The sequence below is a fragment of the Sphingomonas sp. NPDC092440 genome, assembly GCF_044754985.1.
Taxonomy (GTDB): domain Bacteria; phylum Pseudomonadota; class Alphaproteobacteria; order Sphingomonadales; family Sphingomonadaceae; genus Sphingomonas.
The window spans coordinates 113,726-223,631 of record NZ_JBIVQA010000008.1 but is presented as its reverse complement, the minus strand read 5'-3'; the positions used below and the strand labels follow the sequence as shown (position 1 = coordinate 223,631).

Here is a 109,906-nt window from a genome sequence, read left to right as displayed (position 1 = left end):
GATCCTTGCGATCCTTCAGCCAGTCCTGCGCCTTCACCGGCTGCGGCACGAGCATCGTCGCGCCCTCCGCCGCATATTCGCGGAACGCCGTCCACTGGCCCTTGGCCTGGGCCGCCGCGTTGAATGCGCGCTCGGCATCGACAGCGCTCTGCGGCGCCGCGGCCTGGAGGATCAGCGCGGCAAGGATCATATCGCGCCCTTGGCCAGCGGCACGCCGGCATTGCGGTGCGCCGCGACCAGGGTGTTGCGCAGCAGGCAGGCGATCGTCATCGGCCCGACGCCGCCCGGCACCGGCGTGATCGCGCCCGCCACGCTCGCCGCGCTGTCGAAGTCGACATCGCCGACCAGGCCCGCGTCCGTCCGGTTGATGCCCACGTCGATCACCGTCGCGCCCGGCTTCAGCCACTCGCCCTTGACGAAATGCGCCCGGCCCACCGCCGCGACGACGATATCGGCATGCTTCAGATAGTGCGGCAAATTGCGCGTCCTGGAATGGACTAGCGTCACCGTCGCGCTCGCGCGGGTCAGCAGCGCCGCCATCGGCTTGCCGACGATGTTCGAGCGGCCGATCACCACCGCGTCGAGCCCGCTCAAATCGCCCAGCCGGTCCTCGAGCAGCATCAGGCAGCCGAGCGGGGTGCAGGGCACGAAGCCGTGCAGCCCGGTCGCCAGCCGCCCGGCATTGACCGGGTGGAAGCCGTCGACATCCTTGTCCGGATCGATCCGGGTGAGCACCGCCTGCTCGTCGATATGCTTCGGCAGCGGCAGCTGGACGAGGATGCCGTCCACCTCGGGATCGGCATTGAGCTTGTCGACCAGCGCGATCAGCGTCGCCTGGGTCGTGTCGGCGCCCAGCTTGTGCTCGAAGCTCTCCATGCCGCACTCGCGCGTCATCCTGCCCTTGGAGCGGACATAGACGGCGGACGCCGGATCCTCGCCCACCAGCACCACGGCAAGCCCGGGCGCGCGCCCCGCCCTTTCCCGGAACGCGGGAACCAGTTCCGCCACGCGGGCGCGCAGGCCCGCGGCGAACGCCTTGCCGTCGATGATCTCAGCCGTCATGCGCCCCGCCATAGAGCCTGTGCGCGATATCTTCCAGCGCCGCGGGATCGCCCGCCACGCGAAGCCGCTTGTGCCGCGCCGTATCGCCCGCGATCAGCGTCACCGCGCGCTTCGGCACGCCGAAGACGCTCGCCACCAGCGGCACCAGCGCGGCATTGGCTGCGCCATCCACCGGCGGCGCGGCGAGCCGGGCGGCGAAATGCTCGCCGGTGCCCGCCGCAAAGGCATCGCGCGACGCGCGCGGCGTCACCCGGACGGCGATCTCGATCCCGTCCGCCAGGCGCCGCCAGGCCGGCATCCCAGGCTCAATAGGCCGCGGAGGCCAACTGCGCCGCGAGCGTGGGCAGGACGAAGTTGCTGAGCACGTAGATGATCAGCAGCGCCACGAGCGGGCTCAGGTCGAGCGCGCCGAAATCGGGCAGGATCCTCCGGATCGGGCGATAGATCGGCCGCGTGATCACTTCGAGCGCCTGCCAGACCGAGCGGACGAACTCGTTGTAGAGGTTGATCACGTTGAACACGATCAGCCACGACAGGATTGCCTGCACGATGATGACGATGCTCAGCGCCGACAGCAGGAAGCCGATGATGTCGAGGATCATGAGTAGGAAGGGGATCAAAGCGCTCTCCGAGGTCTCTTGCGGCACAGATTAGGGAATGCCGCGCCCCGCAACAACCCCGGCGCGCGCTTGTGCGGGTTCGATGAACCGGGGGCGCGGCTCGCCGGGCGGCCCGGCGCACCCCATGGATCAGGCGTGGACGAGCGTGCCCGCGCCGCGCCGCGTGAAGATCTCCAGCAGCATAGCGTGCGGCACGCGGCCATCGAGGATCACCGCCGCGTCGACGCCCTGCTCGACGGCATGCACGCAGGTCTCGACCTTGGGGATCATGCCCCCCTTGATCGTGCCGTCGGCCTTGAGCGCGGCGATGCGCGCCGGATCGAGGTCGGTCATCAGTTCGCCCGACTTGTCGAGCACGCCGGCCACGTCGGTGAGCAGGAAGAAGCGCGAGGCGCCGCAGGCGCTGGCGATCGCGCCGGCCATGGTGTCCGCGTTGATGTTGTAGGTGTGGCCGTCCGCACCCAGCGCGATCGGCGCGACCACGGGGATGAAGCCCTGCGCCGCCAGCGAATGGAGGATCGCCGGATTGACGCCGGTCGGCTCGCCCACAAAGCCCAGGTCGACATGGCGCTCGATGCCCTGGAGCGGATCGGCCTCGCGCCCGGTCACCTTCTCCGCGGTGACGAGCCCGGCATCCTTGCCCGAAATGCCGACCGCGCGGCCGCCCGCGGCGCCGATCCAGCTGACGATCTCCTTGTTGATCGATCCGGCGAGGACCATCTCGGCGATCTTCGCCGTCTCCGAATCGGTCACGCGGAGCCCGCCGACGAAGTTCGATTCGACGCCCAGCCGCTTGAGCATCGCGCCGATCTGGGGCCCGCCGCCATGGACGACGATCGGATTGATGCCCACGGCCTTCAGCAGCACCACGTCCTCGGCGAAGTCACGCTGCAGCTCGGGATCGCCCATTGCGTGGCCGCCATATTTCACGACGAAGGTCGCGCCGGCATAACGCTGCAGATAGGGCAGCGCCTCGACGAGCGTTTCGGCCTTGGCGAGCAGCGCGGGATCGGGGGCGTTGGTCATGCGCGGCCCATAGGGCCGGTGGGCGGGTCCCGCAACTTGTCAGCGAAACACCGCGGTCGCGCGGTAGGTGGCAAGCCAGTTGGCGGAGCCCCGGCATTCGCGCATCACCCGCTCCTCGGTCCGCCGGAAGCGCGCGCCATCCCAGACATAGGCCTGGCTCTGGCCGCAATCGCCCACGCCGCGCCCCTTGGCGAAAGTGGAGAGGACGCCCGCCTTGTCGAAGCCGGCATTGACCAGCATGCCGTCATTGCCGTCGTCGAACGCCGCGCGCACCGCCTTGCCGCCCGCCAGCACGAAGGCGACGGTGCTGTAGTTATAGGCCCCCGCGCCGCAGGGAATCAGCGCCAGCGTCTTGCCGCCGCCCAGCGCATAGGTGGCGACTTCGGGCACGGTCTCGGCCCCGTCATACAGCCCGTCGCAATCGCTCTGTTTCTCCAGCGTCGCGCGCAGGGCCCTGGAGACGCCGGCGGGAGTCCCCGAAGGACGAAGGGCCGCTATGCGCTCGGGCGGCCGGGCGGCGGGCACCGCGCCGGCGGGCTTGCCGCCCCTGGCCACCACCGCGGTCACCGTGCCGGCCCGCCCCTGATCGGCATCGATATGGCGCAGCGCGGCCGAGGAGCCGGCAAGCGAGATGCGGGCCACGACCTGGCCGGCGGCACCGACCAGCGCCGCTTCCTTGCCGTTGGGCAGGGCGGCGGCGATCTTCGCGGCATCGGCGCCCCGAAAGGTCGCGCTGTCGCCGGCGGCGGCGGCCGCGGCGGCGATCGCGACTCCGTCGACCTGGAGGATGGCCTTGCCGTCCAGCTTGCCGGAAGGCCAGACCTGCACGGTGAACGCCCCCGCCGGACCGGCGCCGCGGGTGAGCGCCATGCTCGCGTCATAGCCCGAACCCTCTTCGGGCACGGCCTGGTCGCCGGGATAGAGCGAGGTCATCTCGCAGCCGTGCAGATTGTCGCAGGCGACCGCCCAATCGCCATAGAGCTTTTCCGGACCGTCCTGCGGGACCGGCATGGCGAGGAGGAGCGCGAGGATCGACATGGCGGCGAGCCTAGCCGATTCGCCGATCACCGGGTAGGAGCCTGCGACAAAGGAGACAGATGATGAAGACGGTGGGCGTGATCGGTGCGGGGCAGATGGGCGCGGGCATCGCGCAAGTTTCGGCCCAGGCGGGCTATGCCGTGCTGCTGTCGGACGTCGATCAGGCGCGGGCCGAAGCCGGCAAGGCGGGGATCGCCAGGCAGCTCGCCCGCGCCGTGGAGAAGGAGAAGATCGCCCAGGCCGATGCCGAAGCCGCGCTCGGCCGGATCACCTGTGTCGGCGGCACCGATGGCTTTGCCCCCTGCGACCTCGTCATCGAGGCCGCGACCGAGCGGGAGGCGATCAAGCGCCAGATCTTCGAGAATGTCGGCAAGGTGCTGGGCCCGCAGGCGATCCTGGCCAGCAACACCTCGTCGATCCCGATCACTCGCCTCGCCCAGGCCGCGCCCGATGCCGGCCGGTTCATGGGAGTGCATTTCTTCAACCCGGTGCCAGTGATGGGCCTGATCGAGCTGATCCGCGGCCTGGCGACATCGGACGGCACCGTCGCGGCGGTCGAGGCCTTTGGCCAGTCGCTCGGCAAGCGCATCGTCCATGCCAATGACGCGCCGGGCTTCATCGTCAACCGGGTGCTGATGCCGATGCTCAACGAGGCCTGTTTCGCGCTGGGCGAAGGCGTGGCGACGATCCCGGACATCGACGCGGCCTGCCAGCTCGGCCTCAACCATCCGATGGGGCCCTTCACCCTCGCCGACTTCATCGGGCTCGATACCTGTCTCGAGATCACCCGCGTGCTGTTCGAAGGCACGGGCGATCCCAAGTTCCGCCCGGCGCCCCTGCTGGTCAAATATGTCGAGGCCGGCTGGTATGGCCGCAAGACCAAGCGCGGCTTCTACGACTATACGGGCGCGGAGCCGGTGCCGACGCGCTAGGTTCGGAACCCGGACAGATATCCGTTCTCTGCCGTCATCCCGGCGCAAGGCCGGGGTGACGAAGCAAGAGTAGGGTCCTAGATCTGGGCCTCGGCCCCCTCCCCGGCCAGCTCGGCCTGACGATCGAGCGCCCATCTGGCGAGCGTGTCGAAGGGGATCGCGGCGAGGAAACCGATCCCCGCCCGGCCGTCATGCGCCCAGCGCACCACGCCGCGCCGCGGATCGAGCCCATGGACGCCCACGGTCACCGCGTCGCCTTCGCGGAGGAAATCGGCCTCGACCTTCACGCCGCCCTGCGACACGTCGACCAGCGTGACGCTCACCCGCATGCCCTCGGCCACCAGGCTCACCGGGCAGGCGATGCGCAGCCGCGGCATGCGCTGGGTCAGCCCCGGCTCGCCATGCACCGGCGCGTGGAGCACTTCGAGCACGTCGATGCGTTCGTCGAACTGCACGCCGATCATCCCGTCCGCCGACCAGGCGATGCGCCCGGATATCCTGTTGCCCGAGCGGATCTCCACCGTCACCGGCTCGGCGGGCGGCAAGTCGGTATGGAGCTTCCCCATCAGGCCGCCGGGCGAGATGTTGCGGATCAGGCAGAGCGCCTCATAGCCGCCCCACCGCAGCATCGCGGACCGATAGACCGAGATTTTCGAGCGATCGTCGATTCGACGTTCCATGACGGGCACTTCGGGCTGGAAGGAGATTTCGGTGCGGATGTCTGCCTCCGACGGCGTGTTGATGGTGACCCGCGGAGAACATGCGTCCGGCAGATGTCTGTAACGTTTCGAAGGCACAACGATCCGTGGTAAATGCGGGCGTGCCGGCCTTCCCGCGGCATCGGCCTGCGGGAAGGCGATTTGCAGGCAGCTCCCCACCCGGCCGAGCGCTTCCTCGCCGGGCGTCGGCGGGGATCGTCGCAGGATACGCAGCGGACGAACGTCCGGGCCCGAAGCAAGCAAACTGGTCACGCAGCACTCCAGCAAGATGCCTGGAGAACGCACATCGGGCGATCGTTCCGCGACGAAGCCCGCGGCACGAACGTTCGATGGCGCGCGACCCGCTCTCCATCCGATGTCGGTTGTTATCGCGGGCCCAGCGCGCCCCCGGCGCAGCGTTGTTCCCGCGGATTTACCCGATCTCTACCGAGCGGCCGGTAACCAAAAAGTTAACGCGGCCGGACCGGATCAGGGGAGCAGCAGCCCCGCCAGCGCGGCGCTCATCAGGTTCGCCAGGCTGCCCGCGATCAGCGCGCGGATGCCGAGCTTGGCGATCATGGGCCGCTGGTTGGGCGCCAGGCTGCCCGTCGCCGCCATCTGGATCGCGATCGAGCTGAAATTGGCGAAGCCGCACAGCGCGAAGGTGATGATCGCCCGGGTGCGCGGGGCGAGATCGGTCATCGCGCCCAGATCGATGAAGGCGACGAACTCGTTGAGCACGACCTTGGTGCCGAACAGCCCGCCCGCCGCCGTCGCCTCGTGCCACGAGATGCCGAGCAGATACATCACCGGCGCGAACACCGTGCCGATGATCTTCTGGAAGCTGAGATTCTGGAAAACCTCCGCCCAGGCGGCATGGCCGCTCAGCTCGTAGATCCAATTGCCCGCGCCGGCGAGCAGGCCGTTGGCGAGCGCCACCAGCGCGACGAAGGCGAGCACCATCGCCCCCACCGCCACGGCGATCTTGACGCCGGTCGAGGCGCCGGTCGCCGCGGCCATGATGAGGTTGGCGGCGCGCTCTTCCTCGATATCGTGCTCGGCGATCCGGATCGCCTCGTCCTCGGCCTGGTCGCCGAGCGGCAGCTCGCCTTCCTTGGCCGGCGCATCGGGCATGATGATCTTGGCCATCAGCAGGCCGCCCGGCGCCGCCATGAACGACGCGGCCAGCAGATAGGGGAGCGCCGTCGGCCCCAACAGGCTGGCATAGGCGGCGAGGATCGTGCCGGCGACGCCCGCCATGCCGACGCTCATCACCGCGAAGAGCTGCGAAGGAGTGAGCCGGGCGAGATAGGGGCGGATGACGAGCGGCGATTCGCTCTGGCCGACGAAGATGTTCGCCGCCGCGCACAGCGATTCGACCTTGGTGGTGCCCACCACCTTCTCGATCGCGCCGCCGATCCAGCGGATCACGAACTGCATCACGCCGAGATGATAGAGGATCGACACGAGCGCGGCGAAGAAGATGATCACCGGCAGCGCCGCGATCGCGAAGCTCTGCCCCCCCAGCTCGGGCTTGGCGAGCGGCCCGAACAGGAAGCTGGTGCCGGCGCCCGCATAGCCGAGCAGCGCGGAGACGCCGTTGGACATGCCGTGCAGCGCCGCCTGGCCCCAGCTCGTGCGCAGCACCAGCGCGGCGATGCCCGCCTGCAGCAGGAAGGCGGCACCGACGATGCGCAGGTTGATCGCGCGCTTGTCCGACGAGAGCAGGAAGGCGATGCCAAGGATCGCGACCACGCCGAAGATGCCGATCGGAAACTGATTCAACTGCTTATTCCCCCAAGGCGTACGCCCAAGCCTCCCACCATACACGCTCGCTACGGCAAGGCCAGAGGCAGCCGATTCCGTTCCCCGCGAGCGCTTTGCCACGGAAGGTCACAAAGTTCGGAACCGCTCGCGTGGGCCCATGCGTGCGCCCGCGCGAGCGCACGCTTCGCGTCCCCGCGCGGCGCGAACAGCCGGCGGGAGGTTGCAGAATCGAGATGATCGGACGTCCACGGCCCAACTAGAACAGATAGAGAACATTGTCAAGCGGAATTCATCGCGCGCCGGTGCCGGGGACTTGCGGCGCGGACATTTCCCGCTAGCGTCCGGCCATGGACACTATCCGCATCCCGCGTTCGCTCTTCTTCCTATCGATCTTCTATGGCGGCATGGTCTGCATCGCCGGCGTGCTCGGCAACAAGCAGGTCTCGCTCGGGCCGATCTCGCAGATCGGCAACTGGGTGGGCGTGGGCCCGCTCGCGGTCGAGGCGGGCATCTTCGCCTTCCTGCTGCTCGTCTCGGTCTCCAGCGCAGTCGCCGAGCTGCACGGGCCGGACACGGCGCGGCGGCTGGTGCTGCTCGGCTTCGTGCCGCTGGTCACTTCGGTCCTGCTGTCGATCCTCGTCCTCGGCCTGCCCGCGTCGCCGAGCATGGAGCCCGACCGGCTCCACGCCTTCGAGCTGATGATGGCGGGCACGCCGCGCATCTGGCTGGGCGGGATCATCGCCTATGGCATCTCGCAGATCCTCAACGTCACCATCTTCTCGGCGCTCAAGAGCGGCGGCGGCCGGCTGCTCTGGCTCCGCGCCGCGATCGCTTCGGTGCTGAGCCAGATCGCCGACACGCTGATCTTCATCTCCGTCGCCTTTTACGGCGTGTTCCCGATCGGCGAGCTGCTGGTCGGCCAGATGCTCACCAAGGTGGTGCTGAGCGTGGTGCTGGTGCCGCCGGCCATCTACCTGTTCGTGGCGCTGGGCCGGATGCTCGACGGGCGGCGCGGGCTGAATTGAGGGCTTCAATTCCTCCCCGGGACGAGCTCGGGGAGGAATTAAGAAGCCCAGGTTGAGAACCCGAACAAGTACCTGATTCTCTACCGTCATCCCGGCCTTGCGCCGGGATCCCGCTTCTTCCTGCCCTGGCGAGATGGCGAGACCCCGGCGCAAGGCCGGGGTGACGAAGCAAGACCATGAGTCCTCGACCTAAGGCGCCATCCGCAGCGGCTGGGCCTCGCAGAGGATCAGCGCGAACCAGTCGTTCGGATCGGTCCATTCGCGGATCGGCGTCCAGCCGCCGGCGCGCAGCAGCATGCGGGCGCCGTTGCGGCCATATTTGTGGCTGTTCTCGGTGTGGATCGTCTCGCCCGCGGCCATCGCGAAGGCGCGCCCCTCGACGGTGAATTCCACGTCGCGCGCCGCCTCCAGGTGCATCTCGATCCGCGCGGCGTCGTCGTTCCACAATGCGACATGGCGAAACGCCTCGACCGGGATCGTGCCGCCCAGCTCGCGGTTGATCCGCGTGAGCAGGTTGCGGTTGAACGCCGCAGTGACGCCCTGGGCATCGTCATAGGCCGGGACCAGCACCTCCGCCGGCTTCACCCGGTCCATCCCGATCAACAGTCGCGCCCCCTCGCCCAGCCAGTCGCGCATCGCGCGCAGCAGGTCGACCGCGTGGAAGGCCTGCATGTTGCCGATCGTCGAGCCCGGGAAGAAGCCGAGCTTGGGCATGCCCGCCACTTGCCCGGGCAGCGGCACGGGGCGCAGGAAATTGGCCTCGACCGGATGGACCGGCAGGCCCGGAAAGGCCTGGCCCAGCTCGGCGGCGGACTGGCGGAGGAAGTCGCCCGAAATGTCGATCGGCACATAAGCGGCCGGATCGATGGCGCGCAGCAGCAGCGGCGTCTTCACCGACGAGCCCGAGCCGAACTCGACCACCGCCGCCCCCCGCGCGGCGAGCGCGCCGAGCTCCGGCCCGGTCTCGCGCAGCAGCGCCGTCTCGGTGCGGGTGGGATAATATTCGGGGAGCCGGGTGATCTCCTCGAACAGCTCGGAGCCGCGGCGATCATAGAACCAGCGCGCGGGAATGGCGCGCGGCCGCGCGGCGAGGCCGCTCAGCACATCGGCGCGGAAATGCGGATCGGCCAGGCTGGTCTGGCCGTCTTCAAGTTCCTGCTTCAGCATGATTGGCCGGCCTTTCCGATTTTGATCGTCATCCGCGCGCAGGCGGGGATGACGGCGAAGATGTGCTGGCGCGGGAGGATCACTAGAGATCCTTCGCCAGGCGCACGCCGGTGAATTGCCAGCGCTGATGGGGGTAGAAGAAGTTGCGGTAGCTCGCGCGGGAATGGCCGCGCGGCGTGGCGCAGGAGGATCCGCGCAGCACGAACTGGCCGCTCATGAACTTGCCATTATACTCGCCCACCGCGCCCGCCGCCGGCCGGAAGCCGGGATAGGGGCGATAGGCGCTGCCGGTCCATTCCCAGACATCGCCGAAAAAGGCGGGGCCACCCGCCGAAGGATGCGGCTCGACCGGGCCGGCGGCGTCGAGCTGGTTGCCGCCGGCCGGATCATGCGCCGCGGCGGCCGCTTCCCATTCGAATTCGGTGGGCAGGCGCGCGCCCGCCCAGCCGGCATAGGCATCCGCCTCGAAGAAGCTGACATGGGTGACCGGCGCGGCGGGATCGACCGGGCGGCGGCCGTCGAGCCCGAACCGGGTCCAGACATCCCCGTCCCGCCGCCAGTAGAGCGGCGCCTCCACGCCCTCCTTCTGCACCCAGGCCCAGCCGTCGGACAGCCAGTGGCGCGGATCGCGATAGCCGCCATCGGCGATGAAGGCCGCCCATTCGCCGTTGGTGACGGTGCGATCGGCAATGGCATGGGGCGTGAGCAGCGCGTGGTGGCGCGGCCCCTCGCAATCGAAGGCGAAGCCGCCGTCCGCGACAATGGCCATCGGCTCGGTCGGCTCTACTCCCACCGCGACCAGCCCCTCCAGCCCCGCGATCCAGCCGATCGGGCCGGGCATCGCCACCGGCACCTTGGGCGCGCCCTGCCAGACGGCGGGCTCGAGCGGGTTGACCGAGAAATGGTGGAGGATGTCGGTGAGCAGCAGCTCCTGGTGCTGCTCCTCATGGTTGCAGCCGAGCAGCACCAGCGCCCGGGCCGCCGGCGGAAGATCGGGCAGCGCATCCGCCAGCGCGGCATCGACATGGGCGCGCCAGGCACGGATCTCGTCCAGCGTGGGGCGCGACAGCATGCCGCGGCGCGGGCGCGCATGGCGCCGGCCCTCCGCCTCGTAATAGCTGTTGAACAGGAAGGGCCAGCGCGCGTCGAACAGCGCATAGCCGGGCACATGGTCGCGCAGCACGAAGGTCTCGAAGAACCAGGTGGTGTGCGCGAGGTGCCATTTGGCGGGCGAGGCATCGTCCATCGACTGGATCGTCGCATCGGCATCGGAGAGTGGCCGGACCAGCGCCTCGCTCAATGCGCGGGTACGGTGGAACTTCGCGCCCAGGGCGCTGGAAGCCGGCACCGATCCCGTTTCCGTTCGCATTATGTTCTCCTAATCCAACAGGCCTCCGCCCGTCAACCGGAGAAAATATAGGTCAGCGGGACGCCCCCGGCACCCATAGAACGTCGCCGGCCTCGCTTTGGTTCACTGCCCGGGCGGCGACGAAGAGCAGGTCCGACAGCCGGTTGAGATAGGCGAGCGGCAGCCCGGCCGCGCCGGCCGCGACCGCGGCGCGCTCGGCCCGGCGGGTGACGGCGCGGGCGAGGTGAAGCTCGGGCGCGCCCGGGGCGCCGGCGGGCAGCACGAAGCTGGTCAGCGGCGCGAGCGCCGAGTTGATGTGATCGATCCGCTCCTCGAGCCAGGTCACCTGGGCCGGGGTGATGCGCAGCGCGCCTTCGATCCCGTCCGGAGTGGCGAGATCGGCGCCAAGGTCGAACAGGTCGTTCTGGATGTGGGCGAGCATGCCGCCGAACGCATGATGGCCAAGCGTGGCGCGGGCGACGCCGATCGCGCAATTCGCCTCGTCGACATCGCCGATCGCCGCCATGCGCGCATCGGCCTTGGAAATGCGCGAGCCGTCGACCAGGCCGGTGGTGCCGTCGTCGCCGGTGCGCGTGTAGATCTTGTTGAGCTTGACCATGGCGCGAGGATAGGCCGGGGGCCGCGGCGATTCAAATGCCTCCCCGAGCCAGGGCCGGGGAGGCCTCGCGCGGTCAGGCGGCCGCGTCCAGCGTTGCGCGCGGCGGGGGCAGGAAATGCTCCGCGCCGAGCAGCGGGTGCGGGTAGAGGAAGCGATTGGCCGCCATCGGCAGCACCACGCCCTCGGCCACGCCGGGCATGAAGTAATTACCCTGATAGCGATTGGGCTGCGTCATCTCGTTTTCGCCATGATAGGCGGCGCCGATCGGCGCATAGTTCAGTTCGGTCCCGAACACGGCGTAGAGCGCCATGTCGACGAAGTTCATGAACCGGGGTGTGCCGCGCAGATGCGTGTCCTGCGCGATCAGCGCGACCAGATCCTCACGCACGAAGGAGAGCGCCGAGAGATCCTTCACCACCTGCTCGAAATTATGGTCGCCGTCGTGATGGACGATGTTCCGACGGCCGCGCTCTTCAAGCATCACATGGCGGACATAAGCGGGCACGTCGCCATGGAAGAGGCGGATACGGCGCGCGGCGTCGGGGAACATGCGGCGGACGCGCTCATGGGCGAAGCGCAGATATTCGGCGGATATGTCGACTAGGTCGAGATCGAAGTCGAACGCCTCGATGCAGCCGGCGAGATAGGCGGTGGAGCCGCCCATGAACACACCCACCTCGACCACGCGGTCGAACTGCCCGTGATAGTCGCGCAGGGTGCGGACGATGTCGTAATAATATTGCGGTGAACACTGGTCCTCACAGGCCAGGCTCAGGGCACCGACCGTGCCGGCGATGCGATCGAAGATGCGGTTCTGGCCGAGCTGCGGGTGCATGTCGTGGCACGCCTGATAGCCCGACAGGATCTCGATGCCGAGCGCCGCGGCGGGATCCGGCAGATCGTGCAGCGCTTCGTCGGGAGCGATGAAGGTTCCGAGGGTCATTGGGGCATCCTGCTGGTTACCCCTGCTTTATAGAGGCGCAGCGGGCCTCAGGCGTGGCGGAAACGCAGCAGCAACACGCCGAAGCCGATGAAGATCGTGCCGGTCAGCCGGTTGAACCATTTCTTGAGCGCCGGCCGGGCGAGATGGCGGGCCAGGCCGCGCCCGCCCAGCGCATAGACGGCGTACCAGAAACACTCGACCACCGCGAAGGTGAGCACCAGGATCGCGAACTGGGGCGGCTTGGGCGCGGCGGCGCTGACGAACTGGGGGAAGAAGGCGGCGGCGAAGAGCAGGGCCTTGGGATTGGAGATGCTGATCGCGAAGCCACCGCGGAAGAGCTGGGCGGGGCTGAGGTGCCTGTCGGCGAGCGCGGCATCGTCGCCGACATCGAGCGGCGTCGGATCGGCCCGCCAGGCCTTGATGCCGAGCCAGACGAGATAGGCGGTGCCGAGCCAGCGCAGCACTTCGAACGCGCCGGGAATGGCGAGCAGCAGCGCGGTGAGGCCGGCGGCGGAAGCGGTGAGGATCGTCATCAGCCCGGCCAGGCAGCCGGCCATCGCCGCCACGGTCCGCCGCACGCCGAAATCGACGCTGCGCTGGAGGATGTGGAGCATGTTGGGGCCGGGCGTTCCGGAAAGCAGGAACACGGCCATGACGAACAGCCACCAGGTCTGGAGAGTCATCGCGGGGACCTTCGCGGTCGGGGGTCTTGGAAAGGGGCCCGCCGGCCCCGGCGCGTCAGCCCTTGGCCGACATGACGAACAGGATGATCGCGGCCACCGCGATCGCCACCGCCTGGAGCAGGATGCGTTGCTGCATCAGCTTCTGCGACTTGAGCGCGCGCGGGCTCGGGCCGTCGCCATGCCCCTCCAGGTCCTGGCTGGTGGTGCCCGCCATGTTCACCAGCCCCTTGATGAGGACGAACAGAGTCGCGAACATCGCGGCGACGAGCAGGATGGCGAGGAAGAACATCCCGCCAGCTTACGCCCCCGTGGCGGCGATGCCAACCGGCAGTTGCCCGGCGCGCAACCGCTCGGCGAGCGCCCGGCCGTCCTCGCCCGCCAGCCGCAGCGCCTCCAGGCTCGGCGCGCCGTGGCGCTTGGCAAGGCGGCTGCCGTCGGGGCCGGCCAGCAGCGGGTGATGGCGATATTCGGGCGTCGGCAGGCCGAGCAGCGCCTGGAGCAGGCGGTGGACATGGGTGGCGGCGAACAGATCCACCCCGCGCACGACATGGGTGATGCCCTGGGCGGCGTCGTCGACGGTGACGGCGAGATGATAGCTGGCGGGCGCGTCCTTGCGGGCGAGGACGACGTCGCCCGCGGCGGCGGGATCGGCGCGGACGTGGCCGGCATGGGCATCGTGCCACCAAAGGAATTCCGCCCCGAGCTCGTCTCGGGAAGGGGGACCATCGCGCAGCGATGGTGGAGGGGCCGACGCGGCATGCGGCGGTAAACCGCCGCACCCCTCCACCACGCCCTGCGGGCGTGGTCCCCCTCCCCCAGCAAGCTGGGGGAGGAATTGGAGCGCCCTGGCCATGTCGAGCCGCCAGCAATGCGGCCGGGAGAGGTCCGGCGCTTCCAGTCCGCGGCAGGTGCCGGGATAGCGCGCGCCTTCCGGCCCATGCGGCGCCGATGCGCTGGCGGCGATGTCGGCGCGGGTGCAGAAGCAGGGATAGAGCAGGCCCGCCGCACGCAACCGGTCGAGCGCTTCGGCATAGAGGTGCAACCGCCGGGACTGCCAGGTCACCTCGCCGTCCCAGCCCAGGCCGAGCCATTCCAGGTCCCGCAATATCGCCTCGACATGCTCGGGCCGCGAGCGGGTGCCGTCGATATCCTCGATGCGCAGCGTGAAGCGCCCGCCCTGCGCCCGCGCATGATCATGCGCCTGGATGGCCGACCAGGCATGGCCGAGGTGCAGCCGCCCCGTCGGGCTCGGCGCGAAACGCGTGTGGATAACCATCAAACCGGCCCTTGACCGCGAGTCGCGGCATATGCTGTCATCAGCGCGTCACGCTTCTCGGCAAGAGGCGGGGCACCATAATTTGGGCGAGGGAGCGCATGTATCATCCCGATCTGATCCGCCATCCGGACAGCTGCCCTGCCCTTGTGCTCAACGCGGACTATACGCCCCTGAGCTATTATCCGCTGAGCGTGTGGCCCTGGCAGACGGCGGTCAAGGCGCTGTTTCTCGAACGGGTGGACGTTGTCTCCTATTACGAGCGGGAAGTGCGAAGTCCCAGCGCGAGGCTGAAGCTCCCTTCGGTCATCGCGCTCAAACAATATGTGAAGCCTTCGCAATTCCCCGCCTTCACCCGCTTCAATCTCTTCCTTCGCGACAAATTCTCCTGCCAATATTGCGGCAGCCATCGCGACCTCACCTTCGACCATGTCATTCCCCGCGCCCAGGGCGGGCGCACCACCTGGGAAAATGTCGCCACCGCCTGCGCGCCGTGCAACCTCAAAAAGGGCGGGCGCACTCCCCAACAGGCCGCGATGCCCCTCTATCTCCAGCCGATCCGGCCGACCAGCTGGCAGCTCCAGGAGCATGGCCGGCGCTTCCCCCCCAATTACCTGCACGATACCTGGCGCGACTGGCTCTACTGGGATGTGGAGCTGCTGGCCTAGGTCATCTTCGGTTTCCTTACCCCGTCATCCCGGCCTTGAGCCGGGATCCCGCTTCTTCTTTCGCGGGCAAGGCAGCGGGACCCCGGCTCAAGGCCGGGGTGACGAAGTTGGTGGGGCGCGCTAGCATTCCCGCAACAAGGTCTTGCGGGGAATAGAGATATGAGCGGCTTCACCATCGACCGGCGCACGGCGCTGGCGCTTTCGCTGGGCGGCGCCGCCACGGTCGCCTTTCCGCGGCTGGCTCTTGCCGCCGCGCTCGACGAGGCCGCGGTCGACGCGATCGTCCGGCCCTTCATGGCCGCCTTCGCGACGCCGGGCATCGCCGTGGCGATCGTCCGCCCCGGCGCGCCCGCGTTCGTGAAGGGCTATGGCGTGCGCACGCTCGGCAAGCCGGGCGCAGTGGACGCGCATACCCGCTTCGGCATCGCGTCGCACTCCAAGGCATTCACCGCCGCCGCGCTGGCGCTGCTCGTCGACGCGGGCAAGCTCGGCTGGGAAGACCCGGTGGTGCAGCACCTGCCCGAGTTCCGCATGTCCGATCCCGCCGTCACCCGGATGATGACGGTGCGCGACCTGCTCGTGCATCGCTCCGGACTGCCCCTGGGCGCCGGCGACCTGATGTTCTTCCCCGCCGGCACCCATGTCGCCGCGGACGTGCTCAAGGCGCTGCCCTATCTGAAGCCGGCGCGCGGCTTCCGGGCCGGCTACGACTATGACAATATCCTCTACATCGTCGCCGGCCTGCTGATCGAACGAGTCGCCGGCATGGCCTGGGACAAGTTCGTCGAGGCGCGGCTGTTCGCGCCGCTCGGCATGGCCGACGCGGTGGGATCGCGCGAATCGCTCCGGACCGACAATGTCGCCGGCCGGCACGCGCGGCTGGGGCCGCCGGTGCGCGGGATCGGCAAGCTCGAAGTGGTGCAGCCAGACGAGGGCCCGATGGTCGACGCCGCGGGCGGGATCAACGCCAGCATCAGCGACATGGCGAAATGGCTGCAGGTGCAGCTGGCCCAGGGCAAGCTGCCCGACGGCAAGCAGCTCTGGTCGCCCGAACAGGCCAAGGAGATGTGGAAGCCGCAGACCATCACCGCGGCAAGCGACGGGCCGACCGACACCAACCCGGCACGACCGGTGCTCGCCGCCTATGCGCTTGGCTGGTTCGTGCAGGACTATCGCGGCATGCGGATGATCCAGCATAGCGGCGGACTGTCCGGCCAGGTGACCTATTCGGGGATGCTCCCGTCGCGCGGCATCGGCGTCTCGGTGCTGAGCAATGTCGAGGAGAGCGTCTCCGCCGCGATCCGCAACGCGATCCTCGACCGGCTGATCGACGCGCCGGCGTTCGACTGGGTGGCGAGCTACCGCACCCGCCAGAAGGCAGCGCAGGACGAGGCGCTGGCGAGCGTCGAGGGCGGCGTGGACAAGGCGCCGGCCGGCGGCCCCGCGCTGCCGCTGGCCGCCTATGCCGGGCGCTATCGCGACCCCTGGTATGGCGACGTGGTGGTGAGCCAGAAGGGCGGCAGGCTGTGGATCGACTTCGTGCCGACTCCCGTCTTCAAGAGCGCGCTCGAGCCCTGGGGCCCGGACAGCTTCCGCACCCGCTTCGCCAAGGATGCCGGCGAGGACGCCGTGGTCAGCTTCCAGATCCAGGACGGCAAGGTGGCCGGCGTGACGATGAAGCCGCTCTCGCCGCTCGCCGACTTCAGCTATGATTATCAGCACCTCGCCTTCGTGCCGGTGCCGTAATCAACTGTATTATTGTAGTAATACAGATGCTGCGCTAAAAGGACCGCATGCGAGCGGCGGAATCGACGACTGATGGCTGACGGGAACGATCCGAGGAACGTCCGTTTTCCGTTGCGCCGGTCCGGCGACGATTTCGAGCCGGCGCCCGCTCCGGCGGCCAGGCCGGAGCCGCGCGCCTGGCGTCCGCCATCGCTCGAGGGAATCGTGGGCGACGCGCTCAGGCGGGTGCGCCCGCAACGACAGGAGCCACCGCTCGAGCTTTCCGGCGGCATGCCCCCGCCCGGGGACTATGCCCCGCGCTGGCGCCGCGCCGCGCCGCCCCCGCCACCCCCTCCGCCGCCACCGATCCAGCCGGGCCATGCCGAGCCGCTGCCGGCGGGCGGCTACACCACCAACCTGCCGGTGGTGGTCCGGAAGCGGAACTGGCTGCGCTGGGCGAGCTGGGCGGTCGCCGGCTTCATCCTGCTGTTCTTCCTCGCGATCGCCTGGCTGGCGCTGACCGCGCCGCTCTCCAAGTCGCTGCAGCCGCCGGCGCCGCCGTCGATCACCTTGCTCTCCGCCGAGGGCAGGCCGATCGCGCGGCGCGGCGCGGTGATCGCCGAGCCGGTGGACGCGACGAAGCTGCCCGCGCATGTCCGCAACGCGTTCGTCGGGATCGAGGACCGGCGCTTCTACAGCCATTGGGGCGTCGATCCGCGCGGCATCCTGCGCGCGTTCGTGCACAACGTCACCCAGAGCGGCGGCTCGCAGGGCGGCAGCACGATCACCCAGCAGCTCGCCAAGAACGCCTTCCTCAATTCGCAGCGCACCTTCGGGCGCAAGGCGCAGGAAGTGCTGATCGCCTTCTGGCTCGAAGCCTGGCTGAGCAAGGACGAGATCCTCTCGCGCTATCTCTCCAACGTCTATTTCGGCGACAATGTGTACGGCCTGCGCGCCGCCGCACGGCATTATTTCAGCACCGAGCCCGAGGACCTGACCCTCAGTCAGGCGACGCTCCTGGCCGGGCTGGTCCAGGCGCCTTCGCGGCTCGCCCCCACCGGCAACCTGAAGGGGGCGCGCGAGCGGCAGAAGCTGGTGATCGGCGCGATGGTCGACGCCGGCCTGATCGCCAAGGGGCGGGCGGCATCGATCCGCCCGGCGGTGCTCAACGTCACTCGGTCCAGAGACGATCTGCCCAACGGCACTTATTTCGCCGACTGGGTGCTGCCCCAGGCCCGCGACCGGGCCGGCGGGGTCGGCACCGAGCAGACGGTGCAGACGACGCTCGAGCTCGCCGCGCAACAGGCCGCCGAGCGGGCGGTGCGCGGCGCGGGGCTGAAGAAGTCGCAGATCGCGATCGTGGCGATGCATCCCGATGGCCGGGTGATCGCGATGGTGGGCGGGAAGAGCTATGCGGAGAGCCCGTTCAACCGCGCCACCCAGGCACGGCGCCAGCCGGGATCGACCTTCAAGCTGTTCGTCTATCTGGCGGCGCTGCGCAGCGGCATGGACCCCGACACGATCGTCGACGACAGCCCGGTCCAGATCGGCGACTGGAAGCCGGAGAATTCGCATGGCAGCTATGCCGGCAAGATCACGCTGCGCCAGGCCTTCGCCAAATCCTCCAACGTCGTCGCCGCGCGGCTGACCCAGAAGCTGGGCGTGCGCGAAGTGACGCGGGCGGCACGCGACCTGGGCATCTCCACGCCGATCGGCGACGACGCCTCGATCGCGCTCGGCACCTCCACCGTGTCGCTGCTCGAGCTGACCGCCGCCTATGCCGCAGTGGCCAACGGCGCCTATCCGGTGCGGCCGCAGGGCCTGAGCGACGACGAGGCGGCGAGCGACTGGCTGGCCAAGCGGCTGGGCGGGCCCACCCGCTTCAACGGGCGCCAGCTCGACGACCTGCGCAGCCTGCTCGGCACGGTGGTGGAGGACGGCACCGGGCGCGGCGCGGCGCTGCCGATCCCGACCTATGGCAAGACCGGCACCACCCAGGACAATCGCGACGCGCTGTTCATCGGCTATGCCGGGGGCATCGTCTGCGGCGTGTGGCTGGGCAATGACGACAATTCGCCCAATCCCGGCCTGTCGGGCAGCGGCCTGCCCGCGCGCGTGTGGCGCGACTTCATGACCCGCGCGCTCGACCTGCGCATCCCGCCGCCCGAGCCGACGACCGAGCCCGACGGCAACGACGTGACGCTGGGCGATGTGCTGAACGGCGTGGGCGACTTCATCCAGGGGACGGGGATCGAGACCCAGGTGGTGCCGCAGGGCGTCGATCCCGACGCGCAGGGCGAGCCGCCGATCGACGCGCCCCGCCCCGCGCGCCGCGACCGGGGGCCGGACGGGTCGCCGCCGCCGGATCGCTTCCGCCCGGACGATCGGCGCGGCGAGGAGCGGTGACCGGCGCGCGGCGGTCCGCGCTGTCCTCCTGACGCGCATGGCCACGCATCCAGGGGACAGCCGCACGCATCAGGATGCGCGCGCCTGCCGCACCAGCAGCTGCTCCAGGATGGCCGCGAAACCGGGCGGCGCCTCCTCCATCGGATAATGGCCGCAGTTGCGGACCGTCGCCACGGCGAGATCCGCGTACCAGCGCCCGAACAGCGGGGCCATGGTGGCGGCATCCAGGCCGGGATCGCGATCGCCGAGGATCAGATTGGCCCGCGTCGCCGCCCCTGCCAGCTTCGCGGAGAAATCCGTTCGGAACAGATCCAAATAGGCCATTTTGACCTCCGCGACCGAGGCCGCGCGGCTGCGCACCCGCTTGGCCTCGATCCATCCGTCCGCGAGCGGGCCCGATAGGAAGCGCATCAGCCGGCGAAAGGCGTCGTCGTTACCGGCGGTCGCGGCGAAGAATGCCAGCGCTTCGTCATCCGCGGGCGATCCGCTGGCCGGCAGCGGGCAGACGGCGGTGAGGCTGGCGACTCGCTCGGGCGCGAGCATGGCGGCGCATTGCGCTATCATCGCGGACAGCGAGTGTCCGACAAGATGGAAATGCCGCCAGCCCCGCCCGTCGGCCAGGGCAAGGACCGCGCGCGCCAGCGGCTCGACGCCGGCCGGCACGGGATGATCGCAAGACGCGCCATAGCCGGGCAGATCGGCAAAGGCGTACTGGAAGCTGTCGCGGTCGAGATAGGGCAATATGGGGTCGTAGGTCGTGCGATCCCCGTGCCAGTCGTGCAGCACGATGACCTTCTGCGGGCCATGGCCGACCGAATCATGGCCGAGAAACGGGGAATTGGCGTAGCGGCGCATCTGAGATCTCCCTTGGCATCGTGCCGAAAGAATCTCAGCCGCCGTCCCGGCCGCCGATATGCAGCCCGGCTCGCATGCGGGATCGGGGAAGTCAATCGCGGGGACGCCCATAATCCCGTTGTTGACGTTGCGGCGCACCCCTCGCATGGACCGCTCCCATGCGCTTCTTCTCCGACAACGCCGCTGCCGTCTGCCCTCAGGTGCTCGCCGCGCTGGGAAGCGTGAACCGGCTCGACACCGCCTATGACGGCGACCAATGGTCGCAGGCGCTCGACGGCGCCTTTTCAGACCTGTTCGGCACCCGGGTGCGCGCGCTGTGGGTGCCCACCGGCACCGCGGCGAACAGCCTCGCCCTGGCGGCGCTCTGCCCGCCTCATGGCGGGGTGGTCTGCCACCGCGAGGCGCATATCAATGTCGACGAGTGCGGCGCGCCCGAATTCTACACGCACGGCGCCAAGCTGCTGGCCGGCGAGGGCCCCGGCTCCAAGCTGACGCCCGCGGCGATCCGCGCGGTGATCGATCCGATCCGCCCGGACGTGCACCAGGTGCAGCCGCACGCGATCTCGATCACCAACGCGACCGAATATGGCCTGGCCTATACGCCCGAGGAAGTGGCGGCGATCGGCGCGCTGGCCAAGGAGCGCGGGCTCGGGCTGCACATGGACGGCGCGCGCTTTGCCAATGCCGTCGCGCATCTCGGCTGCCATCCCGGCGACGTGACCTGGCGCGCGGGCGTCGACGCGCTGAGCTTCGGCTTCGTCAAGAATGGCGGAATGAGCGCCGAGGCGCTGATCTTCTTCCGGCCCGAGCTGGCCGAGGCGACGCTCTATCGCCGCAAGCGGGCGGGGCTGCTCTTCTCCAAGGGCCGCTATCTGGCGGCGCAGATCCTGGCGATGCTGGAGGACGATCTGTGGCTGAAGAACGCCCGCGCGGCCAATGCCGGCGCGCAGCTGCTCGCCCGGGCGGCGGGGGAACGGCTGGTATATCCGGTCGAGGCCAATGAAGTGTTCCTCAAGGTGCGTGCCGAGGAAGCGGCGAGGCTGCGCGCGCTCGGCTTCGATTTCTACGACTGGGGCGTGGGCGAGGCGCGACTGGTGATCAGCTGGGACCAGGCCGAGGAAGCGATACGGCCGCTGGCCGACGCGATTGCAGGGTTGTGAGGATGGGCTCTCCCCAATTCCTCCCCGAGACAAGCCCGGGGAGGAATTGATGGCCGCCGCTCCCCAATCCGCCCGGCTCCCGGTCCTGATCCCCTTCGCGATCGTCACGCTGATCTGGGGGTCGACCTGGATCGTGATCCGCGACCAGCTTTCGGTGGTGCCGCCGAGCTGGTCGGTCACCTATCGCTTCGCGGTGGCCGGCGTGACCATGCTCGCCTGGGCGGCGCTGCGCGGCGACAGGCTGCGGCTCGATGCGCGGGGCGTGCGCTTCGCGGTGCTGCTCGGGCTCGCGCAGTTCGTGTTCAACTTCAACTTCGTCTATCGCGCCGAACAGCACATCACCTCAGGCGTGGTGGCGGTGGTCTATGCGCTGCTGCTGGTGCCCAATGCGGTGCTCGCGCGGATCTTCCTCGGGCAGAAGATGGGGCGCCAGCTGGTGATCGGCTCGGCGATTGCCATGACGGGCGTCGCCCTGCTGTTCCTGCACGAAGCGCGGCTGAGCCCGGTGGGGCCGGCCCAGGCGCTGCTCGGCATCGCCATCGCGCTGGCCGGCGTGATGTGCGCCTCGATCGCCAACATCATGCAGGCGACCGATACGGCCAAGGCCTATCCGATGGCGACGATGCTCGGCTGGGCGATGCTGAGCGGGGCGGCGATCGACGGGCTGTTCGCGCTCGCCACCGCGGGGCCGCCGACATTCGACCCCCGGCCCAGCTATGCGGGCGGCATCCTCTATCTCGGCGTGCTGGGATCGGCGCTGACCTTCAGCATCTATTTCCGCCTGATCCGCACGATCGGCCCGGCCAAGGCGGCCTATACCAGCGTGCTGATCCCGGTGATCGCGATGCTCTTCTCGACGCTGTTCGAAGGCTATCGCTGGTCCGCGCTGGCCGAGGGCGGCGCGGGGCTGGTGCTCGCGGGGCTGGTGGTGGCGCTGAGGGCGCGCAGGCCCAACCGGTAATCGGCATGGCGCGGGCGCCAGCCCAGCACTCGCTTCGCCTTGCCGTTCGCGACGCGGCGATTCTCGGCATGGAAGGCGCGCGCCTGGGGACTCAGTCCTGCCGTCTCCAGCGGGACGGCCGGCGGAACCGGTAGCCCGAGCAGCGCGCAGCCATAGGCGACGACATCGCCCTGCGGGGCCGGGAGGTCGTCGGCCAGGTTATAGGCGCCGGGCGGCCCGGCAAAGCCGGCGATCACACCCTCGACGATGTCGTCGACATGGATGCGGCTGAACACCTGGCCCGGCAGGTCGATCCGCGGCGCGGCGCCAGCGCGGATGCGGTCGAGCGGGGAGCGGCCGGGGCCGTAGATGCCGGGCAGGCGGAACACATGCGCACCGGCAAGCGCCAGCCAGGCGGCGTCCGCCCGTGCCCGCGCGGTGCGGCGGCCGGTGCCCATGGGCGCCGTCTCGTCGACCCAGGCGCCGCCGGTGTCGCCATAGACGCCGGTGGAAGAAAGATAGCCGATCCAGGCGCCCGCGACGGCGATCCGGTTGCCATAGGTCGCGAGGACGGGGTCTTCCTCGCCCGGCGGGACGGTGGAGAGGATGTGCGTGGCGCGCGCGATGTCGCGCGCACGGCCAGCGAAGGTCTCGCGGGTGACGGTGGCGATTTCCGCCTGGCCGGCAAGCCGGGCGATCAGGCGGGTGGCGGTATAGCCGGGGCCGAAGATCAGGAGACGCATCTAGCTTCCCCTCCCTGCAAGGGAGGGGATCGAGGGGTGGGTCGCGTCCGGGCGATACTGAAAATGCGCATGTCGCGGCCACCGCATCGCATGCATCCACCCACCCCCAGCCCCTCCCTTCCAGGGAGGGGAGCAAGGATCACTGCGCCCCATATCCGCCGAACTGGACCCCGAAGAAATCGCCCTTGTTCCAGCGCGGCCGCGCAGGCGCGTCGGAGAGCGCGCGGGCGACGGCATAGTTCAGGCGCATATATTTGGCGGCCGAATTCCAGTCGAACGGCAGGTCGATCTGGTCCGAGGGCTTGTGATAATTCTCCGCGAGGAACTTCTTCTGCGCCTCCGCGCCCTGCCCGCCCGGGCCGGTGTCGATCGAGACCGCCGGAATGCCCGACTTGACGAAGCTGTAGTGATCCGAGCGGACGAAGAACATCTCTTCCGGGTTCGGATCGGGGACGACGGCCAGCCCCTCGGTCGCGGCCGCCGCGGCGATCGCCGGGCCGAGGCTGGAGCGCTCGCCCCCCAGCGCGACGACATCGACCAGCGGATAGGTCAGGATCGGCATGTCCATGTTGACGTCGGCGACCAGCCCCGCCTTCGGGACCGGCGGATAATGGACGAGATAGTCCGAGCCGAGCAGGCCCTTCTCCTCCCCTGACAATGCCACGAACAGCATCGAGCGCCGGGGCTTCTCGACCGAGGCGACGAACTTGCGCGCCACCTCGAGCATGGTCGAGACGCCGATCGCATTGTCCATGGCGCCATTGTAGATGCGGTCGCCATTGACCGCATCCCCCACGCCGACATGATCGAGATGGGCGGAGAGGACGACATATTCCGCCTTGAGCGCCGGATCGCTGCCCGGGATCAGCCCGACCACGTTGCGCGTCGCCTGCGTCACCAGCTTGGTCTTGCTCGCGACCCGGAGCGTGCCGACGAGCGCCCCGGTGGGAACCCTCGAGCCCCGGCGCTGCGCGGCGAGCACGTCCGCCCAGCGGATCCTCGCGCCCTGGAACAGCTTCTCCGCGCCGGCCGGGCCGACATAGCCGACCGGCGGGGCGCCCGCCGCGAGCGCGAAGGCAGTGCCGTCGGGGCGGGCCCAGGTGGTGCGCCCATAATCATAATAGGGGACGATCGCCTCGAACGGGATCTGCTCGCGCTGGGCGAGCGATTCGAGCACGATCACCGCCACCGCGCCCTTTTGCTGCGCGATCGCCGCCTTCTGCTCGTCGTCGCCGAAATGCGCCTCGACTTCGTTGGGCAGCCCCTGGGGTACGCCGGGAAGGATCGCGACGATCTTTCCCTTCACGTCGAGCCCCTTGTAATCGTCGCGCCGGCCCTCGGGATAGACGATGCCATAGCCCGCGAAGACGATGCCGCCTTCGGCCTTGAAATCGGGCGTCGCCGGTGCGGGCGTGTTGACATAGTCGATGCCGAACTGGAGCGGGATCTCCATCGCGCCGCGCACCAGGCTCCACTTCGCCTTTTCGGCCGGCTTGTACGAGACCAGCTTGAACGGCTGGAACCAGCTTCCCCCCGCACCGGGCACCAGGCCGATCGCGAGCATCTGCGCCGCCACATATTCGGCCGCCACGTCATAGTCGCGCGTTCCCGCCTCGCGCCCGCGCAGAACATCGGCGGCGAGGAACTGGACATGCGCCTTCAGCGCCGCCTGGTCGGGCGGAAGCGAGGCCGCGGCCTGCGGCGCGGTCTGCGCCTGGGCGAGCGGCGCGGCGAACAGCGCCGCCACCGCCACGAGGAAGCGGTGGAAGGTCATTTTTCCGAAGACCCCTGGGCCAGCGGCCCCTTGTAGAGCGTGCCGAAGAAATCGCCCTTGTTCCACACCGGCTTCTGATCGGCATCGGCGATGGCGCGGGCGATCGCATAGTTGAGGCCGACGAAGCGCAGCCCCTGCTTCCAGTCGATCAGCCCCACTTCGTCCGAAGGCTGGTGATAATGCTTGTCGAGGAACTCCTTGGTCGCCGCCGCGCCCGGGCCGCCCGGCCCGAGATCGAGCGACACCGCCGGGATGCCCGCCTTGACGAAGCTGTAGTGATCCGAGCGGACGAACGAGGCTTCCTCGGGCGTGGGATCGGGGACGAGCTTGACGCCCTCGGCCGCGGCGGCCGCCTCGACCAGCTTGCCCAGGGTGCTGCGATCCGCGCCATAGGCGACCAGATCGACAAAGTCATAGGTCAGGATCGGCATGTCGAGATTGACGTCGGCGACGATCGCGCCCTTGGGCACGGTGGGGTTGGCGGCGAAATATTCCGAGCCGACCAGGCCCTTCTCCTCCGCCGTCACCGCGACGAACAGGATCGAGCGCCGGGGCGCCTTGCCCGATGCCTGGAAGCGCCTGGCCACTTCGAGCATCGCGGCGGTGCCGACGGCATTGTCCATGGCGCCGTTATAAATGGTGTCCCCCTTCGCATCGGGCCGGCCGACGCCGACATGATCGAGATGGGCGGAGATCACCACATATTCGGCCGCCTTGTCGGTACCCGGCAGCACCCCGGCGACATTGTTGCTGGTGAGCGTGCGGATCGCGGTGTTGGCGGTGCCGGTGGCGGTTACGTCCAGCGCGCCGGTCGGCAGCTTCCTGTCTGCCTTGTCGGCGGCGAGCACGGCCTCCCACTGGATCTTCGAGCCGGCGAAGAGCCTGGCCGCGCCGTCCATGCCGAGATAGGCGAAGGGCGGCGCGCCGGCGCCGGCATCCGACCCTTGCCAGGTCATCGCCTCGCTCTGCGCGAAGCCGACGCTGGTGGCGAACGGAAAGATCGCGTGGCGGGCATTGCCCTCGATCAGGATGACGCCGACGGCGCCGTGGCGGGCGGCCACCGCCGCCTGCTGCTCGGGCTGGCCGGAATGTGCGCGAATGTCGCTGGGCAGGTCGTGCGGCGAATCGCGCAGCACCGCGACGATCGCGCCCTTGGTCTTGAGGCCCTTATACTCGGCCTCGCTGCCATAGCCGACAAAGACCACCGGCCCCGACACCGCGACCTTGGGGTTCGACGGCACCGCGCGGGCGACATAGTCCTTGCCCCAGACCAGCGCCGTCTCGACGCCGCCGCGGTTGAGCGACAGCGTGCCGTGATCGGCCGATCTATAGGCCAGCAGCGGCACCGGCTGGAGCCAGCCGCCGCCCGCGCCCGCGGGCTTGAGCCCCGCCGCGAGCATCTGTGCCGCGACATATTGCTCGGCGATGGCCAGCTCGGGCGAGCCGGTGTCGCGGCCCTTCATCGCATCGGAGGCGAGGAACTGGACATGCGCCTTCAGCGCCGCCGCGTCCTTGCCGAGATCCTGGGCGAAGGCGGGCGCCGCCGCGAGCAGGGTCGCGGCCAGGAGGAATGCGCGCTGCATGCTCACTTGGCCCCCGCGCCATTATAGGTGAGGCCGAAGAAATCGCCCTTGTTCCACATCGGCCGCTGCTCGCCATCGGCGATCTCGCGGGCGATGCGATAGTTCACGTCGACGAAGCGCACGCCCGATTCCCAGTCGATCGCCGGCAGCTGGCCGATCTCGTCCGAGGGCTGGTGATAATGGTTCTTCATGAAATCGTCGATCGCGGCGCGGCCCGGGCCGCCCGCGCCCGGCCAGAGGAAGACCGAGGGCACGCCCTTGCGGACGAAGTTATAGTGATCCGAGCGCACGAAGATATTCTCGCCGGGCAGCGGATCGTCGGACAGCGGCACGCCGATGGCCTTGCCCGCCCGCTCGACGATCGGGCCCAGCGTGGAATGGCCGGCGCCGTACACCACGATGTCCTGGAACTTGTAGGTGATGATCGGCATGTCGAGATTGACGTCGGCGACGATGCTCGACAGCGGCACGGTGGGATTGTTGGCGAAATAGTCCGAGCCGACCAGGCCCTTCTCCTCGGCGGTGACCGCCAGGAACAGGATCGAGCGGCGCGGCTTCGTGCCCGCCGTCTTGAAGCGCTTGGCCTCCTCGATCAGCGAGGCGATGCCGACGGCATCGTCCAGCGCGCCGTTGTTGATCGTATCGCCGGTCTTGTCGGGCCGGCCGACCCCGATATGGTCGAGATGCGCGGAAAGGACCACGACTTCCTTCGACAGCGCCGGATCGCTGCCCGGCAGCATGCCGGCGACGTTGTAGCTTTTCACCGGCGTGAGCGCGGTCTTGGCGGCGACGGTGACAGTCACCGGCAGCGCCTCTGCCTTGAACGCCGCGTCGGGTGCGGCGGCCGCCTTGGCGATATCGGCCCATTTCTGCCTGGCCCCGGCGAACAGCTTCTCGGCACCGGCCAGGCTGACGATGCCGGCCGAGGGCGTGCCCGGCGCGGCGATATGGCCGGTGCCGTCGGGATTGCCCCAGGTGAAGCGCGGCCGCGACGCGGCGTTGACGTAGTAGCTGAAGGGCCGCGCCTTGACGGTGTGCGGCGATTCGAGCGTGATCGTGGCGATCGCGCCGTGCTTCGCCGCGATCTCGGCCTTGGCGGCGGGATTGGAGAAATGCGCGGCGACCTCGCCCGGGAAGCTCTCGGGCGCGCCGCCGAAATAGGCGACGATCCGGCCCTTCACATTGACGCCCTTATAGTCGTCGCGGCCCTGGCCGACGATGCCATAGCCGACGAACACCACCGGCGCGGTGACGCCGTAACTGGGCGTCTCGGGATTGGCCGAGGAGACGAAATCCTTGCCGAATTCGAGCGCGACCGGCGTGCCGCCCTTGCCCGTCACCGTCATCGTGCCGGGGCCGTCCAGCTTGGCGCTGACCAGCGGCACCTTCTGCAGATAGCCGCCCTCGTCGCCCGCGGGCTTGAGCCCGGCCGCGTAGAATTGCGACGCGACATAATGGGCGGCGATGTCGAACTCGGGGCTGCCGGCCTCGCGGCCCTTCAGCGCGTCCGAGGCCAGGAACATGACATGGCTCTTGAGCGCCGCCTGGTCGGCGGGCAGCTCGGCATTGACGATTGCATTGCGCTCGGCGGCGCTGGGCGCCGGAGCAGGCGCGTTCTGGGCATAAGCGGGCAGCGCCAGCATCAGCGCAAGGGCCAAGGGCGTGGTGGTGCGGATCATGTGGGGGAACCTCTCGGCGGCAACTCGGTATATCGCTTCGGTAGCACGGCTTGGCGCAGGCGCAAGCCGGCAGATTTTCAAGGTGGCGAGCGCCGTGCTTGCCCCTATATCCGAGGCACCATGGCAGACGCTTCCAACGCCCCGCAGACTCCGCACGTCACTCGCCGCGAGGACTATCGCGCGCCCGACTGGACGGTTCCCGAGATCGCGCTCGACTTCGATCTCGATCCGGTGGCGACCCGGGTCCGCGCCACGCTGAAGGTGGCGCGCGGCGGCACGCACGACCGGCCGCTGGTGCTGAACGGCGACGGGCTCGCGGCAGAGTCGGTGAAGGTCGACGGCGCCGAGGCGCAGGGCTGGCGCATGGACGGCGCGGACCTGGTCATCCCGCTCACCGGCGACGCGCACGAGATCGAGACGGTCGTGACGATCGCGCCCGAGCGCAATACCCAGCTGCAGGGCCTTTATGCCTCGTCGGGCATGCTCTGCACCCAGTGCGAGGCCGAGGGCTTTCGCCGCATCACCTTCTTCCCCGACCGGCCGGACGTGCTCTCCAGGTACAAGGTGCGGATGACCGCCGACCAGGCGCGCTTCCCGGTGCTGCTGGCGAACGGCGATCCGATCGCGCAGGGCGATGCGGGCGATGGGCGCCACTGGGCCGAATGGCACGATCCCTTCCCCAAGCCGAGCTATCTGTTCGCGCTGGTCGCCGGCGACCTGGTCGCCAATCGCGGCACCTTCACCACCATGACCGGGCGGACGGTCGATCTCGGCATCTGGGTGCGCGAAGGCGATTTGCCCAAGACCGATCACGCGCTGCACGCGCTCAAGCTGTCGATGGCCTGGGACGAAAGCGTCTATGGCCGCGAGTACGACCTCGACGTGTTCAACATCGTCGCGGTGGACGACTTCAATTTCGGCGCGATGGAGAACAAGGGGCTGAACGTCTTCAACAGCCGCTACATCCTCGCCGATCCCGACACCGCCACCGACTATGATTACGACGCCATCGCCGCGGTGGTGGCGCACGAATATTTCCACAACTGGTCGGGCAACCGCGTCACGTGCCGCGACTGGTTCCAGCTCAGCCTGAAGGAAGGCTTCACCGTCTTCCGCGACCAGAGCTTCTCCGGCGACCAGGGCAGCAAGGCGGTCAAGCGGATCGAGGATGTGCGCGGGCTGCGCGCGTCGCAATTCCCCGAGGATGCCGGCCCGCTCGCCCATCCGGTGCGCCCGGACGAATATATCGAGATCTCCAACTTCTACACGGCGACCATCTACAACAAGGGCGCCGAAGTGATCCGGATGATGTCGACCATCCTGGGGCGCGAGAAGTTCCGCGCCGCGACCGACCTGTATTTCGACCGGTTCGACGGCACCGCCGCCACCTGCGAGGATTTCGTCCGCTGCATGGAGGAAGCCGGCGGGGTGGATCTGACCCAGTTCCGCCGCTGGTACAGCCAGGCGGGTACGCCGCGCGTCTCCGCAACGCTGAGCCAGGAGGGCGGCCGCGCTCGCCTCAAGCTCGCCCAGGCCGTGCCGCCGACGCCGGGCCAGCCGGCCAAGGAGCCGATGGTGCTGCCGCTCAGGCTCAAGCTGTTCGGCGGGATCACCGGGCGGCCGATGTGCGACGAGCAGCTGATCCTGCTCAAGGACGCGGCGCAGGAGATCCTGTTCGAGAATCTGTCCGAAGCACCGGTGCTCTCGATCAACCGCGGCTTCTCCGCCCCGGTGATCGTCGAGACCAACCGCACCGCCAAGGACCTCGCCTTCCTCTCGGCGCATGACGACGATCCTTTCGCCCGCTACGAGGCGATGCAGCAGCTGATGCTCGACACGCTGGTCGCCGCCGTGACCAGCGGCAGGGGCGAGCATGGCGCGGTGATCGAGGCGGTGCGGAACACCCTGCTCGATTCCGCGCTCGACAAGGCCTTCGTCGCCGAAGCGGTGCTGCTGCCGTCGGACAGCTTCATCGGCGACCAGATGGGCGTGGTCGATCCCGATGCGATCTTCGCGGCGCGCGAGGCGCTCCGCGCGGACCTGGGCAAGGCGCTGGAGGGCGAATGGCGCGCCGCCTATGACGGGGCGCAGGCCAATCGCTTCGAATATTCGCCGGCCGCCAAGGGCGCGCGGCGGCTGAAGACGGTGGCGCTCGGCTATGTCGCGGCGAGCGGCGCGGACGATGCCGCCGCGCTCGCCTTCGGCCAGTTCGAGGCGGCGGACAACATGACCGATCGCCAGGGCGCGCTGACCACTTTGGTCAATGGCGGCTCGGACCGGCGCGAGGCCGCGCTGGCGGCCTTCTACCAGCGCTACCAGGGCAATGCGCTGGTGCTCGACAAATGGTTCCAGACCCAGGCGCTCTCGTCGCGCGACGATACCGCCCAGGCGGTCGAGGCGCTGGCGGCGCACAAGGACTTCACGCTCGCCAACCCGAACCGGGCGCGGGCGCTGATCGGCGCGTTCAGCGTCAACCAGCGCGCGTTCCACGATCCCACGGGCCGCGGCTATCGCTTCGTCGCCGACCAGCTGATCGCGCTCGACCGGCTCAATCCGCAGACTGCGGCCAGGCTGGTGCCGCCGCTCGGTCGCTGGAAGCGCTTCGACGCGGCGCGCGCGGCCAGGATGCGCGCCGAGCTGGAGCGGATCGTCGCCACGCCAGGGCTGAGCAAGGACATGTTCGAGCAGGCGAGCAAGTCGCTGGACTAGCATCATCCCGCCCCGGATCAGGTCCGGGGTCGCGGAGATAGCGGATTTGCTTTGAACGCAGGCACCGGGAAGCGATTCCGGGAGTCGCCGTCCATATCGGCAGGGTAAGGAGACACAGCATGACCTTGTCGACCAAGACCATCCCCTCGCCCGTCGGCGCGCTCACGCTCGTCGCCAGCGCCAAGGGCCTTGTCGCGATCCTCTGGGAGAACGACTCACCCGACCGCGTGAAGCTGGGCGAAGCGACCAGCGATGCCGGGCATCCGGTGCTGATCGCGGCCGAGACCCAGCTGCGCGAATATTTCGCCGGCACCCGCACCCGCTTCGACCTGCCGCTGGATTTCCGCGGGACCGAATTCCAGAAGAGCGTGTGGGCCGAACTGCTCGCCATCCCCTTTGGCGAGACTCGCTCCTATGGCGAGATCGCCGCGAAGCTGGGCCGCCCCAAGGCGTCGCGCGCGGTCGGCGCCGCCAATGGACGCAACCCGATCTCGATCGTTGCCCCGTGCCACCGGGTGATCGGATCGACGGGCAAGCTCACCGGCTTTGCGGGCGGGCTGGACGCCAAGGAATATCTGCTCGCGCTGGAGCGCCGCGCCGGCTGACGCGGGAGCGTTCGCGCCGGACCGGCGTTGGCGCCGGATGATCAAGCTGATTGCCACCACTGCCCGCGACCGCGACCGGGTGGGCGAGATCGCGGCCGTGGCCGCGCGCTTCGGCCTGGGCGTGCTGCTCGCCCGGCTGGGCTTCGCGGACGAGGGGGCGGAAGCGGAGGCGGGCGCGCTCCCGCTCCCCCGCCGCACCCGGCTGGCGCTGGAGGCGCTCGGCCCCAGCTTCGTCAAGATCGGCCAGATCCTCGCGACGCGCGGCGACCTGCTGCCCCCCGAATGGATCGCCGAGCTCGAGCTGCTGCACAGCGACGCGCCGACCCTGGACTTCGAGGCGATCCGCGCGGCCGTGGAGGAAGCGCTGGGCGAGCCGCCCGAGGCCGCCTTTGCGTGCTTCGATCCGGTGCCGCTCGCCGCCGCGTCGATGGCGCAGGTCCATCGCGCCCGGTTGCAGGACGGGCGCGACGTGGTGCTCAAGATCCGCCGCCCCGGCATACGCCGCGCGATGGAGGCCGACATGCGGCTGATCGCCGAGCTGGCCGCGCTGGTCGAGCGGGGCAGCGCCGAGGCGCGGCGCTTCGAGCCGGTGGCGCTGGCGCGGCAGCTGCGCCAGGCAATGCTCGAGGAGCTGGACTTCACCCAGGAAGGCCGCAACGCCGATCGGATCCGCGAGGATCTGGCGGGCCAGCCCCGCGTGCTCGTGCCCGGCATCCACTGGCAATGGACCAGCGAGACGCTGCTGGTGATGGACTATGTCGAGGGCGTGAAGCCGCTCTCCGCCGAAGCACTGGCGGCGCGCGGGATCGATCCCGCGGCGATCGCCGCGCTGGGCGCCGATCTCGTCATCGAGATGGTGCTGGTCCATGGCCGCTTCCACGGCGATCCCCACCCCGGCAACCTGCTCTGCCTGCCTGGCAACCGGCTGGCGCTGCTCGACCTGGGCTCGATCGGCCATATCGGGCCGGGGCGGCGCGAGGAGTTTCTGAGCTTCGTGCTGTCGCTCGCCTGGGGCAATCCGCGCGCGCTCGCGGAGACGCTGGCGCTCTGGTCCGAAGGGCATGGCGTGCCGCGTGGCCGCATCGACCGCGCCGCCGAGCAGATCGTCCAGCGGCATGGCGGGGGGCGCATCGTCATGGCGGAGATGGTGCCCGATTTCCTGCGGCTGCTGCGCGAAGAAGGGCTGGTGATGCCGCCGGACCTGCTGCTGGTGTTCAAGGCCTTTGTGACGATGGACGGCGTACTCGCGCGCATCGCGCCGGGCTTCGACCTGTCCGACGCGATCCGGCGGGCGGCGGCGCGGCTGGTGGTGGAGCGCTTCGCGCCGGGGCGGCTGGCGGCGAGCGGCGGCATGCTCGCCTGGACGCTGGCGGGGCTCGGCGACGATGCACCGCGGCTGCTGCGCGCCGCGATCCGGCGGATCGAGGCCGAGCCGCCGAACGACGCGGCGACCGCCGCCGCGATCCGGAGCGGTGCCAGCTGGATCGCCGCCGCGCTGCTGGGCGGGGCGGCGATCCTGGCCTTGGCGTTGGTGCTTTAGGTTGAGGATTCCTATTCTTCCTTCATCACCTCGGCCTTGCGCCGGGTTCCCGCTGCCTCGCTCACGGAAGAAGAAGCGGGATCCCGGCACAAGGCCGGGATGACGGTGGAAAACAGGAGTAAGGACAGGAAAAGATGCGTTCCCAGCCTATGCCATCACGTTGCGGCCGCGCGTCACCACGGCGGTGTGCCCCACGCTGGCCTTGGTGGTGCGCTGGGTGACCGTGTCCATGAACACCCAGTCGTTGCTCGCCTTTTCCGGCGTGAGCGTAAGCGCCATATAGCCGCGGCGGCTGGTATCGCACCATTTCAGCTCGGGATTGGCGGCGACCAAGCCGGCGGCGATGATCTTCGGATCGGTGGTGGTGCTGTTCTCATAGCCCGGCGAGGTGACGCTGTGGCCGGCGAACTCCACGCCGGCGGGCTTGCCGTCCTGCCCCAGGTCGAACGCCCAGGCATTGTGGCTGTCGCCGCACAGCACGACGAGGTTCGCGCCCGCCGCCTGGGCGGACTTGAGGAAGCGCGCGCGCGCCGCCGGGAAGCCGCCCCAATTGTCGAGATCCGACGGTACGCCGAGCTTGCTGGCGATCACGCCCGACTGGACATAGGCGCGGGTGCGGGCCGGGGCATCCGGCTTGATCCAGTCGAGCGCCTGCTCCGGCATGCGCTGCTTGCCCATGATCGTGCCGAACCCGACCAGCTGCCACTTCTGGCCGGCGCGCACCGACTTGCGCATCGCATGGCCGAGCCACACCTCCTGCTCGGTGCCGAGCATGGTACGTGCCGGGTCCTGCAACTCGCCGTCGCGAAAAGCGATCAGCGCCTTCTGCGCATCGGCGGAGCGGAACAGCGGAGCGAGATCGGGCTCGTCGCTGCGCGCCAGCAGGCGGCTCTCGGTGCGGAACAGCGTGGCCAGGCCGCCGATGTCGTAGCTGCCCCAGGGCGTTTCCGAGACCGGCAGCCATTCCTTGAACGCCTGCAGCGCCGCTGCCTTGCGGACGCTCCAGTCGCCTTCGTCCGGCTGATGGTTCTGCGCGCCGCCTTCCCAGCTGTTGTTGGTCGATTCGTGATCGTCCATCTGGATCAGCATCGGCTTGACCCGGTGCAGCTCCTGCAGATCGGGATCGCTGCGATAGCTGGCATAACGCAGGCGATAATCGGCGAGATGGACCATCTCGGTCGCCGGCTCGGGCCAGCGATCCGCCACCGCGCCGCCGGCCGGCGCATAGCCGCCCCGCTTATACTCGTAGAGATAGTCGCCGAGATGCACCCACAGGTCGATATCGGCGCGGGCCGCGGCATGGCCATAGGCATTGAAGAAGCCGAACGGCATGTTCGCGCAGGAAAAGACGCCGATGCCGAAGCGGCCGACATTGCCCGCCGGCAGAGTCTTCGTCCGGCCCACCGGCGAGAAGCTGCCATCGGGGCCGACGAAGCGATAGAAATAGCTGGTGCCGGGTTCGAGCCCCTCGACGGTGATCTTGGCGGTGTGGTCGCGCCAGGGGCCGGTGATCTGCTCGCCGCCCGAGACGATCTTCGCGAAATCCGCGGTCTTCGCGACTTCGGCGCGGAGCTTCACCGCGCCGCCATCGGCGGGAACATAGCGGGTCCAGAGCAGCATCGCGTCCTGCCCGGGCTCGCCGCTGGCGACCGAATGGGTGAAGCCGGTGGCCAGCGCCTGGGCCAGCGAGAAGCCCGGAATGGCCAGCGCGCCAAGGCCCAGCGTGCCGGTGAGGAGAAGCGAGCGGCGATCGGTGCGAAGCGTCATTTGTAGCGTTCCCGGACTATTTCATCGCAAGCCTTGCCGCGCTCTCGTGGCGAGTTCGTGACAGCGCGCGCGCGCGGCGCTAAGCACGGGTCAGAATTCACCGGGAAGGTCCTTTCGACAATCATGCTGCATCTCCTTCCGCCCGGGGCGCCGCGCTCCTGATGGCAAGCAAGTCCGAAGTGCTGGGGAGCCGGACTGCTCGCCTATCCGATCTGGCCGTCACGATCGCCGCCTTGCCGCGCTGGTCGATCCTGCTGCTCGCCGCCGTGGCGGTGCGCGCGATCACCTTCGGCAATCCCGTCGTCCATATAGACGAGGAATTCTACCTCGTCACCGCACAGCAGATGCTGCACGGTGCCGTTCCCTTTGTCGACGTCTGGGACCGCAAGCCGGTGGGGCTGTTCCTGGTCTATCTGCTGCCGGCCGCCTTCGGCATGCCGGGGGGGATCTGGATCTATCAGATGATGGCGCTCGCCGCCGTGGTGGGCACCGCGCTGCTGATCTGGCGGCTCGCCGACAAGGCCGGCTGGAGCCGTGGCGGCCTGCCCGCAGCGCTCCTCTATCTGTTCATGCTCAATTTCGCCGACGGCCAGGGCGGGCAGGCGCCGGTCTTCTACAATCTGCTGACGGCCTGGGCGGTGCTGCTGATCGTGCCGCGCCCCGACGATGCGAGCGACGACCGCCGGCGCATCCACCGCGCCACCGCGGCGATGCTGATCCTCGGCCTGGCCATGCAGATCAAATATTCGGTGGTGTTCGAGGCGATCTTCATCGGCCTGTGGCTGATGTGGAACGAGATGCGCCTGGGCACCAGCACGGCGCACGTGCTGCGGCGCGGCGCGCTCTGGGCGGCGGCGGTCTGGCTGCCCACCCTCACCGCCTGGGCGGTGTTCATCCTGCTCGGCCATGGCGACCCGTGGTTCTATGCCAATTTCGGCTCGATCCTGGCGCGGCAGAGCGATCCGCCGATGGTGCTGATCCGCAACTTCCTGGAAGTGGCGCTGATGCTGGCGCCGCTGCTGATCGTCTCCGGGCTCTCGCGCCATGTGCCGGTGGGCGAGCGCCGCGAGCATCCGGTACGGGCATTGCTCTTCGGCTGGCTCATCGCCGCGGTGATCGGGCTGCTCGTGTTCGGCACCTGGTTCAATCACTATGCGCTGCCCGTCCTGCTACCCGCGAGCCTGTGCTGCGCCGGCTATCTGGGCGGCACCGAGACCGGCCGCAAATGGGTGGCGCCGCTGCTGCTGCTCGTGGCGGCCCTCGGCGGCGAAGCGAGGCTGGTCAGCGTGAAATTGCACCGCGGCAATGCCGCACAGCTCCAGGCGCTGGCCGACGGCATCGGACGCGGCCCGGGCTGCATGTACGTCTATTCGGGCAATCCGATCCTCTACGGCTATACCGGCCGCTGCACCGTGTCGCCCTGGGTCTTCCCCAGCCATCTTTCGCGCGAGCGGGAGAATGGCGCGCTGGGCGTGGACCAGCTCCAGGAGATCGACCGCATCTTCACCACCGAACGGCCGGAGATCGTGGTGATGCGCCCGGTCTATTTCGGCGAGCGCATGGCATCGCACCAGCTGGCGGTGCAGCGGATGGAGGCGCTGGGCTATCGCCTGCGCGGCCGCTGGCCGCTCGGCGACCTCAGCATCTCGGTCTATGCGCTGCCGGCGGCACGCACGCCGGCGCCGCCGCGCCTCGCCTCGAGCAGGCCTTCGTAATAGGCCATCAGCTCGGCGGCATGGTCCGCGTCGCTGCGGACCTTGCCGGCGGCGACCCGGGCGGCGTTGCGCAGAATGGCCTGCTCGCGGCCGAACATGCGGCGGATCGCACCCGCCGCGGAATAGGCGTCGCGCGCGCGATAGGTTTCGGCGAAGAGCGGATCAGCGAGCTCGGCGAAGCCGCCCTCGTCGGGCCCGATCAGCGGCAGGCCCGAGGCCAGCGCCTCGGAAGCAACCAGGCCGAAGGGCTCGGCGTCGGATCCGTGGATCAGCGCGTCGCAACTCGCCATGATCCGCGAGAAGCGCACCCGGTCATAGACCGGGCGGAAGATCTTGATGTGGGGGCTGCCGGCGATCCGGGCCTCGAGCTGGCGGCGCTGCGGGCCGTCGCCGATCAGCATCAGGCCGACGGGCAGGTCGTTCGCCGCGGCCTCGACCGCATCGATCACCAGCGGCCAGCGCTTCTCCTTGTGGTGCCGGCCCAGGCCGAGCAGCAGATGCCCCTCCGGCGGCAGGCCGAGCTGGGCGAGCAGCGCCACGCGCAATTTCTCGTCGCGCAGGTCGGGCGAGAACCATTGCCGCTCGATCCCCAGCGGCATCGAGGCATGGACATGCATGCCGCGCCGGCGGAACCGCTTGGCCAGCGCCGGGCCGTTGGTGACGAACGCGTCGTAATGCTCGAGGAAGCGGCTCATGTACCGCGTGTACCAGGCAAAGGCCCGCTCGACCTGGATCGGCGTCGCCACGCTGTCGAGCCAGCGCTGGGGATAGGCGCCGATATTGTCGCCATGCGCGAAGAACACCTTCACCGCGTCGCCCTGCCAGCGCGCCACCGTCCAGGCCGGGAGCCAGGGCGAGCTGGTCTCGACGATGTCGGGCTGCAGCATGTCGAGCAGCTTCCACACCGGCTCGTCGTGCACAAAGATCCCGTAGTTGCGATCGAGGATCAGCGGCGGCGCCTTGACCCAGAAGATGCGGCCGCCGCCGGGCCGCTCCTCGACGCTCGATTCGAGCGCCGGCGCGATGACGGTCAGCTCATGGCCCATATCGGCCATGATCCCCATCTTGCGGTCGAGATAGGTGCGCACGCCGCCACCGGTCGGCGAGTAGAACTCGTTGACGTCGACGATGCGCATCGTCCCTGCCCCTCAGTCGTCGAGCGGCGCGAAGCCGCCCAGGCCCCGGAGATATTGGGCCTTGATCGTGATCTGTCCACCACCGGGCCCGACATTGACCAGCGCCTGGCGCACCTTGGGCCGACTGCGGCCGAGCTTCTGGTTGCTCGGGAAGCCGGCGCCGTCCTCCCAGAAGTTGAACTTGTTCTTGCCGTCGCGATCGTGCGTGAACAGCACCGCCCAGGTGCCCGGCCCCGGCGCGCGGATGCACAGCCGGACGGGGCCCGAGGCCGGCGTCTGCGCCCAGATGCGGCGGAACGGCTTGTTCTCCCGCTTCAGCGACGTGTCGTCGCGCAGGAAATCCTCCTCGTTCGGCGGATAGATCTCGAGCTTCAGCCGCCCGGTGCGATCCTTGAGGCCGGTGACGTTCACATAGAGCGGCACGCCGGCGCGCGTGGCGCAACTGCCGTCGACCGGATCCGGCTGTGCGGCCGCGGCGCAGGCCGGCGCCGCCGCAAGGGCGAGCGCACCCGCGGCGCCGATGGTCGTCGGGGCGATCAGGGAACGGATCATGACTGCTTGTTCCTCGTGAGCAGGGCCTGCACGCTGAAGCCCCCGATCAAGGTGACATGGACGAGAAGGGTGAGGCCGGCGATCAGCGCCATCAGCTCGGACATGGCCGAGCCCTGGCCGATCACCACCCCGGTGATCGCGGCGAAGGCGGCCTCCTTGCTCGGCACCAGCGGCAGGCGCCAGACGAGCAGGCGGCCGGCCGCCATCATCAGCCACACGCCGATCGAGACGTTCGGCATCGCCAGGTGCCAGGCGATCGCGACGAGCAGCGAGCCGGTGACGATGCGCGCGCAATGCACCAGGAACACCCACCACAGCTCGCGGCGGGGCAGCGAGAACACCCGCTTGGAGAAGAGCACGAACGGCACCGACATCAGCACCAGCACCACCACCGAGCCGAGCACCGCGCCCTTCCACTGCGGCGGCACCAGGCCCAGATAGAGCGGCAGGCCGAGGATCATCATGAGCAGCGTGATCGCGTTGCCGGCGATCGCCGACAGGATCATCACGTCCTTCACCGCACCGAAGGGCGCCGCGACCATCTGGGTGCGCTGGCGCGCCCAGGCATAGAAATAGGCCTCGCCCGAATAGCCGAACAGCACTTCGTTCGAGATGCGCTTCTTGTGGAGCGCGGCCAGCCCGGCGAGCGGAATCTGCCACAGCCGCCGGAAGATCACATAGTCGAAGGTCGGCGGCCCGACATAATAGAGCGCGAAGACCAGGTAGAAGAGCGGGTTGGCCGGCAGGCTGCGATAGAGGCCCTGCAGCCCCGATCCGAACAGCTCGCGGCCCAGCGCCACGATCATGAGCAGCGTCAGCGCCCCGCCCAGAAACGCCGGCCAGCGGCGCTTGATCTTTTCGACGGGTTCGAGACCCGCAAGGTCGGGCGCGCCCGGGAGGGGGACGGCCTCGACAACGCTCGTGTTCACCGAAGCCTCCAGACCTGGTTCGTTCACCGATTCACATTCCGCCGCCCAAAAACGGGCATTTCCAGCACTTTATCCGCACCATGCGGCGTACAGCCCCCCAGTATACGCCAACACGAAAATGGCTGGTGGCAGCAGATTGCGGTTTATTGCGGGGGCGATTTGGGCTTAAGAGTGGCAATCCGCAAGACCCTATGTTGCACCGCACCCATTCCGAAACCGCTCAGCACATCCTCACCTACGCCCAGCAATTGCAGGGCGGCGGGGTGGAGCGGGCGATGCTGCGCATGGCCGCGGGATGGCAGGCGGCGGGGCGCCGGGTGACCCTGGTGCTGGGCAGCCGCGAAGGGCCGCTGGCCGCGGAGATACCCGACGGGATCGAAGTGATCGAGCTGGGCGACGGGCGGCACCAGGCGCTGTTCCGGCTGGCCGACGAGATAAGACGCGCTCGGCCGGACCTGCTGTTCTGCCCCGGCAACCGCTATACCGGCGTCACCGCGCTCGCCCGGCTGCGGCTGGGCCGCGCCGCGCCGCCGATCGTGGGCAAGGTCTCCAATGCGCTGGTGCGCCCCGAACTCTCGCGCGGTGCCGCCTGGCGCTATCGGCGCTGGCTGCGGCTCCATCCGCGCTTCCTCGATCATGTCGTGGCGATGACTCCGGCAATGGCGACCGAGACGATGGCGGAGATGGGCATGCCGCCGGAGCGCGTGGGGGTGATCGCCAATCCGCCCGCCCGGCCGATCGCCGGCGCCGCGCCGGTGGCGCTGCCCCTGGGCCGCTACCTGATCGGCGTCGGGCGGCTGGAACCGCAGAAGCGCTGGGACCGGCTGCTCGACGCCCTGCCCCGGCTCGCCGACACGCAGGTGAAGCTGCTGCTGCTCGGCGAGGGCGCCGCGCGCGCCGCGCTCGACGCGCAGATCGCGGCGCTCGGGCTGGGCGACCGGGTGACCATGCCCGGCCATGCCGGCGATCCGCTGCCGGCGCTCAGGGGCGCGGCGGTGGCGGTGCTGACCTCGGACTATGAAGGCGTGCCCGGCGTGCTGCGCGAGGCGCTCTCGGTGGGGACGCCGGTGGTGTCGACCGAATCGAGCGTCGCGGTGCGCGAGATCGTCCATGCGCCGGGACTGGGCACGGTGATCGCCCGCGAGGATGGCGATGCATTGGTCGCCGCCCTGGATCACTGGCTGGCGCCGGACGCGGTGCGGCCCGCGCCGGTGACGGCCACGGGCGATCCGATCGCCGACTATCTCGCGCTGTTCGACCGGATGGTGGATAGCCACCGGCGATGACCGGGCTCAGCGCAGCTTCAGCCGCAGGCCCAGCCACAGGGTACGCGGCAGCGCCCGCTCGATCACGCCCGGACCGCTGATCCCGGCCTGCACCTCGGCATCGAGGAGATTCTCCGCGCGCGCCTGGAGCGCGAAGCCATGCGCGAGCGGCAGCGCCGCGGCAGCGTCGAGCGTGAAGGCGCCCTTCAGCGTGCGGCTGTTCTGGTCGTCCTCGAACTGCGGCCCGGCATAGCGGGCGGTGAGCGACGCCCCGGCATCGCCCCGCGCCCAGCCAAGCGTCGCGCTCGCCTGGTGCCGCGCGGTCTGGGCCGGGCGCAGGCCGTCGAGCGACGCCGCCGCGCCCGAGGCCGACACGCGCGAATCGGTGAAGGCATAGGAGGCGGCCAGGCTGAGCGGCCCCGCCGCCCAGCGCCCGTCGAGCTCGACACCCCTGGCCGTTACCGCGTCGAGGTTCCCTCGCTGGCGATAGAAGCCCGCCGCCGAGACGAAGCCGACCCCGGGAAAGCTGCCCGGCCCCTGCGCCAGCGTGACGTTCGCGATCGCGCCGTCGAGGCGGTTCCAATAGCCGGTGGCGCGGAGAGTCAGCGCGGCGACGGGGCGCCAGTCCATCCCGATCTCCGCCCCGGTCAGCCGCTCCGGGTCGAGCGCGGCATTGGCGGCGGTGGCATCGGCCCCGGCCCGGAAGGGGCGATAGAGCTCGTTGAGCGTCGGCAGGCGCCAGCCCCGATAGGCGGCCGCGCGCAGCGTCACGCCGCCCAGCCGATAGGCGGCGCCCGCGCGGCCGGTGGCTTCCCAGCCCCGGCGATCGGGGAAGCGGCTGCTCGTGATCACCGGACCGGGCGCGAGCAAAGTCTCCAGCAGCGAGCCGTCCGCAATGTCCCAATGATCGAGCCGCACGCCCAGGCTGAGCGTGAGCGGCCCGCGTTCGTAGCTGGCATCGGCGAACCCGCCGACGGTCAGGCTCTCGCCTCCTGCGACGCGGCGCCGGGTCGGGCTCCCGGCGACATAGGTGAACAGCTCCTCGGTCCGCCCCGAGACGCGGCGCAGGTCGCCGCCCAGGCGCAGCGTCACGCCGCCGCCGACGGGCGGGGCGATCTCCAGGCGCGCGCCAAGGCCGGTGGCGGGCACCGCATATTGGTCGAGCGTCGGCGCGGCGACGGTGCGCGCGTCGTTGACGCTGGCAAAGCCCGACGCGAAGCCGCGCGTCTGGAACCAGGCGAGCGCCGACCAGCCCCAGGTGCCGCGGCCGACCAGGCGCAGGCTGGCATCGGCGCCTTCGCTCTTCACTTGCGTGAAATCGACGCCGCGATCGCGATGATCGGAGAAGGCGGAGAGATTGGCCTGGAGCTCGGTATCGGCGCCAAGGGCAGTGACGGCGCGCAGGGCGATGGCAGCCTGTTCATAGGGCGCCGGCCGGTCGACCGGTCCGCGCTCCGCCGCGACGATCGGAGTGAAGCCGTCACCGCGCGCATATTGGCCGGCAAGGGTGGCGAAGCCGTGCCCGAGCTCGACCGCGCCCACGCCCGCGAGATCGAGGCTGTCGCGGCTGCCGCCGAGCGCGTCCAGCGAAAGGCGGCCAAGCTGTGCGGGGCTCCCGCTCTCCAGCTCGATCGTGCCCGCCAGCGCGCCCGGCCCGGCATAGCCGCTGCCCCCGCCGCGCACGATCCGCGCGCCGGCGAGCCTTATGGGGAGATAGGCGGGAAAGGCGACCCAGCCGCCGAACGGATCGGCCTGGGGCACGCCGTCGAGCAGCAGCAGCGCGCGGCTGGAGGCGTTGCCGCCCAGGCCGCGCAGCGTGATCCCCTGCGAGGTCGGATGGGCCGAGCGCGAATCGGAGCGGCGGAACTGGGCGAGCCCGGCGGCGTCGCGCAGCGCATCCTCCAGCCGGCCACTGGCGGTGCCGGCGATGCGGTCGCGCGCGATCGTCACCACGTCATAGGCGGCGTCGCCCGGCGGCGCGGCGAGCCCGCGGCCGGTGACGATAATCGCGTCGGGCTCCTGTTCCCGTTCCTGCTCCTGCGCCAGGGCGGGGGCGGCGAGCAGCAGGCCCGCCGCCAGCCCGGCGATCCTCACTTGGGCGCCACCGCGTCGGGATGAGCGGCGGCGAAGGCGGGCAGCGCGGCGGCGGCGGCATCGATCGCGACCAGGCGGGGGAAAGCGTCCAGCGGCGTCTCGAAGCGCCGGGCATTGTACATCTGGGGCACCAGGCAGAGATCGGCGATTCCCGGCGCGTCGCCGCCGAGGAACGGCCCGCCCCCCGCCATCGCCTCCAGCGCGGCGAAGCCCTCGGCGATCCAGTGGCGCGTCCAGGCGTTCCGCCCCTCCTCGTCCACGCCCATTTCCTTCAGGCGCCGCATCACGCGCAGATTGTTGAGCGGATGCGTGTCCGCCGCGACGACGAGCGCCCGGGCCATCGCCGCCGCGCGGGCATCGGGATCGGCGGGGATCAGCCGCGGCTCGGGATGGCGCGCGTCGAGCCATTCGATGATCGCCAGGCTCTGGGTGATCACCTTGCCATCGGCCTCCAGCGCAGGGACGAAGCCCTGGGGGTTGCGGGCAAGATGCTCCGGCGAGCGCTGCTGGTTCTCGAGCAGCAGGATATCGCGCCGCGCATAGGCCACGCCCTTCAGGTTCAGCGCGATGCGGACGCGATAGGCGGCCGAGGAGCGGAAATAGTCGTAGAGGATCATGCCGCGCCCGCCGGCGGCTCGAGCGGCGTCGGCGCCCCTTCCTCATAGCCCCGTCGCAGCCGGACCCGCCATTTGAGCCGCGGGCTCTCCTCGTCGGCGGCGCGGGCGGCGCGCTCCGCCTCGCTCTCCAGCGCGACCTTGATCATCGCCACGATCGGATCGGCCAGCGCCAGGCCGAGCACCCCGAACAGCGTGCTGGCGAGGATCTGCGATGAGAGTGTGAGCGCCGGCGGCATGTCCACCGTGCGCCGGGCGACCATCGGGATCACGACATAGCCGTCGAAATTCTGCACGCCGAAATAGATGATGATCGCCCAGATGCCGGTCTCGGTGCCGGCGCTGAAGCCCACCGAGATCATCATCACGCCGGAGAGGAAGGCGCCGATATTGGGGATGAAGGCGAGCACGCCGGTGATGATGCCGAGCAGCAGCGCCATCGGCACGCCGGCCAGCCACAGGAAGAAGGCAGTGACCACGCCCTCGAAGAGCATGCCGAACAGGCGCCCGGCCAGCAGCCGCCGCATCGTCGTCGCCATGCGGCTGATCGTGAGCGCGAACGAATCGCGCGCGTCCCTGGGCACCATCCATTGCAGGCCGCGCTCGTAGATGCGCGGCTCCAGCGCCACGAACAGGCCGATGACCACGATCATCAGCAGCGACGAGACGGCGCCGAACACCGAGCCCACCGCCGAGGTGAGCCGCCCGACGCTGCCCAGCGCCTGCTGGGCGAGGCCGGTGAGATCGGAGCGGCCGGGCATCAGGCCCAGATCGGCCACCCATTGGGCGACCTTGTTCGCCTGCACTTCCAGCGTGGTGCGCAGCTGCTCGGCCTGGGCGGCGATCTGCACCCCGGTCAGGTAGAAGATGCCGGCAAAGAAGGCGATCACCAGCAGGACGACGATCACGATCCGCAGCGCGCGCGGGATCGGCAGGATGCGGCCGAGCAGCCGCGCGCCGCCATCTAGCATCGATGCGAAGACCAGCCCGCCGAAGATGATCAGGATCGGCTGGATCAGCAGCACGAACAGGGCGACCGCGATGGCGAGGCCGAACCAGACGCTCGCCTTTTTCAGCTCGGCGCGGACCACCGGGTCGCGCAGCTCGTTGGGTCCCGGTTCCTGGACGACATGGACGTGCGGGGAGGCAAGCGGATCGCTCATCATTGACTGTCCCGTTGCGGGTGAAGCGAGGTGCCGGCACGGCCGGGGCGGAAGGATCGCGGCCAGGTCAGCGGATTCCAGCTGGCGCTGCCGTCGAGGCTGAAGGTGATGAACTCGGCGCGGCCGCCGATATTCTCCCAAGGCACCGGGCCGCCGAGCCCGTTCTGGTCGAGCGGGAAGCGGCTGTCGGCCGAATTGTCGCGATTGTCGCCCATCAGGAACACCTTGTCCCGGGGCACGCGGATCTCGGGATAATTGTCGCCGCGGCCGGGGCGGAAGCCGAGGTCCACCGTGTCGTAGGAGCGGCCGCCCGGCAGCGTCTCGCGATAGATGGGCAACCGGCAGTAGCGCTTGCCGTCGCGGACCGCGAGGAAGCCGTGATAATGGTCGTCGTCGCAGCGCGTGTTGGGATCGACGGGAATGTAGCGATCGCCCATCGCCCGGCGCGGAACCGCCTTGCCGTTCAGATAGACGATGCCGCCCCTCACGGCGATCGTGTCGCCGGGCAGGCCGATCACGCGCTTGATATAGTCGGTGTTGGTGCCGGGCGGCGTGACGATCACCACGTCGCCGCGCTCGGGCAGCCTGCCCAGGATGCGGCCGTGCATGAAGGGCAGCACATGGAAGGTCGGCGTGACCCAGCTATAGCCATAGGGATATTTGGTCACCACCAGCCGGTCGCCGACCAGCAGCCCGGGCAGCATCGATTCGCTGGGGATGAAGAAGGGCTTGGCGATCAGGCTGTGGAAGCCCAGCACCGCGAGCACGAGCCAGAGGATGCCGCGCGCCTCCGCCCACCAGTCGGTGCGCGGCCGGGCTTCGGCCTCCTCCTCGAACGCTTCGTGACTCAACGCGAGCTCGTCCGCCCCCATCAACCTTCCTTCACCGCCTCGATCATCACCATGGCGAACGCCCAGGGATGATCGTCCGTCAGCGTCAGATACACCATCGCGACGTGACCCGCGGGGGTGATGGCGTCAAGCCTCGCCTTCGCGCCTCCCGTCAATGCCAGCGTAGGGGCGCCGGAGGGCGCGTTGACGACACCGATGTCCTTCATGAACACGCCCGCCTTGAACCCGGTTCCCACCGCCTTGGAGAAAGCCTCCTTGGCGGCGAAGCGCTTGGCGAGGGTGGCGGCATAGTTGTGCGGGCGGGTCCTGGCCTTGGCGATCTCCAGGTCGGTGAAGCTGCGCTGCTCGAAACGTGTCCCGAAACGGTCCAGCGATTTCTGGATGCGCTCGATGTTGCAGAGGTCGGAGCCTAGGCCGAGGATCATAGGTTGACCGCCAGTAGAAGAATATGCGCGACGAGCGTGAGGACGGGCGCGGCGACAATCAGCGCCAGGCCCAGCCTCGGCCTGCGACCGTGGAGATAGGTTCCCCCGAAGATTATCGCCAGGCCGACGCCAAGGCGCGGAAGCGACATCTCCAGAAAGAACTGGTCCCACGTCCTGATGATCTCCGCGCCGATCTTGCTTAGCAGCATCCGCACCGGCGCGAGGCTGGCGAGCGTCACCAGACAGGCACTGGTCGCGGCCACCACAGCCAGCGCCGCCTGCCTCACCGCGCCGCGTCCATCAGCGCGCGCATGTGGCGGATCACCGGGGCGAGGCCGTCGAAGATCGCCTCGCCGATCAGGAAATGGCCGATGTTGAGCTCCATGACCTGCGGGATCGCGGCGATCGGGATCACATTGTCGAAGGTGAGGCCGTGGCCGGCATGCGGCTCGATCCCCGCCTTGGCCGCGAGCGCGGCGGCATCGGCGATCCGGCGCAGCTCGGCGGCGCGGTCCGCCTCGGCCAGCTCGCAATAGCGGCCGGTGTGGAACTCGACGACCGGGGCACCCAGGCGCAGCGCCGCGTCGATCTGGCGCTCATCGGGCTCGATGAACAGCGAGACCCGGCTGCCATTCTCGCGCAGCTTCGCCACCATCGAGGCGAGATGGTCGAAATGCCCGGCGACGTCGAGCCCACCCTCGGTGGTGCGCTCCTCGCGCTTCTCGGGCACGATGCAGACGGCGTGCGGGCGGTGGCGGAGCGCGATCGCCAGCATCTCCCCGGTCGCCGCCATCTCCAGGTTGAGCGGCACCGTCAGCTCGGCGGAGAGCCGGGCGATGTCGTCGTCGGTGATGTGCCGGCGATCCTCGCGCAGATGCGCGGTGATGCCGTCGGCGCCGGCCTCGGCCGCGAGCAGGGCCGCACGCACCGGATCGGGATAGCCCGATCCGCGCGCGTTGCGCACGGTGGCGACATGATCGATGTTGACGCCCAGGCGGAGGCGGTCACTCGAAGACTCTCGGAGCTTGGCGGTCACCCTTCGCGCCTCCCTATGCCGTGATCGCCCGGCTGCCCGGCTTGACCGCGGGGATCGCCGCCAGCTCGGGCGGGAGCTGGTCGGCCGGATAGGCGGGCACGTCCATCTTCAGCAGCGAGACCAGCGGCACGCCGATGTCCGCCGTGCCGTTCGAGCGATCGACGATGCAGGCGGCGCCGAGCAGCTCGCCCGGATGCCTGCGGATCGCGGCGATGCACTCGCGCGACGACAGGCCGGTGGTGACGATGTCCTCGACCATCACGATCCGCGCGCCTTCGGGAATCTCGAAGCCGCGGCGCAGCTGGAACTCGCCGTCCTCGCGCTCGACGAACACCGCCTTGCAGCCCAGCGCGCGGGCCGTCTCATAGCCCGGGATGATTCCGCCGATCGCGGGGGAGACGACCATGTCGACCTGCCCGAACGATTCGCGGATCAGCGTTCCTAGTGCACTGCACACACGCTCGGTGCGCGCGGGGTCCTCGAAAATACGCATTTTTTGCAAGAAGATGGGAGAGCGAAGGCCGGAAGACAGGATGAAATGGCCTTCGAGCAACGCACCTGCAGCACGAAACTCGTCCAGAATTGCGTTGCCTTCCAATGCTCGCTCCATCGTCGCCGGGATTGTCGATTTCCCTTAGGACCACCCTCCAACGACCGCAACGGGCGATCAAAAAGGGTTGAGAATGGATGCGTGGCTCGTATACGCCAGTTGCACTGGGGGTAATCCTTTCCCAGCCCGGGGCTCTTGCGGAACAGGGTGAAGATAGACGATGCGCATGCTTGGGTTGACTTCGATCCTCCTGGCGGCGGGGATGGCGTTCGCCACGCCCGCTTCCGCCCAGGAGCCTGTTGCGAACACCGCGACTCCGGTCGCGAACGGTTCGGCCGCGAACAGCGCCGCGCCGGCCGCGGCCGCCACGCCGGCGGTTGCCGATCCCACGCTCGATGCTTCGGGCCAGCCGCGGACCAAGGCGGCACCGGGCATCGGCCAGCCGACCGCCGACGCGATCACGCTGCAGGAGCAGGTGACGCCGAACGGCCGGGAGGCGCACAGATTCCACAACTACATCCTGCTGCCGCTGATCACCGGGATCTCGATCTTCGTGCTGATCCTGCTGGTGTGGGTGATCTTCCGCTATCGCCGCGCCGCCAACCCGACGCCGTCGCGGACCGCGCACAACACCACGATCGAGATCATCTGGACGCTGGTGCCGGTGCTGATCCTGGTCGCGATCGCCGTGCCGTCGATCAGCCTGCTCGCCGCGCAGTTCAAGCCGGCGCCCAAGGATGCGATCACGCTGAAGGCGATCGGCAACCAGTGGTTCTGGAGCTATGAATATCCGGACAATGGCGGCATCCAGCTGACCGCCAACATGCTCAAGGAGCAGAGCCAGGTCCCGGCCGGCACGCGCTACCGCACCGATGCCGACGGCCCCCGCCTGCTCGCGACCGACCAGCGCGTGGTGCTGCCGGTCGGCGTGCCGATCCGCCTGATCACCACCGCGCAGGACGTGATCCACAGCTGGGCGGTCCCCGCCTTCTGGATCAAGCTCGACGCGGTGCCGGGCAAGCTCAACGAGACGAGCTTCATCATCGAGAAGCCGGGCCTGTATTTCGGCCAGTGCTCCGAGCTGTGCGGCGCGCGCCACGCGTACATGCCGATCGCGGTCGAGGCCGTGTCGCCGGCCGAGTTCGCCCAGTGGGTGAAGGCGAAGGGCGGCACCATGCCGAACGAAGTCGCCGCCGCCGCGGCGGCCACGGCCACGCAGAACGCTGCCGCGCCGGCCGCCGAGACCAATGCCGCCGCCGAACCGGCCGCCACCAACGAGACCGCGCCGGCCGCCAACGCCGCCGCCGGCAACATGACGGGCAAGTGAGACCATGACCGATATCGCCCTCCACGCGCATGATCATGCGCATGACCACCATGATGCCGATCACAAGCCGGGCTTCTTCGCCCGCTGGTTCATGTCGACGAACCACAAGGACATCGGCACGCTCTACCTGATCTTCGCGATCGTCGCCGGCATCATCGGCGGCGGCATCTCGGGCCTGATGCGCGTCGAGCTGGCCGAGCCGGGCATCCAGTGGCTGCCCTATTGGCTGAGCTTCCTGCACGGCAACGAGACCAAGTTCGACGACGCCATGCACTTCTGGAACGTGCTGATCACCGCGCACGGCCTGATCATGGTGTTCTTCATGGTCATGCCCGCGATGATCGGCGGCTTCGGCAACTGGTTCGTGCCGATCATGATCGGCGCGCCGGACATGGCGTTCCCGCGCATGAACAACATCTCGTTCTGGCTGCTGATCCCGGCCTTCCTGCTGCTGCTCGCCTCGCCCTTCGCGGGCGTCGGCGCGGGCACGGGCTGGACGGTCTACGCCCCGCTCTCCACTTATGGCGAGCCGGGGCCGTCGGTCGACATGGCGATCCTGTCGCTCCACCTGGCGGGCGCCAGCTCGATCCTGGGCGCGATCAACTTCATCACCACCATCTTCAACATGCGCGCGCCGGGCATGACCCTGCACAAGATGCCGCTGTTCGTCTGGTCGGTGCTGATCACCGCCTTCCTGCTGCTGCTGGCGCTGCCGGTGCTCGCCGCCGCGATCACCATGCTGCTGACCGACCGCAATTTCGGCACCGCCTTCTACGACCCGCAATATGGCGGCGACCCGATCCTCTACCAGCACCTGTTCTGGTTCTTCGGCCACCCCGAAGTGTACATCATGATCCTGCCGGGCTTCGGCATCGTCAGCCAGATCATCGCCACCTTCAGCCGCAAGCCGGTGTTCGGCTATCTCGGCATGGCCTATGCCATGGTCGCGATCGGCCTGGTCGGCTTCGTCGTGTGGGCGCACCACATGTTCACCACCGGCATGTCGGTCACCGTGAAGATGTATTTCACCGCCGCCACCATGGTGATCGCGGTGCCGACCGGCGTGAAGATCTTCTCGTGGATCGCCACCATGTGGGGCGGCTCGATCAGCTTCAGGACCCCGATGGTCTGGGCGATCGGCTTCATCTTCATGTTCACCGTGGGCGGCGTGACCGGCGTCGTGCTCGCGAACGGCGGCGTCGACGACTATATGCAGGACACCTATTACGTCGTCGCGCACTTCCACTATGTGCTGTCGCTCGGCGCGGTGTTCTCGCTGTTCGCCGGCTTCTACTATTGGTTCCCGAAGATGAGCGGCCGGATGTACAGCGAGCTGCTCGGCCAGCTGCACTTCTGGATCTTCTTCGTCGGCGTGAACATCCTGTTCTTCCCGATGCACTTCCTGGGCCTGCAGGGCATGCCGCGCCGCTATCCGGACTATCCGGACGCCTATGCGCTGTGGAACCATGTCGCCACGATCGGCTATTTCATCATGTTCGCCTCGATGGTGATCTTCTTCGTCAACGTGATCTGGGCGCTGGTCGCGGGCAAGAAGGCCGAGGGCAATCCCTGGGGCGAAGGCGCGACGACGCTCGAATGGACGCTGTCGAGCCCGCCGCCGTTCCACCAGTTCGAAACGCTGCCGGTCATCGAGGACGGGCATCACCACTGAGCCCGGCCGCAAGGCTGACGCATGAAACGCCCCGGAAGGAAACTTCCGGGGCGTTCTCATGTCCGGCGCCGCGGGCTTTGGTCGCGCCAGGCACGGCATTGACCGCATGAATCGCGCCGTTCATCCTGGAGAAAGATGCGCAGGCGGAACGAATGCCGGGAAATCCAGGGAGAAGCGAGATGAAGTTCCTGCCCGGCGCGCTCGCGCTGCTGTTCGCCGCCATGCCCGCCGCCGAAGCGCAGACGGCACCGCCGGCCAGGCCCGAAGCGGTGATCCAGCTGACGCCGTGGCGCACCCGCTGGGCAATCGAAGCCGAGATCGCCGGCAAGAAGGGGCTGTACCTGCTCGATACCGGCGCGGGCATCACGCTCGTCTCGCGCGAGACCGCGACGCGGGCCGGCTGCACGCCCTGGGGGCGCCTCACTGGCTACAACATGATGGGCAAGCGCTTCGACGGCCCCCATTGCGGCGAGAATATCGCGATCACGCTAGGCGGGATCGCCGCCAGGCCACCGATCACCGGGCTGGTCAACATGGCGGCGGACAATCCGAAGAACGCCGCCCTGGACGGGATCATCGGGCTCAACCTGTTCGAGGGCCGCACCGTGACCTTCGACTTCGCGGCCGGCACGATGACGCTCGAATCGGAAGCGAGCCGGGCGGCGCGCATCGCCGGCATGCGGCCGCTGCGCATCCGGCTGAAGCGCGAGATCGACGGCGGCGCGCTGGCGGTGATGGCCGCGGTGCCGAGCAGGCTGGGCACTTTGTGGTTCGAGCTCGATTCGGGCAATGGCGGCACCGTGCTCGTCTCCAAGCCCATCGCCGAGCTGGTGGGGATGGACCCGAAGCTGGAAGACAAGCAGCCGGCCGATTTCGAAGTGCTGGGCGACATTCGCGCGACCACGCCCGATGCCTTCACGCCGGACATGATCATGGACGGCAATCTCGGCATGCCGTTCCTGCGCAACTGGGTGGTGACGATCGATCTCGCCCGCGGCCTCGCCTGGATCGGCAAGCCGCCGGTGCCGCCCAAGCCGGCGATCCCGCTCGACCAGGCGGTGAAGCAGTGAGTGCCCGGTAGCAATATTCCGGCCGCCTCCCACATCTCCCGGATGCTATCGAACCATCGTCCCGGCCTGTATCACGCTCCCCTCCTGCCAGTCGGGCCGGACTTCCCGGATGGCGACCTCCCGGGCTTCCAGGATCGCTTTCAGGCATTGCTGGCGGACGCGGAAAATAGATACGGTCCGCGCGACTCAAGCTGGAATCTCCTCGGCCTCGAAGTGGTGCCCCTAGGACATCCGCCCGCCGTCGCCACTTCACCTGGCGCGGGTAAGAATTGCGTGTTGCGTATCGCGCTCGATTCGGCGGAGTCGCCCGACCTGCTCGACTGGCAGCTGTCCCATGAGGTCGTGCATTTGCTGGGGCCAAGATCGAAGGAGGAGATCACGGTATTCGAGGAGGGCGTTGCCTCGTACAATCAACATCGGATCAGACTTGCCGTGCATGGTAGGGACGCCTCCTTCAACCAGCCGCAATATGCGGACGCGTTCAACCTGGTCCGCCCATGGCTCGACGCTTATCCCGACCGCGTGCGGCAACTGCGCGCGACCACGGGGGGAGGACTGTCTCCGCTCACCCACGAAGCGCTCCGCGCGACCTTCCCGGGAATGACGAGCGAGATATCGCAGGCCCTGGCTGCGAAATTCTATCCGCCAAGGTTGCCGATTTCCGGGCCGCCGGCTTTGCATTGAGGGGTACGCTCACCCCTTCCCCCTCGGTCAACCCGGCCCTATAGCCGGCGCACGACCATGAGCACCGCTTCCGCCACCGTCACCCTGCCCGCCGACTGGCGCGACTTCCTCGCGCTCACCAAGCCGCGGGTGATGACCCTCGTCGTTTTCACCGGCCTGTGCGGCATGCTGGCCGCCCCGGTGCCGATCCATCCCGTGCTGGGCTTCACCGCCATCCTGTGCATCGCGCTGGGCGCGGGCGCGGCGGGGGCGCTCAACCAATGGTATGAGGCCGATCTCGACGCCAAGATGAAGCGGACGCAGAAGCGCCCGCTGCCGGCCGGCCGGATGGAGCGCCAGTCGGCGCTGCACTTCGGCGTCGGCCTGGCGGGTTTCAGCCTCGCGCTGATGTATTTCGCGATCAACCTGGTGGCGACGCTCATCCTCGCCGCGTCGATCCTGTTCTATGTGTTCGTCTACACGATCTGGCTCAAGCGCCGCACGCCGCAGAACATCGTGATCGGCGGCGCGGCCGGGGCCTTTCCGCCGATGATCGGCTGGGCCGCGGCGACGGGCGACGTGACGCTGATGCCGGTGCTGCTGTTCGCGCTGATCTTCCTGTGGACGCCGCCGCATTTCTGGGCGCTCGCGCTGTTCGTGAAGACCGACTATGCCAATGCCGGCGTGCCGATGCTGCCGGTGGTGGCCGGCGAGAAATCGACGCGGATCCAGATCGGGCTCTACACCATCCCGATGATCCTGTGCGCGGCCGCGCCCTGGCCGCTGGGGCTGGCCGGACCGATCTACGGGATCGTCGCGGCGGTGATGTCCGGCCTGTTCCTCGCCATGGCGGTGCAGGTGGCGATCCGCCGCACCGAGCCCGGGGACGGCATGGCGCCCGAGAAGCGGCTGTTCAAATTCTCGATCCTCTATCTCTTCGTCATTTTCGGCGCGCTCGTCGTCGACAGGTGGTTCGCATGACCGATGATCTGATCCCGACTCCGCCCACCGCCCCGGCGACGCCGGCCGAGGAGGCCGAGCTGATCCGCGCCCGCCAGCGCGGCCGGGCCCGGGTGATGGCGGTGCTGCTGGGCCTGTTCGTGGTGCTCGTCTTCGCGATCTCGATCGTGAAGATCCAGCTGGGCCATGCCGGATGATCCGCATCAGCCGGAACCTGCGCGTCGCGATCCTCGCCGGGATCGGCGTGTGCTCGATGACCGGCCTGGGCTTCGCGGCGGTGCCGCTCTATCGCATGTTCTGCGAAGCGACCGGGCTGAACGGCACCACCCAGCGCGGGGCCCGCGCCCCGGGCAGCGTCGGCCAGAAGATCACCATCGCCTTCGACAGCAACGTCGCCAAGGGCATTCCCTGGAAGTTCCAGCCCGAGCGGCGATCGGACACGATCGACATCGGCGGGCGCGACATGGCGTTCTTCACCGCCACCAACACCTCCGACCATGAAGTGACCGGCACGGCGACGTTCAACGTCACGCCGGTCTTTGTCGGCAAATACTTCACCAAGATCCAGTGCTTCTGCTTCACCCAGCAGACGCTGAAGCCGGGCGAGACGGCGCGGATGCCGGTGATCTTCTACGTGGATCCCAAGATCCTCGACGATCCCGACACGCGCGACGTGCAGGAGATCACGCTCTCGTACACCTTCTATCCGGCCGAATCGCCGGCAGTGAAGGAAGCCGCCGCCAAGGCCCATTGACGCCGGCGCCGGACGCGCGCGACTATTGTTGCGGGAAGCGATTTCGCACCGTAAAGCTTGCTGCAAAACAGGAGCAGGGAAGTTCGATGGCCGGGGCAAAGAATCACCAGTACCATATCCTTCCGCCTAGCGTTTGGCCGCTGTTCGGCTCGTTCTCGGCGCTCGTGCTCGCGTCGGGCGCGATCATGTGGATGCACGGCGCGCACATCTCGCCGGAGAAGGACAATGGCGGCGGCTGGGTGTTCCTGGCCGGCCTGGTCGGCGTGGCGTTCACCATGTTCGGCTGGTGGGGCAAGGTGATCGAGGAAGCGCATGCCGGCGATCACACGCCGATCGTGCAGCTCCACCTGCGCTACGGCATGATCCTGTTCATCGCTTCCGAAGTGATGTTCTTCGTCGGCTGGTTCTGGGCCTGGTTCGACTTCTCGCTCTTCCCCTCGCACGTCGAGGCCGTGGGCGGGCAATGGCCGCCCAAGGGCATGGAAGTGCTCGACGCCTGGAAGTTCCCGCTGCTCAACACGCTGATCCTGCTGCTCTCGGGCTGCACCGTCACCTGGGCACATCACGGGCTGATCCATAATGAGCGCGGCGGCGAGAAGAAGGGCCTGTGGGGCCTGATCGGCGTGGGCGAGAACGACACGGTCAAGAAGGGCCTGTGGCTCACCGTGATCCTGGGCATCACTTTCAGCTGCCTGCAGGCCTATGAATATAGCGAGGCGCCCTTCCCCTTCCATGCCGGGTCCGAAGGCGGCTCGAGCTATGGCGGCGCCTTCTTCATGGCGACCGGCTTCCACGGCTTCCACGTGATCGTGGGCACGATCTTCCTGATCGTGAACCTGGTCCGCGCCTATCGGGGCGACTTCACGCCGAAGCAGCATTTCGGCTTCGAGGCGGCGGCCTGGTACTGGCATTTCGTCGACGTGGTGTGGCTGTTCCTGTTCGCCTCCATCTATGTCTGGGGCGGCTGGGGCGCGCCGGTTCACGGCTGACGTGACCGACAGCGCGAACGACATTTCCGGGGGAGGCGGTCCAGCATCGCCTCCCCCGATCCTTTCGGGGACCCGGGGCGCCTGCCCGCGCTGCGGCGCGCCCACGCTGTTCCGCAGCTTCACGGGCTTTGCCGACCGGTGCACCGCCTGCGGGCTCGACTTCACTCGGTTCAACGTCGGCGACGGGCCCGTCGTGTTCCTCACCCTGGGCATCGGCGCGCTCGTCACGGCGCTGGCGCTATGGGTGGAGTTCGGCTTCCGGCCGGGCGTGCTGATCCATGCGCTGCTCTGGATCCCGATCACCACGGCGCTGGTGATCCTGGCGCTGCGCGTCTCCAAGGGCCTGCTGCTCGCGCTCGAATATCGCAACCGCGCGGGCGAAGGGCGCGTGCGGGGCGAATGATGCCGCGCCTGCCGCTGATCCCGACGATCATCGTCGCCCTTGCCGTCGCCGCGATGATCGGGCTCGGCATCTGGCAGCTCCAGCGCCGCGCGGAGAAGCACGACGCGCTGAAGCTCTACGCCGCCAATTTCGACAAGCCCGAAATGGCCTTCCCCCGCCTGCCGGTGGGCGACCAGTATCTGTTCCGCCGGGCCAGCGCCTTCTGCCTCCAGGTCGTCGGCTGGCAGAGCCAGGGCGGGCGCGCCGCCGATGGCTCCAACGGCTATCGCCATGTCGCGCAGTGCCGCACCGGCGCCGAGGGGCCGGTGCTGCTGGTCGACATGGGCGTGGCGCGCGATCCCAAGTTCCAGCCGGTGTGGAAGGGCGGGCAGGTGGCCGGCACGATCACCCATGCCCCCGATCACCGCCCGCTCCTCGCCGGGCTGTTCGACAGCGAACCCAAGCATCTGATGCTGATCTCGGCCGCCGCCGCGCCCGGCATGGCGCCGACGGCGAAGCCCGACCTGTCGAGCGTGCCGAACAATCATCTTTCCTATGCGGTGCAATGGTTCCTGTTCGCGCTGGTCGCCTCGGTGATCTACCTGCTCGCGCTCAGATGGCGGCAGCAGCCCAAGGCGTGACGGGCATGGAAGGGGGGGCGCCGCCAGGTCGGAGGGGCCTGCTCATCCTCGACCTCGACGAAACGCTGATCCACGCCCGCGAAGCGCCGCTGGATCGTCCCGCCGATTTCGAGATATTCGGCTATCATGTGTACCGGCGCCCGCATCTGGATGCCTTCCTTGCCGCGTGCGCGGACTGGTACGACCTGGCGATCTGGTCGTCGGCATCGGATCGCTATGTCGTCGAAGTGGTGCGGCGCATCTTTCCCGATCCGTCCCACCTCCATTTCATCTGGGGCCGGAGCCGCGCCACGCTGGGCCGCCTGCCCATGGGCGACGACCTCCATTTCCATTACCCCGACGATCACCGGCATTATCTGAAGCCGCTGACCAAGGTCCGGAAGCGCGGCTGGCCGCTGGAGCGCATCCTGATCGTCGACGACACGCCGCAGAAGTGCGCCCGCAACTATGGCAATGCCATTTACCCGCGTCCGTTCGAAGGCGATCGGGAAGATGGCGAGTTGCCGCTGCTCCAGGCCTATCTGCATGCGATGAAGGATTGCGCGAACGTGCGTCGCGTCGAGAAGCGGCGCTGGCGGGATACCGCCCGGGGCATGATCGAAGGACGGGCCGGCTAAAGCTAGTCTTGCTTGCTGGCACTCTCCGCGCCCGCTAGGCCCCGCCCTCATGCAATATCAGAGCACCCGAGGCAGTGCGCCGCTGCTTGGCTTCCGTGACGTGACCCTTGCCGGGCTGGCGAGCGACGGCGGCTTGTATGTCCCCACGCGCTGGCCGAGCTTCAGCCGCGAGGATATCGAGGGGCTGCAGGGCCTCTCCTATGTCGAGACCGCCGTCCGGGTGATGGCGCCGTTCACCGGCGACGACCTGAGCGAACAGGAGCTGCGCGCGCTGTGCGAACAGGCCTATGGCCGCTTCGCCCAGGCCGCGGTGACGCCGCTGGTCCAGCTCGACCATCGCCATTTCCTGCTCGAGCTGTTCCACGGCCCGACGCTCGCCTTCAAGGACGTGGCGCTCCAGCTGCTCGGCCTGCTCTTCGAGAAGTTCCTGACCGGCAGCAGCGAGCCGCTGACCATCGTCGGCGCGACTTCGGGCGACACCGGCAGCGCCGCGATCGACGCGGTCGCCGGGCGGCACGGCGTCGACATCTTCATGCTGCACCCCAAGGGCCGCGTCTCCGACGTGCAGCGCCGCCAGATGACCACGGTGCTCGCGCCCAATGTCCACAACATCGCGATCGAGGGCAGCTTCGACGATGCCCAGGCGATGGTGAAGGCGCTGTTCAACGACGCGGGTTTCTCCGGGCGCTTCCGCCTCAGCGCGGTCAACTCGATCAACTGGGCCCGGCTGATGGCGCAGGTGGTCTATTATTTCTACGCCGCCGTCCGGCTGGGCGCGCCGGCGCGGAAGGTCGCCTTCGCGGTGCCGACCGGCAATTTCGGCGATGTCTTCGCCGGCTATGTCGCGGCGCGCATGGGCCTGCCGGTGGAGCGGCTGGTCGTCGCCACCAACGTCAACGACATCCTCCACCGCGCGCTCGCGAACGGCGACTATTCGGCCGGCACCGTCACGCCGACCGCGGCGCCGAGCATGGATATCCAGGTGAGCTCGAATTTCGAGCGGCTCCTGTTCGATCTCGCCGGCGCGAGCGTCGCCGAGCAGATGCGCGGTTTCGAGAGCACGCGCGCGATGCGCCTCACCAATGCACAGCAGCAGGGCGCCGCCAGGATCTTCGCCAGCGACCGGATCGCGCCGGACGAGATGAACGCGGCAATGCGCTGGGCCGCGGCCGAAGCCGCGCAGGTGATCGACCCGCACAGCGCCATCGGCCTCGCCGCCGCGCGCCGGGCGGATATCCCCGCCCAGGTGCCGGTGGTGACGCTGGCGACGGCGCATCCCGCCAAGTTCGCCGACGCGGTGGAACGCGCGACCGGCGTGCGGCCGGCGCTGCCCGCCCGGGTGGGCGACCTGTTCGACCGGCAGGAACGCTACGACGTGCTGCCGGGCACGCTCGATGCGGTGCGGGAATACATCGCCGGCATCGCCAAGCCACGCCTTTAATTCCTCCCCCAGCTTGCTGGGGGAGGGGGACCGCTCGCGAAGCGAGTGGTGGAAGGGCCGCGCCAAAGGCGCGGCGCTTCACCACACCCCGATACCGTCGCTTACGCGCAAGCCCCTTCACCACGACGCTGACGCGTCGCGGCCCTCCTCCCCGAGACAAGCTCGGGGAGGAATTGGCGTCTTCGCCGTATCCAATTAAAGACCCTCCATGGACCTCATCACTCTCACCGGCGAGCCCTGGGCCGATTATGGGCTGGTCGATAGCGGCCATGGCCGCAAGCTCGAGCGCTACGGCAAATATCGCTTCATCCGTCCCGAGCCCCAGGCGATGTGGGCGCCCGCGTCCGACAACTGGGACGCGCATGGCGAATTCATCCCCGGCTCCGACGAGGATGGCGGCGGCCGCTGGAACTATGCCAAGCCGGTGCCGAGCGAGGGCTGGCCGCTCGCCTGGGAGGAAGTGCGCTTCACCGCGCAGAACACTCCCTTCCGCCACCTCGCCTTCTTCCCGGACATGGCGCCGGTCTGGCACTGGATGCGCAGCCAGGTCGACGGGATGGACGCACCCGAGTTCATGAACCTGTTCGGCTATACCGGCGTCGGCAGCCTGGCGATGGCGGCCAGGGGCGCAAAGGTCACTCATGTCGATGCCTCGAAGAAATCGGTCGCCGAGGGCAAGGCCAATGCCGCGCTGTCGGGGATGGAGGACCTGCCGATCCGCTGGATGATCGACGATGCCGCCAAGTTCACCGCGCGCGAGGTGCGCCGCGGGCGGCGCTATGACGGGATCATCCTCGATCCGCCCAAATGGGGCCGCGGGCCGAACGGCGAAGTGTGGAAGCTGGAGGAAGGCCTGCCCGGGCTGATCGCCGACACGGCGAAGCTGCTCGACGCGAACTCGCGCTTCCTGTTCCTCACCGTCTATGCCGTGCGCATGTCGGCGCTGGCGATCGGCGAACTGCTGCGCCAGCATGTGGCGCACCTGCCCGGCAAGGTGGAGTGCGGCGAGCTGGCGGTGCGCGAGGAAGCGCGCGGGCTGGAACTGCCGACCGCGATCTTCGCGCGCTGGAGCCGCTGATGGGCCTCTCGGTCTTCCTCGCGACCGCCGTGGCCGACACCGTCGAAGGCCGCCGGCCGGGCGGACGCCATGCGATGCTGATCTATGTCTCGGCCGACAGCTTCGAGGAAGCGCAGGCCAAGGCCGCCGGCGTCGCGCTCGGCACGGGCTGGATGCTGGTGCGGCTGGAAAAGGGCATGGAAGTCGCCGATCCGGGTGCAACGGAAGACCCGGTGCTGCGCGCCGCCGCCATGGATGCGCTGGCCGACGGCTCGGCGATGGTGGTGTATGGCGACGAGCTGCCGCCGGAAGCCTAGTCGCGCGGACGGAGGGGCGGCCGCTCCCGCGAGTTCCAGCTGGCACACCGCGCGCCAAGGCCCGGCGCATAATAGCTCCGATCGTCGGTCTGGATCAGCGCGACAAGCATCCTGCCAAAGAGAAGATGGTCCCGCGCTGCGGACTCCAGGATATCGAGCAAGCCATGCGCATATGCCGCATCCTCCGAGGCGAGCAGGTGAAACCCGTCAATGACCAGCGCGCTCCGCTCGGAAGCGCCAAAGGGATAGTCCCTCATCCCGTCGTTCAGCGCATTGAGGTTCCCTGACCAGGGCGCATAGCCGAACTGGTCCTCCCAGCGCAGCAGGTCGGAGAATTGCCGTTCGAAGCTCGACCTGCTCCCGCGGCACGATATTTCGGCCAGTTCATAACCGAGCGAAGCCAGATCGGCCCGCGCCCGCGCCAAGATCTCCGAATCACGGAAGAGATTCACCGCACCATTCTGCAACAACGGCCAATCCGGCCGCCCCTGACAGTCGGCTTCCGTGAACATCAACTCCGCCCCATCCGCATCGCCGCCCCCGCCACGAACGGGCAGCCCGCCACCAGCAACAGGCTCACCGCGCCGAGCAGCTTGAGCGCGCCCGGCTGGCCGGCGGTGGCGCCGAAGATCAGCAGCGGCACGGCGAAGGGCAGCATCACCAGCCCCGCCAGCGCGCCCGCCCCGCGCAGCCCGGCGACCAGCGCCGCGGTGGCGACGCCGAGCGCGGCGAGCCCCGGCGTGCCGGCCAGCAGCGCAAGCAGCAGCGGTGCCAGCGCGGCGCCCGGAAGCTGGAGCAGGCCCGCGGCGATCACCGTCGCGGCGAGCAGCGCAGGCGCGAAGCCCAGCCAATGGCCGGCCACCTTGGCGGCGGCCACGCCGGCATCGGGCAGCCCGCGCACCGCCAGCTGGTCGAGCATGCCGCTCTCCAGATCCGGCGCCACCAGCCGCTCGACCGGCAGCAGCGCCGCGAGCAGCGCCGCCGCCCAGATCACGCCCGGGGCGATGCGGCCGAGCAGCTTCGCATCGGGGCCGACCGCGAAGGGGAAGAGAATCGCGACGAGCAGGAAGAAGACGACCGGCAGCGCCAGCCCGCCGGTGCTCCAGGCACGCCGCAGCTCACGCCAGATCAGGGAGGCGTAGATGCTCACAGCGCCACCTCGCGCGCGTCGGGCAGTGCGAGCGGCAAATGCGTGGCGACCAAGGCGATGCCGCCGGCGGCGCGGTGCCCGGCGATCAGCCCCTCGAGCAGCGCGACCGAGGCGATATCCAACCCATTGCCGGGCTCGTCGAGCAGCCAGACCGGCGCGCCGCTCGCCACGACCCGTGCCAATGCCGCCCGGCGGCGCTGCCCGGTGGAAAGCATGCGCACGGGCACCGGCGCCAGATCGGCCAGCCCTACCGCCGCCAGCGCCTCCGGCACGGCATCGGGCCGGCCGTCGAGCCCTGCCCAGAAGCGCAGCGCCGCGCCGAGCGGCAATTCGGGATCGAGCGCCAGCGCCTCGGCCATCAGGGCGCGCGCGCCTTCGCCTTCCACTCGGCCGGCCGCGGGCGCGAGCAGCCCGGCGGCGATGCGGATCAGGCTCGACTTGCCGGCGCCGTTCGGGCCGGTGACCAAAGCCGCCTCGCCCGCCGCGAGCGCGAGGTCCAGCCCCTCGAACAACAGCCGCCCCCCGCGCAGGCAGGCGACACCGCGCAGGGCCAGGCGCGTCACTCGGCGCTGTCCTCCAGCGCGTGCATGTCATCGTCGGAGAGCCCGAAATGATGGCCGACCTCGTGCACCACGACATGGTTGACCAGCGATTCGAGCGTCACGCCGGTATGCACCCATTCGTCGAGCAGCGGGCGGCGATAGAGATGGATCTCGTCGGGCATGGTCATGCCGTCCCAGGCCGATTTCTCACCCACCGGCCGGCCGCGATACAGGCCGGTCAGGTCGAACGGATCCTCGATGCCCATGGCGTCGAGCGTCTCGTCATCGGCGAAATCCTCGACCACCAGCACGATATCGGCGAGATGCGCCTGGAACGGTTCGGGAATGCGTGCGAGGGCGGCGCGGGCGAGGCGCTCGATCACGGCGGCGTCTGGGGCTTGCCCGGTCATGCCGGGGGGAATAGGCCGGACAATGGAGCTACGGCAAGGGAGGCAGTGATGGTGGCGCGTCTGACGGATGGACTTCGCGAGGAATCGCTCGCGGCGCTGCCCGAATGGCAATGGGATCCGACGCGCGACGCGATCACCCGGCACTTCGCGTTCAAGGACTTCAACCAGGCCTTCGGCTTCATGGCGCGCGTGGCGCTGCTCGCCGAGAAGGCGGACCATCATCCCGAATGGTCCAACGTGTGGAACAAGGTCGACATCCTGCTGACCACGCACGACGCCGGCGGCCTCTCCACCCGCGACATCCAGATGGCGCAGGCGATCGACGCGCTGCTCTAGGGCCGCCGCCGGCATGGGCCGGCGTGCCCGGCTTGCAATGTCGGATTTCGCCTGCTTGGCCCGGCCGGCCGGGCTCCCGTCCGGCCGCTCTTTGACCGGTGGGCGACCGCGAGCGCGGCATCGTTGCGCGGCGCGATCAGCCTAGGATCCGCAGCGCAGCTTGGTGGCGCGCGCATAGTCCGCCGCCAGCCGGTCGGTGTCGGCGGCATAGGGCCTGGGCAGCTCGGCCTTGATCCGGGCCCAGACGGCGCCGCCGCCGGGCGTGCAGATCACCCGCACGAAATCCAGGCCCTGGCCCTGCTCGTAATGCGCGCGGGGCATCAGCCCTTCCTGGACGCGCTGCCAGACCTGATAGGTCGCCCAGCCATGCTCGCGCATCAGATAGTCGAAGCGCAGCCTGTCGGCGGGGTCGAGCGGCCGGCTGCCGTCCATGCCGGCCCGGAACATCTCGGCGATGTCGCGCGAGCCGTAGATCGAGGCGCGAAAGGCCGCCCATTGCGCCTGGGTGTCGTTCGCTTCGCTGCGCGCCGCGACCCGGTTGCTCTCGTAGAGCTGGATCCCGACGAAGACGAGCGAGAGCACCACCGCGAGCGCGCTGACGATCTGGCCGACGAACGCCCAATATTCCATCCGGTCCCGGTGGAAGATCGGGCGGCGGGAGTCCGAGCCCTCCCGCCCGCTCACTTGAACGCCCGTTGCTGAAGCTTGCGCAGCGTGCCGGGCATCCAGCGCGCCATGAACCAGAGGCGGTGCGCGGTCTTGCCGACGCGGGTGTGCACTGCCTTGCGCGCGTCCAGCATGTGGCGGACGGTCTTCACCACTTCCTCGACCGGGGTGATCTCCAGCCCGGCGGCACGCACCGATTCGCGCACGTTGCGGTTCGAATCCTGAGTGACATGGTTGAGCAGCGGCGTCTCGATGAAGCTGGGCATCAGCGAGCCGACATAGATGCCCTCCTGCCCCCATTCGGCATTGAGCGCCTCGGCGAAGCCGCGCATCGCGAACTTGCCGGCGCTGTAGATCGACATGCCCGCATTGCCCGAAATACCGGCGGCCGAGCTGGTGACGATCATCGCCGATCCCGGCGTGGCCTTGAGCAGGTCGTGCGCGGCGCGCGCGCCATGGACGACGCCGTTGATGTTGATCGAAAGGCCGCGATCGATGTCCGCGTCGGACATGGTTTCCAGCTGGCCGCCCACCGCGATCCCGGCATTGTTGAACAGGAAGTCGAGCCGGCCGCCGCTCCTGCCCGCGAAATCGGCGAGCGCGGCCTGCCATGCGTCGCGGTCGCGCACGTCCATCGCATAGGTCTCGGCGCCGGGGATCGCGGCCTTCGCCGCTTCCAGCCCGGCCGCGTTGACATCGGCCAGCCCGACCAGCCAGCCGTCCGCCGCTAGGCTCTTCGCGACGGCGAAACCGATACCCGATGCGCCGCCCGTGATGAATGCCGCCTTGGCCATTGCCTCGCCCTCCTCTTTTGACCTTTGCCATTTCATCCCGCACAAAGCACCGCGATGCCAGAGCAAAGCCGCTCCGTTACCTTCAAAAATGTCAGCAAGGTCTGGCCGGGGGGCGTGAGAGCCGTGGATGGCGTGTCGCTGGACGTGGCGGCGGGCAGCTTCGTGGCGCTGGTGGGCGCTTCGGGATCGGGCAAGTCGACGCTGCTCAAGATGGTCAACCGGCTGATCGTGCCGAGCGAAGGCGCGGTGCTGGTGGGCGACGCGCCGGTGGATGCCGGCCCCGCGCCGGCGCTGCGGCGGCGGATCGGCTATGTCTTCCAGAATGTCGGCCTGTTCCCGCACATGCGCGTGGGCGAGAACATCGCCATCGGACTGCGGCTGGCGGGCGAGAAGGACATGGCCGCGCGGATCGTCGAGCTGCTCGAGCTGGTCGAGCTGCCGCCCGAGACGGCGGGGCGCATGCCGGATGCGCTTTCGGGCGGCCAGCGCCAGCGCGTGGGCGTGGCGCGGGCGCTGGCGACCGGGCCTGGCATCTTGCTGATGGACGAGCCCTTCGGCGCGCTTGATCCCGTCACGCGTGACGGGCTGGGCAAGGCGATCCGCGCGCTGCACGACCGGATGGGCCTCACCACCATCCTCGTCACGCACGACATGGCCGAGGCGCTGCTGCTGGCCGATCGCGTGCTGGTGATGGAGAAGGGCAGGATCGTCGCCGATGCCACGCCGCGCGAACTGCTCGCCGGCAAGGGCGGCGCGGTGGCGGACGCGCTGGTCGCCGTGCCGCGCGAACAGGCGCACCGGCTGGCGGAGCTGGAGGAATGAACGCGCTGGCCCGCGTGCCCGAACTGCTCGCCCAGCATCTGCTGCTGGCGCTGGCGGCGCTGCTGCTCGGGCTGGCGATCGCGCTGCCGCTGGCAGTGATCTCGGCGCGCAACCGGCTGGTGGGGCGCGTCGCGCTGGGCTTTGCCAGCCTCGTCCAGACGATTCCGAGCCTCGCCCTGCTTGCGCTCTTCTATCCGATCCTGCTCTCGCTCTCGGCGCTGGTCGGCGGCGGCATTCCGGCGCTGGGCTTCCTGCCCTCGCTGCTCGCACTGTCGCTGTACGCGCTGCTGCCGATCCTGCGGAACGGCGTCACCGGGCTGGCGAACATCGATCCCGCGGTGATCGAGGCGGCCGACGGCGTGGGGATGACGGCGGCGCAGAAGCTGCGCCTGGTCGAGGCGCCGCTGATCCTGCCGGTGCTGATGGCCGGCATCCGCACCGCCGCGGTGTGGACGATCGGCGCGGCGACGCTGTCGACCACGGTGGGCCAGCCGAGCCTGGGCGACCTGATCTTCGCCGGCCTCCAGACGCAGAACTGGTCGCTGGTGCTGACCGGCTGCATCGCCGCCGCAGCGCTCGCGCTGGCGGTGGACGGGCTGCTGGGACTGGCCGAGCACGGGATCGCAAAGCGGAAGCGGGGGCTGGTGTGGGGCAGCCTGGGCACGCTGCTGGTCGCGATGGCGCTGGCGCTCGTCCCGGCGCTGCCGGCGGCACGCGGCACCGTCACCATCGGCGCCAAGGGCTTTTCCGAGCAATATATCCTCGCCCGGCTGATCGGGCACCGGCTGGAAGCGGCGGGATACCGGGTCCGCTACCGGGAAGGGCTCGGCTCCGCGGTCGCGTTCAGCGCGCTCGCGAGCGGCGATGTCGATGTCTATGTCGATTATTCGGGCACGATCTGGACCAACCAGATGCGGCGCAGCGACGTGCCGCCGCGCGACGCCATCGTGCGCGGCGTCGCGGACTGGGCCCGCGACCGGCACAAGGTGACGCTGCTCGGCTCGCTGGGGTTCGAGAATGCCTATGCCTTCGCGATGCGGGGCGACGACGCCAGGAAGCGCGGCATCGCCAGCATCGCCGATCTGGCACCGGTCGCGGGCAGCCTGAACCTCGCCACCGATGTCGAGTTCCTCGATCGCCCCGAATGGGCGGCGGTGAAGAAGGCATATGGCCTGAGCTTCAAGTCGGCCCATCCCTATCAGCCGACCTTCATGTATCGCGCCCTCGCCTCCGGCAGCGCGGACGTGATCCCCGCTTTCTCCTCGGACGGCAGGATCGCGGCGGACGGGCTCACCGTGCTGGCCGATCCCAAGGGCGCGATCCCCGGATATGATGCGATCCTGCTGCTCGCCCCCGGCCGCGCCGACGACCTGCGCTTCCAGGCGGCGCTCAAGCCGCTCATCGGCGCGATCCCGGTCGAGCGGATGCGCCGGGCCAACTACATGGTCGATCGCGACGACGACAAGGCAAGCCCCGACGCGGCCGCCCGCTGGCTGGCGCGTGGACTAGCCCGATGAATTTCTGTTATCGCTACCAGAATATAAAAAAGAGGAGAGTGAAATGCAGCCAGGCCTGAAGCTTCTGCTGTCGACCGCCATGATCTGGGCCGCGTCGCCCGCCTTTGCGCAGCACGCGCCGACAACGCTGTCTGGCCAGCAGGCCGCCAATCCCGCCAAATGGCCGACCGCCGGCTCGCAGGGCCTGGTCGATCCCGCGACCGAGAAGTTCGTCACCGATCTGATGGCGCAGATGACGCTGGAGGAGAAGGTCGGCCAGATGATCCAGGCGGACATCGGCGCGATGAAGCCCGAGGAGCTGCGCCAATATCCGCTCGGCTCGATCCTGGCGGGCGGCAGCTCGCCGCCGCTCGGCGCGCCCGATCGCTCTCCCCAGGCGCCCTGGGTCGAGACTGCCCGGGCCTTCCGCAAGGTCGCGATGGAGCCGCGCGGCAAGCATCAGCCGATCCCGCTGATCTTCGGCATCGACGCCGTGCACGGCAACAACAACGTGATCGGCGCAACCATCTTCCCACACAATATCGGCCTCGGCGCGATGCACGATCCCGCGCTGATCCGCCGCATCGGCCAGGCCACCGCCGCGGAGACCGCCGCGACCGGGCCCGACTGGGCGTTCGGCCCCACGCTCGCCGTCCCGCAGGACGATCGCTGGGGGCGCAGCTATGAAGGCTATTCGGAGGATCCGGCGGTGGTCCGCTCCTATGCCGGCGAGATGATCCTCGGCCTCCAGGGCGCGCCCGGCACGAAGAACCGCATTCAGCAAGGCTATGTCGCGGCGTCGGCGAAGCATTTCCTCGGCGATGGCGGCACCTTTGGCGGCGTCGACCAGGGCGATACCCGCCTGTCCGAGGATGCGCTGATCAGGACGCACGCCCAGGGCTATGTCCCCGCGATCCAGGCCGGCGCGCTCACCGTGATGGCCAGCTATTCGAGCTGGAACGGCGCAAAGATGCACGGCAACGAATCGCTGCTCACCGATGTGCTGAAGGGCCGGATGGGCTTTCAGGGCTTCGTCGTCGGCGACTGGAACGGCCATGGCCAGGTGCCTGGCTGCACCAAGGAGGATTGCGCCCGGACCTTCAACGCCGGGCTCGACATGGCGATGGCGCCGGACAGCTGGAAGGGCCTGTTCGAAAGCACTGTCCGCCATGCCGGGGACGGCACCATTCCGATGGCCCGCATCGACGACGCAGTGCGCCGCATCCTGCGCGTGAAGGTGAAGCTCGGCCTGTTCGATCCCGCCCGCCCGATCGAAGGCAAGGCCGGCGTGCTGGGCAATGCCGAGCACCGCGCGATCGCCCGCGAAGCGGTGGCCAAGTCGCTGGTGCTGCTCAAGAACCAAGGCACGCTGCCGATCAGGGCGTCGGCAAACGTGCTGGTCGCCGGCCCGGGTGCCGATTCGATGGCGCAGCAGACCGGCGGCTGGACGCTGAGCTGGCAGGGGGACGGCAACGACAATTCGATGTTCCCCAATGGCCAGACAATCTTCTCCGGCATCGCCGCGGCAGTGAAGGCCGGCGGCGGCACCGCGACGCTCTCGGCGGACGGCAGCTTCACCGCCAGGCCCGATGTCGCGATCGTGGTGTTCGGCGAGCAGCCCTATGCCGAAATGCGCGGCGACATCGCGACGCTGGAGTTCCAGCCCGGCGACAAGCAGGCGCTGGCCATGCTCCGGAAGCTGAAGGCCGCGGGCGTGCCGACCGTCTCGGTGTTCCTCTCGGGCCGGCCGCTCTGGGTGAACCCCGAGATCAATGCCTCGGACGCCTTCGTCGCCGCCTGGCTGCCGGGCAGCGAAGGCGCGGGCATCGCCGACGTGATCATCGGCGACAAGGCGGGCAAGCCGCGCAGGGACTTTCATGGCACGCTGTCGTTCAGCTGGCCGAAGGACGCCGGCCAGTTCACGCTCAACAAGGGTGATCCGGGCTATGATCCGCTGTTCGCGCTCGGCTATGGGCTGCGCTACGCCACGCCAGGCACGGTCGCGACGCTGGGCGAGGAGCCCGGCTTCGATGCCTCGGCGCTCAACACCAGCGTCTATTTCGCCAAGGGCGTGACGCCCAAGCCCTTCGCCTTCGCCACCGAATCGAAGATCACCCGCGCCCCGATCGATGGACCGCAGACCCAGGAAGGCGCGCAGCAGCTGCGCTGGACCGGCGGCCCGGCACGGCTGAGCATCGGCGGCGGCGCACCGATCGACCTTGGCCGCGAAGCCAATGGCGACCTGTCGCTGGCTCTCACCTACCGCCTCGATCGCGCGGCGACCGGCACGGTGACGCTCGGCATGGGCGATGGCAAGGGCCTGGACGCAACCGGCCTGTTCACCGGCGAGACCGGCAAGTGGCGCACGGTGAAGATCCTGCTCAAATGCTATCAGGCGAACGGCACCGACATGCACGCCGTCTCGGCCCCGGTGGTGATCGGCGCCTCGGGACCGCTGGCGTTCAGCCTGGCCGATGCGCGGATCGTGTCGGATCCCGCCAATTCGATCTGTCCCGGCACCAAGTGACGATGATGGCGGGCGATCGGATCGAGGCGGTCGCGATCGCCCGCGGCCCCTATCGTGCCGAGCTGATCACGCTCGGCGCGGCGCTACGGGTGCTCGAAGTGCCGGACCGCCTGGGCAATCCGGCGAATGTGGTACTCGGCTTCGCGGACCTTGAGGAGTATCGCGGGCCGCCACGCTTCTACGGCGCGGTGACCGGCCGCTATGCCAACCGCATCGGCGGGGCGCGTTTCATGCTCGACGGCGTCACCCATCGTCTCGCGGCGAATGACGGGGCGAACAGTCTTCATTCGGGGCCGTTCGGCCTCGACCAGCAATATTGGGATCTGGTGGCCCGATCCGAGGACTCGGTCCGGTTCCGCCACATCAGCCCCACGGGGCATAACGGCTTCCCGGGCACGCTGACGACCGAGGTCCAGTACGTGATCGAGGCGGACGGGCTGGCGATCCGCCTGACCGCGGCCACCGACGCGCCAACGGTCGTGAATCTCACGCATCATGCCTATTTCAACCTGGCCGGCGAGGCGAGCGGAGAGACGATCCTCGATCACCTGCTGCGCATCCCCGCACGCCGGACCACCTCGATCGACGCCGAGCTGATCCCCACCGGCGCGCTGGCCGAGGTGACCGGCACGCCCTTTGACTTCCGCATGCCCAGGCGAATCGGCGCGGAGATCGATGCGGACGACGAGCAGCTTCGGCGCGGCCAGGGTTATGACCATAATTTCGTGATCGACGGCGCGGATGGGCGCGTCCGCCGGGTGGCAACCCTGTTCGATCCCAGCTCGGGCCGCGTGCTCGATCTCCACTCCAGCGAACCGGGGCTGCAATTCTATTCGGGCAACCACCTTGCCGGCGGCGCGCCGGGAACGAGCGGGCAAAGCTATGCCGCGCGTGCCGGGCTCTGCCTGGAGCCGCAGAAATTTCCGGACAGCCCGAACCGGCCGGACTTCCCCTCGCCCAGGCTCGATCCGGGCGTGCCATACCGCCACGACATCGCCTTCCGGTTTCGCACCGCCGCAAGCATCGAGGAGGCGTTCGCTTCCTGACTCCCCTCCCCGGCGGGGGAGGAATCGGCGTCACTGCTCTTTCCGCTCGGCCTGGAAGATCTTGTTGACGATGCGCCACTCGCCGTCCGCCTTCACCAGCGAGAGATAGTCGACGAAGCGCACGCTCGGATAGTCGAGCACCACCTTGGCCATGCCGGCATTGCCGGTAACGTCGAGACTCTCGATCCAGCGCCTGCGCCGCGCCTCGTCCACCGCCGGCTTTCCGGTCGCAGCGGCGGCGATGAAATCGGCGAGCGTCCGCGCGGCGAAGCTCCCGTCGCGGTTCCAGTAGAGCATCGCCTTGGGATGAAAGGCCGCGCCGAACTCGGCCGCGCTGCCGGTCGCATGGCCGGCAAGATAATGGTTCACGGCGGTACGCGCGCCGGCCTCGTCCTTGTCCTGCGCATGGGCGGGCGCGGCAACAAGGACCAGGCTGGCGGCGAGGATCAGGGAACGCATGGAGACCTCCGGTTGCGGGGAGGTCTCCAGCCTGGCCCATGCCATGGGGCCGTGCACCCGGCCCGGGCCGAACGCGCGGCGGATGGGATGAACGGCATCCCAGGTTCCTTCCGCTTCCCGGGTGGGAAGCGGGATGGAGGCTATAGCGTCGGCTTGCCGTCGACGCGGCGCGGCACGCCCGCATCGCCGTCACGCAGTTCGGCGGGAAGCAGCGCCGCCGGCAGGTCCTGATAGGCAACCGGTCGCAGGAAACGGTCGATCGCCAGCGTGCCGACCGAAGTGCTGCGGCCATCCGCCGTCGACGGGAACGGCCCGCCATGGACCTGCGCGTCGGTTACTTCGACACCGGTCGGCCAGCCATTGGCGAGGATGCGGCCGGCCAGCCGCTCGAGGATCGGCAACAGCCTGGTCGCGGTCTCGGTATCGGCATCATCGAGATGCAGAGTCGCGGTGAGCTGGCCCTCGAGCAGCGAGACGACGCCAAGCATCTCGTCCAGATCGGCGCAGCGCACCAGCAGCGAGGCGGCGCCGAAGACCTCTTCGGCATGGCTGGGATCGGCGATGAAGTCCGCGCCGGTCATGGTGAACAGCGCGGCACGCCCGCAGCTGGCCGAACCTTCCTGCCCCTGCGCGACCCGGGTCAGCCCCGGCGCCGCGGCCCAGCGGGCGACACCGCTCTCATAAGCCTGGAGGATGCCGGGGGTGAGCATGGTCTGCGCCGCCACGCCCGACACCGCTTCGGTCGCCGCGGCGAGGAAGCGGTCCAGCGCCGGGCTTTCCAGCGCCAGGACGAGGCCGGGATTGGTGCAGAACTGGCCGGCACCCATGGTCAGGCTCGCGATATATCCCTTGCCCAGCGCCTCGGCCCGCGCTTCGAGCGCATGCGGCAACAGGAATACCGGGTTGATGCTGCTCATCTCGGCATAGACGGGGATCGGCACGGGACGGTTCGCGGCGATCTTCATCAGCGCCGTGCCGCCGCCGCGCGAGCCGGTGAAGCCAACTGCCTTGACCCGCGGATCGGAGACGAGCGCCGCGCCGACTTCATTGCCGGCGCCGTTGATCAGCGAGAATGTGCCTGCGGGCATGCCGGTCTTCTCGACGGCGCGAGCGATCGCTCCGGCAACCAGCTCCGACGTGCCGGGATGGGCGGAATGCCCCTTCACGATCACCGGACAGCCCGCGGCGAGCGCCGAGGCGGTGTCGCCGCCGGCGACCGAGAAGGCGAGCGGGAAATTGGAAGCGCCGAACACCACGACCGGGCCGAGCGGGATCATGCGTAGGCGCAGGTCGGGCTTGGGGGCAGGCTGCCGATCGGGGATCGCGTGATCGATGCGCGCACGCAGATACTCGCCGAGACGCAATTCCCTCGCGAAGAGCCGCAACTGGCCCGAGGTGCGGCCGCGCTCGCCGGTGAGGCGGGCGTGCGGCAGGCCGCTTTCCTGCATCGCACGCTCGGTGAGCGTCTCGCCCAATGCGTCGATCTCGTCGGCGATCGCCTCCAGAAAGGCGGCACGCTGCTCGCGCGGCAGATTGGCGTAGACGGGGAAAGCGGCCTCGGCGGCAGCTGCGGCAGCCTCGACATCTTCCCGCGTCGCCATGTCGAAGCTCGGCTCCAGCGGCGCGCCGGTCGAGGCGGCCACGGCCCGAAAACCCGGCCCGTCGCGGCGCACCCGCTTCGAAGCAATGAACAATTCGCCGGTCAGCGCCATGCCTGCTCTCCTGTCTTTACGATTTACGTTAGCGGTAACATTGCCCATGCGGGACTTAGGCAGCACCGTGCCAAAAAGCAATCGGGCACGCCTGTGAAGTTGCGGGACGGCGCGATCGGACGGATGCTCAGCGGGCGGCGCGCCGGCTGCCGACGCTGTTCACGGGCTTGCGCGCTTCCATCGTGTCCTGGAAACCGCGCTCGACCAGCCGGGCCATCGCATCGTGCGCGCGTTCGGCATCCTGCGCCTCGATCGCCTCGAGCACCGCGAGGTGCACCGGCAGCGCGTCGTGCGGGGCGGGCAGGTGCCGCTGCTTGAACGCAGTGGTCAGCTCGATGGCCGCGGCCACGCCGCTGGTGAGCGACATGATGAAATCATTGCCCGAAGCCTCGAGCAGCGCGGAGTGGAACGCTTCGTCGCAGCATCGCCCTTCCTCGGAGTCGAAGCCATGGCGATCGACGCCGGCGAGCCCTTGCTGCATCCGGGCAAGCTGCTCGGGCGTGCGGCGCAGCGCGGCGAGGCGGGCGGCATCGGGCTCGACGATGCGACGCAGCTCGAACAGGCTCTCGATCAGCGCATCGTCGGGCGCCCCGGCGAAGATCCAGCTGAGCACGTCCGGATCGAGCAGATGCCATTCGCGACGCGGGCTTACCTGGGTGCCGATCTTGGGACGGGAATGGACCAGGCCCTTGGCCGCCAGAATGCGGATCGCCTCGCGATAGGCGGTGCGGGAGACCCTGAACTGCTCGCTCGCGGCGATCTCGCCGTCGAGGATCTCGCCCGGCGCGATCTCGCCGGAGACGATGCGGACGCCGAGCGTCCGGGCGACGGTGCCGTGCAGGCGCAGGGAACGCGGCCGGGGCTTGCGCGAACGGGGCTTTCTTTCGGTGAGCGTGGAGGAAGCGCCTCGCATCGAATTTCCTAGGCGATGGCGAATACGGAAGATTTCGTCCGCCAGCTGGGCATGGTCCGAATCCCTAGGCCCTTTGCATCCCACTGCCAAGAGCCGTGCCGATCGTAGGAAAAGTTGGAAACACCGGGCACGCAAAGCCGCCCGCCCTGGCGCGGGATTTCAGAAAAAACCTGCAAGATCATAGGCTTGTCGAGTTGGCGGAGACGGAGGGATTCGAACCCTCGATACGGTTTCCCGTATGACGCTTTAGCAAAGCGTTGGTTTCAGCCACTCACCCACGTCTCCGGATAACGGCTCGAAGGCGAGCGCTATAGCGAGGGGTTTCCGAGCAATCAACGCCCAGCTTGACGTGAAATCGACTCGATCCGCCGCTCGTTCATTGCCGGGACAGCCATGCCCTCTATAGATCGGGCATCTGCTGGGCTGGGGTAATTCGACCATGCGCGTTCGGGATCTGGTGTTGACGGCGGCGACGGCCGCGCTCGCGATGGGCGCCCTGCCTGCCGCGGCGCAGCAGCAGATGACCACGATCGATCCCAACACCGCGATCGATTCGGACCTGCACACCCCGCCTCCCGCCCGGGACCCCTATGCCGCCCCCGCGCAGCAGCGCCAGGACGCGCCGCCCGCGCAGGACGACCCCTATCCCGCACAGCAGCAGCAGCCCGGCCCCGCCGGCCAGGCCCCCTATGCCCCCGCCGCGAGCGCCCGCCAGCAGGCCACCACCTATCAGCGCGAGGAACTGGTCGGCGCCGCCGAAGGCGTGTTCGGCAAGGGCGCATCGGGCCTGGGCAAGCTGATCGAGGACATCCTCAAGGACCAGGGCGAGCCCAATGCCTATATCGCCGGCAGCGAGGCCGCGGGCGCGGTCGGCGTGGGCCTGCGCTATGGATCGGGCATGATGTTCCACAAGGTCGAGGGCCAGCGAAAGGTCTATTGGACCGGCCCGTCGATCGGCTTCGACCTGGGCGGCGACGCCAACAAGGTGTTCGTCCTCGTCTACAATCTCTATGACAGCCAGGAGCTGTACAAGCGCTTCCCGCAGGGCGAAGGCCGCGCCTATTTCGTCGGCGGCCTCTCCGCCTCCTATCTGCGGCGCGGCGATGTGGTGCTGATCCCCGTCCGCCTGGGCGTGGGCTGGCGGCTGGGCGTGAACGCCGGCTATATGAAGTTCAGCGAGAAGAAGCGCTGGCTGCCCTTCTAGGGCACCGATCCCCGACAGCATCGGCATTCGCGCGCACCGGCACCCGCACCGGCCCCGCGATGTCGCACACTTGCGGGCGAACCATATAGGCACTTTTCGCTTGACATCGCAACGCTGATATGGCACAAGCAAGGCACGCTGAAGAATTGCGAGTCGGGCCGGGGCGGCAATGCCTTCCGGCCCTTTTTCATGGACGATCACATCGACTGCAAACGCCTGCGGCACGGCCGGCGCCCCGCATCGGGGAGCGCCGCGCCGCACGGACGGGGCGAGCGCCCCGGATCCCGCACATGCCACCAGGCGGCCCCAGAGCGCCGCCGGCACCGGCACGCGCCGCCGGCAGTCGATACGATCCCCTTTTCATTTCGGGAGAGGCGTTGTGGAACAGGCTGACCGGAGCTGGACGCGCTGGACCAAGAAGAAGCGCGCGGCCTTTCTCGACGAGCTGGCGGGCACCTGCAATGTGCGCCAGGCGGCGATGGCGGCGCAGGTGACTCCGCAGAGCGTTTACCGGCTGCGACGCAAGGACCCGAGCTTCATGGAGGAATGGCACGAGGCGCTGCTCGCCGGATACGAGATGCTGGAGACCGAGCTGCTCGGGCATCTGCTCTCGGGCAATCCGGGAAAGACGATCACGCGGCTGGACGGCGGGCAGATCGACATGAAGCTGCTGATTCAGCTGCTCGAGGCGCATCGCCGGAGCCTGCAGGGCAAATGGCGCGGCGGGCCGCCGCTGCGCCGGGCGGACCCCGAGGACACCAACAAGGCGATCCTGAAGAAGCTGGAGGCGATCGACCGCGCCCGCGCCCTGGAGCGCGACCGTGATTGACGGCGAGGCGCTGTTCGAACGCGTGCTCGCGCTCGATCCCGCCGAGCGCGTGAGCCTGCTCCATGCGCTCAACGCGCCGCAGCGGCGCGAATATGCCGAGCGCTGGTGGCAATGGGCGCATGGCGGCCAGCGCGAGCCGCCCGGGAACTGGCGCGTCTGGATGATCCGGGCGGGCCGGGGCTTCGGCAAGACCCGGGCCGGCGCCGAATGGGTGAGCGCGCGGGCCCGGGCCAATCCGGACGCCCGGATCGCGCTGGTGGGCGCGACCGTGGACGAAGTGCGCCAGGTGATGATCGAGGGGACGAGCGGCTTGCTGGCAGTGGCGCGGCGGGACGAGGAACTGACATGGCACCGCAGCTCGGGCGAGCTCCTGTTCCCCGGCGGCGCGCGGGCGCACGTCTATTCCGCCGTCGCGCCCGAGGGGCTGCGCGGCCCGGAACATCATTTCGCCTGGTGCGACGAGCTGGCGAAATGGGGCCGGGGCGGCGAGGCGGCATGGGACAATATGATGCTGGGCCTGCGCCTGGGCGAGACGCCCCAGGTGCTGGTGACGACGACGCCCCGGCCGGTGAAGCTGATGCGCAAGGTGATGGCGCTGCCCGGCTTCGTGCCGACCTTCGGGCAGACGCGGGGCAATCCCTGGCTGCCGCGCAGCTTCGTCGAGGCGATGATCGCCGATTATGGCGGCACCCGGCTCGGCCGGCAGGAGCTGGACGGGGAGATGATCGACGACGTGCAGGGCGCGCTGTGGCCGCGCGCCGTGATCGAGCGGTGCCGGACGCGGGCGGTGCCCGAGCGGGCGCGCTGCGTGATCGGCGTCGATCCGCCGGCGGGCATCGGGGGCGATGCCTGCGGGATCGTGGCGGTGGCGCTGGGCCGCGACGGCAGGGCCTATGTGATCGAGGACGCCAGCGTCTCGGGCGCCACGCCCGAGGGCTGGGCGCGGGCGGTGGCGGCCTGTGCCGGACGGCACGGCGCCGACCGGGTGGTGGCGGAGAAGAACCAGGGCGGCGCCATGGTGGAGAGCGTGCTGCGCGGCGCCGACAACGGGCTGCCGGTGAAGCTGGTGCACGCCAGCCAGGGCAAGGCGGCGCGCGCCGAGCCGGTGAGCCTGCTCTACGAGGCGGGCAAGGTGCGCCACGCCGGTGCCTTTCCGGCGCTGGAGGACGAACTGTGCGGGCTGGTGGCGGGCGGCGGCTATGAAGGCCCCGGCCGCTCGCCGGACCGGGCCGACGCGCTGGTATGGGCCGTGACCGAGCTGATGCTGAGCCGGCGCGGACGGGCGGCGATCCGGATGTTGTGAGGCAAAGGGGGTCGATCGGGATCGTGCTTGCTGGTGGCACATAAGCGTCACCTCGCCTCGCCGAGCCATAGGGCGCCGGTCACCCTTTCTTGACTTGAGCGCTGCAGAATCGACACTAGGTTGAGAACCCAAACAAGTATCTGATATTTCACCGTCACCCCGGCCTTGAGCCGGGATCCCGCTTCTTCCTGTGCTGGCGAGATAGCGGGACCCCGGCTCAAGGCCGGGGTGACGAAGCAAGAATATGAGTCCTCAACCTAGATATCGTATCGGCAACTCTAGACAGGAGGTCCAGATGGCTAACCGGCTCCAGATCCCTGCGGAGCAGCACCCGAAGCTGACTACTCGGCGGCGTCCCGATGTAGATCGCGCCGAGGTGCGTGCGCTGATCAAGGAACGCTATAAGAACACCCTGACATATCTTGGAAAGTGAGCCCGCCTGGCTGACGATTGAAGATGTGAGGGAAATCCATGACGACCAGATTCATAGCTTTGGTGGCCGCGCGGGCGTCCAGGATGAAGGTCTGGTCGAAAGCGCTATCGCGGCTCCGATCAATCTCTATCATTACGACGGCATGATGATGTCCTTGTTCTGGGCATTCGTCTTTGCATGGCGATCGCTCGCAATCATGGGTATACGGACGGGAACAAGCGAACCGGCGTCGCGGCAATGCTCGAGTTCTTCGTGCTGAACGGCTACTGGCTCGGCGTCCCCGACGACAACGAGATTCACCCGCTGCTCGGCACGCTGATCGAGCAAACCTTGATGAACGAACTAAATGAGATTCAGCTTTATGCTATTCTCATTGCCTATTTCCAGCCGCTCGCCCCTTAGCTTGCATCGATATTGAAAAGGAAAAGGCCGGGCTCGATACCCAGCCTTTCCCTTCCAACCGATTAGCCGGCGGGCTCGCGGCGCTCGTACCCACTTCCCCTCCCCGGGGCGGAATCTGCAGCATTGGGAGAACCGAGATGACGGGACCGATCCGGACCCGGCAGGCCATGGCGCTTGCCGGGATGCTGGCGCTGTGCGGATGCATGGCGAGCGGCGCCGCGCTGCGCGGCGCGGGAAGCGCCGTGCTGGTGGCGCGCTTCGATGCGGACAGGGACGGCGGGCTCGACCGTACGGAGCTGGCCGCGATGATCGCGGCGGCGGTGCGGGGCCAGGGCATGGAGCGCGATGCGCTGCGCGCCGGGCTGGCCGCGGGCTATTGGACGCGCGACTGCAACCGCGATGGTCGGCTGACCGCGACGGAGATGGCGGCGAGCGATTCCTGCGGGTGAGGCCCGGGTTGCGCAGCATCGCTTTGCCGCCACCCCGGCTTCGAGCCGGGATGACGGTGAAGCCAGCTACGCGTCCCAGGCCATATCGGCACTCGACATCCCCTCCCGGCAAGGGCGGGGGTAGAGGGGCGCCTATCCCCTAAAGACAAGGCTTTCCCAATAGCCGTCATCCCCGCCTGCGCGGGGATGACGGAAGCGGGCGTACTTTGTCTCAAAGGGGAGAATCGCCGCGTGGAAGAGAAGTGCCCACCCGGCTGTCGATACATCCCGGTCCCTCTCCGTCGAGGACCAGCCCCGGTCTCCACCCGGGGGAAAATGCGCGGCGGGCGGACCGTCCAGGTTTCAGGAGACGATGCATGAAATGGTTCGGGGCATGAGATGGTTCGGGCGAAAGTCCGTGCGCGAAGGCGCGCGGCCGGCGCTGTCGCGCGCGGGAACCCAGATGGGAGCGCTAGGCGAATGGCCGCGCAGCTACGAAGCGCAGGTGCGCGACGCCTATTGCCACAATCCGGTGGCGCAGCGGGCCGTGAAGCTGATCGCCGAAGGCGCCGGCAGCGCCGGGCTGACCGCGAGCGATCCCGCGCTGCTCGCGCTGGCCACGGCGCGCTCGGGCGGCCAGCCGCTGATCGAGACGCTCGCCGCGCACCTGCTGCTGCACGGCAACGGCTATGCGCAGGTGCTGACCGACGAAGGCGGCACGCCGCGCGAGCTCTATGCGCTACGGCCCGAACGCGTGGCAGTGGAGCCCGATGCGCGGGGCTGGCCGGTCGCCTATCGCTACCGGGTGGGCGAGCATGTCGCACGGCTGGCGGCGGAGGACGCCGCCGGCCGGCCGGCGGTGATCCATCTGCGCAGCTTCTCGCCGGTCGACGATCATTACGGCCTGGGCTGCCTGGGCGCGGCGGCCGGCGCGGTGGCGATCCACAATGCCGCCGCGCGCTGGAACAAGGCGCTGCTCGACAATGCGGCGCGGCCGTCGGGCGCGCTCGTCCATGAAGCGAGCGACGGCAGCGTGCTGGCGCCCGACCAGTTCGAGCGGCTGAAGCGCGAGATGGAGGCGGGATTCGCCGGTGCCGCCAATGCCGGGCGGCCGATGCTGCTCGAGGGCGGGCTGAAATGGCAGGCGCTGAGCCTGACTCCGGCCGACATGGATTTCGTGGGGCTGAAGGCGGCGGCGGCGCGCGACATCGCATTGGCCTTCGGCGTGCCGCCGATGCTGCTCGGGCTGCCGGGCGACGCTGCCTATGCCAATTACCGCGAGGCCAATCGCGCGCTGTGGCGGCTCGCCATCCTGCCGCTCGCCGACAAGATCCTGCGCGGGATCGCCGAGGGGCTGGCGGGCTGGTTCCCGGGCGCGACGCTGGCGGTGGACCTCGACCGCGTGACCGCGCTGGCCGAGGATCGCGAGCGGCTATGGGCCCAGGTGAACGCGGCCGGCTTCCTCTCCGACGACGAGAAACGCGAAATGGTGGGCGTGCGCCCCTGATCGGCCTGCTCCTGGCGGAGCGGCCGGCACGGAAAGGAACGGGAAATGAGCGAGGAGACGCTGGCGCAGCTGATCGGCCAGGCCGAGAGCGAAGGCGCCGGGCTGGTGACGCTGCGCGCGATCGCCGAGGAAGCGGGCACGCTGGGCGCCCAGCGGGCGCTGGCCCGGCTGGGGCTCGAGGATGCGGGCGCCGCCAAGGACATGAGCGAGCTGCGCGAGCTGCTGGGCGCCTGGCGCGACGCCAAGCGATCGGCGCTCAAGGCGGCCTTTCAATGGGCGGGGCGGATGGTGGCCGCGCTGGTGCTGGTGGGGCTGGCGGTGAAGCTCGGCTTTCCGGGCTGGCTGCGGTGAGCGTCCGCTTCGCCGGCTATGCCGCGGTGTTCGACGCGGCCGACCGCGGCGGCGATGTGGTGCGCCGCGGCGCCTTTGCCGGCGCGCGGCCTGTGCCGCTGCTCTGGCAGCACCAGGGCGCGCCCGTGGGCGAGATCGAGGCGATCGGCGAGGACAGGCGCGGCCTGCGCGTGATTGGGCGGGTCGAGGCGCCGGCATTGGCCGAGCGGCTGCGCCGCGGCGCGGTGACCGGGCTGTCCTTCGGCTATCGGGTGCGGGAGGCGCGGCGCGGCATGCTGCGCGAGATCACTGCGCTCGACCTGATCGAAGTGAGCCTGACCGCGCGGTCGCTGCCCGACGGCAGCGTGCACCTGCACTGGACCCGGCGCGGCCGGCCCGGCGCGCGGTGGCAGGACGGCGCGGACGTGGCGATCGAGCCGGGCGGCGAGCGTTACCGCGTGACGCTGCTTCCCGTCGCCGGCCCCGGCTGGACGGTGGACATGCTGGCGCCGGGAATGCGGCTGGGCGCCGCCATCGATCCCGGCGGGCTGCGCATCGAGGTCCGCCAGGTCACCGCTGCTGGGCTTTCCCCCGCCGCGACCCTGACCTTGCCGATTCGGAGGGAGGAACCATGACCGAGACGACCCATCGACTCGCCCTGCCGCTGTTGCACGCAGCCCAGGCGCAAAAGGAAATGTATCACAATGAAGCGCTTGCGCTGCTCGACCTGCTGACCCAGGCCGCCGCCGAGGCGCTCGGCGCGGATACGCCGCCCGCCGACCCGCTGCCCGGCCAGTGCTGGATCATCGGCGATGCGCCCGAGGGGGCCTGGCGGGGCCATGCCCGCGAGATCGCCGGCTGGACCGAAGGCGGCTGGCGCTTCGCGGCCCCGGTGGAAGGCATGCGCCTGTGGCTGGGCCGCAACGCCGGACACGCATGCTTCACGGGGGGCGGCTGGCACGCGGGCGAGGTCCATGGCCGGCTGATCGTCGCCGGGGAACAGGTCGTCGGCGCCCGCGCCGCCGCGATCCCGGAACCAGAAGGCGGGACGGTGGTTGATGCCGCAGCGCGGGCCGCAATCTCCGCGGTACTGGTTGCGTTGCGCGCCCATGGTCTGATCGAAGACGGCGGACTGTGACGTTCATGCAACAGTACCCGGATTTGTGCGCTTGCGCAGAAACTTTCGTTTCGGTACTGAGTTTTTCGCTGTCCGTAGTGACAATCATGAAAGGGGATTAAGATGCGGAAGCTTGCCGTTACTCTGGCACTCGCGACGACCGCGCTCAGCACGCCCGCCCTCGCCCGCGACGATGCGTGGTATGTGGGTGTCGAAGGCGGCGCGATGCTCGTCGAGGACATCAAGTTCGACGTCGGCACGGCCAAGCAGGCCGCGACCGTACACCACAAGGCCGGCTGGGATGCCGACGCCGTGGTCGGTTATGATTTCGGTCCGTTCCGTGCGGAAGCCGAGGTCGGCTATCGCCAGGCTTCGGTCAACCGGCTCAACAGCACGGTCACCATGCCCGCCCGCAATTCGGCCGGCACCGCGTACAACGCCTTCCCGGGTAGCTATGGCTATGCTGGCGGTCGTTCCTCGGCGCTGAGCTTCATGGTCAATGGCCTGCTCGACTTCGGCGAAGACACCGGCGTGCAGGGCTTTGTCGGCGGCGGCGTGGGTGTCGCTCGCGTCAAGAACAAGGTCGGCCTGAACACCTATCAGGACTCGATCGACGATTCGGACACGGTCTTCGCCTGGCAGGCGATTGCGGGCATCCGCGCTCCGCTGACCGACTCGATCGACATCTCGCTGAAGTATCGCTTCTTCAACGCGGACAACGTGAAGATCACCGACGTTTCGGGTCGCGTGTGGGACGGTCGTTTCCGTTCGCACTCGATCCTGGGCGGCCTGATCTTCAACTTCGGCGCCCCGGCCCCGGCCCCGACGCCGGTTCCGACGCCGGAGCCCACTCCGACGCCGACCTGGACGCCGACTCCGGAGCCGACCCCGACGCCGACCGTCGTCTGCACCCCGGGACCGTACATCGTGTTCTTCGACTGGGATAAGTCGGACATCACGCCGGAAGCCGCGAGCATCCTCGACAACGCCATCAGCAACTATCAGAACTGCGGCAACGCGCAGGTGATGCTGGCTGGCCACGCCGACCGCTCGGGCTCGGCCAGCTACAATGTCGGCCTCTCGCAGCGTCGTGCAGACTCGGTGAAGGCCTACATGACCGCCCGTGGCATCGCCGCCGGTGTGATCTCGACCGAAGCCTTCGGCGAGAGCAAGCCGCGCGTCGAGACCGCCGATGGCGTTCGCGAGCTGCAGAACCGTCGCGTGGAAGTCACCTACGGTCCGGGTTCGGGCAACTAAGCCAGACCCGTCCGCAAGGACTGAGAATTGGGGAGGTCGGGAAACCGGCCTCCCTTTTTCTTTGCGTTACCGTCGGAGCGCGAGCGGGGCCGAAACGACGAGACGATAATGGCCGCAGTGCCGCCCGCACCGACAGGTTCCCGTCGCGCGCCGCCCGATCGAATCGGTCCTTGCCAGGCACAATCGCGCCGGGCCCTGCGGCCGCGGGTACATCCCGTTCCGTCCATGCTCACGGCATCGGCGATCGCGGACGGCCTGATGCCGCCGCCGGGTTCGTCGATCTGCTCGATGTGGCAGCATGCCCCGATCAGGCCGATTGCCGGCGCGCGACCGGGAGGTCACCGCCAAGCGGGCCCATATGGCACGCCGGCTCCCGAGTGGCGCGCAGGCACGCGTCCTCGGGCCAAAGGCTCCCGACGGCGCCATCCCCACAAGGGCGACGCCCATCGACGCCGCCGTTTCGGCTCTATCGGCCTCCATGGCCAGGACGGGTTTCCGCGCGGGATGATGGAGGGCCCGGCGGGCAAGCGCCAAAATCGAAGCGCTTCAACCCTCGGCCGGCACTTCGGCCAGCGCTTCCGCCAGCCATTCCGGCACCAGCGCGTCGCCCAGCGCCTCCACGCGGCGCAGTTCGACCATCAGGCCAAGCTCCGGATAGGCCGCCCGGGTGCGATCACCCGCCTCGCCAATGGGCGCGACGACCAGCCGGCGGTTGACCTTGGCGCGATAGTGCATCCGCGCCGTATTCTCCTGGCCGACATAGCAGCCCTTGGCGAAGCTGACGCCGTTAAGCTCGGCAGTGTTGCATTCCAGCCACAGTGTCTTGTCCTGGCCGAGCTCGGCCGCGCCTTCGGTCACGCCCAGCTGCAGACGATGCGCCTTCCAGCCCGTGGCAGCCGCGCCTTCGGCGCCGCCAAGCCAGCGATGGCCCAGCGCCGGCAGCCGAGGATCAAGGCTGCCGCGCCCCGGCACGGGCGACCAGTGCACGCCTCCTTCAGCCGGCTCGATCGCGATGGGGCGGCGCAGCCGATATAGAGTCAGCCGGCGCAGCAGCGCCTCGCGCTGGGCCGCCTCGCAATCGATCAGGATCGCCTCCCCCTCTGCCCAGAGGATGAAATCGAACAATGCCTTGCCCTGGGGCGTGAGAAGCCCGGCCCATTGCGGCGCATCGGGAACCACGGCCGCCAGATCCTGTGTCACCAGGCCCTGGAGGAAACCGCGCACGTCCTCGCCCGAAACGCGAATCAGGGCGCGATCGGTCAGCCAGGTGCCGGAATCGCCAATGCTGGTATCAGTCATGCCGAACAGGTAGGGGGTAGCCGGGGGCGACGGAAGAGGCGCGGATATGAATGTCGATCTGAAGCTCAAGGGCGGGCGCGTGCATCTGCCCGGTGGACCGGCCGAAACGGATATCGGCGTCTCCAATGGACGCATCGTCGCGATCGGCGGCCCGCTGGACGCGGGCGAGACGATCGACTGCACCGGACTGGACGTGCTGCCCGGCGTGATCGACAGCCAGGTCCATTTCCGCGAGCCCGGGCTCGAGGCCAAGGAGGATCTGGAGAGCGGCGCCCGTGCCGCGGTGCTCGGCGGCGTGACCGCGGTGTTCGAAATGCCGAACACCAAGCCCAACACCGATTCGGCCGAGGCAGTGCAGGACAAGCTCGCCCGCGCGCGCGATCGCATGTGGTGCGACCACGCCTTCTATGTCGGCGCGACCAATCACAATGCCCAGTATCTTGCCGAGCTGGAGCGGCTGCCGGGCACGGCGGGCGTGAAGATCTTCATGGGCGCTTCGACCGGCGACCTGCTCGTGTCCGACGACGCGAATCTGGCGCGCGTGCTCGCCTCGGGCCATCGCCGCGTCGCGATCCATGCCGAGGACGAGTTCCGCATGCAGGACCGGCTCGGCGAGCGCGTGCCCGGCGATCCCGCCAGCCATCCGGTCTGGCGCGACGACGAGAGCGCTATGCTGGCGACGCGCCGCATCCTGGGCCTGGCGCGCGCGGCACGGCGGCGGATCCATGTCCTCCACGTGACGACGCCGGCGGAGCTCGAGCTGCTCGGCCAGCACAAGGACATCGCCACCTGCGAGGTCACGCCCCAACACCTGACGCTGGCCGGCGAGGAAGCCTATCCCAGGATCGGCACCTTCGCGCAGATGAACCCGCCGATCCGCTCGGCCGCGCACCGCGCCGGGCTGTGGCACTGGCTCAACCAGGGCGTGCCCGATGTGCTCGGCTCGGACCATGCGCCGCATACGCGCGAGGAAAAGGCCAGGCCCTATCCCGACAGCCCCAGCGGCATGCCGGGGGTGCAGACGCTGTTGCCGCTGATGCTCAACCATGTCGCCGAGGGGCGGACGACGCTCCAGCGCGTGATCGACCTGACCAGCGCGGGCCCGCAGCGCATCTTCGGCATCGCCGGCAAGGGACGGATCGCGGTGGGCTATGACGCCGATTTCACCGTGGTGGATCTCAAGGCACGCTGGACGGTGGAAGAGAGCTGGCTCGCCTCGCGGTGCGGCTGGTCGCCCTTCACCGGCATGCCGCTGACCGGCAAGCCGATCGGCACGATCGTGCGCGGCAGCCGCGTGATGTGGGAAGCCGAGCTGGCCAGCCAGGCCACGGGCAGGCCGGTGCGCTTCGAGGCGGTCGAGTTCGGGTGAGGACCATCTCCCGCACCGATCGCGCGTCGCGGCTGATCAAGGCACCGGCGAGCCAGATCTATCGGGCCTTCATCGATCCCGAGGCGCTGGTGCGCTGGTTGCCCCCGGAGGGGATGACCGGCGAGATGCTGGCGTTCGACGCGCGGCCGGGCGGCGGCTATCGGATGGCGCTGCATTATGCGAGCGCCGAGCATGCGGCGCCCGGCAAGACCTCCGAACATGGCGACGTGGTCGAGACGCGCTTCGTCACGCTCAACCCGGGGCGAGGCATCGTCCAGTCGGCGGTGTTCGATTCGGACGACTCGGCCTTTGCCGGCACGATGCGGATGACCTGGTCCTTCGAGCCGGCGGAAGGCGGCACCCGAGTCGCCATCGTCTGCGAGGACGTGCCCCAGGGGATCCGCAAGCAGGACCATGTCCAGGGATTGAAGTCCTCGCTCGCCAACCTCGCGGCGTTCGTCGGCGGCTAGCGTCCGTCGGCGGGAATGGCGGCCGCCCAGGCGGCGGCCTCGTCCTCGCGCCGGGCATGGACGAGCGGCGTCTCCGCCGTAGCCATGGCCGGATCGACTTCGATGCCCGCATCATAAAGGAAGGTCGCGTTGCCTAGGATCGTGACCATGCCGGCAGCGTCCGCCGATCCCATCACCAGCCCGCCCTTGTTGAACACTTTCATCATCGTGCCGAACGGCACGCGGCCCGTGCGGCCGGCGGCATAGACCGCCGAGGCCATGGCGCTGCCGCAACTGTCCGTCAGGCCGACGCCGCGCTCATAGGTGCGCACGAACAGGTCCTGTCCGCGCAGCTCGACAAAGGAGACATTGGCGCGCGCCGGGATCAGATCGGGGCCCGTCTCGCACCAATCGCCGAGCGCGACCAGCTCGGCTTCGTCCACCGCGTCGACAAAGCTGACAAGGTGCGGGTTGGGCATCGCGACCGCCGTGAAGAGCCGCGCGCTGGGTAGCCCGGGAATAGCCGCGTCGATCACCGTCTCCGCCGCGATGCGCAGGCCGACGGCGCCACTGCTGGTGGCGGCCGGGCCGGCGGTCTCGCGGATCGTCACCACGCCGGGCGCGAGCGGCTCGGCACGGGCCACCTCGGCGCTGCTCGTCTTCAGCCGCACCCGCGCCGCATCGAGGCCCAGCAGCTCGAATCCCAGCCGCGCCACGCAACGCAGGCCATTGAGGCAGGTCTCCGCTTCCGAGCCGTCCGAATTGAACATGCGCATGCCGAAATCATGGCCGGCATCGTCGCCCGCGGTGAGCAGCAGCAGCCCATCGCCGCCGACCGGCCCGGCCCGATCGGCGAGCGCGCGCGCCACGCCCGCCCAATCCGCGTCGGGCAGGTCGAGCGTGCGCGCGTCGATCAGGGGAAAATCATTCCCCGAGCCATGGCATTTGAGGAAGGCGAACCGCATGGCGCTCATCTAGGGACGCCGGGCCGCGCTGGCTAGCCGGCAAGCACCTCGCGTTGCACGGGGCCGCCCATCGCATCGATCATCGCACGATCGCGCGCGATGATCGATGCGAAGCTCGGCCGGGCATGCATCGCGGCGACCCAATCGGCGAGCCGCGGATAGGCGGCGGCATCCACGGTCACGCCGATGCAGCCCAGCGTCGCGAGCGGACTCGCCACCGCGATGTCCGCCAGCGTCAGCCGGTCGTCGACGAGGAAGCCGCTCTCGGGGATCGCGGTTTCCAGATAGGCGAGGATCGGCGGCATCAGGTCGCGCTCGGCCGCGTCCGCCGCGGCATGGTCGCACTCCATCTTGAGCACGCGCGGACGCACGAAGCGCTGGCCGAAGATCGCGCCGCCGGCCGCCATCATGATCGTGTCGGCAAGCTCGTCGAACCAGATCGTCCGCGCACGGGCGCGCGGCTCGGCCGGGATCAGGCTCGGATCGGGGTATTTGGCGTCGAGATAGGCGACGATCGCCGAGCTGTCCGAGATCAGGAAGTCATCGTCCTTGAATCCCGGCATCTTGCCAAACGGGCTGGCGGCCATGAATTCCGGCCCACCCCGGCCCATGCCTGCGGCCTGCAGCTCGAGATCCAGCCCCTTCTCCGCACCGAACACCATTACCTTGCGCACATAGGGCGAAAGCGTCGAACCAAACACGATCATGCCAACCTCTCCTCGGCTTGGGCATAAGGCTATCTAATAAGTTGCCATTTGCAACTGGTTTATGCGCGACAGGTGCGCTCCACTGTGCGAAGAAGGGGCGAGTGATTGCACTTACCCTCCTCCTCGCGCTGGGCGCGGCTGCGGCCTTTTATATCGTGCTGCGGCGCATCGCCTTTCTGGAGGAAGAACTGCGCCGTGTCGAATCGCTGATCGTCAGGCGCGATCCCGAGATCCGCGAAGCGCCGGCTCCTCCATCCGAATCCCCGGCCCCGCCCATCCAGGCGACCGAATCGCCGGGCCCGGTCGCCGAAGCCCGGGCAGAGCACGCGCCCGGGCGAATCGAAATCGAGCCGAGGCCCCTGCCCCAGTTCAGCTTCGAGGCGCTGATCGGCGGACGGTTGCCGATCTGGATCGGCGGCGCGGCACTGGTGCTCGCCGGCTTCTTCCTCGTCCGCTACTCCATCGAGAGCGGATTGCTGGGCCCCGGGACGCGCACCGTGCTGGCGGCGCTGTTCGGCATAGCGCTGATCCTGGGCAGCGAGATCACGCGGCGCCTACCCGCCACCGCCGATGACCCGCGGGTCGCGCAGGCGCTGGCCGGGGCGGGCATCGCCAGCCTCTATGGCACGCTCTACATGGCGGCCGCGCTCTATCATCTGATCGCACCGCTCCCCGCCTTCCTCCTCGTGCTGCTGATTACCGGCGGCGCGCTCGTCCTGGCGCTGCGCCACGGGCCGCCCACGGCGGCGATGGCGCTGATCGGCGGATTCGCCGCGCCGCTGGTCGCGGGGTTCGACGCGGCGGGGATCGGCGCGCTGCTGGCCTATCTCGCGCTGTTCACCGCCGCCCTGTTCGGCCTCGCCATCCATCGCGGCTGGGCTTGGCTGGCGCTGGCCGCCTGCGTGGCGGGCTTCGCCTGGATAAACTTCCTGATCGCGATGCTGGCGGCACGCGCAGGAGACCTTTCCGCCGTCGGCGCCTTCACCATGCTCCTCGCGGTCGGCGCCAGCGCCGCGCTGCCGGCGGCCGGCACGGGCAATCGCTGGCTTCGCCTGGCCCCGCTGGTGGCGGGCTGCCTGCAGCTCGCCGTGCTCGCCCCCGCGCTCGATTTCAGCTGGCTCGCCTGGGGGTTCTATCTCAGCCTTGCCGGCGCGGCGCTGTTCCTTGCCTGGCGCGACGGCGCCTATCTTCCGGGCGCGCTCGCCGCCTGCGCCCTGCTGCTCGTGCTGGAGATGCTCGCCATCGCCCTGCCCGCGCCCGGGTTCACGCCAGTCGCGGCGATCCTGGCCACCGCGCTGTTCGCCATGCCCGGACATGCGCTCGCGCGCCGCCATCCGTTCTGGGCCGGGATCGCCCTGCTCGGTACCGCGGGCCCGCTCCTCATCGCGCATTTGCGCGCGCCGGGCCTGTTGTCCGCGATGCAATGGGGCTGGCTCGAGCTGGCGGCGGCGGGCGCGGTGTTCGCGCTCGCCTGGAGGAGCCGGGCCGATAGCGAGCATTCGATGCTCGTCCCGGCGACCGCGCTGGCGGCCTTTCTCGCGGGCCTCGGCCTCGGCCAGTTCGTGCCGGGCGACTGGCTCGCACTTCCCCTTTCCTGCATCGCCGCTGCCCTTGCCTGGTGGGCACGCAGGATTCGCACGCCGCTGCTCTATGCGCTTCCCGCCTATCCTCTCGCCGCCGCACTGATCGCCGCCGCGCTGCCGCTTGGCGCGCTGAGCGAACTGATCCTCGCCTCGCTTTCCGGAGAACGGCTCACCTACACGCTGCTTCCCGCCCTGCCCGAGCTGCTGCGCGAACTGGCGCTGCCGGTGGCGCTGGGCGCCGCGCTGCTCCTGGATCCCGCGCAATTCGGAAGGGTCCGCCGCGTCGCGGCGCTCTTCGCCACCGCGCTCGGCGTGCTGCTGCTCTATGCGCTCGCCAAGCAGCCGCTCGCCATCGCCACGCTGCCCCGCTTCGAGGCGCTCGGCTTCATCGAGCGCGCGCTGCTGTCCCAGGCTTGCCTCGCCGCCGGCTGGATGCTGGTTCGCCGTGCCAGAGCCGTCACACTCGGCCATGTGCTGCTCGCGCTCGGCCTGTTCCGGGTCCTGTGGTTCGACCTGCTGTTGCTGACACCGCTGGTCGAGCCCCAGGCAGTCGGCCCGCTGCCGCTCCTCAACGCCGCCGTGCTCCATCTCGGGCTCGCCAGCTTCTGGCTATGGACGCTGCCGCCGCGCTGGCGGCCGGGCGCCGCGCTGCTCACCCTTCTCGCCCTATTGGCGGCGGTTCGCCAGGCCGCGCATGGCAACCTCCTCACCGGCCCGATCGGCACGACCGAGAATGGCGGGTACAGCGCGGCGATGCTGGCGCTCGCGCTGTTCTGGCTGTGGCGCGGCATCGCCACGGGCGCGCGCGACCTGCGCGTCTTCGGGCTCGCCCTGCTCACCGGCGTCACCTTCAAGGTGTTCCTGATCGATGCCGCCGCGCTCGACGGGCTGCTGCGCATCCTCTCCTTCCTCGGCCTCGGCCTGGCGCTAATCGGGATCGGCTGGGCCTATGGCCGTTTCGTGGGCCAGGGTGCTGCGGCACCCGAGCCACTCAGCTGATGCCGTAGAAATCGGCAACGCGATCGAGCGCGAAGCAGAGCACCAGCTTGCCCGCGCGGCTCGGCCAGCCCAGCGCCTTTTCCGCCGGCCCCAATCCCTCGCCCGCGCAGACCACGCGCCACAATATGTCGGCGAGCCCGGCCCCGGCCGCCGCCACCGCCCCGTCGAAGCGACGCCGCGCGGCGATCTGCGCCAAGGTGGGATCGAGCCGCTCCGGCACGCCACGCGACCGCGCCGCCGGCGCGGCGTCCCACCGCATGGTGACGCGCGGCCCCAGTGCGGCCGTCTCATAATCGGCGCGCAACCGCTCCCCCGCCTCGAGCTGCCGCAAGCTGACATGCCCCCGCGCCGCCAGCCAGGCCAGCGGCGATTCGGCCTGGTTCACCGTGACCCGCCGCCGCATCCCGGCGGCATCCTCGATCGTCCGCTCGATCAGCTCACGCATCGATGATCTCCTTTTGTTCCATTTCCGCCCCCTTGCCACGACGGCTTGATTGTAGGAAAGAGGGAAACCGATTTGGTTAGGAGATGCGCTGATGATCACTGCCATCCGCGAGGTGCGCCGCGCCAAGGGGCTCACGCTGGAGGAAGTGGCGGCGCGGTGCGAGCCTCCCACGACGGCGCAGACGATCGGCCGGCTGGAAATGGGCACGCGCACCGTCTCGGTCGGATGGCTCAATCGCATCGCCGCGGCGCTCGGGGCGGATGCCGCCGATCTGGTCAAGCTGCCCGAACGGCCGGAGATCCCGGTGGCGGCAACGCTCGACAATGCCGGCGTCCAGGCGCCGCGCCGGCCGGCGGCGGTGGTGCCTCCGCATGCCGAGCCGGGCATGGTGGCGATCGCGGTGGCGGCAGGCATCGGCGACTATCGCACCGGCGACGAGATCTGGTGCCGGACGCTGGCGCCGGAGGGTTTCGCCGGCGCGCTCAACCGCGACGTGCTCGTGCCGCGCCCCGCCGGGCGTTTCCTGTTCGGGCGGCTGATCGGGCGCGAGGGCGACCGGCTCCACCTCCTTCCGCTGGGCGCCGGGGCCCGCCAGCAGGTGGTGGCCGACCCACCCTGGATCGCCGAAGCGGTCCGCCTGGTCCGCCCGCTCTGAATCGGCTTGCGGAGCGTCGCGGACAGGCGCATTTTGCTGCAAAAGCAGGAGGGGCATATCATGCTGAAACTGGGTCTGGCGACAATTGCCGCAATCGCGATCGCGACGCCCGCGATGGCCGACGATTGGGATTTCGTGCTGATCAACAACAGCGGCAAGGCGATCAAGACGGTCGAGATCGCGCCGACGGGCACCACCACCTGGCAGCCCAACAAGGTCGATCCCGACTTCAAGAAGGAAGATGCGACGGTGAAGTCCGGTGCCCGGATGACCGTCCATTTCAACAAGGGCACCGTCTGCAAGTACGACCTGAAGCTCAACTTCTCGGACAACAGCAGCGGCGTGTGGATGGGCATCAACGTGTGCGACAATTCCTATGTCACGGTGAAGTACAGCCCCTCGGGCGCGACGATCTTCACGGCGAACTGACCGCGCAGCTGCGCCGGCTTCGAATGGCGGAGGATCGCTGGGCCGATCTTCCGCCATTCGCGCATGTGCCGGGCGCAACGGGGTGCCGTCACTTGCCCGCCCTTCTCGCCGACCGCCATGGATGGCGAGCGGGAACGGTCCATCGTCCGACGCGCCACCGGCCGGCGCGTCGTGGTTCTCGTGGAAACCGGCCGGGCACCCCGCTATTATTGATACGGCGGCGGCGGATCTGTATTTTTCCTGATATGGCCCCGCATGACCGGCCGAAGCAGAAACTTTAGATATGGACTTTAATGTCCAGACGATTGCAAGAATTCATGCGCCGTGGAATTTAGAAGCCCATGATCATGACTGGCAGCCATGACCCCTTTCTGGTGATGCTGTCGATTCTGATTGCGATCTTCGCGTCCTTCACCGCGCTCAGTCTGGCAGGCCGCATCCGATCATCGAGAGGCTGGACACGGCGCGTCTGGATCTCGGCAGCGGCGGCAGCCTTGGGCGGCGGTATCTGGTCGATGCATTTCGTCGCCATGCTGGCCTTCCACATGCCGGGCATGCGGATGAGCTATGACATCGGGCTCACCCTGCTTTCCCTCGCGCTCGCGCTTGGGTTCACGGGCCTCGGCTTTGCCATTCTGAACTGGCAGTCGGTCTCCCGGGGCAGGATCGTCGCGGCCGGCCTGCTGATCGGCTCGGGCGTCGTCGCGATGCACTATGTCGGCATGGCCGCCATGCGCATGCCCGCAAGGCTCAGCTATGAGCGCCTCTGGTTCGGCATCTCGGTCCTGATCGCGCTGGTGGCTGCCACCGCCGCGGTGTGGCTTGCATCCCGCGACCGCAAGATGAGCCATCGCATCGCGGCCGCGATCCTGATGGGGATTGCCATAGCGGGCATGCATTATGCCGGCATGCAGGCCGCGGTGTTCACGGCGGGCACGCCCACCGCCATCGGCGACGGCATGGCGAGTGTCGGCCAAGCCTATCTCGCCGCGGCCATCGCCGCCATCACCGTGCTGATCCTGCTGCTTGCCCTGGGCGCCGCGACGCTGGAACGGCTCTTCCAGGGCTTTTCGAGGCGGGAGGTGCGGAGCGCGCTTCGCCTCGAGATAGCGGACATCCTGCGGGAGCGTGATACGGAGGAGGCGCTGCGCCAGGTCGCGGCGCTGATGGGGAAGCATTTCGGCGTCACCCGGACCGGCTATGGAAGGCTGGATCCGGCCGAGAACCTGTTCGACTATGATGTCTGCTGGACGGACGGATCCGTGCCGCCGCTCCTCGGCCGGCTTCCGGCCGCTGCCTTCGGAGTCAAGATCGTGGCGGCGCTCGGCGCGGGCGAGACGGTCGTGATCGAGGATCTGCTGGAGGCCGAGCTCAGCGACGAGCTGCGGACCCGCGATACCGCGCAGAAGGTCGACACCCGCTCGATCCTGGTCGTGCCGTTCCTTCGGGATGGGCGCCTGCGCACCATCGTCTATCTCAACGATCGCCATCCGCGGCATTGGCGGCCGGACGAGATCGCCTTCATGGAGGAGATTGGCGAGCGCACCCGCCTGGTGACCGAGCGTGCCGCGGTCGAGGATCAGCTGCGCGAGCTCAATGCCACTCTCGAGGCGCGTGTCGAGGCCCGTTCGGCGGAGCTCCGGCACGCACAGGAAGCCTTGCTCCAGAGCCAGAAGATGGAAGCGGTCGGCCAGCTGGTCGCCGGCCTTTCGCACGACTTCAACAATGTGCTGGGTGCGGTGGTGGGGGCGTTCGAGCTGATCCGCCGTCGCATGCACGAGCCCGACAAGGTTCGGCATTTTGCCGAAGCCGGGCTGCAGGCCGCCGAGCGGGGCTCGAGACTGACCGCGCAGCTGCTTGCCTTCTCCCGCGCCCAGAACATCCAGCTGCAACCCATGCTGGTGCGCGACGTGATCGGGGCGCTGGCCGATCTGCTGCGTCGAACGCTCGGCCCGATGATCACTCTCGAGCTGCGTTTCGATCCGTCGCCGGCGCCGGTCATGGCCGATCCGACTCAGGTCGAGATGATGGCCCTCAACCTGGCGATCAATGCACGCGACGCGATGCCGGACGGGGGACGGCTGACCATTTCGACGGCGGTGCGCGCGATCGCCGGCGATCCCGAGATGGAAGATGGGGACTATGTCGAGATCGCTTTCGCGGACACGGGCACGGGCATGGACGAGATCACGCTGCGCCGCGCGATGGAGCCCTTCTTCACCACCAAGCCAATAGGAAAGGGTACCGGTCTCGGCCTGGCCCAGATCTATGGCAGCGTACGCCAGGCGGGCGGAGCGGTGCACCTCGAGAGCGTGGTCGCGCAGGGCACCATCGTCCGCGTGCTGCTGCCGCGCACGGATCAGGCGCCGGTGCGGATCGAGCAGGGCAATCCGGAAATCGCGGCCGCTCCGGGCAGGCGCTGCCGGATATTGCTCGTGGACGACGACCCGGAGCTGCGGGTGGTGTTCGCCGCCGCGCTGGAGGCCTCGGGGCATGTCGTGACCAGTGCCGCCGATGGACCTGCCGCGCTGGCCCTGCTCGATCAGGCGGCGCCGGACGTACTGCTGCTCGATTTCGCCATGCCCGGAATGAACGGCGTGGAGGTCGCCAGCGAGATCCGCCGCCGCAAGCCAGGGCTTCCGATCATATTCGCGAGCGGTTTTCCGGATGTCGGAGCGATCGAGGCGATCGAGGGATCGCCGGCGATCCTACGCAAGCCCTTTCATATGGACGAGTTGCTGAGGGCCCTGGAGGACGCGCTTCGCAGCTAGCAGGCGCGGAAATCTGCAAGCACCGGATTGGGGAACATTGCCGTCACGTCCGGAGAAGGGGGATTTCTGTGCGCAACGAACCCGACGAAGATACGCGGTTGCGCACGATCGAGCGCCTTGCCTCCGAATACTTCAAGGATCCTACGAGGGCGCAGCATTGGCTCACGCAACCGCATATGATGCTGGATCTCGCAGCGCCGATCGAAGTCGCGAAGACAAAGGACGGCTTCGAGCGCGTCACCAGCCTGCCCGGTCGAGCGGCCTCAGGCGTGGCGGTTTGAGCGTGCGTGTGTTTTCGGCAGCATCGCGGTCGTCGCCATAAGGGTTCGAGCTGGCGTCACAGGTTTCACGACGGCCAATCACGCAACTCGAGCAGCAAAGCTGAACGCGCCGGTTTCTCTCAAATGACCAATAGGAATTCTATGGGCACGCCTCGCGCGCGAGCGTCATTCATCCCCACCCCGTGACCCGGAGAAGTTCGTTCCATGGCCTATGGTCCCGCCTGCCCAGCCTGCGGCAAGCTCATTCCGTTCTGGCGAGCGCAATGGCAAGTTGGATCAGCCTTTGCGTGCAAGCGTTGCAAGGAGATGCTCGAGGTCTCACAACTCCGCGCGTGGCTCATGGGCGTGTCGATGCTGCTGATCTTCTGGCAGCTTCGACCACATATGGGAGGCTCGCTTGGTGTTGGGGCGTTGATCCTCACAATGCTCGTGCTGGGTGCGCCGATCACCTATTTTTTGACTCGGCCTGCCAAAGTGTCCGGCACCAACCCACCCGGTCGCGCTTCCGACTAATGTCGCGTATTGCTCCATTCACTTGGGCGTGGACAACGTCGCAGGGAATGGTGGGCGCTGACGGGCTCGAACCGCCGACCCTCTCGGTGTAAACGAGATGCTCTACCAACTGAGCTAAGCGCCCCGGGCGTGATGCCGGTCCGGGTGCGATGCCAAAGCCGGAGCGCCGGAGCAAGCCCTCAAACGAGGCTCAGTCCCGCGCGGCGCACGGCGCTCACATAGTTGCGCATGCCGTGCTGCGCCTTGTCGCTCAGCACGATATAGGCGCGCCGCCGGTCGCCGGGGTCGGCCTCGCGCCGGAACAAGCCGGCGTCGTGCATCGTACCGATCCAGCGCAATGCCGTGGTGGGCGGAACGGCGGCCGCGATGCACAGGCTCGAGACCGAGACGCGGCGCCGCTCGATCCCCGCGGCGAACAGGTCCAGCAGCATGTCCCAGGCGGGATCGGCGAACAGATCGGACGCGAAATACTGGGCGCGCAACCGGCGCGCACGGATGACCGCGCGGATCTCGGCGGCGGCGATGTCCGGCATGGGCTCGTCCGGCCCGCGATATTCCATGTCGGGCGCCCGGATACCGGTCCGCCGCTCGATCTCGTCTTCCTCCGCGAAGTCGCCCCGGGTCAGGCGCGCGAGGACATCGGCGATGCGCGCGACCTCATCGTTGAGCCGGCGCAGGCGCACGACTTCGGAATCGCGAGTGACGTCCGCCCAGGAAAGCCGCGGCGACGCCTCTCCCTCGGCCCGTGCCAGCGCCAGCGCGGCGAGCAGCTCCCCGGCACCGGGATCGCAGAGCAGCTGGGTGCGCGGCGCGCCGAGCAGCCCCGCCGCAAGGTCGATCTGGTCTGCCGGGAAGATGGCGACCAGCGCCGGCCCCTCCGCCGCGTTCCGCATCGCCAGGCGATCGAGCAACGGCGCCGGCACGGCCTCGCCGCCGGCACGGGCGTCGAGCAGGATCAGGTCGAGCCGCGCCGTATCGAGCAACGGCAAGGCCGCCGCGAAACCGGCCTGGTCGCGCCGCCGGACCCCGATCGCGGCGAACGCTTCCACCACGTCCTTGTTCGCCGCCTCCGCGATCAGCAATGCGTTGACCGCCAGGTCATAGGGGGCGCCGGTGAGTTCGGGGGCCGCGGAAAGGTTCGCCATTGCCTTCTCGGAGTCGCTCCATGCCCCGGAGAGGCCCAACCTCCGAAACGGATGCTCGGTCCGCTCCATTCCGGAGCTGGTGGCAGGGCGCGGACGGGCGCAGGATTCATTGCCTGTCCGTTCCAAATCAGTCCATGACTGATCCGTCGGATTCGGCTGCAAATACTGCGGCTTCACTCTCGTCGCCGAGCAGCTCGCGCGTGGCGCTGGCGAGCAGGCCCGGCCCCAGCGCCAGCCCCACCGCGAAGAACACCGCCCCCACCACGCCGAACAGGATCTTGGCGGCGAGCGGCATGGCGAACTGCCTGGCAGCGAACGCCGCCGCCGCCGCGCGCACCTGCTCCCGGTCGCCATTGGCCTGGATCAGCGCGGCGAAATAATCGCCCATCGCCGCCCACATCACGATGCCGGTGGCGACGGCGAAGATCAGCCCGATCAGGAAATAGCAGGCGAAGAGCAGCCAGAAACGGCCGCGCGTCAGCTCCCAGGCCGCATCGATGCTCATCCGGCGGCGATGGAAGCTCAGCGGGAAGATCAGCGAGATGCGGACCTCCACCCAGACCACCGCGCAGAAAAAGGCGAGGAAGAGCAGGGCCGAGATCGCGCCGGCGGCCATCCCGTCGCCCAGCGTGAAACCGACGATCGTGATCAGCAGCAGCAACAGCAGTTCGCCGATCAGCACCGCGGCGAAGACGCCGATGCACACCAGGATCACCAGCCCGAGCATCCGGAACTCGTCCATGCCGAGCCGCATGAAGGCGAAGCCGCCCTCCTCCGGCCGCAGCATCGCGCGGAACACCGCGTTCATCAGCACCACGACGAGCAGCAGCAGGCAGAGATAGAGGAACAGCATCAGGCTGAACATCGGGCCGACCCAGACCGAAAGCGCGGCCCCGGCATCAGCGCTGGCCGGCATCATCGTGCCGAACATCAACAGCCCCATGACCAGCGAAATGACGAGCGAGCCGGCACAATAGGTGACCGCCCAGATCGCCACCGCACCCGGCCGCTCGCGCAACAGCCCGAACGCACCGCCCAGAATCGAACCAACGCTCGCCATCACAATCTCCCGGTTCGCCGGCGTCAGTCGAGGCTCTTCACGATCTCCTCGACCATCTTCTTCGCGTCGGCCAGCAGCATCATCGTGTTGTCGCGGTAGAACAGCTCGTTGTCCACGCCCGCATAGCCCACGCCGCCCATCGAGCGCTTGATGAACAGCACCGTCTTGGCCTTTTCGACGTCGAGCACCGGCATGCCGTAGATCGGCGAGGACTTGTCGGTCTTCGCCGCCGGGTTGGTCACGTCGTTGGCGCCGATGACGAAGGCGACGTCGGTCTGCGAGAACTCGCTGTTGATATCCTCCAGCTCGAACACTTCGTCATAGGGCACGTTCGCCTCGGCCAGCAGCACGTTCATATGGCCCGGCATGCGCCCCGCGACCGGATGGATCGCGTACTTCACCCGGACGCCATGCTCCTTCAGCTTGTCGGCCATCTCGCGCAGCGCGTGCTGTGCCTGGGCGACCGCCATGCCATAGCCCGGCACGATGATCACCTGCTCGGCCTGGCTCATCAGGAAGGCGGCGTCCTCGGCCGAGCCGCGCTTCCACGGCCGGTCGATCGCCGCCGCGCCCGCGCCGCCGCCATCGGCGGCACCGAAGCCGCCCGCGATCACGCTGATGAAGCTGCGGTTCATCGCGCGGCACATGATGTAGCTGAGGATCGCGCCCGAACTGCCGACCAGCGCGCCGGTGATGATCATCGCGCTGTTGTGCAGCGTGAAGCCCATCGCCGCCGCCGCCCAGCCCGAATAGCTGTTGAGCATCGAGACGACCACCGGCATGTCCGCGCCGCCGATCGGCACGATCAGCAGGAAGCCGATGACGAAGCTGAGCGCGGTCACGGTCCAGAACACCCAGGGGCTCTGGTCGGTCACGAAATAGGCGATCAGGCCGAGGATGCCGGCAAGCACGCCCAGATTGATGACGTGCCGCCCGGGCAACAGGATCGGCCTGCCCGACATGTTGCCGTTGAGCTTGAGGAAGGCGATCACCGAGCCCGAGAAGGTGATCGCGCCGATCGCCACGCCCAGGCCCATCTCGATCCGGCTGACGCTCAGGATCTCGCCGTCCGCGCCCAGGATCCCGAAGGCGCCGGGATTGAGGAACGCGGCGGCGGCAACCAGCACCGCCGCCATGCCGACCAGCGAGTGGAAGGCGGCGACGAGCTGCGGCATCGCGGTCATCGCGATCCGCCGCGCCGTGACGAAGCCGATCACGCCGCCGATCGCGATCGCCGCGCCCAGCTCGATCGGGCTGGCGATCTCATGGGTGATGAGCGTGGTGACGACGGCGATGGCCATGCCGAGCATGCCCAGCCGGTTGCCCCGCCGGCTGCTCGCCGGGCTGGACAGCCCGCGCAGCGCCAGGATGAAGCAGACGCCCGCCACCAGATAGGCGAAGGCGACCCAGGGATTGATTGCTGCCCCCTCGTGCATCGGCTCAGCCCTTCTTCTTGTACATGGCGAGCATGCGCTCGGTGACGGCGAAGCCGCCGAAGATGTTCACGGATGCCAGCGCCACGGCGACGAGGCCGAGCCATTTGGCGATCTCCGCCCCCGACGCCGCCGAGGCGATCAGCGCGCCGACGATGATCACCGACGAGATGGCATTGGTCACCGCCATCAGCGGCGTGTGCAGCGCCGGCGTGACCGACCAGACCACGTAATAGCCGACGAAGCACGCCAGCACGAAGATCGACAGGATCGAGATGAAGTCCATTTATTCCCCCAGTCCCAGCGCTTCGCGCGCGACGGTCAATGCCTCGCGATAGGCGTTCGCATGGGCGTGATAGCCAGCCGAACGCACGCAGGCGCCCGCATAGCCTGTGTTGCGGATCGGCACGTCGCCATAGATGACGGTGCCGCGGGCGGGCGGCGCGACCAATTGATGAAGCCGCGCATATTCCTGGTCGAGCAGCTCGATCTCCCGCACGCGATTGATCAGTCCGCAAGTGCGCGGCGCGGCGCCGTTTCGCGCCTTCAGCCCCCGCATAAGCGCCGAGCGTGCCAGCAACGGCCCCGCATCGGCGCGCGTGTGAATGTCGGACGACGATGATATGCCGAGCAGCGGCAGCAGAAGCGCCGCCGCGATCACCCGAGCAGCCTCTCGTGCACCACCTTGCCCCCCTGGGTCAGGCGGATGGCGTTGCCGATCTCCTCGTCGAGGATCGGCTTGCCCTGCTCCTTGTCCCAGAAGGCGGAGAGGAAGTTGAACAGGTTGCGCGCGAACAGCGCCGAGGCATCGGCGGCGAGGCGCGAGGGCACGTTCCGATGCCCGACGATCTTCACGCCGTGCCGCTCGACGATCTCGCCGGCGACCGCGCCCTCGACATTGCCGCCCGCCTCGACCGCGAGGTCGACGATCACGCTGCCCGGCTTCATCGTCGCGATCTGCGCGTCGCTGATCAGGCGCGGCGCGGGGCGTCCCGGGATCAGCGCGGTGGTGATCACGATGTCCTGCTTGGCGATGTGCGACGAGACCAGCTCGGCCTGGGCGGCCTTGTATTCGTCACTCATCTCGGTGGCGTAGCCGCCGGTGCCTTCGCCCTCGATGCCCTGCACCGCCTCCACGAAGATCGGCTTGGCGCCGAGCGACAGGATCTGCTCCCTGGTCGCCGCCCGCACGTCGGTCGCCGAGACCTGGGCGCCGAGGCGCCGCGCGGTCGCGATCGCCTGCAGCCCCGCCACGCCCACGCCCATCACGAAGACCTTGGCGGCCGAGACGGTGCCCGCCGCGGTCATCATCATCGGGAAGGCGCGGCCATATTCGGCCGCCGCGTCGAGCACCGCCTTGTAGCCCGACAGGTTCGACTGCGACGACAGGATGTCCATCGACTGCGCCCGGGTGATGCGCGGCATCAGCTCCATCGCCAGCGCCTCGAAGCCGCCGCTGGCATAGGCATCGACCCGCGCGCGCTCGCCAAAGGGATTGAGGCCGGCGACGATCCACGCGCCCGGCTTCGCGCCCGTCAGGCCCGCCGGGTCGGGGCCCTGCACGCCGAGCACGATGTCGGCGTCCTTCAGCGTCGCCGCACGGTCGCCGATGGCGGCGCCCATATCGGCATAAGCCTGGTCGGCGATCGAGGCCGTGTCGCCGGCGCCCTGCTCCACCGCCACCTGCGCGCCGAGAGCGACGAACTTCTTCACCGTTTCCGGAGTCGCGGAGACGCGCCGCTCGCCGGCGGCGGCCTCCTTCAGGACCGCGATCTTCACTTTGCGGAGATCAGGAAGACGACAAAGGCAGCGATCAGGGCCACGCCGATCGTGCCCCAGAACATCATCGCCTTGAAACCATTCCAGGTCTGCTCGTGCGCCTTGAGCTGTTCGGCGCTGTCGACCGTATCGACCATTCGTCTCTCCCCTTGAAACGCGAATTGGCCTGACCTTAGCCCCGGCCCTCCACCCGCTCAACCCTCGTGCCGCTACGTCAGGCTTAAGCCCGCCTTTACCCATCCGTTCTATGAGTGACGCCCTGAAACGGGACATTGGGGACAGAAAGAGCGATGACGCGCAACGGCCAGCGCCTCCTGATGCTGATCGACGACGAGCCGGCCCAGCGCCGCCTCGTCGCCGCCATTGCCGCACGCCGCGGCTGGCGCACCATCTTCGCGAGCGAGGCCGAGACCGGCATCGCCACGCTGGGCACCCCCGACGGGATGGCGCTCGACGCGATCCTGCTCGACCACAGCTCGCCCGACGCCGATGCGGCGGGGCTGATCGGCGAGCTGCGCACTCGCCGGCCGCAGCTGCCCATCCTGATGCTCACCGCCAACGGATCGGTGGCCAATGCCGTGAACGCGATGCGCTCGGGCGCGACCGACTTCCTGGTGAAGCCGCTCGCCGCCGAGCGGCTGCTCGCCGCGCTCGAGGCTGCGGTGGGCGGCAAGACCGCGGGCGAGCTGCGCCCGCTCACCGAGAAACTCTCCGCCCCGCTCGCCTTTGACGAGATCGTGGGCAGCGCCCCCCTGTTCCGCGCCGCGCTGGCGATCGCCGCCAAGGCTGCCCGTGCCCGCGTGCCCGTCCTGATCGAAGGCGAAAGCGGCGTCGGCAAGGAAGTGGTGGCCGAGGCGGTCCACGCCGCGTCCCCGCGCAGCAAGAAGGACATGGTCTGCGTCAATTGCGGCGCGATCCCCGCCAACCTGGTCGAGAGCGAGCTGTTCGGGCACGAGAAGGGCGCCTTCACCGGGGCGTTCGAGCGCAAGATCGGCCGCTTCGCCGACGCCGATGGCGGCACGCTGTTCCTCGACGAAGTGGGCGAGATGCCCCTCGATGCGCAGGTGAAGCTGCTGCGCGTGCTGCAGTCGGGCGAGATCCAGCCGATCGGCGCGCGGCACGCCCGCGAAGTCGATGTCCGCGTGATCGCGGCGACCAACAAGACGCTGCAGGCCGAAGTGGAGGCCGGGCGTTTCCGCGAGGACCTTTATTACCGCCTGAACGTCGTCCAGGTGACGATCCCGCCCCTGCGCGAGCGCATCGGCGACATCCCGGCGCTGGCCCGCCACCTGCTCGCCCGCATCGCCGAGCAGCCGGGCCTGCGCCCGCTCGGCATCACCGACGACGCGCTCCAGCTGCTGGGCAGCTATGACTGGCCGGGCAATGTCCGCCAGCTCCAGAACGCCCTGTTCCGCGCCGCCGTGCTCTGCGACGGCGACGGGCTCGCCCGTGCCGATTTCCCGCAGATCGCCCAGCTCGCCGCCGGACGGCCGGCGGCCAATGGCGCGCAGGTCCAGGGGGCGGGCAATGCTGGCGTCACCCTGTTCCGCCCCGACGGCAATCTGCGCGCGCTCGACGAGATCGAGGCCGATGTGATCCGCCTCGCCATCGGCCATTATCGCGGCCGGATGACCGAAGTCGCCCGGCGGCTGGGGATCGGCCGTTCGACCCTCTACCGCAAGCTCGGCGAGCTGGGGATCGACCAGAGCGCCGCCTGAGCCTAGGCTCGCCGCCATGCTGGCCGAGGCGCTCCGACTGCTCGAACAGGCCGCCGAACCCGGCGTGGCCGACGGGATGTCGCGCTTCGGCATCGCGACTGCAGACCGCGTCATCGGGATCAGGGTCGGCACCCTCCGCGGCATCGCCAAGGCGCTGGGGCGCGACCAGACGCTTGCCGAGCGGCTATGGGATGCCGGGGTATATGAAGCGCGGCTGCTCGCCTGCTTCGTCGGCGAACCCGGAGCGCTGAGCGCCGCGGGAATGGACCGCTGGGCTGCCGGGTTCGACAATTGGGCAACCTGCGACACCGCCTGTTTCGACCTGTTCGACAAGAGCCCGCTTGCCTGGGATGCCGTCCCCCGCTGGGCGGAGGACGAGCGCGAGTTCGTGCGCCGCGCCGCCTTCGCCCTGCTCGCCGGGCTGGCGCTGCACGCCAGGAAGCTCGGCGACGCCCGCTTCCGCGAAGCGCTGCCGCTGATCGAGGCGCATGCCGGGGATCCCCGCAACTTCGTCAAGAAGGGCGTGAGCTGGGCGCTGCGGGGGATCGGCATGCGCAACCCCACCCTCCACGCCGCCGCCAGCGAAATGGCCGAGCGGCTCGCCGCCTCGCCCCGGCCCGCCACGCGCTGGATCGGGCGGGACGCGGCGCGCGACCTGGCGCGGCCGGCGGCAAGGCGGAAGGCCGGACTCGCCTAGCGCATCAGCCAGTGCCAGAGCAGCCGGCCGGGCAGGAAGGCGAACATGCCCGGCAGCAGCAGCCCGGCCGAATAGAGCGTCCACATCAGCCGCTTGTGCTGGGCGATCCGGCCCATGCGGGCGGCGCGGATGGCGCGGAACAGGGCGAGGAAGACCAGGGGCACGAACAGATGGATCAGGCTGAACTGGCCATGGTTGATCGTACGGATGAACACCGCCGAGCCCGCCGCCGTCAGCATCAGCACCGCCCAGATCCGGCCGAGCAGCCGGTGCGTCGCATCGCCCTTGCGGGCCAGCAGCACCCATAGCCCCAGCGGGATCGCCGGCAGCACCGTGGCGAGATGAACGAGGATCGCCACCTGCTTCGCTTCATAGGTCGACGGCGTCAGCCCGAGCAGCACCCGGCCGACCGCGATCATGGTGGCGCCGGCCAGCGCGGCGGCGCCGACGAGCAGCGCGCCCTTGGCGGCGCGCGGCAGATCGATCGCGGCTTCTTCCCGAACAATTGTGGCCATTGCCTGTCTCCCGACGCTATTGACCCGGGCAGATTGGCGACTGGCCGACCGCCCGCAATCGGGGCTACGTGGGCCGGCGAGATGCTTCGCCGACGGGTGGCGGCGCACAGGGCGCGGCCATTTGGCGAAGCGCGAACGGGACGGGAAAGGCACGGTTTGGGCGGCACGCGGCGGATCCTGATCGACTGCACGATCATCTTCGGCGTGGGGCTGGTGCTGGCGCTGGTCGGGCCGTTCGGCAGCTTCGCGGCGCCGTTCGGGCTGCGGCTGCTCTACTGGCTGGCGATGAGCTATGCCGGCTATTTCCTCTATTTCCCCGCCATGGCGGGAGCGACCGCGCTCGCCCCCCGGCTGGAGCTGCCCGAGCCCGCGCTCTGGGCCGCCGCCTGCCTGCTCGCCACCCTGCCGATGACGGCGGTCACCTGGCTCGCCAACTTCCTCTGGCACGCCCCGCGCTGGCCGACGATCGAAGAGGCGCTCGCCCAGTATCTCAACGTGCTCGTGCTGGGCGCGCTCGTCTGCGCGCTCTTCTGGTTCGCCCGGCAGCGGCACCGGGTCGAGGCCGCAACCGAAACCGGAGCCGAGCCGGCCGCGGAGCCCGGCCCGGCGGCGCTGCCCCGGCTGGTCGACCGGCTGCCCCCGCACCTGCGCGCCCTGCCGATCGCGCTGGAGATGGAGGACCATTATGTCCGCGTCCACACCCCGCGGGGCTCCACCCTGTTGCTGATGCGCCTGCGCGACGCGGTCGCCGAGCTGGACGGCACTCCCGGCGCGCTGGTCCATCGCAGCTGGTGGGTGGCGCGCGGCGCCGTCCAGGGCGTGCGGCGCGAGGGGCGCAACCTCCGCCTTCAGCTCGCCGGCGGGATCGAGGCGCCGGTCGCCCGCGCCCAGGCACCGGCGCTCGAGGAACAGGGCTGGTTCTAGGTCGGGGCAATATTCTCCAGCATCATTCCCGCCATCCCTCCAACCGCCATCCCCGCGCAGGCGGGGATCACGAATATGGTTTCAAAGGCTTGTCTGGGTTTTCAACCTAACGGACCGCCACCAGCCTCGCCTTCGACAGATGCCAGCGGCTGTCGGCGGGATTGTCGCTCACGCCTGCGGCCACGCGGTGGAGCGTGTAGCTGCCCCGGAAATGCTGGCGCCGGCCGTTCTTGAGCGCGGCGCGGACATCGACCGGCACTTCGATCCAGCGCTGGCTCATCCCGGCATCGGCGTTGCGGGGCGCCCCCGTCACCACCCGGCTGTGCGCCGTCGCGGCAAAGCCCTGGCGGAAATCCGCATAGCTCTTGCCGCTCGCCCTGCCGCCATCGTCCCAGGCCGCATAGGCGGCGCGGAAATCGCCGCGCTCGATCGCGGCATAATAATTCTCCACCGTCCGGCGCGCGGCGGCGGGAGTCCCTGCGTCCTGGGCATGCGCCGTCACCGGAGCGGCGAGCGTGAAGGCAAGGGCAAAGACCGGGGCAATCCGCATGGGCTTCTCTCCTTCTAGCGCGCGATCAGCGCCGCATCGCGCAGGCCGCGCCACACCCGTAACGCCTGAACCGTCTCGACGACGTCATGCACCCGGATCAATTGCACCCCCGCCTCGGCACCCTTCAGCGCGAGCGCCAGGCTGCCGCCGAGCCGCTGGTCGGCCGGCGCCTCGTTCGCGAGCGCGCCGATCATCCGCTTGCGGCTGGCCCCCAGCACGATGGCGCAGCCCAGGCCGTGGAACAGCGCGAGCCCGTTGATCAGCGCGAGATTGTCCTGAAGCGACTTGCCGAAGCCGATGCCCGGATCGACCAGGATCCGTGCGCGATCGACGCCCGCGGCGCCAACTTCCTCGACCCGCCGCTCCAGCCAGTCGTACACGTCGAGCAGCACGTCGCCATAGCCTTCGCCGCCATGCGGGCCCTTTTGCGGCTCGGGCGAGTGCATCAGCACCACCGGGCAGCCGGCCGCCGCCACCACTTCGAGCGCGCCGGGATCGTAGAGCAGGGCGGCGACGTCGTTGACGAGATGCGCGCCCGCCTGGAGCGCGGCGGCCATCACCGCGGCCCGGCGCGTGTCGACCGAGATCGCCGCGCCGCCGCGCGCGAGCAGGCGGATCACGGGAACGACGCGCTCGATCTCCTCGCCTTCCCACACCTCCGCCGCGCCGGGCCGCGTCGATTCGCCGCCGATGTCGAGGATCGCGGCACCGGCCGCCGCCATGCCGACGCCCGCGCTCGCGGCGGCATCGGCGTCCTGCATGTGCGCGCCGGCATCGGAGAAGCTGTCCGGCGTGCGGTTGAGGATCGCCATCACCTGGGGCTGGTCGAGCCGCACCACCCGCTCGCCGAGCGTCAACGGCGCGCGCGGCGCGGCGATACGCCGGAGGATCGCGGCGATGCGCGGATCCTCCGGCAGATCGGCGACGGAGACAGTGCGCTGGAGGACGCGGCTGCCGTTATCGCGGGCGATCAGCTCGAAGGCCGAGCACCAGCTGAGCCCCCCGGCGAGGCGGAACACCTCGCCATCGCGGTTCACCGGCGTGTCGGCGAGCTGGACCGGGCGCAGATAGAGCCGCGCGGAGGAGGGCAGGTCGAGGGTCATGGGGCGCGGAAAGTCACAAGAGTCGCGACCTCTGCGCACGCGGCTGTCCCGGCGCTTGCGCGAGATGCAAGGGCGCGCCCGATGCGGCAGGGCATTGCGGAGGAAGGGGGTTGGCTGGCCATGGACCACCCGTCCCAGACGATATCCTATTTTGGAAGAGGCAAAGCGCAGCCGCCACCCGCTCGCCACCCTGAACTTGCCTGGCGATTGCCCGCAAAGGACGGGAACGCCCTGTTCCGTCATCCCCGCGAAGGCGGGGATGACGGCTATGGGGAACGCCGTGCCTCAAGGGGACAATCGCCAACTTGCTTCAGGGTCCCCCCACGGGGCGATGCCGTCGCTTGTGGCGCCCCAGCCGAACCCCGGATCAGCTCCGGGGGCCGCAGGACGGCCTGGGGAGGTGCGCGGCCTCCCCCTCCCAATTACGGCTGGGTCGCCAGCAGATAGGTCTGGCGCAGCGCGTCGATCGGCTTGAGGCCGTCGGCGGCTTCATAGTTCCAGAAGGTCCAGCCATTGCACGATGGCGCGTTCTGCAGCGTCGCGCCGAGCTTGTGGATCGAGCCGCTCTGGCTGTCGCAGCTCAGCGAGCCGTCGGCACCGACCACCGCCCGCCAGCGGCGCTTGCCGTCGGTGAGCACGGTGCCGGGGGCGAGATAGCCGTTCTCGACCAGCTGGCCGAAGGCGACGCGCGGCTGGCTCTTGGGCGCCTGCATCGTCTTCAGCGCCGATTCGTCGAGCGGCAACGCCGCTTCGATGCGCTCCTGCGCCGCCTCGACATAGGCGCTCTCGCGCTCGATGCCGATCCAGCGCCGGCCGAGCCGCTTGGCGACCGCGCCGGTGGTGCCGGTGCCGAAAAAGGGATCGAGCACCACGTCGCCCGGCTTGGTGCTGGCGAGCATGATCCGGTAGAGCAGCGCCTCGGGCTTCTGGGTCGGGTGGACCTTGGTGCCGCCCTTCTTCAGCCGCTCCTGGCCGCCGCAGATCGGGAATTCCCAGTCCGAACGCATCTGGATTTCGTCGTTGAGCGTCTTCATCGAGCGATAGTTGAAGGTGTATTTCGCCTTCTCGCCGGTGCTCGCCCAGATCAGCGTCTCGTGCGCGTTGGTGAAGCGCGTGCCCTTGAAATTGGGCATCGGGTTGGCCTTGCGCCAGATGATGTCGTTGAGGATCCAGAAACCGAGGTCCTGGATCGCCGAGCCCACCTTGAAGATGTTGTGATAGCTGCCGATCACCCAGATCGTGCCGTCGTCCTTCAGGATGCGGCGCGCCTCGGCCAGCCATTCGCGAGTGAACGCGTCATAGGCGGCGAGGCTGTCGAACTTGTCCCAGGAATCGGTGACCGCATCGACATGGCTGCCGTCAGGCCGGTTGAGGTCGCCGCCGAGCTGGAGATTGTAGGGCGGATCGGCGAAGATGCAGTCGATCGACTTGGCCGGCAGCGCGCGCATGGCCTCGATGCAGTCCTGCTGCAGGATCGTGTCATAGGGCAATACGTCGACCCAGCTACGCGCCGTTGCCGGCTTGAGCCTGCCCTTTTCGAGAACCCCCATTAACCTCTTTCCCCTTGTTGGAGAGGCGGTTTCTGTCGCGGAACGACCATCCGTCAAGCACAGATTAGTTAACGAAAAAGCCTGCGATTCCGTTAACTTGTAGAACGGTTCGGAAACTTATCCACATGCTGAGTCGGGAAGTTATCCACAGCCACTAGATATGGGGTGTGGCGGAAAAGACTCAGAATCAGAACACGATCTTGCCGCCCGGATAATATCGCCAGCCGGATCCTTCGCCGCAAAGCCCCGCCTTGCAAGCAGGCGATGCGCGCAGGACCCGGCGCGCATCCCGCACCGCCGGGCACGCCGCGCCCGAATCGAAGGAGAAGAGAATCATCGGCGGCGGGCTCGCCGATGCGGACCCGCGGAGGTAATCCGCCAGCGTCGCCACGGAAACCGGCTCGCCATTCCATGCCACGACGCCATCCCCGCGCACGCGCACCGTCTCGATCGGCATGAGCTCGCCGATGCCCTCTGCGGGCCGGTGCCAGCCCTTGGGCGGCCCGTCGCACCCCTGGCCTTCCCCGGTCGCGCTGTCCGTGCACGCCCCCAGCGCGGCGAGAAGCAGAGGCGCGAGGAGCCGCGTCATTCCGCTGCCCGGCCCCCGAAATCGAAATGCGCCTGCGCCACCGGCGCGAAGCTCCTGCGGTGATGCGGCGTGGGGCCGAGCGCGCGCAGCGCTTCCTGATGGACCTTCGCGGCATAGCCCTTGTTGCTCGCCCAGCCATAGCCGGGATGGAGCGCGTCCAGTTCGATCATCATCGCATCGCGCCGGTGCTTGGCGACGATCGAGGCGGCGGCGATCGACAGGCAGAGCGCGTCGCCGCCGACCACCGCATGGCTCCGATGCGCCCAGTCGGGGCAGCGATTGCCGTCGACCAGCACAAAGGCCGGAGCCGGCCCCAGCGCCTCGACCGCGCGGGTCATCGCCAGCATCGTCGCCCAGAAGATGTTGAGGCCGTCGATCTCCTCGACCGAGGCGATGCCCAGCCCCACCCGGGCGCAGGCGAGGATCTCGGCGCAGAGCCGCTCGCGCTTGCCGGCCGTCAGCGCCTTGGAATCGTCGACGCCCTCGGGGATGCATTCGGGATCGAGCACCACGGCAGCGGCGACCACCGGACCGGCGAGCGGGCCGCGGCCGGCCTCGTCCACCCCGGCGACCGGGCCGCCGTGCAGCTTCCCGTATTTCCGCTCGAACTTGAGATCAGGCCCGGAATTTCTAGGCATCGCCCACCCGCCATGGCGGATAGCGGCGCATCTCGCCGGCCTGGTAGAGGCGCACCGAATTGCCCGCCGGATCGCGCAGCCGCGCCTCGCGCCAGCCCCAGGTCTCGTCCCTGGGCTCCTGCTCGAACGCGATGCCCTGCTGCTGGAGATAGGCGACGGTGACGTCGAGGTCGCCGCATTCGAAATAGACGACCGGCGCGGTATATCCCGGATCGGTGGCGATGCTGAACGTCGCACCGCCCTCGGTCTCGAACCGGGCATAGCGGGGGCTGGCGCGGACGACCTGGGTGAGGCCGAGCAGCCGGTAGAAGCGCTCGCTGGCGGCGAGATCGGTGGCGGGAACGGTCACCTGGTTCAGCATCGGCTCGAAGAAGCTCAGGTTGAGGTCGAGCCGCACCGCCTGATGCCCCATCGGGCCATGGCCGCGGCCCAGCCCCGGCGCCTCGCGCATCGCGATGCGCACGAAGCGGCGGGCGCGGCGCACGGCCTCGGGCAGGTCCCATTCCTCGGCCAGCCCGCAGGCGATGGCGGTGGATAGGGTGCAGCCCGTGCCATGGGTATTGTCGGTCTCGATGCGCGGATTGCTCCACTCGATCTCGGGCGGATCCTCGGGATCGGCGGAATAGAGCCGGTCGGTGATGATCGGGCCCTCGACATGGCCGCCCTTGACCAGCACCGCGCAGCGATGCGCCGCGACCAGCGCGCGGGCGTCGCCGCCCAGCGCCGCGAGCTCGGGGATGTTGGGAGTGACGACGCTGGCGCGGTCCATCAGCCGCTCGAACGCCGCGATCGTCGCGTCGTCGGCAAGCGTGGCGCCGCTGGTCGCGACCATGACGGGATCGAACACCACCGGCACGCCGGGCAGCTCGGCGAGCTTCTCCGCCAGCGCCAGCGCGGTGCGCGCCGAGCCGATCATGCCGATCTTGATCGCGTCGACGCCGATATCGGTGACGCAGGCGTCGATCTGGGCGAGCACCATCTCGGTGGGGACCGGGTGGACGCCGGTGACGCCCAGCGTGTTCTGCGCGGTGATCGCGGTGATCGCGGTCATCGCATGGCCGCCGAGCATGGTGACGGTCTTGATGTCGGCCTGGATGCCGGCGCCGCCGCCGGAGTCCGACCCGGCGATGATCAGGATGCGAGGCGTCATGGTCTTTCAGCCCTTGAACCGGTGCTCCGTGCTGGCCGGGTTGTTCGCCAGTGCCATACCCACGCGCGCCGGCCGATCCAACAGCTCGCCGCCGCAATTCGGGCAGCGTTCGTCGAGCGCATCGGCGCAGGCGGCGCAGAAGGTGCATTCGAACGAGCAGATAAAGGCACCGCCCTCGTCCGCGGGAAGATCGGCGCCGCAGCGCTCGCAATCGGGGCGCATCTCAAGCATCGGCACGGCTCCGTATCTTGTCATAGAGGAACCAGAGGCCAGCGGCGAGCGCCAGCACGAGCGCCGAATGGCCGATTCCGTCGAGCAGCGACATCGCGCCGCCGGCCAGGCGGCCGAAATTCGCGAACCAGGCGCCCAGCGCGCCCGCGACCCCTACCGACAGCGCCGATTTCAGCGGCGGGCTCATGCCGCCGCCGCGCGCACGACGTCGCAGATCCGGTCGACCACCGCCTCGACCTGCGCCTTGTCGTCGCCCTCGGCCATCACCCGGATCACCGGCTCGGTGCCCGAGGCGCGGATGACGAGGCGGCCCTTGCCGTCGAGCTCGGTCTCGGCCGCGGCGATCGCATCCTGCACCCGCGGATCCTCGAGCGGCTTGCCGCCCTTGAAGCGGACGTTCTTGAGCAGCTGGGGCAGCGGATCGAAGCGGTGAAGCACCTCGCTGGCCGGCGCGCCGGCGCGGACCAGCTCGGCGAGCACCTGGAGCGACGCGACCAGGCCGTCGCCGGTGGTGGCATAGTCGGACAGGATGATGTGGCCCGACTGCTCGCCGCCGACATTGTAGCCGGAGCCGCGCATCTTCTCGAGCACATAGCGGTCGCCCACCTTGGTGCGGATCAGGCCGAGGCCCTGCGCCGCGAGGTGGCGCTCGAGCCCGAGGTTCGACATCACGGTGGCGACGAGGCCGCCGCCCGCGAGCCGGCCCTGGCGCGCCCAGCCGCCGGCGATCGTCGCCATCAGCTGGTCGCCATCGACCACCTTGCCATGCTCGTCGACCACGATCAGCCGGTCGGCATCGCCGTCGAGCGCGATGCCGATATGCGCGCCCGCGCCGACCACCGTCTCGCACAGCGTATCGGGGGCGGTGGAGCCGACGCCGTCGTTGATGTTCTTGCCGTTGGGCGTGACGCCGATCGCGATCACGTCGGCGCCCAGCTCCCAGAGAGCCGAGGGCGCGACCTGATAGGCGGCGCCATTGGCGCAATCGACGACGATCCTGAGCCCGTCGAGCGTGAGGTCGGACGGGAAGGTCGACTTGGCGAAGTGGATGTAGCGGCCGCGGGCATCCTCGACCCGGCGGGCCCGGCCGATATCGGCCGAGGCGGCAAGCGGCACCTCGCCGTCGATCAGCGCCTCGATCGCCAGCTCGTCGGCGTCGGACAGCTTGTAGCCGTCGGGCCCGAACAGCTTGATGCCGTTATCGGCATAGGGATTGTGGCTGGCGGAGATCATCACGCCCATGTCGGCGCGCATCGAATGGGTGAGCATCGCCACCGCCGGCGTCGGCATCGGCCCGACCAGCACCACGTCCATGCCCACCGAAGTGAAGCCGGCGACCAGCGCATTCTCGAGCATATAGCCCGAAAGCCGCGTGTCCTTGCCGATCACCACCCGGTGCCGGTGATCGCCGCGCCGGAAATGCGCGCCGGCCGCCATGCCGACCTTCATCGCCATCGCCGCCGTCATCGGCGACAGGTTCGTCGCGCCCCGGATTCCGTCGGTACCGAAATATTTTCTTGCCATGTGCCGTTTTCTCGCGACCTTGCGGGCCCTCAACCGCCACCGGATTAGCGCGGAATTTCTCAAAGGGCGAGCATGTCGCAACCAACCCGTATCCTGTTGTCCCTGATCGCGGGACTGATTCTCGGCGCCGTGCTCGCCGCCTGGGCGCCCGCCGCGGCGCTGACCGCCGCCGAATTCGCGCAGCCGATCGGCCAGGCCTGGCTCAACGGCCTGCAGATGACGATCGTGCCGCTGGTCGTCGCGCTGCTGATCACCGGTGTCGCCGCCACCGCCGAGGCCGCGCAGGCCGGCCGCCTGGCGGGCCGCGCGATCGCGCTCTACGTGATCGTGCTGTTCCTCTCGGCCACCGCCGCGGCGATCCTCACCCCGCTGTTCCTCCACTTCGCGCCGCTGCCCCATGAATCGGCCCAGGCGCTGCGCGGCGCGCTGGCCGGCGCCGAGAAGATCGGGCCGGTCCCGCCGATCGGCGAGTTCCTGGCCGCGATCGTGCCCGCCAACATCGTCAAGGCGGCGGCGGAGAACGCCTTCCTCTCGCTGATCATCTTCTCGCTGATCTTCGCCTTCGCGATGACCCGGG

At 69.0% G+C, this 109,906-nt stretch carries 115 protein-coding genes, 2 tRNA genes and 1 pseudogene (2 of these 118 cut by a window edge); 54 read left to right on the top strand and 64 right to left on the bottom strand.

The features are described 5' to 3' along the window. The 6 genes from ACIQCS_RS15730 to ACIQCS_RS15705 all read right to left on the bottom strand — a co-directional run. Window positions 1–190 carry the 5' portion of a hypothetical protein gene (locus ACIQCS_RS15730; RefSeq protein WP_345849051.1) on the bottom strand. 425 nt of this gene lie to the left of the window's left edge, so the window shows 190 of its 615 coding nt (coding positions 1–190); its start codon is at window positions 188–190; its stop codon lies beyond the left edge, outside the window. Further along, window positions 187–1,062, bottom strand: a complete 876-nt coding sequence (folD, locus tag ACIQCS_RS15725; RefSeq protein WP_345849052.1) for a bifunctional methylenetetrahydrofolate dehydrogenase/methenyltetrahydrofolate cyclohydrolase FolD — start codon at window positions 1,060–1,062, stop codon at window positions 187–189. The genes ACIQCS_RS15730 and folD overlap by 4 nt, the downstream gene beginning before the upstream one ends. Continuing rightward, on the bottom strand, window positions 1,052–1,360 hold the full coding sequence (locus tag ACIQCS_RS15720) for a DUF167 domain-containing protein (RefSeq protein ID WP_345849054.1): 309 nt from the start codon (window positions 1,358–1,360) through the stop codon (window positions 1,052–1,054). Before ACIQCS_RS15720 ends, folD begins: the two co-directional genes overlap by 11 nt. Window positions 1,361–1,367: 7 nt before the next feature. Continuing rightward, window positions 1,368–1,664 carry a YggT family protein gene (locus ACIQCS_RS15715; protein WP_345849055.1) on the bottom strand — a complete coding sequence of 99 codons (297 nt, stop codon included), beginning with the start codon at window positions 1,662–1,664 and terminating at the stop codon, window positions 1,368–1,370. Between the two features lie 147 nt (window positions 1,665–1,811). Further along, the gene (gene argB / locus ACIQCS_RS15710) at window positions 1,812–2,708 is read right to left on the bottom strand and encodes an acetylglutamate kinase (protein WP_345849057.1); all 897 of its coding nucleotides are present in this window, start codon (window positions 2,706–2,708) and stop codon (window positions 1,812–1,814) included. Between the two features lie 39 nt (window positions 2,709–2,747). Further along, window positions 2,748–3,776, bottom strand: coding sequence for a DUF1176 domain-containing protein (locus ACIQCS_RS15705; protein ID WP_401531282.1), 1,029 nt, complete (start codon window positions 3,774–3,776; stop codon window positions 2,748–2,750). 32 nt (window positions 3,777–3,808) lie between these two features. Between ACIQCS_RS15705 and ACIQCS_RS15700 the strand changes: the two genes are divergently transcribed. Continuing rightward, the gene (locus ACIQCS_RS15700) at window positions 3,809–4,678 is read left to right on the top strand and encodes a 3-hydroxyacyl-CoA dehydrogenase NAD-binding domain-containing protein (protein WP_280280485.1); all 870 of its coding nucleotides are present in this window, start codon (window positions 3,809–3,811) and stop codon (window positions 4,676–4,678) included. A gap of 77 nt (window positions 4,679–4,755) precedes the next feature. Here ACIQCS_RS15700 and ACIQCS_RS15695 read toward each other — a convergent pair whose 3' ends face one another. Further along, the gene (locus tag ACIQCS_RS15695; protein WP_345849061.1) at window positions 4,756–5,358 is read right to left on the bottom strand and encodes a PilZ domain-containing protein; all 603 of its coding nucleotides are present in this window, start codon (window positions 5,356–5,358) and stop codon (window positions 4,756–4,758) included. Window positions 5,359–5,865: 507 nt separating this feature from the next. Next, the gene (locus ACIQCS_RS15690) at window positions 5,866–7,161 is read right to left on the bottom strand and encodes a nucleoside transporter C-terminal domain-containing protein (RefSeq protein WP_345849063.1); all 1,296 of its coding nucleotides are present in this window, start codon (window positions 7,159–7,161) and stop codon (window positions 5,866–5,868) included. 329 nt (window positions 7,162–7,490) lie between these two features. Between ACIQCS_RS15690 and ACIQCS_RS15685 the strand changes: the two genes are divergently transcribed. Continuing rightward, complete coding sequence (locus ACIQCS_RS15685; RefSeq protein ID WP_280280482.1) at window positions 7,491–8,168, top strand: queuosine precursor transporter; 678 nt, start codon at window positions 7,491–7,493, stop codon at window positions 8,166–8,168. 189 nt (window positions 8,169–8,357) lie between these two features. Here the strand turns inward: ACIQCS_RS15685 and egtD are convergent, their stop codons facing one another. The 7 genes from egtD to ACIQCS_RS15650 form a co-directional block, all read right to left on the bottom strand. Then, on the bottom strand, window positions 8,358–9,335 hold the full coding sequence (egtD, locus tag ACIQCS_RS15680; RefSeq protein ID WP_345849065.1) for an L-histidine N(alpha)-methyltransferase: 978 nt from the start codon (window positions 9,333–9,335) through the stop codon (window positions 8,358–8,360). Between the two features lie 82 nt (window positions 9,336–9,417). Continuing rightward, window positions 9,418–10,704, bottom strand: a complete 1,287-nt coding sequence (gene egtB, locus ACIQCS_RS15675; protein ID WP_345849066.1) for an ergothioneine biosynthesis protein EgtB — start codon at window positions 10,702–10,704, stop codon at window positions 9,418–9,420. Between the two features lie 52 nt (window positions 10,705–10,756). Continuing rightward, the gene (locus tag ACIQCS_RS15670; RefSeq protein ID WP_345849068.1) at window positions 10,757–11,302 is read right to left on the bottom strand and encodes a cob(I)yrinic acid a,c-diamide adenosyltransferase; all 546 of its coding nucleotides are present in this window, start codon (window positions 11,300–11,302) and stop codon (window positions 10,757–10,759) included. Between the two features lie 73 nt (window positions 11,303–11,375). Then, the gene (locus ACIQCS_RS15665) at window positions 11,376–12,245 is read right to left on the bottom strand and encodes a CmcI family methyltransferase (RefSeq protein ID WP_345849069.1); all 870 of its coding nucleotides are present in this window, start codon (window positions 12,243–12,245) and stop codon (window positions 11,376–11,378) included. A 47-nt stretch (window positions 12,246–12,292) separates the two neighbouring features. After that, window positions 12,293–12,928 carry a LysE family translocator gene (locus ACIQCS_RS15660; RefSeq protein WP_345849072.1) on the bottom strand — a complete coding sequence of 212 codons (636 nt, stop codon included), beginning with the start codon at window positions 12,926–12,928 and terminating at the stop codon, window positions 12,293–12,295. 55 nt (window positions 12,929–12,983) lie between these two features. Continuing rightward, window positions 12,984–13,217 (bottom strand): twin transmembrane helix small protein, encoded by a 234-nt coding sequence (locus ACIQCS_RS15655; protein ID WP_086127450.1) that lies wholly within the window; start codon window positions 13,215–13,217, stop codon window positions 12,984–12,986. Between the two features lie 9 nt (window positions 13,218–13,226). Continuing rightward, complete coding sequence (locus ACIQCS_RS15650) at window positions 13,227–14,204, bottom strand: glutamyl-Q tRNA(Asp) synthetase (protein ID WP_345849076.1); 978 nt, start codon at window positions 14,202–14,204, stop codon at window positions 13,227–13,229. Between the two features lie 98 nt (window positions 14,205–14,302). Here ACIQCS_RS15650 and ACIQCS_RS15645 point away from each other — a divergent pair, with 98 nt between their 5' ends. The 3 genes from ACIQCS_RS15645 (at window position 14,303) to ACIQCS_RS15635 (ending at window position 19,000) form a co-directional block, all read left to right on the top strand. After that, complete coding sequence (locus ACIQCS_RS15645) at window positions 14,303–14,869, top strand: HNH endonuclease (protein WP_280280475.1); 567 nt, start codon at window positions 14,303–14,305, stop codon at window positions 14,867–14,869. Between the two features lie 159 nt (window positions 14,870–15,028). Next, window positions 15,029–16,615 (top strand): serine hydrolase, encoded by a 1,587-nt coding sequence (locus ACIQCS_RS15640; protein ID WP_345849078.1) that lies wholly within the window; start codon window positions 15,029–15,031, stop codon window positions 16,613–16,615. Between the two features lie 72 nt (window positions 16,616–16,687). Then, window positions 16,688–19,000 (top strand): transglycosylase domain-containing protein, encoded by a 2,313-nt coding sequence (locus ACIQCS_RS15635; protein ID WP_345849080.1) that lies wholly within the window; start codon window positions 16,688–16,690, stop codon window positions 18,998–19,000. Window positions 19,001–19,069: 69 nt separating this feature from the next. Here ACIQCS_RS15635 and ACIQCS_RS15630 read toward each other — a convergent pair whose 3' ends face one another. Further along, complete coding sequence (locus ACIQCS_RS15630; RefSeq protein WP_401531276.1) at window positions 19,070–19,855, bottom strand: alpha/beta fold hydrolase; 786 nt, start codon at window positions 19,853–19,855, stop codon at window positions 19,070–19,072. Window positions 19,856–20,013: 158 nt separating this feature from the next. Between ACIQCS_RS15630 and ACIQCS_RS15625 the strand changes: the two genes are divergently transcribed. Both ACIQCS_RS15625 and ACIQCS_RS15620 read left to right on the top strand, forming a co-directional pair. Beyond that, window positions 20,014–21,015, top strand: coding sequence for a beta-eliminating lyase-related protein (locus ACIQCS_RS15625; protein WP_345849083.1), 1,002 nt, complete (start codon window positions 20,014–20,016; stop codon window positions 21,013–21,015). A gap of 49 nt (window positions 21,016–21,064) precedes the next feature. Further along, window positions 21,065–21,976, top strand: coding sequence for an EamA family transporter (locus tag ACIQCS_RS15620; protein ID WP_345849084.1), 912 nt, complete (start codon window positions 21,065–21,067; stop codon window positions 21,974–21,976). On the opposite strand, the gene ACIQCS_RS15615 is transcribed toward ACIQCS_RS15620, so the two are convergent. From ACIQCS_RS15615 to ACIQCS_RS15600, 4 genes are all read right to left on the bottom strand, one after another. Next, window positions 21,886–22,698: an NAD(P)-dependent oxidoreductase gene (locus ACIQCS_RS15615; RefSeq protein WP_345849085.1), complete on the bottom strand. Its 813-nt coding sequence runs from the start codon at window positions 22,696–22,698 to the stop codon at window positions 21,886–21,888. The genes ACIQCS_RS15620 and ACIQCS_RS15615 overlap by 91 nt on opposite strands. 139 nt (window positions 22,699–22,837) lie before the next feature. Then, the gene (locus ACIQCS_RS15610; RefSeq protein WP_345849087.1) at window positions 22,838–24,472 is read right to left on the bottom strand and encodes a M28 family metallopeptidase; all 1,635 of its coding nucleotides are present in this window, start codon (window positions 24,470–24,472) and stop codon (window positions 22,838–22,840) included. Further along, a complete protein-coding gene (locus tag ACIQCS_RS15605; RefSeq protein WP_345849088.1) occupies window positions 24,469–26,055 on the bottom strand; it encodes a M20/M25/M40 family metallo-hydrolase in 1,587 nt (528 codons plus the stop codon). Before ACIQCS_RS15605 ends, ACIQCS_RS15610 begins: the two co-directional genes overlap by 4 nt. A gap of 2 nt (window positions 26,056–26,057) precedes the next feature. Beyond that, entirely contained in the window at window positions 26,058–27,734 is a 1,677-nt protein-coding gene (locus ACIQCS_RS15600) for a M28 family metallopeptidase (protein WP_345849090.1), read from the bottom strand. Between the two features lie 120 nt (window positions 27,735–27,854). On the opposite strand from ACIQCS_RS15600, the gene pepN reads away from it, so the two are divergent. From pepN to ACIQCS_RS15585, 3 genes are all read left to right on the top strand, one after another. Then, complete coding sequence (gene pepN, locus ACIQCS_RS15595; protein ID WP_345849091.1) at window positions 27,855–30,443, top strand: aminopeptidase N; 2,589 nt, start codon at window positions 27,855–27,857, stop codon at window positions 30,441–30,443. Between the two features lie 119 nt (window positions 30,444–30,562). Further along, the gene (locus tag ACIQCS_RS15590) at window positions 30,563–31,048 is read left to right on the top strand and encodes a methylated-DNA--[protein]-cysteine S-methyltransferase (RefSeq protein ID WP_345849093.1); all 486 of its coding nucleotides are present in this window, start codon (window positions 30,563–30,565) and stop codon (window positions 31,046–31,048) included. 37 nt (window positions 31,049–31,085) lie between these two features. Continuing rightward, window positions 31,086–32,588 (top strand): AarF/UbiB family protein, encoded by a 1,503-nt coding sequence (locus tag ACIQCS_RS15585; RefSeq protein WP_345849095.1) that lies wholly within the window; start codon window positions 31,086–31,088, stop codon window positions 32,586–32,588. Between the two features lie 147 nt (window positions 32,589–32,735). On the opposite strand, the gene ACIQCS_RS15580 is transcribed toward ACIQCS_RS15585, so the two are convergent. Continuing rightward, window positions 32,736–34,355 carry an alkaline phosphatase D family protein gene (locus tag ACIQCS_RS15580; protein ID WP_345849097.1) on the bottom strand — a complete coding sequence of 540 codons (1,620 nt, stop codon included), beginning with the start codon at window positions 34,353–34,355 and terminating at the stop codon, window positions 32,736–32,738. Between the two features lie 161 nt (window positions 34,356–34,516). Between ACIQCS_RS15580 and ACIQCS_RS15575 the strand changes: the two genes are divergently transcribed. After that, complete coding sequence (locus tag ACIQCS_RS15575) at window positions 34,517–36,070, top strand: hypothetical protein (RefSeq protein WP_345849098.1); 1,554 nt, start codon at window positions 34,517–34,519, stop codon at window positions 36,068–36,070. Here the strand turns inward: ACIQCS_RS15575 and ACIQCS_RS15570 are convergent. From ACIQCS_RS15570 to ACIQCS_RS15560, 3 genes are read right to left on the bottom strand one after another with little or no spacing between them, the layout of a single operon-like run. After that, window positions 36,007–37,206, bottom strand: a complete 1,200-nt coding sequence (locus ACIQCS_RS15570; protein WP_345849100.1) for a glycosyltransferase — start codon at window positions 37,204–37,206, stop codon at window positions 36,007–36,009. The genes ACIQCS_RS15575 and ACIQCS_RS15570 overlap by 64 nt on opposite strands. 12 nt (window positions 37,207–37,218) lie before the next feature. After that, window positions 37,219–37,758, bottom strand: coding sequence for a DUF2141 domain-containing protein (locus ACIQCS_RS15565; protein WP_345849101.1), 540 nt, complete (start codon window positions 37,756–37,758; stop codon window positions 37,219–37,221). Then, the gene (locus ACIQCS_RS15560; RefSeq protein WP_345849102.1) at window positions 37,755–38,687 is read right to left on the bottom strand and encodes a hypothetical protein; all 933 of its coding nucleotides are present in this window, start codon (window positions 38,685–38,687) and stop codon (window positions 37,755–37,757) included. The genes ACIQCS_RS15565 and ACIQCS_RS15560 overlap by 4 nt, the downstream gene beginning before the upstream one ends. 194 nt (window positions 38,688–38,881) lie before the next feature. Here ACIQCS_RS15560 and ACIQCS_RS15555 point away from each other — a divergent pair, with 194 nt between their 5' ends. Continuing rightward, window positions 38,882–39,973 carry a glycosyltransferase gene (locus ACIQCS_RS15555; RefSeq protein WP_401531271.1) on the top strand — a complete coding sequence of 364 codons (1,092 nt, stop codon included), beginning with the start codon at window positions 38,882–38,884 and terminating at the stop codon, window positions 39,971–39,973. A gap of 6 nt (window positions 39,974–39,979) precedes the next feature. Here the strand turns inward: ACIQCS_RS15555 and ACIQCS_RS15550 are convergent, their stop codons facing one another. From ACIQCS_RS15550 to pyrE, 8 genes are read right to left on the bottom strand one after another with little or no spacing between them, the layout of a single operon-like run. Then, window positions 39,980–42,046 (bottom strand): TonB-dependent receptor domain-containing protein, encoded by a 2,067-nt coding sequence (locus ACIQCS_RS15550; protein WP_345849105.1) that lies wholly within the window; start codon window positions 42,044–42,046, stop codon window positions 39,980–39,982. Then, on the bottom strand, window positions 42,043–42,663 hold the full coding sequence (gene maiA / locus ACIQCS_RS15545; RefSeq protein WP_345849107.1) for a maleylacetoacetate isomerase: 621 nt from the start codon (window positions 42,661–42,663) through the stop codon (window positions 42,043–42,045). Before maiA ends, ACIQCS_RS15550 begins: the two co-directional genes overlap by 4 nt. Continuing rightward, window positions 42,660–43,826: an AI-2E family transporter gene (locus tag ACIQCS_RS15540; protein WP_345849109.1), complete on the bottom strand. Its 1,167-nt coding sequence runs from the start codon at window positions 43,824–43,826 to the stop codon at window positions 42,660–42,662. Before ACIQCS_RS15540 ends, maiA begins: the two co-directional genes overlap by 4 nt. After that, a complete protein-coding gene (gene lepB, locus ACIQCS_RS15535; RefSeq protein ID WP_345849110.1) occupies window positions 43,823–44,695 on the bottom strand; it encodes a signal peptidase I in 873 nt (290 codons plus the stop codon). The genes ACIQCS_RS15540 and lepB overlap by 4 nt, the downstream gene beginning before the upstream one ends. After that, window positions 44,695–45,099 carry a holo-ACP synthase gene (acpS, locus tag ACIQCS_RS15530; RefSeq protein ID WP_345849111.1) on the bottom strand — a complete coding sequence of 135 codons (405 nt, stop codon included), beginning with the start codon at window positions 45,097–45,099 and terminating at the stop codon, window positions 44,695–44,697. Before acpS ends, lepB begins: the two co-directional genes overlap by 1 nt. Then, window positions 45,096–45,386: a hypothetical protein gene (locus tag ACIQCS_RS15525; RefSeq protein WP_345849113.1), complete on the bottom strand. Its 291-nt coding sequence runs from the start codon at window positions 45,384–45,386 to the stop codon at window positions 45,096–45,098. The genes acpS and ACIQCS_RS15525 overlap by 4 nt, the downstream gene beginning before the upstream one ends. Further along, window positions 45,383–46,135, bottom strand: a complete 753-nt coding sequence (locus tag ACIQCS_RS15520; protein WP_345849114.1) for a pyridoxine 5'-phosphate synthase — start codon at window positions 46,133–46,135, stop codon at window positions 45,383–45,385. Before ACIQCS_RS15520 ends, ACIQCS_RS15525 begins: the two co-directional genes overlap by 4 nt. Window positions 46,136–46,148: 13 nt before the next feature. After that, on the bottom strand, window positions 46,149–46,745 hold the full coding sequence (gene pyrE / locus ACIQCS_RS15515; protein ID WP_401531267.1) for an orotate phosphoribosyltransferase: 597 nt from the start codon (window positions 46,743–46,745) through the stop codon (window positions 46,149–46,151). 160 nt (window positions 46,746–46,905) lie between these two features. On the opposite strand from pyrE, the gene coxB reads away from it, so the two are divergent. From coxB to ACIQCS_RS15445, 14 genes are all read left to right on the top strand, one after another. Beyond that, a complete protein-coding gene (gene coxB, locus ACIQCS_RS15510; protein ID WP_345849117.1) occupies window positions 46,906–48,012 on the top strand; it encodes a cytochrome c oxidase subunit II in 1,107 nt (368 codons plus the stop codon). A 4-nt stretch (window positions 48,013–48,016) separates the two neighbouring features. Then, a complete protein-coding gene (gene ctaD / locus ACIQCS_RS15505) occupies window positions 48,017–49,684 on the top strand; it encodes a cytochrome c oxidase subunit I (protein ID WP_294049792.1) in 1,668 nt (555 codons plus the stop codon). Window positions 49,685–49,863: 179 nt separating this feature from the next. Continuing rightward, window positions 49,864–50,754, top strand: a complete 891-nt coding sequence (locus tag ACIQCS_RS15500) for an aspartyl protease family protein (RefSeq protein ID WP_345849120.1) — start codon at window positions 49,864–49,866, stop codon at window positions 50,752–50,754. Then, on the top strand, window positions 50,755–51,438 hold the full coding sequence (locus tag ACIQCS_RS15495) for a hypothetical protein (RefSeq protein ID WP_401531264.1): 684 nt from the start codon (window positions 50,755–50,757) through the stop codon (window positions 51,436–51,438). 57 nt (window positions 51,439–51,495) lie between these two features. Then, a complete protein-coding gene (locus ACIQCS_RS15490) occupies window positions 51,496–52,398 on the top strand; it encodes a heme o synthase (RefSeq protein ID WP_345849123.1) in 903 nt (300 codons plus the stop codon). Next, window positions 52,395–52,574, top strand: a complete 180-nt coding sequence (locus ACIQCS_RS15485; RefSeq protein WP_345849125.1) for a hypothetical protein — start codon at window positions 52,395–52,397, stop codon at window positions 52,572–52,574. The genes ACIQCS_RS15490 and ACIQCS_RS15485 overlap by 4 nt, the downstream gene beginning before the upstream one ends. Further along, window positions 52,571–53,131 carry a cytochrome c oxidase assembly protein gene (locus ACIQCS_RS15480; protein ID WP_345849126.1) on the top strand — a complete coding sequence of 187 codons (561 nt, stop codon included), beginning with the start codon at window positions 52,571–52,573 and terminating at the stop codon, window positions 53,129–53,131. Before ACIQCS_RS15485 ends, ACIQCS_RS15480 begins: the two co-directional genes overlap by 4 nt. 86 nt (window positions 53,132–53,217) lie before the next feature. Continuing rightward, a complete protein-coding gene (locus ACIQCS_RS15475; RefSeq protein ID WP_345849127.1) occupies window positions 53,218–54,120 on the top strand; it encodes a cytochrome c oxidase subunit 3 in 903 nt (300 codons plus the stop codon). 1 nt (window position 54,121) lies between these two features. Continuing rightward, window positions 54,122–54,523: a DUF983 domain-containing protein gene (locus ACIQCS_RS15470; protein WP_345849128.1), complete on the top strand. Its 402-nt coding sequence runs from the start codon at window positions 54,122–54,124 to the stop codon at window positions 54,521–54,523. Continuing rightward, on the top strand, window positions 54,520–55,143 hold the full coding sequence (locus tag ACIQCS_RS15465; protein WP_345849129.1) for an SURF1 family protein: 624 nt from the start codon (window positions 54,520–54,522) through the stop codon (window positions 55,141–55,143). The genes ACIQCS_RS15470 and ACIQCS_RS15465 overlap by 4 nt, the downstream gene beginning before the upstream one ends. A 5-nt stretch (window positions 55,144–55,148) precedes the next feature. Next, window positions 55,149–55,760 (top strand): HAD family hydrolase, encoded by a 612-nt coding sequence (locus tag ACIQCS_RS15460; protein WP_345849131.1) that lies wholly within the window; start codon window positions 55,149–55,151, stop codon window positions 55,758–55,760. Between the two features lie 49 nt (window positions 55,761–55,809). After that, window positions 55,810–57,201, top strand: a complete 1,392-nt coding sequence (gene thrC / locus ACIQCS_RS15455; protein ID WP_345849133.1) for a threonine synthase — start codon at window positions 55,810–55,812, stop codon at window positions 57,199–57,201. A gap of 208 nt (window positions 57,202–57,409) precedes the next feature. Continuing rightward, window positions 57,410–58,279 (top strand): class I SAM-dependent methyltransferase, encoded by an 870-nt coding sequence (locus ACIQCS_RS15450; protein ID WP_345849134.1) that lies wholly within the window; start codon window positions 57,410–57,412, stop codon window positions 58,277–58,279. After that, window positions 58,279–58,575: a hypothetical protein gene (locus tag ACIQCS_RS15445; protein WP_345849136.1), complete on the top strand. Its 297-nt coding sequence runs from the start codon at window positions 58,279–58,281 to the stop codon at window positions 58,573–58,575. The genes ACIQCS_RS15450 and ACIQCS_RS15445 overlap by 1 nt, the downstream gene beginning before the upstream one ends. Here the strand turns inward: ACIQCS_RS15445 and ACIQCS_RS15440 are convergent. The 4 genes from ACIQCS_RS15440 to ACIQCS_RS15425 are packed head-to-tail and all read right to left on the bottom strand — an operon-like array spanning window position 58,572 to window position 60,677. Then, window positions 58,572–59,027, bottom strand: coding sequence for a barstar family protein (locus tag ACIQCS_RS15440; protein ID WP_345849138.1), 456 nt, complete (start codon window positions 59,025–59,027; stop codon window positions 58,572–58,574). The two genes, ACIQCS_RS15445 and ACIQCS_RS15440, sit on opposite strands and share 4 nt — an antisense overlap. A 59-nt stretch (window positions 59,028–59,086) precedes the next feature. Next, entirely contained in the window at window positions 59,087–59,725 is a 639-nt protein-coding gene (locus ACIQCS_RS15435; protein WP_345849140.1) for a heme exporter protein CcmB, read from the bottom strand. Beyond that, window positions 59,722–60,288, bottom strand: coding sequence for a heme ABC exporter ATP-binding protein CcmA (gene ccmA / locus ACIQCS_RS15430; RefSeq protein WP_345849141.1), 567 nt, complete (start codon window positions 60,286–60,288; stop codon window positions 59,722–59,724). The genes ACIQCS_RS15435 and ccmA overlap by 4 nt, the downstream gene beginning before the upstream one ends. Continuing rightward, on the bottom strand, window positions 60,285–60,677 hold the full coding sequence (locus ACIQCS_RS15425; RefSeq protein ID WP_345849143.1) for a metallopeptidase family protein: 393 nt from the start codon (window positions 60,675–60,677) through the stop codon (window positions 60,285–60,287). The genes ccmA and ACIQCS_RS15425 overlap by 4 nt, the downstream gene beginning before the upstream one ends. Before the next feature lie 45 nt (window positions 60,678–60,722). Here ACIQCS_RS15425 and ACIQCS_RS15420 point away from each other — a divergent pair, with 45 nt between their 5' ends. Beyond that, window positions 60,723–61,013 carry a 4a-hydroxytetrahydrobiopterin dehydratase gene (locus ACIQCS_RS15420; protein WP_345849145.1) on the top strand — a complete coding sequence of 97 codons (291 nt, stop codon included), beginning with the start codon at window positions 60,723–60,725 and terminating at the stop codon, window positions 61,011–61,013. Window positions 61,014–61,154: 141 nt separating this feature from the next. On the opposite strand, the gene ACIQCS_RS15415 is transcribed toward ACIQCS_RS15420, so the two are convergent. After that, a complete protein-coding gene (locus ACIQCS_RS15415; protein ID WP_345849147.1) occupies window positions 61,155–61,697 on the bottom strand; it encodes a hypothetical protein in 543 nt (180 codons plus the stop codon). Further along, window positions 61,694–62,473 (bottom strand): SDR family oxidoreductase, encoded by a 780-nt coding sequence (locus ACIQCS_RS15410; protein WP_345849149.1) that lies wholly within the window; start codon window positions 62,471–62,473, stop codon window positions 61,694–61,696. Before ACIQCS_RS15410 ends, ACIQCS_RS15415 begins: the two co-directional genes overlap by 4 nt. A gap of 54 nt (window positions 62,474–62,527) precedes the next feature. On the opposite strand from ACIQCS_RS15410, the gene ACIQCS_RS15405 reads away from it, so the two are divergent. Genes ACIQCS_RS15405 through ACIQCS_RS15390 form a run of 4 tightly spaced genes read left to right on the top strand, consistent with a single transcriptional unit; the run spans window position 62,528 to window position 68,364 of the window. Continuing rightward, the gene (locus ACIQCS_RS15405) at window positions 62,528–63,295 is read left to right on the top strand and encodes an ATP-binding cassette domain-containing protein (RefSeq protein WP_345849151.1); all 768 of its coding nucleotides are present in this window, start codon (window positions 62,528–62,530) and stop codon (window positions 63,293–63,295) included. Continuing rightward, on the top strand, window positions 63,292–64,812 hold the full coding sequence (locus ACIQCS_RS15400; RefSeq protein WP_345849153.1) for an ABC transporter permease/substrate-binding protein: 1,521 nt from the start codon (window positions 63,292–63,294) through the stop codon (window positions 64,810–64,812). Before ACIQCS_RS15405 ends, ACIQCS_RS15400 begins: the two co-directional genes overlap by 4 nt. A gap of 43 nt (window positions 64,813–64,855) precedes the next feature. After that, complete coding sequence (locus ACIQCS_RS15395) at window positions 64,856–67,318, top strand: glycoside hydrolase family 3 N-terminal domain-containing protein (protein WP_345849154.1); 2,463 nt, start codon at window positions 64,856–64,858, stop codon at window positions 67,316–67,318. Between the two features lie 5 nt (window positions 67,319–67,323). Continuing rightward, window positions 67,324–68,364 carry an aldose epimerase family protein gene (locus ACIQCS_RS15390; protein ID WP_345849155.1) on the top strand — a complete coding sequence of 347 codons (1,041 nt, stop codon included), beginning with the start codon at window positions 67,324–67,326 and terminating at the stop codon, window positions 68,362–68,364. A gap of 30 nt (window positions 68,365–68,394) precedes the next feature. Here the strand turns inward: ACIQCS_RS15390 and ACIQCS_RS15385 are convergent, their stop codons facing one another. The 4 genes from ACIQCS_RS15385 to ACIQCS_RS15370 form a co-directional block, all read right to left on the bottom strand. Beyond that, complete coding sequence (locus ACIQCS_RS15385) at window positions 68,395–68,823, bottom strand: nuclear transport factor 2 family protein (protein ID WP_345849157.1); 429 nt, start codon at window positions 68,821–68,823, stop codon at window positions 68,395–68,397. A 140-nt stretch (window positions 68,824–68,963) separates the two neighbouring features. Next, window positions 68,964–70,535: an aldehyde dehydrogenase (NADP(+)) gene (locus ACIQCS_RS15380; protein WP_345849158.1), complete on the bottom strand. Its 1,572-nt coding sequence runs from the start codon at window positions 70,533–70,535 to the stop codon at window positions 68,964–68,966. Window positions 70,536–70,662: 127 nt separating this feature from the next. Then, on the bottom strand, window positions 70,663–71,448 hold the full coding sequence (locus ACIQCS_RS15375) for a FadR/GntR family transcriptional regulator (protein ID WP_345849160.1): 786 nt from the start codon (window positions 71,446–71,448) through the stop codon (window positions 70,663–70,665). Between the two features lie 195 nt (window positions 71,449–71,643). Continuing rightward, window positions 71,644–71,733: transfer RNA gene (locus tag ACIQCS_RS15370), tRNA-Ser, on the bottom strand. Between the two features lie 154 nt (window positions 71,734–71,887). Here ACIQCS_RS15370 and ACIQCS_RS15365 point away from each other — a divergent pair. The 11 genes and pseudogenes from ACIQCS_RS15365 to ACIQCS_RS15315 all read left to right on the top strand — a co-directional run bounded on the left by ACIQCS_RS15365 (window position 71,888) and on the right by ACIQCS_RS15315 (window position 80,258). Beyond that, window positions 71,888–72,652: a DUF1134 domain-containing protein gene (locus tag ACIQCS_RS15365; RefSeq protein ID WP_401531256.1), complete on the top strand. Its 765-nt coding sequence runs from the start codon at window positions 71,888–71,890 to the stop codon at window positions 72,650–72,652. 379 nt (window positions 72,653–73,031) lie between these two features. Further along, on the top strand, window positions 73,032–73,481 hold the full coding sequence (locus ACIQCS_RS15360) for a hypothetical protein (RefSeq protein ID WP_345849162.1): 450 nt from the start codon (window positions 73,032–73,034) through the stop codon (window positions 73,479–73,481). Beyond that, entirely contained in the window at window positions 73,474–74,784 is a 1,311-nt protein-coding gene (locus ACIQCS_RS15355) for a terminase large subunit domain-containing protein (protein WP_345849164.1), read from the top strand. Before ACIQCS_RS15360 ends, ACIQCS_RS15355 begins: the two co-directional genes overlap by 8 nt. A 295-nt stretch (window positions 74,785–75,079) precedes the next feature. Further along, window positions 75,080–75,217 carry a hypothetical protein gene (locus ACIQCS_RS15350; protein WP_345849166.1) on the top strand — a complete coding sequence of 46 codons (138 nt, stop codon included), beginning with the start codon at window positions 75,080–75,082 and terminating at the stop codon, window positions 75,215–75,217. 147 nt (window positions 75,218–75,364) lie between these two features. Continuing rightward, window positions 75,365–75,619 (top strand): annotated as a pseudogene (locus ACIQCS_RS15345) (hypothetical protein); the annotation flags it as partial. Window positions 75,620–75,756: 137 nt separating this feature from the next. After that, complete coding sequence (locus tag ACIQCS_RS15340) at window positions 75,757–76,068, top strand: EF-hand domain-containing protein (protein ID WP_345849168.1); 312 nt, start codon at window positions 75,757–75,759, stop codon at window positions 76,066–76,068. A 373-nt stretch (window positions 76,069–76,441) separates the two neighbouring features. Continuing rightward, complete coding sequence (locus ACIQCS_RS15335) at window positions 76,442–77,554, top strand: phage portal protein (protein WP_345849169.1); 1,113 nt, start codon at window positions 76,442–76,444, stop codon at window positions 77,552–77,554. 45 nt (window positions 77,555–77,599) lie between these two features. Further along, window positions 77,600–77,905 carry a DUF6127 family protein gene (locus tag ACIQCS_RS15330; RefSeq protein ID WP_345849170.1) on the top strand — a complete coding sequence of 102 codons (306 nt, stop codon included), beginning with the start codon at window positions 77,600–77,602 and terminating at the stop codon, window positions 77,903–77,905. Then, the gene (locus ACIQCS_RS15325) at window positions 77,902–78,519 is read left to right on the top strand and encodes an HK97 family phage prohead protease (protein WP_345849171.1); all 618 of its coding nucleotides are present in this window, start codon (window positions 77,902–77,904) and stop codon (window positions 78,517–78,519) included. Before ACIQCS_RS15330 ends, ACIQCS_RS15325 begins: the two co-directional genes overlap by 4 nt. Beyond that, window positions 78,516–79,022, top strand: a complete 507-nt coding sequence (locus ACIQCS_RS15320; protein WP_345849172.1) for a DUF2793 domain-containing protein — start codon at window positions 78,516–78,518, stop codon at window positions 79,020–79,022. The genes ACIQCS_RS15325 and ACIQCS_RS15320 overlap by 4 nt, the downstream gene beginning before the upstream one ends. Before the next feature lie 102 nt (window positions 79,023–79,124). Next, entirely contained in the window at window positions 79,125–80,258 is a 1,134-nt protein-coding gene (locus tag ACIQCS_RS15315) for an OmpA family protein (protein ID WP_280281598.1), read from the top strand. Window positions 80,259–80,804: 546 nt separating this feature from the next. Here ACIQCS_RS15315 and ACIQCS_RS15310 read toward each other — a convergent pair. Then, window positions 80,805–81,557 carry a folate-binding protein gene (locus ACIQCS_RS15310; protein ID WP_345849174.1) on the bottom strand — a complete coding sequence of 251 codons (753 nt, stop codon included), beginning with the start codon at window positions 81,555–81,557 and terminating at the stop codon, window positions 80,805–80,807. A 46-nt stretch (window positions 81,558–81,603) separates the two neighbouring features. Between ACIQCS_RS15310 and ACIQCS_RS15305 the strand changes: the two genes are divergently transcribed. Together ACIQCS_RS15305 and ACIQCS_RS15300 are read left to right on the top strand one after the other, a co-directional pair. Further along, entirely contained in the window at window positions 81,604–82,926 is a 1,323-nt protein-coding gene (locus tag ACIQCS_RS15305; protein ID WP_345849176.1) for a dihydroorotase, read from the top strand. Then, the gene (locus ACIQCS_RS15300; RefSeq protein WP_345849177.1) at window positions 82,923–83,396 is read left to right on the top strand and encodes an SRPBCC family protein; all 474 of its coding nucleotides are present in this window, start codon (window positions 82,923–82,925) and stop codon (window positions 83,394–83,396) included. The genes ACIQCS_RS15305 and ACIQCS_RS15300 overlap by 4 nt, the downstream gene beginning before the upstream one ends. On the opposite strand, the gene dapF is transcribed toward ACIQCS_RS15300, so the two are convergent. Together dapF and ACIQCS_RS15290 are read right to left on the bottom strand one after the other, a co-directional pair. Continuing rightward, window positions 83,393–84,340 (bottom strand): diaminopimelate epimerase, encoded by a 948-nt coding sequence (dapF, locus tag ACIQCS_RS15295; RefSeq protein ID WP_345849179.1) that lies wholly within the window; start codon window positions 84,338–84,340, stop codon window positions 83,393–83,395. The two genes, ACIQCS_RS15300 and dapF, sit on opposite strands and share 4 nt — an antisense overlap. 32 nt (window positions 84,341–84,372) lie before the next feature. Further along, a complete protein-coding gene (locus ACIQCS_RS15290) occupies window positions 84,373–85,047 on the bottom strand; it encodes a glutathione S-transferase family protein (protein WP_280281606.1) in 675 nt (224 codons plus the stop codon). Window positions 85,048–85,148: 101 nt separating this feature from the next. Here ACIQCS_RS15290 and ACIQCS_RS15285 point away from each other — a divergent pair, with 101 nt between their 5' ends. Beyond that, window positions 85,149–87,629 carry a DUF2339 domain-containing protein gene (locus tag ACIQCS_RS15285; RefSeq protein WP_345849182.1) on the top strand — a complete coding sequence of 827 codons (2,481 nt, stop codon included), beginning with the start codon at window positions 85,149–85,151 and terminating at the stop codon, window positions 87,627–87,629. Here the strand turns inward: ACIQCS_RS15285 and ACIQCS_RS15280 are convergent. Further along, on the bottom strand, window positions 87,622–88,074 hold the full coding sequence (locus ACIQCS_RS15280) for a DUF6456 domain-containing protein (protein ID WP_345849183.1): 453 nt from the start codon (window positions 88,072–88,074) through the stop codon (window positions 87,622–87,624). The two genes, ACIQCS_RS15285 and ACIQCS_RS15280, sit on opposite strands and share 8 nt — an antisense overlap. Window positions 88,075–88,165: 91 nt before the next feature. Here ACIQCS_RS15280 and ACIQCS_RS15275 point away from each other — a divergent pair, with 91 nt between their 5' ends. The 5 genes from ACIQCS_RS15275 (at window position 88,166) to ACIQCS_RS15255 (ending at window position 92,723) form a co-directional block, all read left to right on the top strand. Then, a complete protein-coding gene (locus tag ACIQCS_RS15275; protein WP_345849184.1) occupies window positions 88,166–88,729 on the top strand; it encodes a helix-turn-helix transcriptional regulator in 564 nt (187 codons plus the stop codon). Window positions 88,730–88,789: 60 nt separating this feature from the next. Further along, on the top strand, window positions 88,790–89,158 hold the full coding sequence (locus tag ACIQCS_RS15270; protein ID WP_345849185.1) for a hypothetical protein: 369 nt from the start codon (window positions 88,790–88,792) through the stop codon (window positions 89,156–89,158). Window positions 89,159–89,505: 347 nt separating this feature from the next. Continuing rightward, a complete protein-coding gene (locus ACIQCS_RS15265; protein WP_345849187.1) occupies window positions 89,506–91,929 on the top strand; it encodes an MHYT domain-containing protein in 2,424 nt (807 codons plus the stop codon). Between the two features lie 68 nt (window positions 91,930–91,997). Then, window positions 91,998–92,210, top strand: a complete 213-nt coding sequence (locus tag ACIQCS_RS15260; protein WP_345849188.1) for an MbcA/ParS/Xre antitoxin family protein — start codon at window positions 91,998–92,000, stop codon at window positions 92,208–92,210. Between the two features lie 204 nt (window positions 92,211–92,414). After that, complete coding sequence (locus ACIQCS_RS15255; protein WP_345849189.1) at window positions 92,415–92,723, top strand: hypothetical protein; 309 nt, start codon at window positions 92,415–92,417, stop codon at window positions 92,721–92,723. Window positions 92,724–92,771: 48 nt separating this feature from the next. Here the strand turns inward: ACIQCS_RS15255 and ACIQCS_RS15250 are convergent. The 8 genes from ACIQCS_RS15250 to ACIQCS_RS15215 form a co-directional block, all read right to left on the bottom strand. Then, window positions 92,772–92,847 (bottom strand) — tRNA-Val (locus ACIQCS_RS15250). Between the two features lie 55 nt (window positions 92,848–92,902). After that, entirely contained in the window at window positions 92,903–93,868 is a 966-nt protein-coding gene (locus ACIQCS_RS15245; protein ID WP_345849191.1) for a hypothetical protein, read from the bottom strand. Window positions 93,869–93,995: 127 nt separating this feature from the next. Beyond that, on the bottom strand, window positions 93,996–94,928 hold the full coding sequence (locus ACIQCS_RS15240; RefSeq protein ID WP_345849192.1) for a hypothetical protein: 933 nt from the start codon (window positions 94,926–94,928) through the stop codon (window positions 93,996–93,998). Window positions 94,929–94,951: 23 nt separating this feature from the next. Continuing rightward, window positions 94,952–96,364, bottom strand: coding sequence for an NAD(P)(+) transhydrogenase (Re/Si-specific) subunit beta (locus tag ACIQCS_RS15235; RefSeq protein ID WP_345849193.1), 1,413 nt, complete (start codon window positions 96,362–96,364; stop codon window positions 94,952–94,954). 4 nt (window positions 96,365–96,368) lie between these two features. Beyond that, window positions 96,369–96,647: an NAD(P) transhydrogenase subunit alpha gene (locus ACIQCS_RS15230; RefSeq protein ID WP_086127554.1), complete on the bottom strand. Its 279-nt coding sequence runs from the start codon at window positions 96,645–96,647 to the stop codon at window positions 96,369–96,371. Next, window positions 96,648–97,022, bottom strand: a complete 375-nt coding sequence (locus ACIQCS_RS15225) for a hypothetical protein (RefSeq protein ID WP_345849194.1) — start codon at window positions 97,020–97,022, stop codon at window positions 96,648–96,650. It abuts the gene before it with no gap. After that, window positions 97,019–98,140, bottom strand: a complete 1,122-nt coding sequence (locus tag ACIQCS_RS15220) for an NAD(P) transhydrogenase subunit alpha (RefSeq protein ID WP_345849195.1) — start codon at window positions 98,138–98,140, stop codon at window positions 97,019–97,021. Before ACIQCS_RS15220 ends, ACIQCS_RS15225 begins: the two co-directional genes overlap by 4 nt. After that, on the bottom strand, window positions 98,137–98,277 hold the full coding sequence (locus ACIQCS_RS15215; protein WP_280280780.1) for an aa3-type cytochrome c oxidase subunit IV: 141 nt from the start codon (window positions 98,275–98,277) through the stop codon (window positions 98,137–98,139). The genes ACIQCS_RS15220 and ACIQCS_RS15215 overlap by 4 nt, the downstream gene beginning before the upstream one ends. A gap of 153 nt (window positions 98,278–98,430) precedes the next feature. On the opposite strand from ACIQCS_RS15215, the gene ACIQCS_RS15210 reads away from it, so the two are divergent. Beyond that, window positions 98,431–99,858 (top strand): sigma-54 dependent transcriptional regulator, encoded by a 1,428-nt coding sequence (locus tag ACIQCS_RS15210; protein ID WP_345849197.1) that lies wholly within the window; start codon window positions 98,431–98,433, stop codon window positions 99,856–99,858. A 16-nt stretch (window positions 99,859–99,874) separates the two neighbouring features. Continuing rightward, on the top strand, window positions 99,875–100,555 hold the full coding sequence (locus ACIQCS_RS15205; protein ID WP_345849198.1) for a DNA alkylation repair protein: 681 nt from the start codon (window positions 99,875–99,877) through the stop codon (window positions 100,553–100,555). Here the strand turns inward: ACIQCS_RS15205 and ACIQCS_RS15200 are convergent. Beyond that, window positions 100,552–101,070 carry a DUF2306 domain-containing protein gene (locus ACIQCS_RS15200; RefSeq protein WP_345849199.1) on the bottom strand — a complete coding sequence of 173 codons (519 nt, stop codon included), beginning with the start codon at window positions 101,068–101,070 and terminating at the stop codon, window positions 100,552–100,554. The two genes, ACIQCS_RS15205 and ACIQCS_RS15200, sit on opposite strands and share 4 nt — an antisense overlap. Window positions 101,071–101,226: 156 nt before the next feature. Between ACIQCS_RS15200 and ACIQCS_RS15195 the strand changes: the two genes are divergently transcribed. Continuing rightward, window positions 101,227–101,994, top strand: a complete 768-nt coding sequence (locus tag ACIQCS_RS15195; protein WP_345849200.1) for a LytTR family DNA-binding domain-containing protein — start codon at window positions 101,227–101,229, stop codon at window positions 101,992–101,994. Between the two features lie 106 nt (window positions 101,995–102,100). Here the strand turns inward: ACIQCS_RS15195 and ACIQCS_RS15190 are convergent, their stop codons facing one another. From ACIQCS_RS15190 to glmM, 9 genes are all read right to left on the bottom strand, one after another. After that, on the bottom strand, window positions 102,101–102,544 hold the full coding sequence (locus tag ACIQCS_RS15190; RefSeq protein ID WP_345849201.1) for a hypothetical protein: 444 nt from the start codon (window positions 102,542–102,544) through the stop codon (window positions 102,101–102,103). 14 nt (window positions 102,545–102,558) lie between these two features. Next, a complete protein-coding gene (gene folP / locus ACIQCS_RS15185) occupies window positions 102,559–103,647 on the bottom strand; it encodes a dihydropteroate synthase (RefSeq protein ID WP_345849203.1) in 1,089 nt (362 codons plus the stop codon). Window positions 103,648–104,069: 422 nt separating this feature from the next. Next, window positions 104,070–105,197 carry a site-specific DNA-methyltransferase gene (locus tag ACIQCS_RS15180; protein ID WP_345849204.1) on the bottom strand — a complete coding sequence of 376 codons (1,128 nt, stop codon included), beginning with the start codon at window positions 105,195–105,197 and terminating at the stop codon, window positions 104,070–104,072. 187 nt (window positions 105,198–105,384) lie between these two features. Beyond that, a complete protein-coding gene (locus tag ACIQCS_RS15175; protein ID WP_345849206.1) occupies window positions 105,385–105,786 on the bottom strand; it encodes a hypothetical protein in 402 nt (133 codons plus the stop codon). Next, the gene (locus ACIQCS_RS15170; RefSeq protein ID WP_345849207.1) at window positions 105,783–106,424 is read right to left on the bottom strand and encodes a ribonuclease HII; all 642 of its coding nucleotides are present in this window, start codon (window positions 106,422–106,424) and stop codon (window positions 105,783–105,785) included. Before ACIQCS_RS15170 ends, ACIQCS_RS15175 begins: the two co-directional genes overlap by 4 nt. Continuing rightward, the gene (gene thiD / locus ACIQCS_RS15165; RefSeq protein WP_294049874.1) at window positions 106,417–107,574 is read right to left on the bottom strand and encodes a bifunctional hydroxymethylpyrimidine kinase/phosphomethylpyrimidine kinase; all 1,158 of its coding nucleotides are present in this window, start codon (window positions 107,572–107,574) and stop codon (window positions 106,417–106,419) included. The genes ACIQCS_RS15170 and thiD overlap by 8 nt, the downstream gene beginning before the upstream one ends. 6 nt (window positions 107,575–107,580) lie before the next feature. Beyond that, entirely contained in the window at window positions 107,581–107,805 is a 225-nt protein-coding gene (locus tag ACIQCS_RS15160; RefSeq protein WP_345849210.1) for a DUF1272 domain-containing protein, read from the bottom strand. Then, window positions 107,798–107,992 (bottom strand): hypothetical protein, encoded by a 195-nt coding sequence (locus tag ACIQCS_RS15155; RefSeq protein ID WP_345849211.1) that lies wholly within the window; start codon window positions 107,990–107,992, stop codon window positions 107,798–107,800. Before ACIQCS_RS15155 ends, ACIQCS_RS15160 begins: the two co-directional genes overlap by 8 nt. Then, a complete protein-coding gene (gene glmM / locus ACIQCS_RS15150; protein WP_345849213.1) occupies window positions 107,989–109,329 on the bottom strand; it encodes a phosphoglucosamine mutase in 1,341 nt (446 codons plus the stop codon). Before glmM ends, ACIQCS_RS15155 begins: the two co-directional genes overlap by 4 nt. A 72-nt stretch (window positions 109,330–109,401) precedes the next feature. Here glmM and ACIQCS_RS15145 point away from each other — a divergent pair, with 72 nt between their 5' ends. Then, window positions 109,402–109,906: the 5' end (the start) of a dicarboxylate/amino acid:cation symporter gene (locus ACIQCS_RS15145; RefSeq protein ID WP_345849214.1), read on the top strand. It continues 764 nt past the right edge of the window; 505 of the gene's 1,269 nt are visible here — the first part of the coding sequence; its start codon is at window positions 109,402–109,404; its stop codon lies off the right edge, out of view.

Excerpts from the sequence above, each read along its gene's own strand:
- folD (WP_345849052.1), bottom strand. The coding sequence starts at position 1,062 with ATGACGGCTGAGATCATCGACGGCAAGGCGTTCGCCGCGGGCCTGCGC.
- ACIQCS_RS15720 (WP_345849054.1), bottom strand. The coding sequence starts at position 1,360 with ATGCCGGCCTGGCGGCGCCTGGCGGACGGGATCGAGATCGCCGTCCGG.
- ACIQCS_RS15715 (WP_345849055.1), bottom strand. The coding sequence starts at position 1,664 with ATGATCCTCGACATCATCGGCTTCCTGCTGTCGGCGCTGAGCATCGTC.
- argB (WP_345849057.1), bottom strand. The coding sequence starts at position 2,708 with ATGACCAACGCCCCCGATCCCGCGCTGCTCGCCAAGGCCGAAACGCTC.
- ACIQCS_RS15700 (WP_280280485.1), top strand. The coding sequence starts at position 3,809 with ATGAAGACGGTGGGCGTGATCGGTGCGGGGCAGATGGGCGCGGGCATC.
- ACIQCS_RS15695 (WP_345849061.1), bottom strand. The coding sequence starts at position 5,358 with ATGGAACGTCGAATCGACGATCGCTCGAAAATCTCGGTCTATCGGTCC.
- ACIQCS_RS15685 (WP_280280482.1), top strand. The coding sequence starts at position 7,491 with ATGGACACTATCCGCATCCCGCGTTCGCTCTTCTTCCTATCGATCTTC.
- egtD (WP_345849065.1), bottom strand. The coding sequence starts at position 9,335 with ATGCTGAAGCAGGAACTTGAAGACGGCCAGACCAGCCTGGCCGATCCG.
- egtB (WP_345849066.1), bottom strand. The coding sequence starts at position 10,704 with ATGCGAACGGAAACGGGATCGGTGCCGGCTTCCAGCGCCCTGGGCGCG.
- ACIQCS_RS15670 (WP_345849068.1), bottom strand. The coding sequence starts at position 11,302 with ATGGTCAAGCTCAACAAGATCTACACGCGCACCGGCGACGACGGCACC.
- ACIQCS_RS15665 (WP_345849069.1), bottom strand. The coding sequence starts at position 12,245 with ATGACCCTCGGAACCTTCATCGCTCCCGACGAAGCGCTGCACGATCTG.
- ACIQCS_RS15660 (WP_345849072.1), bottom strand. The coding sequence starts at position 12,928 with ATGACTCTCCAGACCTGGTGGCTGTTCGTCATGGCCGTGTTCCTGCTT.
- ACIQCS_RS15655 (WP_086127450.1), bottom strand. The coding sequence starts at position 13,217 with ATGTTCTTCCTCGCCATCCTGCTCGTCGCCGCGATGTTCGCGACTCTG.
- ACIQCS_RS15650 (WP_345849076.1), bottom strand. The coding sequence starts at position 14,204 with ATGGTTATCCACACGCGTTTCGCGCCGAGCCCGACGGGGCGGCTGCAC.
- ACIQCS_RS15645 (WP_280280475.1), top strand. The coding sequence starts at position 14,303 with ATGTATCATCCCGATCTGATCCGCCATCCGGACAGCTGCCCTGCCCTT.
- ACIQCS_RS15640 (WP_345849078.1), top strand. The coding sequence starts at position 15,029 with ATGAGCGGCTTCACCATCGACCGGCGCACGGCGCTGGCGCTTTCGCTG.
- ACIQCS_RS15635 (WP_345849080.1), top strand. The coding sequence starts at position 16,688 with ATGGCTGACGGGAACGATCCGAGGAACGTCCGTTTTCCGTTGCGCCGG.
- ACIQCS_RS15630 (WP_401531276.1), bottom strand. The coding sequence starts at position 19,855 with ATGCGCCGCTACGCCAATTCCCCGTTTCTCGGCCATGATTCGGTCGGC.
- ACIQCS_RS15625 (WP_345849083.1), top strand. The coding sequence starts at position 20,014 with ATGCGCTTCTTCTCCGACAACGCCGCTGCCGTCTGCCCTCAGGTGCTC.
- ACIQCS_RS15620 (WP_345849084.1), top strand. The coding sequence starts at position 21,065 with ATGGCCGCCGCTCCCCAATCCGCCCGGCTCCCGGTCCTGATCCCCTTC.
- ACIQCS_RS15615 (WP_345849085.1), bottom strand. The coding sequence starts at position 22,698 with ATGCGTCTCCTGATCTTCGGCCCCGGCTATACCGCCACCCGCCTGATC.
- ACIQCS_RS15610 (WP_345849087.1), bottom strand. The coding sequence starts at position 24,472 with ATGACCTTCCACCGCTTCCTCGTGGCGGTGGCGGCGCTGTTCGCCGCG.
- ACIQCS_RS15605 (WP_345849088.1), bottom strand. The coding sequence starts at position 26,055 with ATGCAGCGCGCATTCCTCCTGGCCGCGACCCTGCTCGCGGCGGCGCCC.
- ACIQCS_RS15600 (WP_345849090.1), bottom strand. The coding sequence starts at position 27,734 with ATGATCCGCACCACCACGCCCTTGGCCCTTGCGCTGATGCTGGCGCTG.
- pepN (WP_345849091.1), top strand. The coding sequence starts at position 27,855 with ATGGCAGACGCTTCCAACGCCCCGCAGACTCCGCACGTCACTCGCCGC.
- ACIQCS_RS15590 (WP_345849093.1), top strand. The coding sequence starts at position 30,563 with ATGACCTTGTCGACCAAGACCATCCCCTCGCCCGTCGGCGCGCTCACG.
- ACIQCS_RS15585 (WP_345849095.1), top strand. The coding sequence starts at position 31,086 with ATGATCAAGCTGATTGCCACCACTGCCCGCGACCGCGACCGGGTGGGC.
- ACIQCS_RS15580 (WP_345849097.1), bottom strand. The coding sequence starts at position 34,355 with ATGACGCTTCGCACCGATCGCCGCTCGCTTCTCCTCACCGGCACGCTG.
- ACIQCS_RS15575 (WP_345849098.1), top strand. The coding sequence starts at position 34,517 with ATGGCAAGCAAGTCCGAAGTGCTGGGGAGCCGGACTGCTCGCCTATCC.
- ACIQCS_RS15570 (WP_345849100.1), bottom strand. The coding sequence starts at position 37,206 with ATGCGCATCGTCGACGTCAACGAGTTCTACTCGCCGACCGGTGGCGGC.
- ACIQCS_RS15565 (WP_345849101.1), bottom strand. The coding sequence starts at position 37,758 with ATGATCCGTTCCCTGATCGCCCCGACGACCATCGGCGCCGCGGGTGCG.
- maiA (WP_345849107.1), bottom strand. The coding sequence starts at position 42,663 with ATGATCCTCTACGACTATTTCCGCTCCTCGGCCGCCTATCGCGTCCGC.
- ACIQCS_RS15540 (WP_345849109.1), bottom strand. The coding sequence starts at position 43,826 with ATGATGAGCGATCCGCTTGCCTCCCCGCACGTCCATGTCGTCCAGGAA.
- lepB (WP_345849110.1), bottom strand. The coding sequence starts at position 44,695 with ATGGGGGCGGACGAGCTCGCGTTGAGTCACGAAGCGTTCGAGGAGGAG.
- acpS (WP_345849111.1), bottom strand. The coding sequence starts at position 45,099 with ATGATCCTCGGCCTAGGCTCCGACCTCTGCAACATCGAGCGCATCCAG.
- pyrE (WP_401531267.1), bottom strand. The coding sequence starts at position 46,745 with ATGGAGCGAGCATTGGAAGGCAACGCAATTCTGGACGAGTTTCGTGCT.
- coxB (WP_345849117.1), top strand. The coding sequence starts at position 46,906 with ATGCGCATGCTTGGGTTGACTTCGATCCTCCTGGCGGCGGGGATGGCG.
- ctaD (WP_294049792.1), top strand. The coding sequence starts at position 48,017 with ATGACCGATATCGCCCTCCACGCGCATGATCATGCGCATGACCACCAT.
- ACIQCS_RS15500 (WP_345849120.1), top strand. The coding sequence starts at position 49,864 with ATGAAGTTCCTGCCCGGCGCGCTCGCGCTGCTGTTCGCCGCCATGCCC.
- ACIQCS_RS15490 (WP_345849123.1), top strand. The coding sequence starts at position 51,496 with ATGAGCACCGCTTCCGCCACCGTCACCCTGCCCGCCGACTGGCGCGAC.
- ACIQCS_RS15485 (WP_345849125.1), top strand. The coding sequence starts at position 52,395 with ATGACCGATGATCTGATCCCGACTCCGCCCACCGCCCCGGCGACGCCG.
- ACIQCS_RS15480 (WP_345849126.1), top strand. The coding sequence starts at position 52,571 with ATGATCCGCATCAGCCGGAACCTGCGCGTCGCGATCCTCGCCGGGATC.
- ACIQCS_RS15475 (WP_345849127.1), top strand. The coding sequence starts at position 53,218 with ATGGCCGGGGCAAAGAATCACCAGTACCATATCCTTCCGCCTAGCGTT.
- ACIQCS_RS15465 (WP_345849129.1), top strand. The coding sequence starts at position 54,520 with ATGATGCCGCGCCTGCCGCTGATCCCGACGATCATCGTCGCCCTTGCC.
- ACIQCS_RS15460 (WP_345849131.1), top strand. The coding sequence starts at position 55,149 with ATGGAAGGGGGGGCGCCGCCAGGTCGGAGGGGCCTGCTCATCCTCGAC.
- thrC (WP_345849133.1), top strand. The coding sequence starts at position 55,810 with ATGCAATATCAGAGCACCCGAGGCAGTGCGCCGCTGCTTGGCTTCCGT.
- ACIQCS_RS15450 (WP_345849134.1), top strand. The coding sequence starts at position 57,410 with ATGGACCTCATCACTCTCACCGGCGAGCCCTGGGCCGATTATGGGCTG.
- ACIQCS_RS15445 (WP_345849136.1), top strand. The coding sequence starts at position 58,279 with ATGGGCCTCTCGGTCTTCCTCGCGACCGCCGTGGCCGACACCGTCGAA.
- ACIQCS_RS15425 (WP_345849143.1), bottom strand. The coding sequence starts at position 60,677 with ATGACCGGGCAAGCCCCAGACGCCGCCGTGATCGAGCGCCTCGCCCGC.
- ACIQCS_RS15410 (WP_345849149.1), bottom strand. The coding sequence starts at position 62,473 with ATGGCCAAGGCGGCATTCATCACGGGCGGCGCATCGGGTATCGGTTTC.
- ACIQCS_RS15405 (WP_345849151.1), top strand. The coding sequence starts at position 62,528 with ATGCCAGAGCAAAGCCGCTCCGTTACCTTCAAAAATGTCAGCAAGGTC.
- ACIQCS_RS15400 (WP_345849153.1), top strand. The coding sequence starts at position 63,292 with ATGAACGCGCTGGCCCGCGTGCCCGAACTGCTCGCCCAGCATCTGCTG.
- ACIQCS_RS15395 (WP_345849154.1), top strand. The coding sequence starts at position 64,856 with ATGCAGCCAGGCCTGAAGCTTCTGCTGTCGACCGCCATGATCTGGGCC.
- ACIQCS_RS15390 (WP_345849155.1), top strand. The coding sequence starts at position 67,324 with ATGGCGGGCGATCGGATCGAGGCGGTCGCGATCGCCCGCGGCCCCTAT.
- ACIQCS_RS15385 (WP_345849157.1), bottom strand. The coding sequence starts at position 68,823 with ATGCGTTCCCTGATCCTCGCCGCCAGCCTGGTCCTTGTTGCCGCGCCC.
- ACIQCS_RS15380 (WP_345849158.1), bottom strand. The coding sequence starts at position 70,535 with ATGGCGCTGACCGGCGAATTGTTCATTGCTTCGAAGCGGGTGCGCCGC.
- ACIQCS_RS15375 (WP_345849160.1), bottom strand. The coding sequence starts at position 71,448 with ATGCGAGGCGCTTCCTCCACGCTCACCGAAAGAAAGCCCCGTTCGCGC.
- ACIQCS_RS15365 (WP_401531256.1), top strand. The coding sequence starts at position 71,888 with ATGCGCGTTCGGGATCTGGTGTTGACGGCGGCGACGGCCGCGCTCGCG.
- ACIQCS_RS15350 (WP_345849166.1), top strand. The coding sequence starts at position 75,080 with ATGGCTAACCGGCTCCAGATCCCTGCGGAGCAGCACCCGAAGCTGACT.
- ACIQCS_RS15340 (WP_345849168.1), top strand. The coding sequence starts at position 75,757 with ATGACGGGACCGATCCGGACCCGGCAGGCCATGGCGCTTGCCGGGATG.
- ACIQCS_RS15335 (WP_345849169.1), top strand. The coding sequence starts at position 76,442 with ATGAGATGGTTCGGGCGAAAGTCCGTGCGCGAAGGCGCGCGGCCGGCG.
- ACIQCS_RS15330 (WP_345849170.1), top strand. The coding sequence starts at position 77,600 with ATGAGCGAGGAGACGCTGGCGCAGCTGATCGGCCAGGCCGAGAGCGAA.
- ACIQCS_RS15320 (WP_345849172.1), top strand. The coding sequence starts at position 78,516 with ATGACCGAGACGACCCATCGACTCGCCCTGCCGCTGTTGCACGCAGCC.
- ACIQCS_RS15315 (WP_280281598.1), top strand. The coding sequence starts at position 79,125 with ATGCGGAAGCTTGCCGTTACTCTGGCACTCGCGACGACCGCGCTCAGC.
- ACIQCS_RS15310 (WP_345849174.1), bottom strand. The coding sequence starts at position 81,557 with ATGACTGATACCAGCATTGGCGATTCCGGCACCTGGCTGACCGATCGC.
- ACIQCS_RS15305 (WP_345849176.1), top strand. The coding sequence starts at position 81,604 with ATGAATGTCGATCTGAAGCTCAAGGGCGGGCGCGTGCATCTGCCCGGT.
- dapF (WP_345849179.1), bottom strand. The coding sequence starts at position 84,340 with ATGCGGTTCGCCTTCCTCAAATGCCATGGCTCGGGGAATGATTTTCCC.
- ACIQCS_RS15290 (WP_280281606.1), bottom strand. The coding sequence starts at position 85,047 with ATGATCGTGTTTGGTTCGACGCTTTCGCCCTATGTGCGCAAGGTAATG.
- ACIQCS_RS15280 (WP_345849183.1), bottom strand. The coding sequence starts at position 88,074 with ATGCGTGAGCTGATCGAGCGGACGATCGAGGATGCCGCCGGGATGCGG.
- ACIQCS_RS15275 (WP_345849184.1), top strand. The coding sequence starts at position 88,166 with ATGATCACTGCCATCCGCGAGGTGCGCCGCGCCAAGGGGCTCACGCTG.
- ACIQCS_RS15270 (WP_345849185.1), top strand. The coding sequence starts at position 88,790 with ATGCTGAAACTGGGTCTGGCGACAATTGCCGCAATCGCGATCGCGACG.
- ACIQCS_RS15265 (WP_345849187.1), top strand. The coding sequence starts at position 89,506 with ATGACTGGCAGCCATGACCCCTTTCTGGTGATGCTGTCGATTCTGATT.
- ACIQCS_RS15255 (WP_345849189.1), top strand. The coding sequence starts at position 92,415 with ATGGCCTATGGTCCCGCCTGCCCAGCCTGCGGCAAGCTCATTCCGTTC.
- ACIQCS_RS15245 (WP_345849191.1), bottom strand. The coding sequence starts at position 93,868 with ATGGCGAACCTTTCCGCGGCCCCCGAACTCACCGGCGCCCCCTATGAC.
- ACIQCS_RS15240 (WP_345849192.1), bottom strand. The coding sequence starts at position 94,928 with ATGGCGAGCGTTGGTTCGATTCTGGGCGGTGCGTTCGGGCTGTTGCGC.
- ACIQCS_RS15235 (WP_345849193.1), bottom strand. The coding sequence starts at position 96,364 with ATGCACGAGGGGGCAGCAATCAATCCCTGGGTCGCCTTCGCCTATCTG.
- ACIQCS_RS15230 (WP_086127554.1), bottom strand. The coding sequence starts at position 96,647 with ATGGACTTCATCTCGATCCTGTCGATCTTCGTGCTGGCGTGCTTCGTC.
- ACIQCS_RS15215 (WP_280280780.1), bottom strand. The coding sequence starts at position 98,277 with ATGGTCGATACGGTCGACAGCGCCGAACAGCTCAAGGCGCACGAGCAG.
- ACIQCS_RS15210 (WP_345849197.1), top strand. The coding sequence starts at position 98,431 with ATGACGCGCAACGGCCAGCGCCTCCTGATGCTGATCGACGACGAGCCG.
- ACIQCS_RS15205 (WP_345849198.1), top strand. The coding sequence starts at position 99,875 with ATGCTGGCCGAGGCGCTCCGACTGCTCGAACAGGCCGCCGAACCCGGC.
- ACIQCS_RS15200 (WP_345849199.1), bottom strand. The coding sequence starts at position 101,070 with ATGGCCACAATTGTTCGGGAAGAAGCCGCGATCGATCTGCCGCGCGCC.
- ACIQCS_RS15190 (WP_345849201.1), bottom strand. The coding sequence starts at position 102,544 with ATGCGGATTGCCCCGGTCTTTGCCCTTGCCTTCACGCTCGCCGCTCCG.
- folP (WP_345849203.1), bottom strand. The coding sequence starts at position 103,647 with ATGACCCTCGACCTGCCCTCCTCCGCGCGGCTCTATCTGCGCCCGGTC.
- ACIQCS_RS15180 (WP_345849204.1), bottom strand. The coding sequence starts at position 105,197 with ATGGGGGTTCTCGAAAAGGGCAGGCTCAAGCCGGCAACGGCGCGTAGC.
- ACIQCS_RS15175 (WP_345849206.1), bottom strand. The coding sequence starts at position 105,786 with ATGACGCGGCTCCTCGCGCCTCTGCTTCTCGCCGCGCTGGGGGCGTGC.
- ACIQCS_RS15170 (WP_345849207.1), bottom strand. The coding sequence starts at position 106,424 with ATGCCTAGAAATTCCGGGCCTGATCTCAAGTTCGAGCGGAAATACGGG.
- thiD (WP_294049874.1), bottom strand. The coding sequence starts at position 107,574 with ATGACGCCTCGCATCCTGATCATCGCCGGGTCGGACTCCGGCGGCGGC.
- ACIQCS_RS15160 (WP_345849210.1), bottom strand. The coding sequence starts at position 107,805 with ATGCTTGAGATGCGCCCCGATTGCGAGCGCTGCGGCGCCGATCTTCCC.
- ACIQCS_RS15155 (WP_345849211.1), bottom strand. The coding sequence starts at position 107,992 with ATGAGCCCGCCGCTGAAATCGGCGCTGTCGGTAGGGGTCGCGGGCGCG.
- glmM (WP_345849213.1), bottom strand. The coding sequence starts at position 109,329 with ATGGCAAGAAAATATTTCGGTACCGACGGAATCCGGGGCGCGACGAAC.